This is a genomic window from Vicinamibacterales bacterium (assembly GCA_036496585.1).
GTDB lineage: Bacteria > Acidobacteriota > Vicinamibacteria > Vicinamibacterales > 2-12-FULL-66-21 > JAICSD01.
The window spans coordinates 1-96154 of the sequence record DASXLB010000073.1 but is presented as its reverse complement, the minus strand read 5'-3'; the positions used below and the strand labels follow the sequence as shown (position 1 = coordinate 96154).

At 69.5% G+C, this 96154-nt stretch carries 75 protein-coding genes; 44 read left to right on the top strand and 31 right to left on the bottom strand.

From position 1 onward, the window contains the following. A partial coding sequence (locus VGI12_21345; GenBank protein ID HEY2435230.1) for a sigma-54 dependent transcriptional regulator occupies positions 1-1246 on the top strand: 1246 nt, incomplete at its 5' end. A 157-nt stretch (positions 1247-1403) separates the two neighbouring features. Here the strand turns inward: VGI12_21345 and VGI12_21340 are convergent. From VGI12_21340 to VGI12_21330, 3 genes are all read right to left on the bottom strand, one after another. Further along, positions 1404-2081: a hypothetical protein gene (locus tag VGI12_21340; GenBank protein HEY2435229.1), complete on the bottom strand. Its 678-nt coding sequence runs from the start codon at positions 2079-2081 to the stop codon at positions 1404-1406. 205 nt (positions 2082-2286) lie between these two features. Continuing rightward, positions 2287-2643, bottom strand: a complete 357-nt coding sequence (gvpH, locus tag VGI12_21335; protein ID HEY2435228.1) for a gas vesicle protein GvpH — start codon at positions 2641-2643, stop codon at positions 2287-2289. Positions 2644-2813: 170 nt separating this feature from the next. After that, a complete protein-coding gene (locus tag VGI12_21330) occupies positions 2814-3398 on the bottom strand; it encodes a hypothetical protein (GenBank protein HEY2435227.1) in 585 nt (194 codons plus the stop codon). Positions 3399-3617: 219 nt separating this feature from the next. Between VGI12_21330 and VGI12_21325 the strand changes: the two genes are divergently transcribed. The 3 genes from VGI12_21325 to VGI12_21315 all read left to right on the top strand — a co-directional run bounded on the left by VGI12_21325 (position 3618) and on the right by VGI12_21315 (position 7316). Beyond that, positions 3618-3956, top strand: coding sequence for a PadR family transcriptional regulator (locus VGI12_21325; protein HEY2435226.1), 339 nt, complete (start codon positions 3618-3620; stop codon positions 3954-3956). Further along, positions 3953-6589, top strand: coding sequence for an ADOP family duplicated permease (locus VGI12_21320; GenBank protein ID HEY2435225.1), 2637 nt, complete (start codon positions 3953-3955; stop codon positions 6587-6589). Before VGI12_21325 ends, VGI12_21320 begins: the two co-directional genes overlap by 4 nt. A 175-nt stretch (positions 6590-6764) precedes the next feature. Then, positions 6765-7316, top strand: a complete 552-nt coding sequence (locus VGI12_21315; protein ID HEY2435224.1) for a PEP-CTERM sorting domain-containing protein — start codon at positions 6765-6767, stop codon at positions 7314-7316. A gap of 125 nt (positions 7317-7441) precedes the next feature. On the opposite strand, the gene VGI12_21310 is transcribed toward VGI12_21315, so the two are convergent. After that, complete coding sequence (locus tag VGI12_21310) at positions 7442-9961, bottom strand: serine/threonine-protein kinase (protein HEY2435223.1); 2520 nt, start codon at positions 9959-9961, stop codon at positions 7442-7444. A gap of 8 nt (positions 9962-9969) precedes the next feature. Then, the gene (locus VGI12_21305; GenBank protein HEY2435222.1) at positions 9970-10563 is read right to left on the bottom strand and encodes a sigma-70 family RNA polymerase sigma factor; all 594 of its coding nucleotides are present in this window, start codon (positions 10561-10563) and stop codon (positions 9970-9972) included. Between the two features lie 147 nt (positions 10564-10710). On the opposite strand from VGI12_21305, the gene VGI12_21300 reads away from it, so the two are divergent. Continuing rightward, a complete protein-coding gene (locus VGI12_21300; protein HEY2435221.1) occupies positions 10711-18564 on the top strand; it encodes a choice-of-anchor D domain-containing protein in 7854 nt (2617 codons plus the stop codon). Positions 18565-18609: 45 nt separating this feature from the next. Here the strand turns inward: VGI12_21300 and VGI12_21295 are convergent, their stop codons facing one another. Next, positions 18610-19158 carry a DinB family protein gene (locus VGI12_21295; GenBank protein ID HEY2435220.1) on the bottom strand — a complete coding sequence of 183 codons (549 nt, stop codon included), beginning with the start codon at positions 19156-19158 and terminating at the stop codon, positions 18610-18612. 2 nt (positions 19159-19160) lie between these two features. Beyond that, positions 19161-20168, bottom strand: coding sequence for a hypothetical protein (locus VGI12_21290; GenBank protein ID HEY2435219.1), 1008 nt, complete (start codon positions 20166-20168; stop codon positions 19161-19163). A gap of 59 nt (positions 20169-20227) precedes the next feature. Here VGI12_21290 and VGI12_21285 point away from each other — a divergent pair, with 59 nt between their 5' ends. From VGI12_21285 to VGI12_21270, 4 genes are read left to right on the top strand one after another with little or no spacing between them, the layout of a single operon-like run. Continuing rightward, positions 20228-20875, top strand: coding sequence for a hypothetical protein (locus VGI12_21285; protein HEY2435218.1), 648 nt, complete (start codon positions 20228-20230; stop codon positions 20873-20875). A gap of 16 nt (positions 20876-20891) precedes the next feature. Further along, complete coding sequence (locus VGI12_21280) at positions 20892-21920, top strand: HD domain-containing phosphohydrolase (GenBank protein ID HEY2435217.1); 1029 nt, start codon at positions 20892-20894, stop codon at positions 21918-21920. 1 nt (position 21921) lies between these two features. Beyond that, positions 21922-22710, top strand: coding sequence for an NAD(+) synthase (gene nadE, locus VGI12_21275; protein ID HEY2435216.1), 789 nt, complete (start codon positions 21922-21924; stop codon positions 22708-22710). Then, positions 22710-25379, top strand: coding sequence for a M14 metallopeptidase family protein (locus VGI12_21270; protein ID HEY2435215.1), 2670 nt, complete (start codon positions 22710-22712; stop codon positions 25377-25379). Before nadE ends, VGI12_21270 begins: the two co-directional genes overlap by 1 nt. A gap of 177 nt (positions 25380-25556) precedes the next feature. Here VGI12_21270 and VGI12_21265 read toward each other — a convergent pair whose 3' ends face one another. Both VGI12_21265 and VGI12_21260 read right to left on the bottom strand, forming a co-directional pair. Beyond that, entirely contained in the window at positions 25557-27836 is a 2280-nt protein-coding gene (locus tag VGI12_21265) for a thiamine pyrophosphate-dependent enzyme (GenBank protein ID HEY2435214.1), read from the bottom strand. A 67-nt stretch (positions 27837-27903) separates the two neighbouring features. Continuing rightward, the gene (locus VGI12_21260; GenBank protein ID HEY2435213.1) at positions 27904-29277 is read right to left on the bottom strand and encodes a DUF255 domain-containing protein; all 1374 of its coding nucleotides are present in this window, start codon (positions 29275-29277) and stop codon (positions 27904-27906) included. A 104-nt stretch (positions 29278-29381) separates the two neighbouring features. Between VGI12_21260 and VGI12_21255 the strand changes: the two genes are divergently transcribed. The 6 genes from VGI12_21255 to VGI12_21230 all read left to right on the top strand — a co-directional run bounded on the left by VGI12_21255 (position 29382) and on the right by VGI12_21230 (position 33997). Further along, positions 29382-29870 carry a DUF4149 domain-containing protein gene (locus tag VGI12_21255; protein ID HEY2435212.1) on the top strand — a complete coding sequence of 163 codons (489 nt, stop codon included), beginning with the start codon at positions 29382-29384 and terminating at the stop codon, positions 29868-29870. A 3-nt stretch (positions 29871-29873) separates the two neighbouring features. Further along, on the top strand, positions 29874-30338 hold the full coding sequence (locus VGI12_21250; protein HEY2435211.1) for a GAF domain-containing protein: 465 nt from the start codon (positions 29874-29876) through the stop codon (positions 30336-30338). Continuing rightward, positions 30338-31342, top strand: a complete 1005-nt coding sequence (locus tag VGI12_21245; protein ID HEY2435210.1) for an isocitrate dehydrogenase (NAD(+)) — start codon at positions 30338-30340, stop codon at positions 31340-31342. The genes VGI12_21250 and VGI12_21245 overlap by 1 nt, the downstream gene beginning before the upstream one ends. A 14-nt stretch (positions 31343-31356) precedes the next feature. Then, a complete protein-coding gene (locus VGI12_21240) occupies positions 31357-32487 on the top strand; it encodes a 1-acyl-sn-glycerol-3-phosphate acyltransferase (GenBank protein ID HEY2435209.1) in 1131 nt (376 codons plus the stop codon). Then, positions 32487-33419 (top strand): proline dehydrogenase family protein, encoded by a 933-nt coding sequence (locus VGI12_21235; GenBank protein HEY2435208.1) that lies wholly within the window; start codon positions 32487-32489, stop codon positions 33417-33419. Before VGI12_21240 ends, VGI12_21235 begins: the two co-directional genes overlap by 1 nt. Before the next feature lie 275 nt (positions 33420-33694). Continuing rightward, positions 33695-33997: a hypothetical protein gene (locus VGI12_21230; protein ID HEY2435207.1), complete on the top strand. Its 303-nt coding sequence runs from the start codon at positions 33695-33697 to the stop codon at positions 33995-33997. A 3-nt stretch (positions 33998-34000) separates the two neighbouring features. Here the strand turns inward: VGI12_21230 and VGI12_21225 are convergent, their stop codons facing one another. Then, complete coding sequence (locus VGI12_21225; GenBank protein ID HEY2435206.1) at positions 34001-35128, bottom strand: M20/M25/M40 family metallo-hydrolase; 1128 nt, start codon at positions 35126-35128, stop codon at positions 34001-34003. Between the two features lie 34 nt (positions 35129-35162). Between VGI12_21225 and VGI12_21220 the strand changes: the two genes are divergently transcribed. The 4 genes from VGI12_21220 to VGI12_21205 are packed head-to-tail and all read left to right on the top strand — an operon-like array spanning position 35163 to position 38726. Beyond that, positions 35163-35981, top strand: coding sequence for an SDR family oxidoreductase (locus VGI12_21220; GenBank protein ID HEY2435205.1), 819 nt, complete (start codon positions 35163-35165; stop codon positions 35979-35981). Then, positions 35978-36661, top strand: a complete 684-nt coding sequence (locus VGI12_21215; protein HEY2435204.1) for an SUMF1/EgtB/PvdO family nonheme iron enzyme — start codon at positions 35978-35980, stop codon at positions 36659-36661. Before VGI12_21220 ends, VGI12_21215 begins: the two co-directional genes overlap by 4 nt. Next, positions 36658-38019, top strand: a complete 1362-nt coding sequence (locus VGI12_21210; GenBank protein ID HEY2435203.1) for an HD domain-containing protein — start codon at positions 36658-36660, stop codon at positions 38017-38019. The genes VGI12_21215 and VGI12_21210 overlap by 4 nt, the downstream gene beginning before the upstream one ends. Before the next feature lie 5 nt (positions 38020-38024). Continuing rightward, positions 38025-38726 carry an outer membrane beta-barrel protein gene (locus VGI12_21205; GenBank protein HEY2435202.1) on the top strand — a complete coding sequence of 234 codons (702 nt, stop codon included), beginning with the start codon at positions 38025-38027 and terminating at the stop codon, positions 38724-38726. 26 nt (positions 38727-38752) lie between these two features. On the opposite strand, the gene VGI12_21200 is transcribed toward VGI12_21205, so the two are convergent. Genes VGI12_21200 through VGI12_21190 form a run of 3 tightly spaced genes read right to left on the bottom strand, consistent with a single transcriptional unit; the run spans position 38753 to position 41583 of the window. Then, positions 38753-39694, bottom strand: coding sequence for a dienelactone hydrolase family protein (locus VGI12_21200; protein HEY2435201.1), 942 nt, complete (start codon positions 39692-39694; stop codon positions 38753-38755). A gap of 10 nt (positions 39695-39704) precedes the next feature. Continuing rightward, entirely contained in the window at positions 39705-40646 is a 942-nt protein-coding gene (locus tag VGI12_21195) for a dienelactone hydrolase family protein (GenBank protein HEY2435200.1), read from the bottom strand. Positions 40647-40686: 40 nt separating this feature from the next. Next, entirely contained in the window at positions 40687-41583 is an 897-nt protein-coding gene (locus tag VGI12_21190; protein ID HEY2435199.1) for an NAD-dependent epimerase/dehydratase family protein, read from the bottom strand. A 79-nt stretch (positions 41584-41662) separates the two neighbouring features. Between VGI12_21190 and VGI12_21185 the strand changes: the two genes are divergently transcribed. From VGI12_21185 to VGI12_21170, 4 genes are all read left to right on the top strand, one after another. Then, positions 41663-44242 (top strand): AMP-binding protein, encoded by a 2580-nt coding sequence (locus VGI12_21185; GenBank protein ID HEY2435198.1) that lies wholly within the window; start codon positions 41663-41665, stop codon positions 44240-44242. 13 nt (positions 44243-44255) lie between these two features. Next, complete coding sequence (gene infA, locus VGI12_21180; protein ID HEY2435197.1) at positions 44256-44507, top strand: translation initiation factor IF-1; 252 nt, start codon at positions 44256-44258, stop codon at positions 44505-44507. A gap of 161 nt (positions 44508-44668) precedes the next feature. After that, positions 44669-45799 (top strand): DEAD/DEAH box helicase, encoded by a 1131-nt coding sequence (locus VGI12_21175; protein ID HEY2435196.1) that lies wholly within the window; start codon positions 44669-44671, stop codon positions 45797-45799. Between the two features lie 2 nt (positions 45800-45801). Further along, positions 45802-46092, top strand: a complete 291-nt coding sequence (locus tag VGI12_21170; GenBank protein ID HEY2435195.1) for a hypothetical protein — start codon at positions 45802-45804, stop codon at positions 46090-46092. Positions 46093-46133: 41 nt separating this feature from the next. On the opposite strand, the gene VGI12_21165 is transcribed toward VGI12_21170, so the two are convergent. Further along, positions 46134-46958 carry a tetratricopeptide repeat protein gene (locus VGI12_21165; GenBank protein HEY2435194.1) on the bottom strand — a complete coding sequence of 275 codons (825 nt, stop codon included), beginning with the start codon at positions 46956-46958 and terminating at the stop codon, positions 46134-46136. Positions 46959-47070: 112 nt separating this feature from the next. Between VGI12_21165 and glk the strand changes: the two genes are divergently transcribed. Then, positions 47071-48096 (top strand): glucokinase, encoded by a 1026-nt coding sequence (gene glk, locus VGI12_21160; GenBank protein ID HEY2435193.1) that lies wholly within the window; start codon positions 47071-47073, stop codon positions 48094-48096. Between the two features lie 43 nt (positions 48097-48139). Next, positions 48140-51163 (top strand): carboxypeptidase regulatory-like domain-containing protein, encoded by a 3024-nt coding sequence (locus VGI12_21155; GenBank protein HEY2435192.1) that lies wholly within the window; start codon positions 48140-48142, stop codon positions 51161-51163. Here VGI12_21155 and VGI12_21150 read toward each other — a convergent pair. Continuing rightward, on the bottom strand, positions 51160-53082 hold the full coding sequence (locus VGI12_21150; GenBank protein ID HEY2435191.1) for a sulfatase-like hydrolase/transferase: 1923 nt from the start codon (positions 53080-53082) through the stop codon (positions 51160-51162). The genes VGI12_21155 and VGI12_21150 overlap by 4 nt on opposite strands. Next, positions 53079-54530, bottom strand: coding sequence for a Xaa-Pro peptidase family protein (locus tag VGI12_21145; protein HEY2435190.1), 1452 nt, complete (start codon positions 54528-54530; stop codon positions 53079-53081). The genes VGI12_21150 and VGI12_21145 overlap by 4 nt, the downstream gene beginning before the upstream one ends. 38 nt (positions 54531-54568) lie before the next feature. Between VGI12_21145 and VGI12_21140 the strand changes: the two genes are divergently transcribed. Further along, complete coding sequence (locus VGI12_21140) at positions 54569-56587, top strand: prolyl oligopeptidase family serine peptidase (protein ID HEY2435189.1); 2019 nt, start codon at positions 54569-54571, stop codon at positions 56585-56587. A 112-nt stretch (positions 56588-56699) separates the two neighbouring features. Here VGI12_21140 and VGI12_21135 read toward each other — a convergent pair whose 3' ends face one another. Continuing rightward, on the bottom strand, positions 56700-58418 hold the full coding sequence (locus VGI12_21135) for a serine/threonine-protein kinase (GenBank protein ID HEY2435188.1): 1719 nt from the start codon (positions 58416-58418) through the stop codon (positions 56700-56702). Between the two features lie 44 nt (positions 58419-58462). Between VGI12_21135 and VGI12_21130 the strand changes: the two genes are divergently transcribed. Then, on the top strand, positions 58463-59545 hold the full coding sequence (locus VGI12_21130; GenBank protein ID HEY2435187.1) for a sugar kinase: 1083 nt from the start codon (positions 58463-58465) through the stop codon (positions 59543-59545). Positions 59546-59591: 46 nt separating this feature from the next. On the opposite strand, the gene VGI12_21125 is transcribed toward VGI12_21130, so the two are convergent. Together VGI12_21125 and VGI12_21120 are read right to left on the bottom strand one after the other, a co-directional pair. Continuing rightward, positions 59592-61592: a PBP1A family penicillin-binding protein gene (locus tag VGI12_21125; protein HEY2435186.1), complete on the bottom strand. Its 2001-nt coding sequence runs from the start codon at positions 61590-61592 to the stop codon at positions 59592-59594. Positions 61593-61600: 8 nt separating this feature from the next. Further along, positions 61601-62353 carry a CDP-alcohol phosphatidyltransferase family protein gene (locus tag VGI12_21120; protein ID HEY2435185.1) on the bottom strand — a complete coding sequence of 251 codons (753 nt, stop codon included), beginning with the start codon at positions 62351-62353 and terminating at the stop codon, positions 61601-61603. A gap of 76 nt (positions 62354-62429) precedes the next feature. Here VGI12_21120 and ftsH point away from each other — a divergent pair, with 76 nt between their 5' ends. Further along, positions 62430-64214: an ATP-dependent zinc metalloprotease FtsH gene (ftsH, locus tag VGI12_21115; protein ID HEY2435184.1), complete on the top strand. Its 1785-nt coding sequence runs from the start codon at positions 62430-62432 to the stop codon at positions 64212-64214. A gap of 51 nt (positions 64215-64265) precedes the next feature. Here ftsH and VGI12_21110 read toward each other — a convergent pair whose 3' ends face one another. Beyond that, on the bottom strand, positions 64266-64523 hold the full coding sequence (locus VGI12_21110; protein ID HEY2435183.1) for a hypothetical protein: 258 nt from the start codon (positions 64521-64523) through the stop codon (positions 64266-64268). 53 nt (positions 64524-64576) lie between these two features. On the opposite strand from VGI12_21110, the gene VGI12_21105 reads away from it, so the two are divergent. After that, positions 64577-69169, top strand: a complete 4593-nt coding sequence (locus VGI12_21105) for a DEAD/DEAH box helicase (protein ID HEY2435182.1) — start codon at positions 64577-64579, stop codon at positions 69167-69169. A gap of 4 nt (positions 69170-69173) precedes the next feature. Next, positions 69174-70031 carry a DNA-formamidopyrimidine glycosylase family protein gene (locus VGI12_21100; GenBank protein HEY2435181.1) on the top strand — a complete coding sequence of 286 codons (858 nt, stop codon included), beginning with the start codon at positions 69174-69176 and terminating at the stop codon, positions 70029-70031. Here the strand turns inward: VGI12_21100 and VGI12_21095 are convergent. The 4 genes from VGI12_21095 to VGI12_21080 all read right to left on the bottom strand — a co-directional run bounded on the left by VGI12_21095 (position 70006) and on the right by VGI12_21080 (position 74734). Next, positions 70006-72231, bottom strand: a complete 2226-nt coding sequence (locus tag VGI12_21095; GenBank protein HEY2435180.1) for a PBP1A family penicillin-binding protein — start codon at positions 72229-72231, stop codon at positions 70006-70008. The two genes, VGI12_21100 and VGI12_21095, sit on opposite strands and share 26 nt — an antisense overlap. A 137-nt stretch (positions 72232-72368) precedes the next feature. Beyond that, entirely contained in the window at positions 72369-73220 is an 852-nt protein-coding gene (gene fdhD, locus VGI12_21090; GenBank protein HEY2435179.1) for a formate dehydrogenase accessory sulfurtransferase FdhD, read from the bottom strand. Beyond that, entirely contained in the window at positions 73217-74257 is a 1041-nt protein-coding gene (locus VGI12_21085; GenBank protein ID HEY2435178.1) for a RidA family protein, read from the bottom strand. Before VGI12_21085 ends, fdhD begins: the two co-directional genes overlap by 4 nt. A 12-nt stretch (positions 74258-74269) precedes the next feature. Continuing rightward, positions 74270-74734 (bottom strand): heme-binding domain-containing protein, encoded by a 465-nt coding sequence (locus tag VGI12_21080; GenBank protein ID HEY2435177.1) that lies wholly within the window; start codon positions 74732-74734, stop codon positions 74270-74272. 150 nt (positions 74735-74884) lie between these two features. On the opposite strand from VGI12_21080, the gene VGI12_21075 reads away from it, so the two are divergent. Then, the gene (locus VGI12_21075) at positions 74885-75880 is read left to right on the top strand and encodes a hypothetical protein (GenBank protein HEY2435176.1); all 996 of its coding nucleotides are present in this window, start codon (positions 74885-74887) and stop codon (positions 75878-75880) included. An 11-nt stretch (positions 75881-75891) separates the two neighbouring features. On the opposite strand, the gene VGI12_21070 is transcribed toward VGI12_21075, so the two are convergent. Together VGI12_21070 and VGI12_21065 are read right to left on the bottom strand one after the other, a co-directional pair. Continuing rightward, the gene (locus VGI12_21070) at positions 75892-78498 is read right to left on the bottom strand and encodes a M56 family metallopeptidase (protein ID HEY2435175.1); all 2607 of its coding nucleotides are present in this window, start codon (positions 78496-78498) and stop codon (positions 75892-75894) included. Further along, positions 78485-78904 carry a BlaI/MecI/CopY family transcriptional regulator gene (locus tag VGI12_21065; protein HEY2435174.1) on the bottom strand — a complete coding sequence of 140 codons (420 nt, stop codon included), beginning with the start codon at positions 78902-78904 and terminating at the stop codon, positions 78485-78487. The genes VGI12_21070 and VGI12_21065 overlap by 14 nt, the downstream gene beginning before the upstream one ends. A gap of 143 nt (positions 78905-79047) precedes the next feature. Here VGI12_21065 and VGI12_21060 point away from each other — a divergent pair, with 143 nt between their 5' ends. From VGI12_21060 to VGI12_21035, 6 genes are all read left to right on the top strand, one after another. After that, a complete protein-coding gene (locus tag VGI12_21060; GenBank protein HEY2435173.1) occupies positions 79048-79560 on the top strand; it encodes a peptidylprolyl isomerase in 513 nt (170 codons plus the stop codon). A gap of 23 nt (positions 79561-79583) precedes the next feature. Continuing rightward, positions 79584-80219: an ECF-type sigma factor gene (locus tag VGI12_21055; protein HEY2435172.1), complete on the top strand. Its 636-nt coding sequence runs from the start codon at positions 79584-79586 to the stop codon at positions 80217-80219. 251 nt (positions 80220-80470) lie between these two features. Beyond that, complete coding sequence (locus tag VGI12_21050) at positions 80471-81679, top strand: serine/threonine-protein kinase (protein ID HEY2435171.1); 1209 nt, start codon at positions 80471-80473, stop codon at positions 81677-81679. Positions 81680-81865: 186 nt separating this feature from the next. Beyond that, a complete protein-coding gene (locus tag VGI12_21045; protein ID HEY2435170.1) occupies positions 81866-82543 on the top strand; it encodes a response regulator transcription factor in 678 nt (225 codons plus the stop codon). Continuing rightward, positions 82540-83958: an ATP-binding protein gene (locus tag VGI12_21040; GenBank protein HEY2435169.1), complete on the top strand. Its 1419-nt coding sequence runs from the start codon at positions 82540-82542 to the stop codon at positions 83956-83958. Before VGI12_21045 ends, VGI12_21040 begins: the two co-directional genes overlap by 4 nt. Before the next feature lie 142 nt (positions 83959-84100). Then, the gene (locus VGI12_21035; GenBank protein ID HEY2435168.1) at positions 84101-84481 is read left to right on the top strand and encodes a hypothetical protein; all 381 of its coding nucleotides are present in this window, start codon (positions 84101-84103) and stop codon (positions 84479-84481) included. Between the two features lie 200 nt (positions 84482-84681). Here VGI12_21035 and VGI12_21030 read toward each other — a convergent pair whose 3' ends face one another. Next, complete coding sequence (locus tag VGI12_21030) at positions 84682-85875, bottom strand: hypothetical protein (protein ID HEY2435167.1); 1194 nt, start codon at positions 85873-85875, stop codon at positions 84682-84684. Between the two features lie 39 nt (positions 85876-85914). Between VGI12_21030 and VGI12_21025 the strand changes: the two genes are divergently transcribed. Then, entirely contained in the window at positions 85915-86925 is a 1011-nt protein-coding gene (locus VGI12_21025; GenBank protein HEY2435166.1) for an OmpA family protein, read from the top strand. A 53-nt stretch (positions 86926-86978) separates the two neighbouring features. Here VGI12_21025 and VGI12_21020 read toward each other — a convergent pair whose 3' ends face one another. Next, complete coding sequence (locus VGI12_21020; GenBank protein HEY2435165.1) at positions 86979-87329, bottom strand: YciI family protein; 351 nt, start codon at positions 87327-87329, stop codon at positions 86979-86981. A gap of 98 nt (positions 87330-87427) precedes the next feature. On the opposite strand from VGI12_21020, the gene VGI12_21015 reads away from it, so the two are divergent. After that, complete coding sequence (locus tag VGI12_21015; GenBank protein ID HEY2435164.1) at positions 87428-89416, top strand: PQQ-binding-like beta-propeller repeat protein; 1989 nt, start codon at positions 87428-87430, stop codon at positions 89414-89416. Positions 89417-89424: 8 nt separating this feature from the next. Here the strand turns inward: VGI12_21015 and VGI12_21010 are convergent, their stop codons facing one another. After that, positions 89425-90297, bottom strand: coding sequence for a Rieske 2Fe-2S domain-containing protein (locus VGI12_21010; protein HEY2435163.1), 873 nt, complete (start codon positions 90295-90297; stop codon positions 89425-89427). 187 nt (positions 90298-90484) lie between these two features. Here VGI12_21010 and VGI12_21005 point away from each other — a divergent pair, with 187 nt between their 5' ends. The 4 genes from VGI12_21005 to VGI12_20990 are packed head-to-tail and all read left to right on the top strand — an operon-like array spanning position 90485 to position 93357. Then, entirely contained in the window at positions 90485-90712 is a 228-nt protein-coding gene (locus tag VGI12_21005; protein ID HEY2435162.1) for a hypothetical protein, read from the top strand. Then, positions 90712-91899: a hypothetical protein gene (locus VGI12_21000; protein ID HEY2435161.1), complete on the top strand. Its 1188-nt coding sequence runs from the start codon at positions 90712-90714 to the stop codon at positions 91897-91899. The genes VGI12_21005 and VGI12_21000 overlap by 1 nt, the downstream gene beginning before the upstream one ends. Beyond that, a complete protein-coding gene (locus VGI12_20995) occupies positions 91896-92606 on the top strand; it encodes an ATP-binding cassette domain-containing protein (protein ID HEY2435160.1) in 711 nt (236 codons plus the stop codon). Before VGI12_21000 ends, VGI12_20995 begins: the two co-directional genes overlap by 4 nt. Beyond that, on the top strand, positions 92590-93357 hold the full coding sequence (locus tag VGI12_20990) for an ABC transporter permease subunit (protein ID HEY2435159.1): 768 nt from the start codon (positions 92590-92592) through the stop codon (positions 93355-93357). Before VGI12_20995 ends, VGI12_20990 begins: the two co-directional genes overlap by 17 nt. A 12-nt stretch (positions 93358-93369) precedes the next feature. Here the strand turns inward: VGI12_20990 and VGI12_20985 are convergent, their stop codons facing one another. Further along, positions 93370-93957: a cytochrome c gene (locus tag VGI12_20985; protein ID HEY2435158.1), complete on the bottom strand. Its 588-nt coding sequence runs from the start codon at positions 93955-93957 to the stop codon at positions 93370-93372. 367 nt (positions 93958-94324) lie between these two features. Here VGI12_20985 and VGI12_20980 point away from each other — a divergent pair, with 367 nt between their 5' ends. Beyond that, positions 94325-95782 (top strand): hypothetical protein, encoded by a 1458-nt coding sequence (locus tag VGI12_20980; GenBank protein HEY2435157.1) that lies wholly within the window; start codon positions 94325-94327, stop codon positions 95780-95782. A 10-nt stretch (positions 95783-95792) separates the two neighbouring features. Here VGI12_20980 and VGI12_20975 read toward each other — a convergent pair whose 3' ends face one another. Continuing rightward, on the bottom strand, positions 95793-96005 hold the full coding sequence (locus VGI12_20975; GenBank protein HEY2435156.1) for a hypothetical protein: 213 nt from the start codon (positions 96003-96005) through the stop codon (positions 95793-95795). Positions 96006-96154: the final 149 nt, after the last annotated feature.

The following is a 96154-nucleotide window of genomic DNA, read 5'->3' as shown; positions in this document are numbered from 1 at the left end:
CGGCCTCCGCGTCGTCAGCACCTTCCGCTGCACCGACGACGAGGCGCGCGACGCGGCCGCCGCCCCGGGCGACCGCCTGACCGTCGCCTGCGGCACCCACCGCGACGAAGCCTGGGAGATCGTCGCGCGCCCTGGACCGTCGCTCGACGACCGCTGCAGCGCCACCGCCACCCGCAAGCTCGTCGACACCGCCGTCACCCTCGACCGCTATCGCCGCGAGGAACGCCAGCGCGCCGCGCTCTGGCCGGCCGAGAGCCTCGAAACCGACGGCGGCCTCTGGATCTCCGAACAGATGACCGAACTCCTCCGGATCGCCCGGCGCGTCGCCACCGCGCCGGTCAGCGTGCTGCTCACCGGCGAAACCGGCACCGGCAAGGAAGTGCTGGCCCGCGCCATCCACCGCGCCTCCGGCCGCGGCCACAAGCCGTTCGTGCCGTTCAACTGCACCGCGGTGCCGCGCGACATGCTCGAAAGCCAGCTGTTCGGCTACCGCAAGGGCGCGTTCACCGGCGCCCAGCAGGCGTTCGACGGCGTGATCCGCGCCGCCGCCGGCGGCACGCTGTTCCTCGACGAGATCGCCGAGATCGGCCTCGACCTCCAGCCCAAGCTGCTGCGCTTCCTGGAAACGCACGAAGTCCACGGCCTCGGCGAGGCGCAGCCGGCCGCCGCCGACGTCCGCGTCATCGCCGCCACCAACGCCGACCTCGAGTCGCTGGTCGCCGAAGGGCGGTTTCGTGAGGATCTCTTCTACCGCCTGAACGTCGTCCGGCTGCGGCTGCCGCCGCTGCGCGAGCGACGCGAGGAGATTCCGCCGCTCGTCGACCACTACCTGCGCACCCTCGCCGAACAGCAGAAGAAGGGGCGGCTGACGCTCGACGACGAGACCCTGGAGTACCTGCTGCTCTTCCGCTGGCCGGGCAACGTGCGCCAGCTGGTGAACGAAGTCAGCCGGCTCGTCGCCTACGCCGAACCGGACAGCACGATCACGCCGGCGCTGCTGTCGCCAGAGCTGCAGACGTCGCGGCGCACCGTGCGGGTGGACTCCGGCGACGAGCCGGAGATCCGGGTGCGGCTCGATCAGCCGCTCGGCGACGCCGTCGAGGCGATCGAGCAGACGATGGTGCGGCGCGCGCTCGAACGGGCGAACGGCAACTACGAGAACGCGGCCCGGCTCCTGGGCATCTCGCGCAAGGGACTGTTCCTCAAGCGGCGACGCTGGGGCATGCAGCGGCGCCAGGCGAGCTAGGAGCAGAGCAGTTCGCAGTTGGCGCGTTTGACGTCCCCCCGGTTCTGAGTAGCGTTTCGGTTTAGAGGCCGTGCAGTTGACGACACGTCACGAAGACGGCGAAAGTAACCGCCGGGCTCTAAACCAATCCGCGACTGAAGGTGGGGGGGACGTCAGTCTAACGGACTACACCGACCGCCATACCTAAGATAATAGTACCGGAGGCCGAGAATATTCCACCAATTACCCAGACGTGCATGGCGATCAGGCACAGTCCAAGCACGACAGCTACTATCCCGAACAGCCAGCCAGCACGCCGCACCGCCGCGACAGCGGCGACCTCGGACCAGCCCCTTGCTACCAATGTCCACTTCAAAATATTGCCACCATCTACGCTGGGCTCCGGTGCCAGACTCATAATCAACATCATGCTGTGGGCAACTGACGACCAGGACGCCAACTCCTTCGCAACCGAACCGGCTGGCGCGATGACGAATACCGCTACGCTCATGAGTAAGCACAGCAAATTGAAAATGGGACCACCCAGCGCGCGCAACCGGTGAGCGTTAGGCGAAGCCGCGTTATTGTCGTAGAGCGTATGTGGCATTTGCCTGACAGTAATGCGGATTTCACTCATAGGAGTGCCGGCAAAGCGAGCACTGAATATGTGGGCGAGCGGATGCCCGAAGTCCGCCAAAATCAAGAGAAACGTGGTGGCGAAGCCAATAAGCACGGCCGACCAGAAGCCACGACCAGGATGCCAATACAAGTCCAACCCAGCGGCCCCGGCCCAGATCGCAAGGACCAGTAAGGAGACTGTCGGCTTTATCCGTACTGGCGTGTTGAAGACTCTCAAGTTGATCATTTTAGTTACTGCAGACCCTTTGGAGGCTGTCCAAGGGTCTGCAGATCATTAGCAAGAACCGACGTCGAGGTCCGTAACCATCCTAAATCAAGGAACACCACGTATGGGTGGTGCGCGACTGAAGAATGAGAATCGCCATAGGGGCGCAAGCGAAACTGGCCCACCAGCCGGATTCACCAGGTCTTGCGTCTGGACTTCATTGAAGCGGCGTCCCGGTGTAAATGAGCCCTGTCTGGTCGGAAAAGAACGCTGGATGACACTCGTCTTTGGCGTCCTTCACCGAGAACGTGTAGCCTTCGCCGTCCGTCGACACCTGCACATCGAAGCCGTCCGGAACCGTCACGCCCTTCAATAGCGCGAGCGGGACATACTTGCCTCCAGCGGCAGACGATCGCGCCTCGGCGGTGTTGATCTGTCTGGCGGTGGTGATCCCCGCCCTCCGTCGCGCGATTTGCTCCGCGCTTGGGGCGGAGCCGCATTGAGCCTGTTTCGCCGGAACGAGCCCGTAACCGGCGAGGCTGGCGAGACCAATCGCAAAAGCGTATCGGACCATTCTGAACCTCCTGCTCTATCGACGATTTGACGACCGGACTGGCTGATTGGACGGAATTCCTGCGAAGCCGCTGGCAGCTCGTCAAATCCTGCACATTTTGCGGTCTGCCGCATCGAGGCGCACATGTGAAGTCGGCGCTGACGCCGGGTGTGGTCATGAACGAGCGCCTTCTAAAGCGGATCGGGACTCGCCGACTTCCCATCCGGTTCGACGATCGACAGCCGCGTCGGCTCGAGAGCCCCGATCGGCGGCCACAGGCATCCGATCAGGAAACCCATTCCAGTCTGCCAGACGATGAACAGTGCAGGGGTCGGGTTCGTCCCGGCGTGAGGCTCAGACAGGTATCCCAGCTGCTGGCCGGCGACGCCGAGCAGGCCGCCGCCAATCGTGCAGACGAGAAGCCGCCGGAGCGTGGGTTGAACGTGTGCGTAGAAAGCGAACGCCGCCGTCGACAGGACGAGGCCTCCGACGAAGCCGCCGGCGAAAAGAGGCGCGATGTCGGCGAGGCCGGTACGATTTCCGCCGGGGTGACCTATCACTTCGCCGGCCGCGATGATGAAGGCGAGCCAGAACGCCGCCCACGATATCGCGGTGAGACTGGCGGCCTTCAGGATCGATCGGTCCCGGTCAACGAGCCAGAAGTAACCAGCGAGAGCCACGCCAAACGCCGAAGGTGAAAGCCCCCTCTCAAGGGTACTGAACCGAGGCCAAGGCAGGGAGGAGACGGTCAACAACCCGCCGACGAGGCCCGCCAACGTCAATCCAAGGGTTCTTGCCGCTGGACCCGGGGCAGCCACGCACCGTCTTATCGGCGGGAACTGCCCAGGCCTCTTCCCATCTGAACCGGATCGCCGCCGACCCACGAATCAGTCTCGGCGGTCCGCTGCCTGCCGAGACGGGACCGGCGCCCACCTCGGCAGGCCGTCAACCTTTTCCATCCACTTCCCGTCCAAGCGGCATAGATATTCCCCACAATGTGGTTTAAATCGAAGGCGGCGCTCGGCGATTTCGAACAACTGGTCCTCCTCGGCGTGCTGCGGCTCGATGAGGCCGCCTACGGCGCGGCCATCCGCCAGGAAATCCACGCCCGCTCCGGCCGCGACGTCTCGATCAACGCGGTCTACACCACCCTCGATCGCCTCGAAGCCAAGGGGCTGCTGCGCTCGTGGACCAGCGAGCCGACCCCGCAGCGCGGCGGCCGCCGCCGCAAGTTCCACGCGCTGACCCCGGCCGGCGCCGCCGCCCTGCGCCAGGCCTACCGCGCCTTCACCGCCATGGCGAGCGGACTCGAACGCCGGCTGGGACGCCAATGACGCCGCCCCGGCTGGCTGAACGGCTCGCCGCGCTCCGGCTGCGCGGCGAGCGGCGCGAGTTCGTGCTCGGCGACCTGGCCGAGGAATTCGCCGCGCGCGCCGCGATCTCGCCGCGCGCGGCGCGGCGCTGGTACTGGCGCCAGGCCGTCGCCTGCCTGCGCGGCAGCGCCGGCCCCACCGTCCCGCCGCCGCTTTCCACCACCGGGAGAGACCCGCTCATGCGCACCCTGCTGACCGACCTCCGCCTCGCCTGCCGCGTCTTCCGTCGCGCCCCGTCGTTCGCCCTCGCCGTCGTCTCGGTGCTGGCGCTCGGCATCGGCGCCAACGTCGGCATCTTCAGCCTGGTCAACGCCGTGCTGCTGCGGCCGCTGCCGTTCGCCGAACCGGAGCGCCTCGTGCGCCTGTTCCACGTCCCGCCGCAGTCGGCCTTCCCAGGCATGACGACGTTCTCGCTGTCGCCGGCGAATTTCCTCGACTGGCAGCGCGACAGCCGCTCGTTCGCCGCGATGGCGGCCTACGGCTTCCGGCAGTTCACGATCGCCGGCGACAGCGGCCCTGAAGCGATCCGCGCGGTGCGCGCCGGCCCGGGTTTCTTCACGATCGTCGGCACGCAGCCGCAGCTCGGACGGACCTTCCTGCCCGAAGAATTCGATCCGGCGCGCGCGCAGGTCGTGATCCTCAGCGACGGATTCTGGCGAAGCCATTTCGGCGGCGCCGCCGGTGTCATCGGCCGGACGATCGCCTTCGACGGCGCGCCGTACACGATCGTCGGCGTGATGCCACGGACCTTCTCCGGCAACGGCTGGGCGGCGACGTCGATGCCGGTCTGGGTGCCGCTGGGGTGGACCGACACGGACCGCGCGGTCCGCGAGAACCACAACTACCAGGCCATCGCCCGCCTCGCGCCCGGCGCCACCCTCGCGCAGGCCCGCTCGGAGCTGGCGGTCATCTCGCGGCGGCTCGAGGCCGCCTATCCGTCTCAGAACGCCGGCTGGGGCGGCACCGCGATTCCGCTCCAGGAGCTGATCGTCGGCGACGTACGGACGTCGCTGCTCCTGCTGCTGGCGGCGGTGGCGCTCGTGCTGCTCATCGCCTGCGCCAACGCCGGCAACCTGATCCTGGCGCGCGCGATGGGACGCCGCAAGGAGATCGCCATCCGGGCGGCGCTCGGCGCGGGCCGGACCCGCGTCTTGCAGCACCTGCTCGTCGAGGCGCTCGTCCTGGCGCTCGCCGGCGGCGCGGCGGGGCTGCTGCTGGCCCAACTCGCGCTCGCGGCGGGAGCGTCGCTCCTCGCCGACCAGATCCCGCGCGCCGACGCCGCGTCGATCGACGCGCACGTGCTCCTGTTCATGATCGGCGTCTCGTGCCTCACCGGCCTCGTCGCCGGCGGCGTGCCGGCGCTGCAGGCCGGGCGCGCCGATCTGAACGAGACGCTGAAGGAAGGGGGCCGCAGCGGCGACGCCGGCGCCGGGCTCTTCACCCGCCGGGCGCTCGTCGTCGCGGAAGTGGCGCTGTCGCTGATGCTGCTGATGGCGGCCGGCGTCATGCTGCGCAGCCTGCACGCGCTGCGGTCGGTCGACGCGGGGTTCAACCCCGAACGGGTGCTGAAGCTCGACATCGGGCTGCAGGACGCGCGCTATCGCGAACCGGCGCAGAAGCGGGCGTTCTACGACGCGCTGCTCGAGCGGCTGCGGGCGCTGCCGGGCGCGGCCGCGGCCGGCTACTCCAACACGCTCCCGCTCACCGGCGGCGGCTCGGTCCAGCCGATCGTCGTCGAAGGGCGCGCCGAGCTGAAGCCGAGCGAGCAGCCGACGGTCGCGGTCCGCGAAACGAGCGCCGGCTACATGACGACGATGGAGATCCCGATCCTGCATGGACGCGACTTCGCCGCCGCCGACCGCGACGCCGTCCTGGTCAGCGCCTCGGCGGCCAGGCTGCTCTGGGGCAGCGGCAATCCGGTCGGCCAGCGGGTGACGCTGCCGCTCGACTCCCGCACACAGCTCATCGACGTCGTCGGCGTGGTCGGCGACGTGAAGGAGGCGCTGACCGAGAACGCGCCGCCGACTGTCTACTACTACCAGCGCGACCTGCCCTTCGGCGGCTTCTCGATCGCCATCCGCACCACCGGCGATCCCGACGCGCTCGCGAGGCCGGCGGTCGCCGCCGTCCACGCGATCGACGCGCAACTGCCGGTGCAGGCGGTGCGCTCGATGCACGACGTCATCGAGAGCTCGCTGGTCGGTGAACGCTTCCGGGCGCTGCTGCTGGAACTGTTCGCCGCCGCCGCGTTGACGCTGGCGTCGGTGGGCATCTACGGCGTGCTCTCGTATCTGGTCCGCAGCCGCCGCCGCGAGCTGGGCATTCGCACCGCGCTCGGCGCCGCGACGGGCGACGTGCTGCGGATGGTCGTCGTGGAAGGGATGAAGCCGGCGCTGGTCGGCATCGCGGCCGGCGCGGCCGGGTCTCTCCTGGCGGCGCGCCTGCTCGACCGGCTCGTGTTCGGCGTCGACGCCGGCGATCCACTGACGCTCGGCGTCGTCGCGGGCGGCCTGCTCGTCGTGTCGGCGGTCGCCTGCCTGGTCCCAGCCTGGCGCGCGGCGCGGCTGGATCCGGTGACCGTGCTGCGCGACTGACGCGAGCGGGCCTTGTCCGTCCAACCGCTACGACTCCTGTTGACGTCGCGCGGCTTGCACTGCCGCGGGGCGGCGGCGGCTTTGTGCCGCTCGGGAGGACAGCGTGAGCAAATTTCTGCGCACACTCGCACGCGTCACTACTCCACTAGCTCTGCTTGTTTTCGTCTCATTGCCCATGACGGCCGCGGCCGATCCCGTCAAGCTGGGCTCGCGGACGATCCTCCAGACCGGTGCGGCTCCTATGTCGCCCGGTGACACCAACGGCAGGTTGACGCTCTCCATCGGAGGCTTCGACCTGTTCGCCACGACGCTGATTTCCACGGCCGACATCGGCCGCACGCTGATCGAGGACGGCATGACCGACGCCGACTTCGCCAGCGTCGCCAGCCTGATGACGAACGGCCGGGCCAATTTCATCGGATACCTGTTCGGGCCGCCTCGAGGCGGGGGCGGCGGAGTGGATGCCGCCTCCGAAGCGGCGCTCTTCAATTTGCCGGCAGGGATGATCGATTTCGCCGGCTCCACAATCACGGCGCTGACGCTCACCATTCGAGATTTCTCGTCGACCCCCTCGATGGATCACCCGGGGTTCACGCAGCTCCACCTGGATGGGGACCTCGCCGTTCTCGGCACGCCTGGCGCGACGCCCACTCCAGAGCCGTCGACGCTTCTCCTGCTGGGCGCCGGGGCGGCCGGGCTGGTGCGCGCCCGCCGGCGGCTCGCGTAAAAGACGGATGCGGTCCGAGCGCCGCTGTCTCCAACCTGAAGATGCGAGCTCGAGGTCGCGCTCCATCTTCAGGCCTGCGGTGCTGTTCGCATCAGCGTCCGGAAGCAGCCTCCGCTTGGAGCCGCTCAGCGGATCTTCCCGCTCAGGCGATCGCGCAGGTCGCGCAGCCTGTCCTGCTGGCTGCCGAGCAGCGGCGCGCGCCGCGCCGCCAATTCGTACGACGCCGCCGCCGTCGTCCAATGCGCGCGCGCGTCGCGCGGGTCGCCCAGCCACGCCGACGCGTAGCCCAGACAGTATTCAATGTCGCCGCGCTCCCCTTCGAACCGCGGCTCCGGCGGCGACAGCTGCGCCGCCTCGCGCAGCAGCGGTGCCGCGGCGCGCGGCTGTTTCGAGGTGAAGAGCAGCATTTCCCCCTGCCGGAACATCACGGAGGAGAGCGCCCGACGCGCGCGGACGTCGTTGGGATCCGCGGCATAGGCGGCGCGGCGCAGCGCGATCGCACGCCGGTAGACCTCCTCGGCCTCGGCGGGGCGGTCCGCCCGCCGCAGCGTCGTCCCCAGATCGCTCAGGTCGTAGCCCAGGTCACTGGCGGCCTGCGTGTCGTGCGCGTCTTCGGCCACGAGCCGCTCGTCGATCTGCCGCGCCGCCTGGTAGCCGCGCAGCGCCTCGTCGACCCGGCCGACCAGCAGGCTCAGCGCCGCAAGATGCTTGTCGCAGAGCGCGACGTTCCGCGAGGCGTCACGGGTCGGCGCGCGCCGATCAATCTCCTCGAAGATGCCCAGCGCCTGGCGGAACGGCGGGACCGCTTCGTCGTACCGGTGTTCGTCGGCGAAATTGGCGCCGAGCTGGAACAGCGCGACCCCGTAGCCATGCCGCGCCGTCAGGTCGTCCGGATGCGCCTCCATCTCGGCACGGCGCAGCGACAGCGACCGCGAGATCAGAGGCCAGCGCTCCGGCGATTCGACGAGGAGTGACAGCGCGTCGAGTCCTTCCGCCAGCCGCGCGGTGACCTCCCGATTGCCCGGATCGGCCGAATGCAGCCGCTCCAGGCTGCCGACGGCCTTGCGGAAGCTGACGGCCCCGCCGACACGGTCGCCAAGGTTCGATTCGCCGGCTGCCGCCTGCGCCCGCCCCAGCTTCAGATAGCCCTGGGCGATCTGCAGCTGGAGGCCGGCGTCCGCCGCGCCGTCGCGCGACAGCCCGTCGAGATACTCGAGGCCGAGCCGGACGATCAACGCGCGCGGTTTGGTGGCGCCGGGCAGCCGCTCGATCGCGTCGTGCACGTCGAACACCATCGCGTTGGCGAGCTTGCGCAGCTGGTCGAATCGCTGCTCGGCGCGACGCGCGTTCGCCTGGGCTATCCGCGCCTCGCGCACGGTCGCCGCGACGCCCGTCGCGGTGACGAGCAGCACCAGACCCAGCATCGCGAGGCCCACCCGATGGCGGCGCGCGAATTTCCTGGCGCGATAGCTCCACGTTCCCTGCCGCGCGGTCACCGGGAACCCGTTCGCGTGCCGCCGGATGTCGTCGGCGAACTGCGCCACGGAGGCGTAGCGCCGATCCGGCTCCTTGCGCAGCGCCTTGAGCACGATGTGATCGAGATCGCCGTCGAGGCGACGCGCCAGCCGCGCGACCGACCCCTCACGCGCCCCGCCCAGCCGGGAGGCGGGAATCTCGACGTCACGACCGTCGACCCGCTCGGTCGCGGCGCGCGCCACGACCGCGCTCGGCCGCAGCGGCTCGTCCTCGTCGATGGCGCGATAGAGACCCGCCGGCGTGCGCGTGTCGCGCCGGTACGGCGAGTGCCCTGACAGCAGCTGGTAGAGCACGACCCCCAGGGAGTAGACGTCGGAGACCGTCGTCACCGCCTCGCCGCGGATCTGTTCCGGGCTCGCGTAGGCGAGCGTCATCGGCCGGTTCAGCGTGGCTTCGGTGTTCCCGTCGAGCGTCAGCAGCTTGGCGACGCCGAAATCCAGCAGCTTGGGCACCCCCTCGGGCGTGACCAGGATGTTGCGCGGTTTGATGTCGCGATGGACGATCAGCCGCTGATGCGCGTACTCGACCGCCGCGCAGACATCGAGGAACAAGGCCAGTCGCGCGCTGATGTTGAGGCGATGCGCGTCGCAATAGGCGCACAGGTCCACGCCTTCGACCAGCTCCATCGCCAGGTACGGCCGCCCCTCCTCCGTCGATCCGCCGTCGAGCAGACGGGCGATGTTGGGATGGTCGAGGCCGGCCAGGATCTGACGCTCGGTCCGGAACCGCTCCAGCAGCGCGCCGCGCTCCTCGACGCCGCTGCGAATCAGCTTGATCGCGACCTCCTGCTCGTACTGGCCGTCGGCGCGCCGGGCCCGATAGACGGTGCCCATGCCGCCGTGCCCGAGCTCGCCGATCAGCTCGAACGGCCCGATGCGGCGTCCGTCGAGCGGCGGTTCGGCGATCGCCGGCGGCCGCAGGCGCGCCATCGGCGTGTCGAGGAAGCAGTCGCCGTCCGGCGGCGTCGACGCCAGCAGGCTGGCCACCTCACGCCGCAGCTCCTCGTCGGCGCCGCAGCGGTCGGCGAGAACGGAGGCGCGCCCTTCGGGCTCGCGCGCGAGCACCGCCGCGTACACCGTCTTGACCTGCTCCCAGCGTTCCGGCGTCATGGCGTCGGCTATCCGCGATTGGGGGGGGCGTCCTGCAGCTGCCGGTGCAACCAGGCGCGCGCCATCGTCCAGTCCCGCGACACGGTGGCGGCCGAAATCCCGAGCACGTCCGACGTCTCGTCGATCGAGAGGCCGGTAAAGAACCGCAGTTCGACGATCCGGCTCTGGCGCGCGTCGATGCCTGCCAGCTCGCGCAGGGCCTCGTCGAGCCGCAGCAGGTCCACGTCCTGCCGCTGCGCCACGTTCTCGAGCTCCTCGATCGCGATCGGCGGCGTGCCGCCCCCGCGTTTCGCGGCGCGCTGGCCACGCGCGTAGTCGACGAGGATCTCGCGCATCAGCCGCGCCGCCACGCCGAAGAAGTGCGACCGGCTATGCAAGTCGGGAGGCTCGTGTCCGGCCAGCCGCACGTAGGCCTCATGGACCAGCGCCGTGCTCTGCAGGGTATGTCCCGGCTGCTCCTGCCGCAGGTAGTGGTGCGCCAGCGACCGGAGCTCCGTGTAGACGATCGGCACGAGCGTCTCGAGCGCACGTTCGTCTCCAGCGCGCCACCGCGCCAGCAGATCGGTCACCGAAGGGCCGCCGCGTCGAGACGTTGGCTGCATACAGGGTCGTATCGGCCAGCACTCCAGAGGGTCCTCGCACCATAGGCCGTCCATCCGCGCCTGTCAATTTTCGTCGTGCGGCTCGTGAGGGAATCCGCCGTCCCTTTTCGCATGAACAGGCGGGGGATCACATCCGTGGAGGACACGATGCGGGGACAAGGCGCGCTCGGACGTGCATACGCGGGGGCTCTTGCCATCATCCTGATGGCGAGCGGGGTGATGGCGCAGCCGACCATGACGACGGCGGTCGGACAGCGTGAGATGACGGCGATCGCCCGCGATCCGGTGAGTGGGGCGCTCTACTTCGCCGCGGATCGGCCCGGAACCATCTCCCGCGTCTCGAACGCGCCGGCCGGCGTGCTCATCGCCGGGACGCCCGGCGGGTCGCTGCAGGACGGCGTGCCCGCCGCTCAGGCCGCGGTCTTTCCGGGGCGAAACGGCCTGGCCGTCGACGGCGCCGGCAACATCTTCTTCTCAGAGCCCGCGCTGCACCGCATCCGCCGCATCGACGCCGCGACCACCGTGATCACCACGATCGCGGGCACCGGCGAAACGGCGACCGATTCGAATTTCTTCGACGGCAGCAACGCGATCTACACGCCGCTCTCCGCGCCCGGTGCGCTCGCGTTCAACCCCGTGTCCGGGGATCTCTACGTCGCCGACGAAACGCTGGACATCGTCTACCGCATCACCGGCAACGGCGTGCCGATCACCGCGGGCAACGGCCTCCTCCACCGCGCCGTCGGCGGCAACCCGGCGAACACCTCCATCTACGTCGAGTACAACTGGTACAACCCCTTCGGCTACGCCGGCGACAACGGTCCGGCGCTCGACGCGAAGTTGAATCATCCGCGCGGCCTCGCCTTCGACGCCTCCGCCAACCTGTTCATCGCCGACACCGGCAACAATGCGGTCCGGCGCGTCGCCGCGAGCAACGGCTTCATCACGACGGTCGCCGGCACCGGCGTGCCCGGCTGGAGCGGCGACGGCGGTCCGGCGACGGCGGCGCAGCTGTTCATGCCCTCGGGCGTATCCGCCGACACGGCTGGCACGCTGTGGATCGCGGACACCGCCAACCACCGCATCCGCGCCGTCTATGCCAACGGACACATGGACACCTACCTCGGGGACGGGATCGCCCGATTCGGGCCGTTCTCGCTCGCCTATCCGACCGGCGTGCTGGTGAGCGGCGCGATCGCGATCGTCGATTCGCAGAACCGTGATATCGCGATGTTCGACCCCAACGCCGACAGCAGCGAGATGACGACGATCGCGGAGGTGATTACCGGCAAGGACGATCCGGGCTATGTCGGCGACGGCTCGCCTGGCGGCGACGCGGTGAACCAGCCGATGGGGATCGTCTTCGACCGCAGCGGCAACGCCTTTTTCTCGGATTCCGGCAACTCGCGAGTTCGCCGCGTCGACGCCGTGACCCGCGCCGTGACGACAGTCGTCGGCAGCGGCGTGCCGGGCTACGGCGGCGACGCCGGCGACGGTCGGCACGCCCAGCTGAACTGCCCTGCCGGCCTCGCCTTCGGCGCCGCCGGCGATCTGTTCATCGCCGACACCTGCGCGAACGTCGTCCGCCGCGTGTCACCGGGAACCGGCGGGCTCGTCACCGGTGCCGCCGGCGAGACGATCTCGACATACGCGGGAACCGGGGTCCGCTACGGCACGATCGATGGCGCCGGTGGGCCGGCGACCGCGGCCCGTCTGAACGCGCCGACCACGCTGGCGATGTTCGCCGGCACGCTTGCCATCGGTGCGCCGGCACTGGCGGAGATTCGCGAAGTCAAGCCGGATGGGACGATGGCGAACGGCGACTTGTCCGACGTCGAAGCCGACGCGTTCACCGCCGACGCGCTGGCGGACCTCATCGTGGCCGACGGCTCGAACGGGATTGCCTGCTATGGGGCATCGCAAGCGCAGTTCGGCGGGCTGGGCATCACCGGCTGGGGAGGCGCCGCCATGGACGCCGCGGGGCGTCTCTACCTGATCGAGTCGGACGCCAGCCAACGGATCTACCGCTACGCGGCGCCCGGCGGCGGCGCGATCTGCTCGGCGGGGCTCGACCTGCAGCAGACGCTCGCGGTCGGCGGCAGCGGCGCGACCGGTTACTCGGGCGATGGTGGTGCGGCGGCGCTGGCGACGATGAACCAACCACGCGCCCTCGCCGTCGACGGCGGCGGCGACGTCTGGATCGCCGACACCGGCAACAACGTCATCCGGCGCGTGCAGCAGCCATCGGCGGCGGTGACGGTCGATCCGGCCAGCGTCGACTTCGGCACGCGGGGTCTGCTGACCGAATCGGCGACGAAGGCGGTCACGGCCACCGACTCCGGCAGTCTGGCCGCGACGTTCCTGGCCGCCACACTCGGCGGCGACAACCCGGGCGACTTCGCGATCGTCGCCGACGGATGTCTGAGCGCCGTCCTGGCGCCGGGAGGACTCTGTCAGATCGCTGTCGCGTTCATGCCGACGGCTCCCGGCACGCGGCGCGCCACGCTGCAGCTCAACGACACCGCCTCAGGATCGCCGCAGACGATCGCGCTGACCGGCCAGGGCGTCTCCCTCGATGTGAATCCCGCGTCGATCGTGTTCGCCGCCCAGCCGCTGACGCTGGCGTCGGCGCCGGCGCTGGTCACGATGACGAACGACGCGGCCGCGTCGGTGTCGATTCAGTCGCTGGCGTTCACGGGGCAGAACGGCGGCGATTTCTCGACCACCAGCGACGGCTGCACCGGCAGCGCGCTCGGGCCGCATGGGTCCTGCACGGTCGGCGTCGTCTTCACGCCGCAGGCGACGGGAATGCGGGCGGCGACACTGTCGATCGCCTCGTCGGCGCAGGACTCGCCGCGGGCCGTGAGCGTCAGCGGCACCGGCAGCGCGCTGGCGCCCGCCGTCACGATCGCGCCCACCGCCGTGGCGTTCCCGCAGACGGCCGCCGGCAGCAGCACCGCGCCGGTCGTCGTCATGGTCACCAACTCCGGCAGCGCGCCGTTGTCGATCACCGGCACGGCGCTGTCGGGAAACCAGCCCGCGGACTTCGTGCTGGCGAACAACACCTGCAGCGGCGCGATGCTGGCGCCGGGGCAGACCTGCTCGTTCGGCATCGCGTTCGCGCCGATCGAGGCCTGCAGCGCCACGACCGCGGCGGTCACCGTCACGGACAACGCGGCCGACAGCCCGCAGTCGGTGTCGCTGAGCGGCCGGTCGGTCGCCGGGGCCACCGGTCCGTTCCAGGCCACGCTCTTCTGCACGTCGCACGCGGCGCAGCCTCAGGAACTGGCCGCGGCGCCCGACGGCAACGTCTGGTTCGACGAGCACGGCTCTGTTTTCGCGCCCGGCGCGATCGCTCACGCCAACGCGACCGCCGGCGTCATCAGCGAGGACGCCACCGCCACGCTGCCGCAGTGGCATCCGTCGGCGCTGTCGATCCTGCCCGACGGCTCGTATGCCTACATCGAGTCGCGCGGCGGCGGGTTCGCCGAGTGGTACGACATCTTCAATCCGCTGGGCGACGAGATCCAGCAGCCCGTCCAGATTCCCGGCCCCTCCGGCCCCGGACCTGACGGCAGCTTCTGGCTCACCAATCGATTCACCTGCGCCGACAACATCCTGTTCCAGCATTTCGCGCCCAACGCCGCGACGGTGTCGCTGGTGCCGACGTCGCAGTGGATCTTCTTCAACGCCAATCGCAAGGCGTGCCTGGCTCCCAGCTTCGTCGCGCCCGGCCCCGAAGGCCTCGAGTGGATCGGCACGACCAACCAGAGCGCCGACGTCGGAACCAACGCGCCGAACGGGTTCGTGCGCGTCACCATGGACAACCAGCTCGTCGATTTCACGCCGTCCGACGCGGCGCCGCTGGCGGCGACGATCGGACCCGACGGCCACATGTGGGCGCTCGTCGCCAATCTCGGCACGCAGGCGTGCAGCCTCGAACGGTTGACCGCAGACGCCGCCGGCACGCCGATCGCCATGCCGCCGAACGTGGTCGTGCTCGGCTGCTTCTCGATCGTCTCGGCGCCGGATCACCGCTTGTGGATGACCGGCTCGCTGTTCAACGGCACGGCGTTCGTGCAGGCCCTGGTCGCCTATGCGCCGGCCGGCGGCTGGAGCGTCTATCCGGTGGCCTCGATCGGCACGGCGAACGTCTTCCTCGCCGCGGGTCCGGACGAAGGTCTCTGGTTCGACGCGATTCCGAGCGAGGTCGGCCGCTTCGATCTGGGCGGCGGTCCGTCGAGGGCGTACGTCGCGCCGCAATCGATCTCGTTCGAACCCACGGCGAACGGCGAGCCGTCAGCGTCGCAGACCGTCGTCGTCCGCAGCACGGGAACGCAGGCGCTGTCGATCGGCGGCGTCGCGCTGACCGGCCCGGATGCCGATCAGTTCATCGTCCAATTCAACGGCTGTCCGGGAGCGGTGCTGGCGCCAGGGCAAACGTGCCTCGTCCGGCTCACGTCGCGGCCGACTCGGACCGGGATCCACCACGCCTCGCTGGTCATCAACGACAACGATGGCTTCTCGCCGCAGATCGTGTCGCTCGCCGACTACGACCTTCCCGCCGGTCCGACGATCGATCCACCCAACCCGGCCTTCCCGGCGGCGATCGTCGGCCATCACGGCACGACCGTCACCTTCACGCTGACGAATCCCTTCGATCGTGCACTCGCGATCCAGTCGGTCTCGCTTGACGCCAACGGCCACGACTTCACGATGATCGCCAACGGCTGCCTGAACGCCACGGTCGCGGCGAACGGCGGCACGTGTACGGTCGACGTGCGGTTCGATCCAACCGCGGCCGGCACCCGCACGGCGACGCTGTCGTTCACCGACGCCGCCAACCCGCCGGTTCAGGTCGTGACGCTCACCGGCAAGGGACAGACGACGTCCGGCGGTACGGGTTCGTGCGGCTGCGACTCGACGGGGCTCTTCGTCGACCCGGCGATCGTCTATCCGCAGGTCATTCAGAGCTTCGGCACCACCGGCACTTCGCCCCACGGCGCCTACACGCTCGACGTGCAGTTGACCGCCGACAACAAGCCGCTCGCCTTCGTGATCACCAGGAAGGGATCGACGACGCCGCTCGTCACGATCGGCGCGCCGAACCCCTCGTTGACGGCGTGGCCGGCAAGCGTCGAGCACGCGTGGGGATTCAGCCCTGACGACGACCGTTTCGTGCTGCACTACGCGACCTACCAGATCACCGGCAACGTCACGACCGACTGGATCGATACGATCGCGCTGTACGATCTCACGTCGGCGTCGCCCGGCGTTCCGGTCCACGCCCCGATCACGCTGCCGATCGCCCCCGAAGGCAGCGCCTCGGGTCCGGAAGGGTCGGCGGCGTTCAGTCCTGGCGGCGCCTATCTGCTGACCGCTCAACATCAGTCGACGTCGACCGGTCAGTCGATCGCTCTGAACCTCGTCGGTCGCGGCGGACAGCAGGTGTTCCAGCACGTGTGGAACCCCGCATCGGCGCCGGCCAATCCCGACGATCAGGCCCGCTCCGCGTTCTGGGGCTTCGCGCCCGACGAACAGAGCTTCGCCTACTACGTCGAGGAACCTGGGAACGATCCCATCCTGCGGCTGGTGTCGCTCCCGGCCGGAAGCGCCGGCCCCATCCACGAGTTCCACTACGACCATGCCGTGGCCACCCTCGTGCAGTTCGCACCCTGCGGCGAGGTCATCGCCATCGTCCATCAGGACAGCAACGCGCAGGACAGCAACCCGGTCACCATCTCGCTGTATTCGACGCGCCCGGCAGATGCCGGCCACGGCGCCATCGGGGAAAAGGGCGACCTCCCGATCAAGAGCATCCAGATCCACGCCGGTTCGGCGAACTACACCGCCGACGTGCAGGACTACCCCAACGCCGTCACGCTCGCGCCGAACGCGAACGCAGGATCCTGCGACCCGCCGACGGCAAGCGGCGACGCCGGCGGGTCGGACGCGCCGGCTGTTGCGGTCGCTCCGACGTTCAAGGACGACTTCGACACGTCGCCGCCGCCGTTCATCGCCACGCTCGGACAGCTCTATTCATACACGTTCAAGGCGAACGGTTCGCCGGATCCGCAGTTCGACTTCCTGACCAACACCTGCGGCTTCCTGACGATCGACAAAGACAGCGGTGGCGTGTCGGGCACGCCGCAGACCGCCTTCGCGAGCTGCACCTACTCGGTGACGGCGTTCAACGGCGACGGCAACGCCGACTCGCCGCTGTTCACGGTCACGATGGCGCCGGTGACGCCGCCCTCGGGCGGTGGCGGAGGCGGCGGTCCGTACGTGCCGGACGACGGCGACGTCACCTCCGTGTCCCCGTCCGCGGCATCGTCGTCGCCGAATTCTTCAGCGAATCCGGCCGCGACAGAAGCATCCCCACAGCTGCCGGCGCCGACGACCGTGGTGCTGCCGCACGCTCGAGGGCGCATCGTGCTGAACGCCGACATCGCGCCGGCGGTGTCGACCTTTACCTACACGGAGAGCGACGCCCCCGCCGGTCCGATCGGATCGCTGCTCTTCGCCGGACTGAGTTTCTCCTTCAACGCCGTCGACGCAGCCACGGGCTCGCCGGTCACGACACTCATCGACCCTGCGGTAGCCACCATCGTCTACCGCGCGTCCGATCTCCAGTCGGCGCGCATCAGCGATCCCACGACCTTGAGCGTGTACTGGTGGAACGGGACCGCGTGGATCGATCAGATGCCGTGTCACGGCTGCGCGCTCGACGCGAGCGCCGGCACGCTGACGGTGAGGCTGTCGCGACTGGGGGACTACGTGCTCGCCGCCTCCCTGCCGCCGCGGACCTTGACGGTGACGGCGGTGCCGGTGACAGCTGCCGCGGGGACGCCCTTCTCGGGCATCGTCGCGACGTTCACGCCATTCAACCCGGGTGATCTCGCCGGCTACTACACCGCGACGATCAACTGGGGCGACGGGCAGTATGCCGGTGGCAGCATCTCGTCGACGGGCGCCGGCACGTTCGCGATATCGGGCGCGCATGCCTGGATGAGTTCCGGATCGTTCACGATCGGTATCGCGGTGCAGCAGGGCAGCCCGGCCGGAAGCACCCAGACCACGGCGACCGTCAGTGGAGCCGGGCAACCGCCGCAGTTCACCGCCGCCGCGGCGCCGCTGACGGCGACGGTTGGCGCGCCCTATTCGTACTCGTTTGCCGCTACCGGAGCGCCGGCGCCGACTTACGCGCTCGCCGCCGGGGCGCCTGCCTGGCTGTCGATCGGCGCCGCGACCGGAGCGGTCGCCGGCACGCCGCCCCGCGGAACAGCGTCGTTCACCTACTCGGTGATCGCCTCGAACGGCGTCCTGCCGAATGCGGCCGTCGGACCGTTTGTCGTCAGCGTCATGGCGCCGCCGCAGTTCACCGCGGCCGCGCCGCCGCTGACGGCCACGGTTGGCGCGCCCTATTCGTACTCGTTTGTCGCCACCGGAGCGCCGGCGCCGACCTACGCGCTCGCCGCCGGGGCACCTGCGTGGCTGTCGGTCGGCGCCGCGACCGGCGCGGTCGCCGGCACGCCGCCAAGTGGAACAGCGTCGTTCGCCTACTCGGTGATCGCCTCGAACGGTGTCTCGCCGAATGCAGTCGCGGGACCGTTCACCGTGACCGTCGCCGCGGCCTCGAACGCCGCGGCCGACGTGGCGGTGTCGCTCACGGCGCCGGCCAAAGCCGCGATCGGCTCGACCGTCGCCTATTCGATCGTCGTCACCAACAACGGCCCTGGGATCGCGAAGAAAGTGGCGCTGGTGATGCTGGCGGGTCCGGGCGCCTGGTACGTCTCGTCGGCGCCGGCGCCGCTGCTGGCGAGCGAGGGGCTGTGGACGTGGACGTTTGCCTCGCTCGCACCGGGACAGTCGGCGACCATTACTCTGCGGGTCAAGGCGACGGTCGCCGGGACGCTGCTCGGCGCCGCCGTGATTGTCTCTGACACACGTGACCCGAAGCTGGGCAACAACGCGGCGCTCACCGCCACGGTGGTGAGGTGACCAGAATCGGTCACGAAAGTCGCCGACCCGCAGCCGGCAGCGGCGCTACGTCCCGCGCACGCCCTCGCCGGCCGCGCTCGCAGCCAGCGTCCGCTTCGCTTGCGCGTTGTGGCGCGCCACGTGTGACACGGCCCAGTCGCCGATGTCGCCGAGCGGAACCGTTCCGATCACCGGGTGGGTGATCGCGTAACCCGCGGCGCGTTCCGCGCTCAAGCCGGCGAGCGCGGCGTCGAGCGTGCGCGCCGATTCGTCGAGCGCCTGCAGGACGGCATCGCGGCGCACGTCCGGCGGCGGCTGCACGCGTTTGCCCGCCTCGATCCGGTCCGGAATCGCCGCGGCGATCTCGTCCCAGGGCCGAACCGTCGCGCCCGCCGGCAGCGGCTTCGCCGCCGGCACCTCGCCGCTGAGCACCGCCGCGAACGACGTGTCCACCGCCGCCACGTGCCAGCCGATCTGCGCCGCCGACCAGCCGCCGCCCGGCGGCATGCGGTGCACGGCGTCCTCGTCGGCGGCGATCAGCCGGTCGGCCAGCCGCGCGCGCGCGGCCTGGTAGGCGGCGCGGACCCGATCGATCCTTGCGTCGTGCGATTCCATCGTCAGCCCCCGAAGTACGACGGCAGCGGCATGTCGCGCATCGTGTGCAGCCCCGGCGCCACGTCCAGGATCTTCGGGATCGAGTTGACGGTGATCGACGCCGTCGCGACGTCGCCGTGCACGCCGCCGGCGACCCGGCTCCGGATCGCCGGCGACCCGGCAATCTCCACCTGGTCGTACGACTCCGGCGCGCCGAGGTAGGCCTCCATGTGCAGCGTGATCACCGGCCGGCCGGCGCGGTAGCCGATGCCGTCCTGCACGATGCCGCACACGTATCCGGGATCGACGGCGAGGAACTCGCTCGCCACCGTCGCGGTCGCCATCTTCGGCGTGATCTCGTCGGTGATCCGATCCAGCTTCCAGCCCATCGCGTCGGCGATCATCGAGATCGATTCGGCGAGCCCGACGTGCCGCACGCTCGCGTCTTCGACCTTCTTCTGGAACTGCTCGCGCGTCAGGCCGGCGCCGATCTTCTGCTGGAACGGCAGGCGCCGGACGCGCGCGTCCTGGATGCGATCGACGCGGATGCTGTCGACCCGCTCGCAGACGCCGGTCAGCGCGATCGGCAGCGCGTCCATCGTGAAGCCCGGGTTGACGCCGGTGCCGAGCACCGCGACCTTCGCCTTCTTCGCGGCCGCGTGGATGGCGCGCGCGTATTCCAGGTTGGCGCGGGTCGGGTAGGCGAGCTCCTCGGTCGTCGAGACGATCGGCACCTTGAGCTTGAGGATCTCCTCGATCTGGGGCGTCACCCTGGCGAGTGACGACAGCGTGCACAGGACGACCACGTCGGGGCGGGCCGACTTGATCGTCGCGCGCGCGTCGGCCGAGACCTTGACGCGGAGTCGGCGGCCGGCGCCGGCGACCTCGCCGAGATCGCGTCCCGCCTTCGCCGGGTCGATGTCGACCGCGCCGACGATGCGAAAACCACGGCGCGCGGCGACCTGCCGGACGATCGCGGCGCCGATCGGTCCCAGCCCGTAGTGGACGACGCGGATCGGGCCCTTCCTCATTGCCGATGACGATGGCATCTGCTCTCCCCCCAAAAGAGCAATGATATAGGATGCGAAGCGTGCTGCGCGCGTGCGTCGACGGGATCCGGCGTGTCGTCTCGGCGCCGGTTCTGCTCGTCTGCACGGCGGCGGCGGCGCTGCTCACGCCGCTCCATCCGACGGTCGCGTCGCGCCGCATCCTGTTCGAGTTCGTGCTGATCGGCTCGTTCGTCGCGGGGGGAGCGATCGATCGGTACGCGCGGGCCCGCCCGACCCGCGCCACCGGGTTCTTCGGCGCCTGCGGCCGCCATCTCGGCGGCATGCTGCGGCTGGCGGCGCTCGAAGCGCTGCTCTATCTCGCCGCCGACAACCTGCCGCAGGCGCGCGTCGCCCAGGCGGTCGTGGTGATCGTCAACCTGCTGTTCGTCTACGCACGGGTCCGGCTGGTCGTCGAGGATCGGCGCAGCGCGATCGGGGCGGTGCTGGCGGCGGGGCGGTTCGTGCGGCGCAACGTCGCCGCGGCGGTCGGCGTCTACGGCGTGTGGGCGGCGGCGGCGCTGGCGACCGCCTCGGTGCTCCGCGGCGCGGCGCCGATCGTCGTGCTGCCAATGCTGGCCTCGGCGGCGGTACTGTTCCAGTCGCGCCTGGCGCACGTCGCCTACACCGCCGCGCCGCCGGTAGAATGGCCCGAGTCGCCGGCGGCCGAGGCGATCGCCAACCGCCGCTAGCGTCGCGCGCCTGCCCATGGATGCCGGTCTCTTCACCAACGCCCGCGTTCTCGTCGTCGACGACGAGGAGGCCAACGTCGACGTGCTGCGGCGGGTCCTGGCGCGCGCCGGCTTCACGCAGGTCGAGACCACCACCGACTCGCGGCAGGCGGCGGATCTCTTCGTCCGGCAGCGGCCCGACCTGGTGCTCCTCGACCTGCACATGCCGCACCTCAGCGGCCTCGAGGTCATCGATCGCCTCAACGAGATCTCCGGGGCCTCGTACCTGCCGATCCTGATCCTGTCGGCGGACCTGACGCCGCAGGCGCGGCAGGACGCGCTGTCGCGCGGCGCCAAGGATTTCGTCGCCAAGCCGTTCATGCCCGACGAGCTGCTGCTGCGGATCAAGACGCAGCTCGAGACACGGCTGATCTACCGGCAGATCCAGAGCCAGAACCAGCAGCTCGAGGCGACGGTGCGCGAGCGGACGCGCGCGCTCGAAGACGCGCAGTTCGAGATCATCGAGCGGCTCGCCGCCGCCGCCGAGTTCCGCGACGACAACACCGGCCACCACACCCAGCGGGTCGGCCAGATGTCGGCGCTGCTGGCCCGCGAGATCGGCCAGGCGGCCGACCAGATCGCGCTCATCCGGCGCGGCGCCGAACTGCACGACGTCGGCAAGATCGGCATTCCCGACGCGATCCTGCTCAAGATCGGCCGGCTGACGCCGGAGGAATTCGAGGTCGTCAAGACCCACACCACGATCGGCGGACGCATCCTGTCGGGCAGCCGCTTTCCGCTGCTGCGCATCGCCGAGGAGATCGCCCTGTCGCACCACGAACGCTGGGACGGCAGCGGCTACGCCGGCCTGCGCGGCGGCGACATCCCGCTCGCCGGCCGCATCGTCGCCGTCGCCGACGTGTTCGACGCCCTGACGCAGCAGCGCCCCTACAAGCCGGCCTGGACGGTGGGCGACGCGATTGCCGAGATCGCGCGGCAGCGCGGACGGCAGTTCGATCCCGACGTCGTCGACGCCTTCCTGCGCATGATCGAGCGGCCCAGTTGACATGCTGAGCGGCCCGATCAGCGCACGGACGGATGCCATCGTCGAGTGGCTGCGCGAGCGGCTGGCCGAGTCGGGCGCGGCCGGCTTCGTCGTGGGCCTGAGCGGCGGCGTCGATTCGGCCGTGGCGGCCCGCCTCTGTCAGATGGCGGCGCCCGACGCAACGATCGGCGTCGTGATGCCGTGTCATGGCGAACCGCAGGACGAAGTTGACGCCGCGGCGCTAGCCGAGCATTTTCACCTGCCGATCGTCCGGGTCGATCTGGCGCCGGCCCGCGACGCGCTGATCGGGCAGCTGGACACGGCGGCCGCCGGCGTCCCGACCGAGCAGCGGACCGCCAGCCGCCCCGCCGAGGACCCGCGCGCGCGGGTGGCGAACGCCAACCTCGAGCCGCGCCTGCGGATGACCTCGCTGTACTTTCTGGCGAACACGCTCAACTACCTGGTGGCCGGCACCGGCAACCGCAGCGAGCTGGCGATCGGCTACTTCACGAAGTACGGCGACGGCGGCGTCGATCTGCTGCCGATCGGCGGCCTTCTGAAGAGCGAGGTCGTCGCCGCCGCCCGCGAGCTCGGCGTGCCGGCGGCCATCGTCGACAAGGCGCCGAGCGCCGGCCTCTGGCCCGGCCAGACCGACGAGGCCGAGTTCGGATTCAGCTACGCCGCGCTCGAGAGCTATCTGACGCGCGGGCCGGAAGCGGTCGCGCCGGCCCTCGCGATGCGGATCGAACGCCTGATCCGCCGAAGCGATCACAAACGCGTACTTCCGCCTGTTTCGGAGACACCGTCATGATGCGCACGTTTGTCGCCACTCTGCTGGCGCTTGGCCTCACCGCCGGATCGCAGCCCGCGGCGCTGCCGACCCCGGAGCAGTTCTTCGGCTTCCGGATCGGCAGCGACAACAAGCTGGCGCGCTGGGATCGGATCGTCGAATACCTGAAGCTCGTCGCCGGGGCCAGCGATCGGGTCCGCTACCGCGAACTCGGCACGTCGACGAACGGCAATCCGTTCGTGGCGCTCGAGATCGCGAGCGCCGACACGCTCAAGAACCTCGACCACTTCAAGCAGCTCGAACGCAAGCTGTACTTCCAGGGAGGCGCCCCGACCGACGCCGAGCGCGACGAGATCTTCCAGCAGGGCAAGGCCGTCGTCGTGATCACCAACTCGATCCACGCGACCGAGATCGGCGCGTCGCAGATGGTGGTCGAGCTGGTGCACCGCCTCGCCACCGACAACTCACCGCAGGTGAAGAAGATCCTCGACAACGTGATCTTCGTGCTGGTGCCCTGCCTCAATCCCGACGGCCAGATCATGGTGACCGACTGGTTCAACAAGAACCTCGGCACGCCGTACGAGACGTCGCAGATTCCCTACCTCTATCATCCCTACGTCGGCCACGACAACAACCGCGACATGTACATGTTCACGCAGAAGGAGAGCCAGCTGACGGCCCGCCTGCTGTGGCAGGACTGGTTCCCGGCGGTGTGGCTCGACGAGCACCAGATGGGCAGCAACGCGGCGCGCATCTTCGTGATGCCGGCGACCGACCCGATCAACCCCAACGTGCATCCGCTCATCTACCGCTGGAACGGCATCCTCGGGCAGTCGCAGGCCGCCGCGCTCGAGGCCGCCGGCAAGGACGGCATCATCTACAACTCCACCTACACGAACTTCTGGGAAGGCGCGATGGCGTGGAGCGGCTGGTGGCACAACGAGATCGGCCTGCTGACGGAAGTGGCGAGCGTGCGCGTGGCCGCGCCGATCGATCAGCAGCGCGCCAACGGCGGCGGCAGCCAGGCCAATGGCGAGGGTCGCGGACGGGGCGCCGGCGCCGGCGCCGGTGCGGGTGCGGGCGCCGGTGCCGGAGCCGGTCGCGGTGGCGGTGGACGCGGCGATGCCGGCGGCGCGCTGCCGCCGCCGACCGACATCACGCCGCGTACCGAATATCCGCGCCCCTGGATGGGCGGCCACTGGACGCTCCGCGACATCCTCGACTACGAGCTCATCGCCACGACGGCGCTGCTCGACACCATGGCGGACCGCCGCGAGGCGCTGCTGCGGCAGATCTACGAAGTCAACCGCGCCACGCTCGACAACGGCCGCAAGGGGGATCCCGCCGCGATCCTGATCCCGGTTGACACGCAGCACGATCCGCACGAGGCCGTCCATCTCGTCGAGAAGCTGCAGCAGGGCGGCGTCGAGGTCTCCCGCGCCGACGCGGCATTCGAGGCGGACGGGCGGCAGTTCGCCGCCGGCACCTTCGTGGTGCCGATGACGCAGGTGTTCGCGCGCTACGCCAAGGACATGCTGGAGCAGCAGACCTACCCGGAGGTGCGCCGTTCTCCCACCTCCGCCCCCGAGCCGCCCTACGACGTCACGGCGTGGTCGCTGGGCATGCTGCTCGGCGTCGAACACGTCTTCGCGCACAAGCCGCTCGCCGACAGCGTCAAGCTGACGCCGCTGACCGGCGCGCCGAAGCTCGAAGGCAAGGTCGCCGGCAACGGCCCGCGTTTCGTCTTCGATTACCGGGGGCCGGATGCCGCCGCCGCCGTCAACCGTCTGCTCAAGGACGGCGCGCGGGTGGCGCTCAAAGGCGAGCAGGTCTGGGTGACGGCGCCGCGCAAGCCGCTCGAGACGGTCGCCGCCGATCTCGGCCTGCAGATCAAGACTTCGGACGCCGCCGTGCCGGCGGCGGCGCTCTCGCTGCGGGCGCCGCGCATCGGCATGTACTCGCCGTGGACCGGCGGCAACATGGACGAAGGCTGGACGCGCTGGGTCCTGGAGCAGTACGGCTTCGCCGAGACGACGCTGCACAACGCCGACATCCGCGGCGGCCGGCTGCGCGAGAAGTACGACGCAATCATCCTTCCGGACCAGGCGCCGCGATCGATCATCGACGGCGCCAGCGGCGCCAACATCCGCCCCGAGTACCGCGGCGGCCTCGGCGACGAGGGGGTCGCGGCGCTGCGGGCGTTCGTCGCGCAGGGGGGCACGCTCATCACGCTCGGACAGGCCTCGGACCTGGCGATCGACCGCTTCGGCGTGCCGCTGCGCGATCTGAAGGCCGGCCTCACCCGCGATCAGCATTTCGCGCCGGGCACGATCCTCAAGATCGAGGTCGACACCGCCAGTCCGATCGGCTACGGCATGGAGGCGTCGACCACAGGCTTCTACAACAACAGCCCGTTCTTCTCGCTGCTGGAAGGCTTCTCGTCGCAGAAGCTGAGCGTGATCGCGCGCTACCCCAACGCCGATGTCGTCGCGTCGGGATGGCTCAAGGGAGAGGACCTGATGTCGGGGCGTGCGGCGGTGGTCAGCGTCGACATGAATCCGGGCCGCATCGTGCTTTTCGGCCTCCGCCCGCAGCACCGCGCGCAGACGCACGCGACCTTCCCGATGCTGTTCAACGCGCTGTATCTGTCGGCGGCGGAGGCCGCACCCAAGCCGTCAGGCACGCCGTGAGGCCGCGGCGATCGGGAAGGGCGGACCTGAAGGTCCGCGCTACGAATCCGCGCTACGGGTCCGCGCGACGTGCCGGCGCTACAGGTCCGGCATGACCTTCAGGACAGAAACAGGCGCGTAGGGCGGACCTTCAGGTCCGGCATGATCTTCACGACGCCAGCAAGTCCGGCATGCTCTTCAGGACGCGAGCAGCCGCTCGGTCAGCGCGTCGGCCGTCATGCCCCAGTGCGCCCAGACGATCTCGAAGGTCTCCGACGGCGCAATCCGCGGATCGGCGATGCCGAGATGTTCGAGCTTCATGCCGCATTCGGCGAGCTTGCCCGACACGAACGCGGCGAAGCCGCGCAGGCCGGCCTCGACGGTGCCGATCAGCCCGTCTTCGATCGTGATCACCCGGTCGTACTTCTTGGCCAGACTGTCGAAGAACGGTTCGTCGACGGGGAAGCCGTTGATCACGAACACGTCGCTCGCCACGCCGCGGGCCGCGGCGCGATCGCTCGCCTCGCCGGCCAGGTAGCTCGGCGCGCCGATCGCCAGAATCGCGGTCGCGGCCCCCTGCCGCTGCCGGTACGGCGTGACCGACGTCCAGGCGTCGGTGGCGTTCCAGAGCGGCGTCCGGCCGTCTTCCTTGGTCAGGATCGGCAGCGTATCGCGCGGAATCGCGACGATGTGGCCGCCCCAGCCGGCGGCGGCATCCACCACCGCGAGAAACGCGCTGCGGGCGTCGGCCGGCGCATGGAAGCGGCGAAGAAACGGCAGATAGCCCAGGCCGAGATTGATCCAGTCGAGGCTCCAGCCCGAGAAATGATCGCGGCCGGTGCAGGCGCCGACGTGCGCCAGGTGCATCAGCACGTTCAGCCCCTCGTTGTAGCCGGTCAGGTTGCGCTGGTAGCGCCACATCTCGAATCCTTCCCGCGCGATCCCTTCCATGAACGCGGCGAAGGTCGAGAAGACGTTGAGCTGCGGCTCGCGGCTGCTGTAGGACAGCCCGTCGACGAGCAGCGTCGCCGCCTGCTCCTCGATGCTCATCTCGAAATGGTTCGGCGGCGGCAGCAGCGCGACCGCCTTGGCGAGCTTGGTCGACGGATTCAGGTCGGCGGAGACCACGAACATCCGGCTGGCGTATTTCTTCGCCACCGCGACGTAGGCCGCCTCGGAGCCGGCTCTCGGCGACACCGCCTTGCCCGGATCGGGCAGCGCCACGGCCTGCAGCTCGCCGGCGGTCAGCGTCAGATTCGGTGTGCCCTTCGACGGACGCGCCGTGGTGACGACGATGCGCGGCGGCTGCGAGGCGAGCGCGTCGAGACGGGCCCGTTCCTCGGGGGTGAACTGCAGCAGGCGGCTCGACAGCACGGCCTGCGCGTCGCGCCCCTTCATGCCGCCGTCGTGATGCCCCTCGCCGCCCGGCAGGTCGTTGACGTAGAACACACACTGGAGCATCGCGATCACGTCCCGGTAGCTCATGAGCGAGCCGGGAATCCAGATGCTGCGATCCAGCGACACGTCGTTCTTCGCGGCGAACTCCCGCGTCTCGTCGGCAATCCCGTACATGCGGCCGAAGTCGGCGATCGTGACGGCGGCGTCCTGCGGCGAGCTGCCGTAGCCGGTCGGGTAGATCAGCGTCGGCTGCCCGTTCTGCGCGTTGGCGAACGCCGCCTGATAGGCGCCGAACAGTGCCTGGCGGTCGAGCAGCGTCCGGATCTCCAGGATGCGGATGCCGAAGCTCTCGATGATCCGCCGCGGATCCTGGTTCATGATGTGCCGCGTCGTCCCCGACAGCTGGATGCCGTTGCGGTGCATGACGAACGTGATCGGCGCGCGATGCACGGCGGCCGCGTTGAAGCCGTTGAGCGCCTGGCCGGAGATCCAGCCGGCGTCGCCGCAGTGGCAGATGACGTGCGCGGCGGCGCCGTGATGCGCTTTCAGCCCGAGCGCGAAGCCGCTGCCGACCGGCACCATCACGCCGAGCCGCCCCGAACTGAGCTCGGTGCCGCCCGGCAGCCATGACACGTGTCCGGCGATGTCGAGGCTGCGCCGGAAGGCGTCGATGACGCGGCCCCGATCGACGAAGCCGAGCGCCGACAGCGCCGAGTAGTAGCCGATGCTGGTGTGGCCGTGCTCGATGGTGTAGCCCGTCGCCTGGTAGTCGGTCGCCGCGAGCGTCATCAGCAGCGCGGGGATCAGCTCGAGCCCGCCGCCGAGGTGATCGATGTCATTGGCGTTCCTGGCCAGCGAGGCGAGCGATTCGATCGCCGTGCGCGCCGCCTCTTTCTCGAGACCCGCCAGTGTCAGCTCGTCCTCGGCGCTGAGCACGCCGCGCGCCAGGTCGAGCGTGAACGGCAGGACCTTCGATTCGAACCGCGGCCCGCAATAGGGATTGCTCTGCAGCAGCGCGGCATCGCGGGTGTTCTGTTCGGCGGTCAGCGGAGCGAGCGGATCGGTGATGCAGGTATCCATAAGAGAGTGTGCGGTTGGCGGTTGGCAGTTGGCAGTTCGCGGTCGGCCGCGTGCGGTTGGCTTGAGTCTATCGCAGGCGGCGCGCCGCGAGGACGTAATGCGCGGCCAGTGGTCCCTGACGGGCGGCCTGACGTCCGGCGGCGAGGAGGGCCCCGGTGGCGGCGGTGCGGAAGTCGAACTCCCGGCTGATCCGCTGCAGGCGCCACAGCGCCATGGCGGCGTCGGCGTTGCCGGCAAACGGTTTCCGCGCCTCCCGCAGCAGGCCGATGTCGTCGTCTCGCCGCAGGCGATCGAAGAATCCGCCATCGGCCGGGTCGGCCAGCCCCTGCACCATGTAGTGGCCGATTTCCTCGGCCATCATCTGGTAAGGCTCGCTGCCGGTCAGGTCATGGGCATCGAGCAGAGCTGTCATGGCCGCCACCTGATCGGCGAGCAGTCCGCGGACCCGGCCGTCGGGCTGGTGCGCCACGCCGCCGCCCGGCCGGTAGCAGGCGAGCAGCACGCGCTCGAACGACGTGAGCGCCTCCTGCGTCAGGTCTGCCGAGTCGAGGACCGTCGACGCCTTGAGGAGCGCCGAGACCGCCAGGCCGTTGCCGTCGGCGTAGAGCATCGGCTCGGCGTCGCTGCCGAAATAGCCGCCGGCCGGGTCGCGCAGCGCGACGCCGATGAAGCCGGCGATCGCGTCAACCCGCTCGCGATCGACAGGGCGGCCGAACACCACGGCGGCCTCCGTATAGATCGCCAGCAGCGCGGCGTTCGTATCGAGCAGCTTTTCCTGGTGCGGCTGCTGCCAGTCGCGGGTGGGCGCGTAGCGGTAGAAGCCGCCCGCGTCGGCGTCCCACAGCCCGCCGTCCCACATCGCGTCGAGCGTCGTCTCGACGATCGACCGCCAGCGGGCCTCGCCGGACTCGGTATGGAGCGCGAGCGCTAGCGCGAGCGGCGCCGCGTGCGGGAATTTCGGCTCGACGCCGAATCCACCGTGCACCGGGTCGAAGGACGCGAAAATCGATTCGACGAGAGCATCGGGATCTGCGGCGGCGGCCGCCGGCTCGTCGCCCCGGCCCCCGGGCGGTCCCGAGGCTCCAGGCGCGTCTGGCAGTTGCGCAAAGGCCTCCGCCACGCGCGCCAGCACCGCCGGCATGCGATCGGCGGTGACATAGGTAGCGCCGGTGATGATCTGTCCGTCCGCGGTGAGAAAGGCGGTCGTCGGCCATCCGCCAAGGTGATAGCGCTCGTTGACGTCAGGTCGCCGATCGGCGTCGACGCGCACCGCGACGAACCGATCGCGCACGAGCGCCGCCACCGCGGGATCGGCGTAGGTCGAGGCGTCCATCTCGTGGCAGGCGCGGCACCAGGCGGCGGTGATGGACAGCAGCACCGGCCTCCCCTCGCGCCGCGCCCGCGCGAACGCCGCCGCGCCCCACTCCTCCCATTCGACCATCGCCCTATCTTCGCCGATGCCGCAGCCGGGCGCAGGCTCCCGGTTCGCGCCGACGAACGCGCCATATCGAGCAGTTCGCCGGGCGGTCCCATACAATCGGGGAGATGCTGTTCCTGCGCTACGTGGCGCTGCTCGCCCTGGTCGTCTGGATCGGCGGCCTGATCGCGCTCGGCGCGATCGTCGCGCCGGCGGCCTTCGACGTGATGGCGGCGCGTCAGGTCGCGGACGGACGCCTGCTGGCGGGGGCGCTGTTCGGAGAGGTGCTGCGCCGCTTCTTCTTCCTGAGCAGCGGCGCCGCCGTCGTGCTCTTCCTGACGCTGATCGTGCGGCGCATCCTCGGGCCGCGCCCGCGGCACGCCGGCCTGCGCACCGGGATCCTCGTGCTGATGACCGCGGCCTCGCTGTACGCCAGCGTCGTGGTGACTGGCCGGATCGCCGCGCTCCAGGCGACGATGACCGTCGCGCCGTCCTCGCTGCCCGCCGCGGACCCGCGCCGCGTCGAGTTCGGCCGCCTGCACGGCATCGCCTCGGCGCTGCAGCTCATTCCGCTGGTCGGCGGGCTCGCGCTGATGTTCTGGGAGCTGAAGGAGTAACCGATGACCGATACCGATCGCGCCGATCTGCTGACGGCGATCCGATCCGCCGTCGCGGCCGCGCCAGCTGCCGAAGCCGCGATGCAGCAGGCGGTCCGGCTCCTCAAGGACGCGATGCCCTATTACGCCTGGGTGGGCATCTACCTGCTCGACGGCGACGAGCTGGTGCTCGGGCCGTTTCTCGGCAAGCCGTCGCCGCACACGCGCATTCCGCTCGGCCGCGGCATCTGCGGCGCCGCCGCGACCGAAAAAAAGACGATCGTCGTCGACGACGTCAACGCGGATCCGCGCTACCTCGCCTGCAGCCTCGAGACCCGCTCGGAAATCGTCGTGCCGATTCTCGAAGGGGACGCCGTGCTCGGCGAGATCGACATCGACAGCGATACCGCGGCCGCCTTCACGGACGTGGATCGGCGGCTGCTCGAGCAGGTGGCGGCGCTGCTCGCCGAACGTCTGGCGGAGGATTAGTGGCTCATACGATCACGCTCATTCCCGGCGACGGGATCGGCCCCGAGGTCACGGCGGCGGTGGTGCGCATCTTCGTTGCGGCCGGACTCGCCATCGACTGGGACCGGCAGGACGCCGGCCTCAGCGCCTTCAAGGCGTCGGGCCAGTCGCTGCCGGCGCAGCTCCTCGATTCGGTGCGGCGCAACACCGTCGCGCTGAAGGGGCCGGTGACGACGCCGATTGCGGAAGGCTTCACCAGCGTCAACGTCGGGCTGCGCAAGGCGCTCGATCTCTACGTCAACCTGCGGCCGGTGAAAAATCTCGCCGGCGTACCCAGCCGGTTCCAGGACGTCGACCTGATCATCGTCCGCGAGAACACAGAGGATCTCTACGCCGGGCTCGAGCACCAGATCGTGCCGGGCGTCGTCGAGAGCCTGAAGATCATCACGGCCAAGGCGTCGACGCGGATCGCGCAGTTCGCCTTCGAGCACGCGCGCCGCTCCGGACGGGCGCGGGTCACGGCGATTCATAAAGCCAACATCATGAAGCTCAGCGACGGGCTGTTCCTCGAGAGCTGCCGCGCGGTGGCGGCGGGGTTCCCCGATCTCGCCTACGACGAACGGATCGTCGACGCGACGTGCATGCATCTGGTGATGCACCCCGAGAAGCTCGACGTGCTGCTGCTGCCGAATCTTTACGGCGACATCGTCTCGGATCTGTGCGCCGGGCTGGTCGGCGGCCTCGGCGTCGTCCCCGGCGCGAACATCGGCACCGCCGCGGCGGTGTTCGAAGCGGTGCACGGGAGCGCCCCCGACATCGCCAACCAGAACGTCGCCAACCCGACGGCGCTGCTGCTGTCGGGGCTGCTGATGCTCGACCACCTCGGGGAGCGGGCCACCGCCGATCGCATCCGGGCGGCGCTGATGCGGGTGCTCTCGGCCGGCGCCGCGCGGACCCGCGATCTCGGCGGCACGGCCAGCACCACCGAGTTCACCGACGCCATCTGCCGCGAGATCGAGACCTGATAGAATCCCGGCAGGTGATTCCCGACGACATCACCCAGGCGGTGCTCGCCCGCAAGGACGTCGCGCGATATCTGCGCGGCGGTCACGGCCAGAGCGAAGTGGAGGCGCGCGAGCGAATCGAGTCCTATCTCGACGAGCTGCGCACGACGCAGCGCTATCCCATCTACCGCGCGCTCAAGCACCCGCTCTACCCGATTCTGCGCAAGGTCGAGCGGATCGACGAGCACGTCGACGTCGCGCAGGCGGCGACCCGCGCCGGACGCGTCATCTACGTCTCGAACCACAAGTCCCATCTCGACTACCTGGTCGAGCCGCTGGTGCTGGACGACGCGGGGATCCGGCCGCCGATCACGGCCGCCGGCATCAACCTGTTCGGCGGACCGCTTGGGCTGCTGCACCGCCATGTCACCGGCGCCATCCCGATCCGCCGCAATACCAAGGACCCCGCGTATCTCGTCACGCTCAAGGCCTACGTCGCCGAGCAGCTGCAGCGGAGCGACCTGCTCTTCTACATCGAGGGGGGCCGCAGCTACAGCGGCGAACTGAAGGCGCCGAAGACCGGACTGCTGCACGCCGCGGTGCAGGCCGACGTCGACGGCGCGGTCGTGGTGCCGATGGCGGTCGCCTACGATCTGGTGCTCGAGGATCACATCCTGTCGCACGCGGCCACCAGCCGCCGATCGAAGCCGTTCGCGCGCGAAGTCGCCGAAATGATCCGCTACGCGGTCGGCTACCAGACGCGCGCCTTCGTCAGCTTCGGGCGGCCGGTGCCGCTCGCCGGCTTCGACGCCGAAGCGCGGCGCGACGTGATGTCGCTGGCCCACCAGATCCGCGAGACGATCGGGCTGCTCTACAAGGTGCTGCCGACCGCCATCGTCGCCGCGGCGATGCGGCCGTCGACCTCGCGCCGCGATCTCGAGGCGCGCGCCGACGCGCTCGTCGACGCGCTCGCGCAGGCCGGCGGCAACCTGGCGGTGGCGAGCGGCCGCGAGGCCGTCGAGGCCGGCGTGCCGGTGCTCGCCGCGCGCAACATCATCCACGTCGAACGCGACGGGCGCTACCGCGTCCGCGAGCGGACGGTGCTGCGCTACTACGCGCGCACCATCCAGCACCTCCTCGTGCCGCGCCGCGCGCGCACGCACTGATGCTCCAGACCGTTTCCAAGACCGGCTTCCACCTGCTCGCCGGCAGCACGACGCTCAAATCGCTGGCGTCGCGCTACGGCATGCGCCGCGGCGGCTTCGCGCGGCGCTTCATCGCCGGCGAGACGGTCGAGGAGGCCATCGACGCCTGCCGCGTCATCCAGGCGGCCGGCCTCACCACCACGCTCGACTACCTGGGCGAGAGCGTCGCGTCGATGTCCGAAGCCGACACGGCGACCCGGGCTTACCTCGGCGTGCTCGAGCAGATCGCCGCCGCCGGCATCGAGCGCAACGTGTCGCTCAAGCTGACGCAGCTCGGGCTGACGATCGATCGCGCCACCTCGGTCGACAACCTGCGCCGGATCCTCGACGCCGCGGCGGCGCGGCAGTTCTTCGTGCGCATCGACATGGAGAACTCCCCCTACACGGCCGTCACACTCGACGTCTTCGAGACGATGTGGCAGCAGGGCTACCGCAACACCGGCGTGGTACTGCAGTCCTGCCTGCGCCGCAGTGAAACCGACGCCGCGCGCATGAACAGCCTGGGCGCGCGCGTCAGACTGGTGAAGGGCGCCTACAAGGAACCGCGCGACGTCGCCCACCAGGCCAAAGCGGACGTCGACGCGGCGTTCGTGCGGATCATGCGGATGCTGCTCGCCGACGGCGCGTATCCCGCAATCGCGACGCATGATCCGGCGATGATCGCCGCCGCTGACGAATTCGTGCGCGAACGATCCATCGCCCCGGATCGATTCGAGTTTCAGATGCTCTATGGCATCCGCCGCGATCTGCAGACATCGCTGCACGCGCAGGGATCGCGTGTGCGCGTCTATGTTCCGTTCGGCCGTGAATGGTTCCCCTACTTCATGCGTCGGCTGGGTGAACGCCCCGCCAATGTCGGTTTCGTGATCCGGGGAATTGCCGGCGAGCGATAGCTGATTTGCAGACGAAGGGTGGCCACGCGGCAGACTAAGGTCGCCGCCTTCCATTCCCTGTGTAGCGAGAGTTCCGCCGCCAGTATTGATTTGAGGCGGCTTGTACACACCCGCCACGGGCCCGCGGGCCCAGTCCGGCGTCTAACTATCTCCACCGGTTGAGGTTGCGCCTCCAAGGCCCAGCCGTGGCACGGGCCTTGATACCCCTGAGGTCGAGGGACGGAACCCCGGGCAGTTGAACCGGCGTCCCAAGGTGAAAGGGTGACGCTCCAATGGTGACTAATTATCCCCAGCAGCTCACGGCGACCACGGCGGCGGATCACACGGGCCACACCGAGCTGGCAGCCACGTTCCTGTCGCGCGCCGCGATGCGCGCCGGACAGTGGTTCTGCGCGCTGCGCGGCCACGACGCGGTCCTGCACTTCGAAGGCAACCGCGTGATGATGCGCTGCACGTCGTGCGGGCACGACAGTCCTGGGTGGGAAATCAGCGGCCGCGGACCGCGTCGGCGCTACGAGGGCGACCGCCGGCGCCACATGCTGGTGCCGCAGCGTCTCGTGCTGCGCAAGACGGCCTGACCGCTACCACGATCGCGCCAGCGCGGCCAGCACGTCGCGGCAGTGCAGCACGTCAGCGATCAGCACGTACTCCTCGGTGCCGTGCAGGCCGGCGCCTCCCGGCCCGAACAGCACCGAGGCGATCCCGGCGCTCCCCAGCACCGCGGCATCCGTCCAGAAGGACATCCCCGCGAACTCCGTCGCGCCCGACGCCCGCGCCAGCGATTGCGGCAAGCGGTGGTCGGGCGCGATCGCGTACGCCGGCCGCGCCATCAGTGGCGTGAGCGTCGCCTCGAACTCGGGATCCTCGCCGGCGAGCGCCGCGAGCAGCGCCTGTATCTCGTCGGCCACCATGCGATCGGTCTCGCCCGGAATCGTCCGCCGTTCCAGCCGGAGGGCGCAGCGATCCGGATAGCTGCTCAACTCGCGTCCTCCCTCGATCAGGCTGGCGTGCACTGACGGCGCGCCGAGCAGCGGATGGCCGGCGCGCGACGCCAGCGCGCGATCGAGTTGCTCGAGACGGACCAGCACACGCCCCATCCGCACGATCGCGTCCCGCCCGTCGGCCGGGCGGCTGCCATGCGCGGCGCGTCCTCTGGTGACCACTTCCAGCCACGCGAACCCCTTGTGGGCGATCGCGATCTGCAGATTCGTCGGCTCAGTCACGATCGCCGCGTCGGCTGTCCACCGCGTGACCAGCGTGTCGGCGCCGATGCTGGCGTACTCCTCGTCGACGACGGCGGCCACGATGAGACGGCCCGAGTCGAGCCCGCCCGCCGCCACCACGCGCGCTGCGTCGACCATCGCGGCGACGCCCCCTTTCATGTCCTGACTGCCGCGGCCATACAGGCGGCCGTCGCGCTCGATCGGATCGAACGGAGCGGCCATCCCCTCGACGCCGACGGTATCGAGGTGGCCGCAGAACATGAGCGTCGGCCCGGGCGTCCGCCCTTCGATCACGCCGATCACGTTCGGGCGTCCCGGCGCGGCGTCCTGCAGCTCGACGTCGAAGCCGGCGCGACGCATGTGCGCGGCGACGGCGTCGGCGATTTGCGCCTCGCCGGCCGCGCCTGGGACGAGCGACGGATTCACCGAGTCGATCGCGACGAGATCGCGGAGCAGGCGGATCGCGGGGTCCATGTGCAGTGGCATCGCTGCGGCGTGTCCACCGTAATACTATCTGCTGATGTCCCTGTCCGGCCGCGTCGCGGCGATCACCGGCGCCTCCTCCGGCATCGGCCTCGCCTGTGCGACGCACCTGGCGCGCGAGGGTGTGGCGGTCGTGCTCGGCGCGCGCCGCGTGCCGCTGCTCGAGGCGACGGCGGATCGGATCCGCGCCGCCGGCGGCCGCGCGGCCGTCGCCCGCGTCGACGTCGAGTGCGAGTCCGACGTGCGGGCACTCGTCGAGACGGCCATCCGCGAGTTCGGACGGCTCGACGTGATGATCTGCAACGCCGGCTTCGGCTACTACGCGCCGATCGACGAGACGCCGCCGGCCGTCATGCGGCGCATGATCGACGTGAACTACATGGGGACGTTCTACGGCGCCGCGGCGGCGCTGCCGGTGTTCCGGCGGCAGCAGTCCGGTCACCTGATCTTCATCTCGTCGATCGTCGGGCGCCGCGGCATTCCGGAAATGGGCGGCTACGCGGCCACCAAGGCGGCGCAGGCCGGTCTCGCCGAGTCGCTGCGCGCCGAGTTCGCCGGTACGCCCATTCACGTGAGCTGCGTGTATCCGGTGTCGACGCGGACCGAGTTCACCGACGCGATGGCCCGCGACTACGGATACCGCATCTCAGGGCTCGGCCCGAAGCAGTCGGTCGACGTCGTCGCCGCGGCGATCGTCGGCTGTGTACGGCGGCCGCGCCCGGAGGTCTATCCGCATCGGATGTCGCGAGGGCTGACGCTGCTCAACGCCCTGGCGCCCGGCCTCACGGATCGCTTCGTGCGCAAGTACGGCCGCCGGCGCAACGCGCTGCCAGGCGACACCACGAGCGGCGAATGACGCCGGGGTTCGTGACCATTCCGGGCGGCGCGTTCCTGATGGGCAGCGACGCGGGGCAGGACGACGAGCGTCCGGTGCATGGCGTGCGGATCGCCGCGTTCGACATGGCCGCCTGCGCCGTCACGCGCGGCGAGTACGCGGAGTTCCTCCGCGACACGCGGCACGAGCCGCCGCGCGACTGGCACGCGGCGGCCTTCGCCGGCGATCGGCTTCCGGTCGTCGGCGTCAGCTGGCACGACGCCGCCGCCTATTGCGCGTGGCGGACTGCCTGCGGCTCGGCCGAACGGCTGCCGACCGAAGCCGAGTGGGAGCGCGCCGCGCGCGGCGGCGTCGACGGCGCCCGTTTCCCCTGGGGCGACGACATCCCGTCCTGGATTCCCGACAACGGCCGCGGCCCCCTGCCGGGCCCGTGGCCCGTGACGCTCGGGGCACCCAATCCGTACGGCCTCCACGGCATCGCCGCGAACATCCACGAATGGTGCGCCGACTGGCACGCCGCCGACTACTACGCCGTCTCTCCCGCCGACAGTCCAGCCGGGCCGCCGACCGGGCAGCGCCGGACGTCGCGCGGCGGATCCTGGCGCCACGCCGTGACCATCAGCCGCTGCGCCGCGCGCAGCAAGATCGATCCGTCCTTCCGCTACACCGACTACGGCTTCCGGGTCGCGAGGGATCGGTGATCGTCGATCGCATCGCGGCGGCGGTGCGGGACGCCGGCGGCCGCGCCCTGGTCGTCGGCGGCTGGGTCCGCGATCGGCTGATGGGGCAGCCGTCGAAGGATGTCGATCTCGAGGTCTACGGCGTCGCCGCCGAACCGCTGCGCGAGATTCTCCAGCAGTTCGGATCGGTGAATACCGTCGGCGAGAGCTTCACCGTCTACAAGATCGGCGACATCGACGTCTCGCTGCCTCGGCGCGAATCGAAGACCGGGCGCGGCCACAAGGGCTTCACCGTGAGCGGCGATCCGGCGATGCGCGTCGAGGACGCGGCGCGGCGCCGCGATTTCACCGTCAACGCGATCGCGTGGGATCCGCTGAACGGCGAGTACCTCGATCCGTTCGACGGGCGCGGCGACATCGCGCGTCGGCGCCTTCGCGTCGTCGACCCGGCGACGTTCGCCGACGACAGCCTGCGCGTCCTGCGCGGCATCCAGTTCGCCGCCCGATTCGGCTTCACGCTCGATGAGGAGGCGAAGGCGCTCTGCCGCCGCATCCCGCTCGACGATCTGCCGGCCGAGCGGATCTGGAGCGAGGTCGAAAAGCTGCTGCTGCGCGCCGCGCGGCCGTCGATCGGCCTGGCGCTGGCGCTCGAGCTCGGCGTCGTCGAGCGGCTCTTCCCGGAACTCGACGCGCTGGTCGGCTGTCCGCAGGAGCCCGAGTGGCATCCGGAAGGCGACGTCTGGGTCCACACGCTCCTCGTCATCGATCAGGCGCGCGCGCGGATCGACGGGTTGGATCACCCCCGCCAGGTGACGGTGATGCTCGCCGCGGTCTGCCACGATCTCGGCAAGCCCGCGACCACGGCGTTGGTCAACGGCCGCATCCGTTCGCTCGAGCACGAGGAGCAGGGCGTCCCACCCGCCGCCGCACTGCTCGACCGTCTCAACGTGCATTCGATGAACGGCTTCGACGTCCGCCGCGAGGTGCTCGGGATCGTCGCCAACCATCTCAAGCCGGGCATGTTCGCCAAGGCGCAGCCGCCGGTCGGCGACGGCGCGTTCCGCCGCCTCGCGCAGCGGGTCGACCTCGAGCTGCTGGCGATCGTCGCGCGCGCCGATTGCGAAGGGCGCGGCGGCGGGTTCGACTGCTCCGCCATGGACTGGTTCGTCGCGCGTGCGCGCCAGCTCGGTGTCGAGCACGCGCCGCCGCCGCCGCTCGTGAAGGGACGCCACCTCGTGGAGCTTGGCGTGAGCCCGGGGCCGGCGCTCGGCGAGCTGCTGCGCGAGGTCTACGAGCGGCAGCTCGACGGAGGCGTCACCGGCTTCGACGCCGCGTTCGCGCTGGCGCGCCGGCTGGCCCGCGAGCGGCGGCTATACTGATGGCGGTGATCGACGGACGGAAGAAGGACGCCAGCACCGGACACGCGTTTCTGCGGCTGTTTAGAATCGCCTCGCCGTTCGCCCTGCTCGTCGCGCTGGCCGCGCCGGCCGCCGCGCAGCAGGACGAGGCCCTCCCGCCGTTCGTCTTCGACGTGCACGGCCTCTACGCGAAGCACAAGAACGAACCCTCCGTCGCGACCGAGCTCGACGTCGCCTCCGGCAACCTGCCGGCGCACACCTTCGGCCTGGTCGGCGGCGGCCACGTCTACGTGCTGCGCGGCAGCAAGATCAAGATCGGATTCGGCGGGACGTTCCTCGCCGCCGGCGGCCACGACACGATCGAAACAACCAACACGGACGGCTCGATGACGACGAGTCCGACCGTGCAGCGGCATTTCCGGTCGATCGACCCGGAGATCTCCTTCAACTTCGGCCACCGCAACGGCTGGAGCTACATCAGCGGCGGCATCGGGGGGCGTTCACGGTTGTATCTGGATCGCGCCGACGCGCCCGCCAGCAACGCGCCCGCCCGCTCGACGCTGACCTACGGCGCCGGCGCCCGCTGGTTCGCCAACAACCACGTCGCCTTTTCGGTGGAAGTCCGGTGGTATTCGATCGCCGAGCAGCCGGCCTCGCTGGCCAACAACATCCAGCTCGAGCCGCGGACGACGCTGATGGTGTTGAGCGGCGGAATTTCTTTGAAGTAGGCCGGAGCGTCAGCTCCGGCCGGCGCTCACTTCGAATACTTCTTCAGGAACGCGATCGTCAACGGCCACGCGTCGAGCGCCGCCTTGGCGTTCGCGTCGCTCTGGGCCTGCCCCTTGAGGAACCCGTGGCCGGCGCCGTCTTCGACGTGCGGTTCGTAGACCTTGGCGAGCTTCTTCATCTCGGCCGTGGTGGGCTCGACGGTCGAGGTCACGCGGGCGTCGTTGCCGCCGTAGAAGCCGATGATCGGCGCTTTGATTCTTGCGAGCGGTTCCGGATCGACGACCTGCTTGCCGTCGACGGCTTTCGTCGGCGGCGTGCCGTAGTAGACGACCGCGGCGAAGAGATCCGGCTGCGCGATCGCGTAGTTGAAGCTGGCGCTGCCGCCCCAGCAGAAGCCGATGACGGCCGTCTGGCCGTTGGCCGACGGCAACGACCGTCCGTAAGCGGCCGCCGCGTTCAGCCGGGCGTTCACGTCGTCGGGTGTCAGCGTGCGGATTGCCTGGCCGACGTTCTGCCCGAGCTCCTCGGAGCCGCCGCCGTTGGGACCCTTCCCCGAGAGCAGATCGGGGACGACCGCGATGAAGCCGTCCCGCGCCAGCGAGTCGCCGACGGCGCGCGCCCAGTCACCCATGCCGAAGATGTCGTGGATGACGAGGACGACCGGCGCCTTGTCGCTACGCTCGGGATAGACGACGAAGCTTCGCAGCGGCGGACCTGCGGGCATCTTGATATCGATCCACTCGCCGTGCCGCGACGAGCCTTTGAGCCGATCCGCCGAGGCGGCGTCGGCCGGCGGAATCGCGGGATTGTCGGGACGAGCGGCCGTCGCGGCGGGCGCGGCCTGCTGTCCCATGTCCATCATCATGTGGTCGGCGTGCACGTCCTGGGACGGCTTCGCCGCCGTCTGCGCGACGGCCGACGCCGCCGCGAACAGGACCACCGGCGCGAGCGCGAAGACTTTCAACATGCGCGGTCTCCTACTTCGTGTTCTTCTTCAGCCACTCGACGGTGAGCGGCCACGCCTGCTCGGCCGCCTTCATGTTGCCGGCGCCCTGGCCGGTTCCGTTCTGCTGGCGGAGGAAGCCGTGTCCGGCTCCGTCGAAGATGTGCGGATCGTAGGTCGCGCCGGCGGTGGCCATGCCTTCCTTGGCCTTGTCGATGTTGGCGTCGACGCGGGCGTCGTTGCCGCCGTAGAGGCCGAGGACGGGCGCCTTGGTCGTCGCGAATTCCGCCGCATCGGCCGGCATCGGACCGTAGTAGGAAACGGCCGCGTTGAGCGCCGGCTGCTTACGCGCGTAGAGGAACGCGGTGCCGCCGCCCCAGCAGAAGCCGACGACGCCGACCTTGCCGTTGGCCGCCGGCATCGCCAGCGCATACGCGCGGACGTCGTTCAGGATCCGTACCTTGTCCTCGTCGGTGACCTTGCCGATCACGCCGCGCGCGCCGTCTTCACCGAGCTCCGCGCTGCCGGTGCCATTGGGCCCCATGCCCGACAGAAAGTCGGGGGCGATGGCGATGAACCCTTCCTTCGCGAGCTGATCGGCGACGCCGCGGATCCAGTCGGTGAGCCCGAAGATCTCCATGACGACGATCACCACCGGCGCCTTGTCCTTGCGCTCCGGATAGACGATGTACGACTTGAGCGGCGTCGGGCCGTTGGCCTTGATGCTCACCCACTCGGACTTGCGCGGCGACGAGGCGAGCTGCTTCTTGACTTCCGCGTCCTTGTCGCCGGGCAAATCGCCCGAGGGCGGCAGATTGGGATTGCGCGGCGCCACCGTCGCCGGCGCGGCGGCCTGCATCTCCATGGCGTGATCCGCATGCGGATCGGCCGCGGCCTTGGTCTGAGCCAATGCCGGCGCGGCGATCGCCATCGCCGCCGAGAAGACGAGGACCACCGAGTGTTGACGCCGTTTCATCTCTCCTCCAATCACGCTATTACCGAAATCACCGGATTCCCTAAGCCGCCTTGCCGCGGCGCCATTCCTCGAACAGCCGCGCCGCGTTGCCCGCGACCGAATGCAGGGTCGGCGCCCAGCCGAGCGCCCGGGCGCGCGGACTGCGGACGATCTGATCGAGCGCCAGGGCGTCGGCGTACGGGCCCATCTTCTTGCGCGCTTCGGCGAGCGGCACGTGCCGGATGCTCGGCTGCGTCGGGGCGTGCTCGACGAGCGCCGCGACGATCTCGTTGACGGTCTCGCCGCCGCCGTCGGTGGCGTGGTACACGCCGGAGGCTTCGGGCGTGCCGACCAGGCGCGCATACAGCTCCCCGAGATCGCGGTCGTAGACGAGCGGCCAGTGGTTTTCGCCGCTGCCGACGACGCGGACGAGGCTGTTGGCGGCGTCCTTGAGCAGGTCGCCGACGATGCCGCGCGAGCCGCCATAGACGATGCCCGGGCGGACCACGACGGCGCGGACGCCGCCGGCGGCGGCGCCCAGGACTCGAAGCTCATGCGCGGGGCGCCACGCCACGATCTCGGCCGGATTGAGCGGCGCCGTCTCGTCGATCGGCTCGGGCGCCGCACCCAGTACCCAGATCCCCGAGGTGTAGACGATCGCGCGTCCGGGCCGCGGCGGCAGGGCCGCCAGCGTGTCGATGACGAGCGCGTCGAACTCGCGCTGGCGCGCGCTGTACTCGGCGGCGGTGTGCACGGCGGCATCGCTCGCCGCCGCCGCGTCGCGCCAGGACGTCACGTTCGTCAGATCCCCGACGATCGGATGCGCGCCGCGCGCCTGCACGCGGGCCGCCCCTTCGCTGTTGCGGACCAGCGCGTCGACGTGATGCTGCTGCCGCACGAGCGCGTCCAGCACCGCCGAGCCGACGTATCCGGTCCCACCCGTTAGAAATACACGCATTGTTCCACCTTCGCCCGGCCGTCGTGAACGGACGCAGGCGTCCGTCACGCGCAAGTTTTCCATCATAATTCAGGACGCGATGACGAGGCGCACGCTGATCGACTTCTTCGCGGACGTCACCGGCAACGCCGCGACGTCGGCCGCGCCGTTTCTCGTCTACGACGACGGGTATCGCACGTGGACCTGGAGCTACGGCGACCTGGCGGCGGCCGCGCACACCTTCGCGGCACGCCTCCGCGCCGCCGCCATCGCCCCAGGCGCCCACGTCGTGATCTGGAGCGAGAACCGGCCGGAATGGATCGCCGCGATGTGGGGCTGCCTACTCGAAGGCGTCGTCATGGTGCCGATCGACTACCGCGCCTCGGCGGGGTTCCTGGAGAAGGTGGCCGCGATCGTGGACGCGCAGGCGATTCTCGTCGGCGACACCGTCGACGCCGCGGCGATTCCCGGCCGCTGGGCGCCGTGGACGCTGAGCGAACAGTTCCGAACCGCCGCAGGCGTTCCGGAAGCGATCCTCCAGGCTCCCGCCCCCGACCTCGACAGTGGGACCACCGCCGAGATCATCTTCACGTCGGGCGCGACCGCCGAACCCAAGGGCGTCGTCCTCACCCACCGCAACATCCTCGCCAACATCGTCCCGATCGAACGGGAGATGGCCAAGTACCGCAAGTATACGATCCCGTTCCGGCCGATTCGATTCCTGAACCTGCTGCCGCTCAGCCACATGTTCGGGCAGGCGATGGCGACGTTCGTGCCGCCGATGCTCTCGGGGGTCGTGGTGTTCACGCGAAGCTACGCGCCGGGCGACATCATCGGGCAGATCAAGTCGCGCCGCGTCTCGGTGCTGGTGTCGGTGCCCAAGATGCTCGAGGTGCTGAAGGAGCACGTGCTGCGGGTGGCCCCTGAGGCCGGCGACACGCCGCCGCCCGGAATGCACTGGATGAAGCGCTGGTGGAAGTACCGGCGCATCCACCGGATGTTCGGGTTCAAGTTCTGGGCGATGGTCGTCGGCGCGGCGCCGCTCGATCCCGATCTGGAAGCGTTCTGGGGACGCCTCGGCTTCGTGGTGGTCCAGGGCTACGGCCTCACCGAGACCGCGCCGATCGTGACGCTGAACCATCCGCTGCGAGCGCGGCGCGGGGCGGTCGGCAAGCCGATCGCCGGAGTCGAAGTGAAGATCGCCGCCGACGGCGAGATCCTCGTGCGCGGCGACAACGTCACCACCGGCTACTTCAACGCGCCGGAGGCCACGCGCGACGCGTTCGAGGACGGCTGGTTCCACACCGGCGACATCGGCGAGCTCGACGCCGAGGGACAGCTGCACATCCGGGGACGCAAGAAGGAAATGATCGTGACGCCAGAAGGGCTCAACGTGTTTCCCGAGGATGTCGAGCGCGCGATCAACGAGCAGCCGGGCGTCGTCGACGCGGCGGTCGTCGGCGCGCCGGTAGCGGGCAGCACCGCCGAGCGCGTGCAGGCCATCCTGCTGCTCGCCCCAGGCACCGATCCCGACGCCGTGGTCCGCGCCGCGAACGCCACGCTCGGGGATCATCAGAAGATCCGGGCGGCTGCCATCTGGCCGGCGGCGGAACTGCCGCGCACGGAAGGCACGCGCAAGCTGAAACGGCGGGAGCTGAAGACGTGGCTCGAGCAGCAGCGCACGGGCCTCGCCGCCGCCGCGGAGAAGACACCGGGGCCGAACCGCAGGAGCGTCTCAGACGTGCTGGCCCGGTTCGCTCCAGGACGCACGCTCGCGCCGGCGACCACGATCGACGAGCTCGGCCTGACGTCGCTCGAGCGGGTCGAGCTGATGATGGCGCTCGAGGAAGCCTTTCAGACGACGATCGACGAAACGTCGTTTGCACCGTCGACGACCGTCGCGCAGCTCGAGACGATGGTCGCGCCGCCCGACTGGGGTCAGACCGGGGTCAGACTGGGGTCAGACGGGGGTCAGACCACCTCGGCGGCCGCGGAGATCACGTTCCCGGCCTGGAACCGATCGCTGCCGGTGCGTGCGATCCGGCGCGCCAGCCTGCCGACGTGGATCCTGCCGCTCGCGCACATATTCGCGCGGGTAAAAGTGACAGGGGTCGAACATCTGGCTGGTCTGGACGGGGCCGCCATCTTCGCGGCCAACCACCAGAGCCACTTCGACACACCGGTGATCCTCAATGCGCTGCCGCCGCGCTGGCGCTATCGTGTCTCCCCGGCGATGAGCAAGGAGTTCTTCGACGCGCACTTCTTTCCCACGCGTCACAGCCGGATGGCGTGGTTCACCAATTCGTTGAACTACTACCTGTCGTCGTTCTTCTTCTTCGCGTTTCCGCTGACCCAGGGATCGGCCGGCACGCGGCAGACGCTGCGGTATATCGGCGAGCTTGTCGAAGATGAGGTGTCGGTGCTCATCTTTCCAGAGGGGCGCCGCAACCCGACCGGGAGCATCGGTCCGTTTCTGCCGGGCGTCGGGATGATCGCGGCGCGGCTGGGCGTTCCGGTCGTGCCGGTCCGGCTGACGGGGCTCGATACAATCCTGGCTCCCAACGCCCGCTGGCCGACCCGCGGGCAGGCGTCGTGTGCATTTGGACCGCCTATCATGCTGACTGGCAATGACTACGGGGCACTGGCCGAACGTGTGCGGCAGGCAGTCCTCGCCTTGTGATCTGCCGCCGCGTGTGGCATACTTCTTGGATGAGAAAGGACAGGATTTGAGCAAGGATGATCTGATTGATGTGCAGGGTACGGTCGTCGCTGTACACAGCGGCGGGCTCTACCGTGTGCAGTGCGACCAGGGCCATGAAGTCCTTGCGCAATTGAGCGGCCGGATGCGCCGCTTCCGGATCAAGGTGGTGCCCGGGGATCGGGTCACGGTGGGAGTCTCTCCCTACGATCCCGTTCGCGGCATCATCACTTTCCGCGCTCGCTGACCGCAGTGAATTCCCATACAGCCTCATCCGGCCAGCCCCATCGACGCCGCCGCGGCAGTTCGCGCCGCGGCCAGGGCGCGCAGGGTTCGCCACGCAGCCATTTCCAGGCGTCCCGGCCACAGGCGACCGACCGTCCTCAGGCGGATTACGATCCCGCGCCGGTGCCCTTCGACTCGCTCGGCTTGGAGCCCTCGCTGCTCGAAGGCGTCGAGGTGCGCGGGTTCCAGAAGACGACCGCGATCCAGAGCGCCGTCATTCCGATCGCGCTGGCCGGCCACGATGTGATCGGCTGCGCCGACACGGGAACCGGCAAGACCGTCGCGTTCGTGCTGCCGCTCCTCAACCGTCTGCTCAAGGCGCGCGCCCAGAACCCCGACGAACGCGGCTCCACGCGCGTCCTCATCCTCGCGCCGACCCGCGAGCTCTGCGTGCAGATCGAAGACGACGTGCAGGGCTTCGCCTACCACACGAATCTGACCAGCATCGCCGTCTACGGCGGCGTCGAGATGGGCCAGCAGGAACGCGCGCTCAAGGCGGGGGTCGACGTCGTCGTCGCCACCCCCGGCCGCCTGATGGATCATCAGCGGAGCGGCGCCGTCGACTTTTCGCGCGTCGACACGTTCGTGCTCGACGAGGCGGATCGGATGATGGACATGGGCTTCTGGCCCGACGTCCGCCGTATCTCGCAGACGCTGCCGCCGCCCGAGAAGCGCCAGACGCTGCTCTTCTCGGCGACGATGCCCGACGAGGTGATGAAGCTCGTCACCGAAGTGGTCCGCAACGCCCAGTACGTGCAGATCGGATCGGCGGGCGGCCCGGCCCGCTCGATTACGCACGAAGTGGAAAACGTCCCGGCAGCACAGAAGACCGAGTGGCTGGCGAAGTTCTGCCGCCGCACGCCCGGACCGATTCTGGTCTTCATGCAGCGCAAGTCGGGCGCCGAGAAGCTGGCGCGCCAGCTGCAGGGATTCGGCATCCGCGCCGCCGCGCTGCACGCCGATCGCACCCAGCAGCAGCGCACCGCCGCCGTGGAAGGCTTCCGCGGCGGGCTGTATCACGTCCTCGTCGCCACCGACGTCGCCGCGCGGGGACTCGACATCGACGGCATCACGCACGTCGTGAACTACGAAGTGCCGTCATCCCGTGAAACCTACGTCCACCGCGTCGGTCGCACCGGCCGCGCGGCGGCCACCGGCACCGCGTTGACGCTGGTCGCTCCCGAGGAGCTGCGCGCCCTCGAGGCGCTGCAGCGGTCGTTCGGGTCGGAGCTGGACGCCCGCAACGCTGAATGACCATGGACCCGATGAACCCGTTTCCCCCTTCGCCCTCCCCGATCCCGCAGGACACGCCCGCCGAGACGACGCCGCCGGCCGACACGCAGGTCGGCGCCGCGGTGCTCAAGTTCAAGTCATGCCGCTGGCGGGCGGCGCCCGAGGACGGCGAGTTCTGCACCCACCGCGATGTGCTCCCCTTCGCCGGGAAGGAAGGGTTCAAGGCTGATTCGTGGTGCCCGGAGTGCGCGTACTACAAGCTGCGGCGGACCCCGAAGAAGCGGGACTGGGCCGCGGAGCGCGCCGGCTACTGAGCGCGCCGGCTATTGAGCCAATGACAACGGGCGACCCGCCGTCATTCCGAAAACTCCCGGGCTAGTTCGATCCACTCGCCTTCCGGCGCCAGTTCCTGATACGTCCGCCAGTGCGGCTTCGCCTCCGGCGAATGCCCGGTCTTCTCGAGCGTCACCGCCAGATAGAAGTGCGCGTCGGCGTAGCCGGGGCTGAGCGCGACCGCGTCGCGGTAACAGACGAGCGCATCTTCGTAACGGCCGAGATCGTGGTGGATGTTGCCGAGGTTGAAGTGCGCCTCGAAGCAATCCTGATCGAGCGCGATCGCCCGTTCGTAGAGCGCCTGCGCCTCGATCAGCTCGTCGCGGCCGTAATGGATGTTGGCGAGATTCACGATCGCCGGCACCAGCTCGGGGTCGATCACCAGCGCCTTGCGGTAGGCGGCGGCCGCTTCCTCCATCTTCGACTCGTCGCCGTCGTCGAGCCGCGAGCCCTCGATGAAGTATTTCGCGGCGAGCGCCGCCTGCGGATCCGAGAAGGGATACGCCACGCCCACCGCCGACGGCACCGGCGTGGCCCGCTCCGGCGGACGCCGCTGATGGGGCGCCGGCAGGGCGACCACCTTCGCGGGCGTCGCATTCGAGGCGTGGAAGTCGAATTCGAGCTGCCCCTGGTGATCGGCGTTGAGCGCCCGCAGCGCCTGCTTCAGCGGCACGCTGCGTTCGAGCTCCGCCGCGAGCTGCTTGATGCGCGCGACCTCGGTGAACGTGAACTCGCCGTCGCGGCGCGCAAGCGCCGGTCTGATGAGTCCCCACTTCTCCAGATAGCGGAGATGGTTCTCGGTGATGCGGGGATAGAGATGGCGAATGTCCCGGACGCCGACCGACATTCTCGGTCACATTGGTCCAACGATCGGCCAAAGTCAATGTGGAAATGCGGGGACGTGGAAATGTGGAAATTTCCACATCCCCACATTTCCACATTTCCACATAATAGGGGCCGTGCTGCTCGCTGCTGACGTCGGCGGAACCAAGACGCTGCTCGGACTCTTCGCGGACGCGGCCGATCGGCCGTCGCCGATCGAGGTCGGTGAGTTCGTCACGCTCGACTACGACAGCATCGTCCCGATGATCCGCGAATTCCTGAAGGCGGAAGGGGTCGAGCCGCGGGCGGTCACGGCGGCGAGTTTCGGCGTCGCCGGCGCGGTCAGCGACAACATCGCGCGGCTGACCAACGTGCCGTGGCTCGTCGACGGCGAGGCGATCGGCCACGAGGCGTCGCTGCCGCGCGTGCATATCCTCAACGATCTCGAAGCCATGGCGTACTCCGTCTCGGTGCTCGCGCCAGCGGAGCTCGAGTACCTGCAGCAGGGCGTGCCGCTCGCCGACGGCAACGCTGCGGTGATCGCCGCGGGCACCGGACTCGGCGAGGCGTTCCTGCTGAACGTCGACGGCCGGTTCCTGCCGGGCGCGACCGAGGGCGGGCACGCCGACTGGGGCGCGCGGACGCCGCGCGAGATCGAGATGCTCGCCGCGATCACCCGCGTCTACGGCCGCTGCAGCGTCGAACACGTCGTCTGCGGTCCCGGCCTGGTCAACGTCTACCAGTTCACGCACGACGCGTGGGGCAACCGGACGTACCTGTCGCCGGCCGCGTTCGTGCCGGCGCGCACCTGCGCCGCGGTCGGCACGATCGACGACCCCGCCGATCTGCCCGGCGCGATCGCGCGGGCCGGGGCCGCCGGACAGTGCGCGCAATGCCGCGAGGCGCTGGAGATGTTCGTCGAGGCCTACGGCGCCGAAGCGGGCAACCTCGCGCTGCGCACCAAGGCAACCGCCGGCATCTATGTCGGCGGCGGCATCGCACCGAAGCTGCTGCCGACGATCCGGCAGGGACGTTTCATGGACGCGTTCCGCGCCAAGACACCGATGGTCGATCTCGTCGCCACGATTCCGGTCGCCGTGATCCTCAACGCCGAAGCCGGCCTGCTCGGCGCCGCCGTGCACGCCAACGCCAGCGTGGCGTGATACGATCGCGGCCGTTCGCGCCCGACGGAGGAGGAGGACCCGGATGCCATCTGTGCGTGTGTTCGTACGTACGTCTTTATTCCTGCTAGCGATATTCATCGTACCCGCTGCGTCGGCATTGGCGCAGCAGACCGGCTCGGCTCAGGGCAAGGTCATGGATTCGAGCGGCGCGGTCCTGCCGGGCGTCACTGTGGAAGCGAAATCCAACGTGCTTCCCACGCCGCGCACCACCGTGAGCGGCTCCGACGGCATCTATGTGATGCCGCTGCTGCCCCCGGGCCACTACACGATCACGTTCACGCTCTCCGGCTTCCAGACCGTCTCGCGCGAAGCCGACGTGCAGCTCGAACAGGTCACCTCGGTCGACACGAAGCTCGCGGTCCAGGGCGTCAGTGAGGCGGTGACCGTCACGGCGCAAACGACCTACGCCGACAAGACGTCGGCGGCGATCACCAGCGGCCTCAATTCCTCGGAAATGGAGCGGCTGCCGGTCGGCACGCAGTATCGCGATCTGATCAACTTGATCCCGGGCGTCATGTACACCCAGGATGCGGTCCGCGGGCCGAGCGCCGGCGCCAGCGGCCAGGACAACGTCTACAACTTCGACGGCGTCAACGTCACGCTGCCGCTGTTCGGCACGCTGTCGGCCGAGCCCTCGTCGCTCGACATCGCCGAGTTCACGGTCGTCAAGGGCGGCGCCAAGGCCGTCGACTTCAACCGCGCCGGCGGGTTCAACATCGACTCGGTGAGCAAGTCCGGCACGAACCGGTTCACCGGCGAGGCGCAGTTCCGCTTCCAGACGCCCGGGATGGCCGCCGACCAGATCAACACCAGCACGTCGAAGTACGACGAGCATCGCTACTGGACCGACCTCAACGGCGGCGGACCGATCGTGCCGTCGAAGGCGTTCGTCTATGGGTCGTACTACCGGCCGACGGTCACGCGTCAGAACGCGTCGAACGCCTACGGCACGCTGCCCAATTACGACAGCACGCGCAACGAAGGCTTCGGCAAGCTCACGCTGACGCCGACCAGTTCGACCCTGGTCAACCTGAGCTACCGCGATTCCCACCGCCTCGATCAGGGAACGACGTTCGGCGCGTTCACGGCGCCCACCGCCGGCACCGGCAACGAGGCGTGGCAGAAGATCGGCACCGCGGACGGGTCGTGGATCGTCCGGAGCAACACGGTCATCGGCTTCAAGTACACGCATTTCGAGAACCCGACGCAGGGCATTCCCGACAACCCCTCGTCAGCCGTCATCAACACCACGCCCGGCACCCATCTCGACGTCGCGAATCTCAATCAACTGGGGCTCGTGACCGTGCCGAAGGCCATCGCGGGCAACGCCGCGCAGAACGCGTTCGTCGCGCCGATCATCAATCAATACGGTTTCGCGTGCACGGCAGCGCTGGCGGCGGCCGGCTCCTGCCCGACGGCTGGCGCCCAGACCGGCGGCGGTCTGGTCGGTTTCGGATCTTTGATCGACCGGGACAACTTCTTCCGCGACGCCGGCCAGGTCACGATCGACACGTCGCTGACCGCCGGGGGCATGCGTCACAACCTGCACGGCGGGTTCCAGGGCTACATCGACTCCGAGGACCTCGACCGCAGCTCGAACGGCTGGGGATCGATTTCCGTTCCTGCCGCGACCGTCAATTTTCCGGCGGGCGCGACCGGACAGCCGATCTACTACCAGGCGACCTATCAGGCGCAGGGCGTCGGCGTGACGCCGGTCATCCACTCGGAGTATCACTCGAAGAGCTTCGAGGCGAACGATACGGTCAACTGGAAGAACTGGACGTTCAACGTCGGCGCCGTCTTCAGCAACGACACGCTCTACGGCCAGGGACTCAACAGCGATGGGTCCACGCTCTCGGGCTTCGTGAAGTCAACCGCCACCGATTCGGCCGGACGCAAGTACGAGGAATACAACGTTCCCTGGAGCAAGATGATCCAGCCGCGCCTCAGCACGACGTGGGCGTACAACGGCAAGGACACGATCTACGCGAGCTACGCGCGCTACAACCCGGCCGCCAGCTCGCTGCCGCGCGCCGCCTCCTGGGACCGGAACCTCGAGGTCACGCAGAACGCCGACTTCGACGCCAACGGCAATCTCTTCGCGGTCGAGTCGGTCGCCTCGTCGACGGGCAAGCTGTTCGTGCCGGACATGACGCCGCGACGGTATGACGAGTTCCTCATCGGTACCGCGCGCCAGTTCTCACCGGCGCTCTCGGGCCGCGCCTACTTCCGTTACCGGAAGGGCACGCACTACTGGGAAGACACGCCGAACATGTCGCGTGTGCTCTACAACGAAGGGGTCACGACGGTGCCCGGCACCAGCGCGGCGATTCCACAAACGCCCTACATCGCGAATCTCGCGGATCAGCTCGCGCAGCTGGGGATCGCCAACGGCGGGAACGCTTACGTGATCGCCGACCTCGACGGCGCGTTCACCGACTACCGCGAACTGACGGTGGAATCGGAATACCGCAAGGGCCACCTCTGGGCGCAGGGCTCGCTGACCTGGAGCCGCTACTACGGCAACTTCGATCAGGACGCATCGTCGACAGCCGAGTCCAACGACGCCAACATCTTCATCGGATCGTCGAACATCGGCGACGGTCCCGGCCGCCAGCTGTGGGACAACAAGCTGGGGACTCTGCGCGGCGATCGTCCCTACTCGGCCAAGCTGTTCGGCACCTACTCATTCCATTGGAACGGCTCGCTCGGCGCCTTCTTCACGACGCAGTCCGGCCAGCCCTGGGAGACGCACAGCTACCTGCCCTACGCGGCGCTGACGACGAGCGTGAGCAACACGGCGCGCTATGCGGAGCCGTCCGGCAGCCATCGCTCGGATTCGCACTCGCAGATCGATCTGAATTACACGCAGGACATTCCATTCCTGAACCGGTTCCACGGGGCCGCCGTGTTCTATCTCTACAATGTGTTCAACAGCCAGACCGGCTACAACATCCAGCCGAACTTCAACGCGGCCGGTTACGGTCTGCCGGACAACTACTACGATCCGCGGCGTCTCGAGATGACGCTGCGACTCCGGTTCTAGCGAAACAACCGTTCGCGTTCAATGAGCGCCCGGGTCGTCGCGTCCGCCTTCTGGCGGGCGGCGGCGATCCGGGCGCTGCTGTCTGGCTCCTTCAACAGCACGCTGACCTGCGCCCGCTTGAAGAGCGCCATCGGGTCGCCGGGCGTTTTCGCCAGGGCGCGATCGAGCGCGGCCCGCGCCTCGTCGAAGCGGCGCGCGTCCATGGCGAGCACGCCGAGCTCGAGGTCGTGGACGAACGCGGATCCCTGCAGCTGCCGCGCCTGCTCGAACGCGGCGAGCGCCGCCGGCGTGTCGCCGCGGTTCATCGCCGCGAGCCCCTGGCGCGCCTTCAACGCGCCAAGCGCGTCGACCGCCGTCGCGCGATCCGGACTTTCCTTGACGACCTGTTCGAGGAGCGGCACGGCCTGTTCCCAGTCCTTCGTGCGCGCGTAGTGCAGCGCCAGATACGTACGGACGTCCTGCGAGTCCGGCGCCATCGCGGCCGCCTTCCGGAACGTCTCGACGGCGAGCGCGTCACGTCCGAGCGACGAATAGCAGGTCGCCAGCCGCAGCACGGCGTCGAGGTTGTGCGGGTCGGCGGCGAGAATCTGCCGCAGCACGGGGATCGCGTTCGCGTACTGACCAGCGCCGAACAGCGCCGCCGCGCGATCCATGACCGGAAAGAGCGCGATCATGTCGGCCGGGCGCGGCGCGTCCTTGCGGACCACCGGCGCTGCGCCCCCGGCGACGTAGCCGAGCGCCGCGATCCGGCGCGCCGCCTCCGCGTCGAGCGCCGCCGGCGCATGCGCGGCGTCCGGGGACGGAATCGGATAGTCCTCGAGCCCCTTGCGCGCGCCTGACGGCAGCGACACGCTGGAGCCGAGATCGCGCGCTTCCGCGGGATCGGCGTCGAGATCGTAGGTCTCGAGCCGCGCCGACAGAATCGCCTTGTAGCGACCGGCGACGGTCATCACCTGCGGCTGCCAGCCGTTTTCGAGAAACGGGTTCATCGCCTCGCCGAGCACGGGCTCGGCCGCCGCCGCGCGGAGGCTGCGCGCGTTCGGCTCACCGGCGAGGTCGAGGATCGTGTCGTAGACGCGGCGCGTGCTCACCGGCACGCCGCTGGCCTCGCCGGCCGTCACGCCAAGCCCCACGATCACCAGCGGCACGTGCAGCGTCGCCTGATACAGGAGACGCCCGTGTTCCGCCTCGCCATGTTCGCCGAGGCCCTCGCCGTGATCCGCCACCACGATCTCGGCAGCCGCGGGCCCGGACGCGGCCTCGAACGCCTGCAGCAGGCGCCCAAGCTGCTGTTCCATGAAGTCGACTTCGCCCAGGTAGGGCGGATCGCGCCGGAACCCGGATGGCGGATCGTAGGGGGCGTGCGGGTCGTAGTAGTGCACCCACACGAAACGCGGCTGCGCGGCTGGCGCACCGGCGGCCAGGGGCCTCGCCAGCTCCGCGATTGCGGCGTCGGTCGTCTCGAGGGCGTTGCGCTCGTCGCGGCCCGCCGGCATCGTGTCGTCATAGACGTTAAAGCCGCGGGCGAGACCGAAGCGGCGGTTCAGCACGAACGCGGAGACGAACGCGGCGGTGCGATAGCCGGCGCGCTGCAGTTGTTCGGCGACGAGCGGCACCGAGGCCGGCACGTAGCGGGCGTTCTGATGCACGCCGTGGCCGCCGGGATAGAGGCCGGTCATGATCGACGTGTGCGACGGCAGCGTCTCCGGCACGGCGGCGTATGCCTGGGTGAACCGGCGGCCGCGCGCCTCGAGCGCCTTGAACGCGCCGTTGTCGCCGGCGCGGCCGCTGCCGACCGCGTCGAATCGCGTCGTGTCCATCGTGACCAGCAGGATGGAGCGGCGCTCCACCGGCGCCTGCGGCGCATGGCTGCAGGCGGCCAGCGCCGCCAGGAGAAGCGCGGGGAAGAACCGGCTCACCGCGTCGAGGCCGGCTTGCGCAGCAGCTGCGCCATCCCGGGTTCGGCCATCAGCTTCTCGATCGCGTCGATCTCGATCGGCGCGAACGCCGACATGTTCTCGTAGCCGGCCGGCGTGATCACCAGCATGTCCTCGAGACGGATGTAGACGCGATCCTCGGGAATCGTCAAGGCCGGTTCGATGGTGAAGACCATGCCGGGCTCGTACTGCGTGAAGCCGCGCTGCACGTCGTGCACTTCCATGCCGACCATGTGGCCGAGCGTCGGCGGATTCGCCGCGGTGCTGGTGGCGCGCTTGCGGTACCCGTCAACGAAACGCGTCGCCGCGGCCTTGTATTTCTCCTGGGTGAACGGATACGACGCCATCAGCGCGTCCATCTTCCGGACGATCTCCTGGAAGATCGGCGGCGTCGGCCCAGGCTTGATCGACGTCATGATCGCCCGATAGAGCTTGACGTAGATGCCGTAGAGCTCGCGTTGATCGGCGCTGAACCTGCCGTTCGCCGGGAACATGCGCGTCACGTCGGACGTGTAGTACTGGTAGTCCGGCGCATAGTCCATCAGCACCAGGTCGCCGTCGGTGAGTGCCGACTGCGCGGCGTGATAGTGCGGCCAGGCGGCGTTCTTTCCGGCCGCGACCAGGCCGAAGTAGGCAGGCCCCTGCGCGTTGTGCTGCTTGAAGATGTAGTCGCCGATCGCCTCGATCTCGTACTCGTGCATGCCCGGCTCGGCCGATCGCATCGCCTCCATCATCGTCAGGCCGGCGATCCGCGACGATTCGCGCAGCAGCGCGATTTCGCGCGGGCTCTTGATCATCCGCATCTCGTCGAGGATCTCGTCGAGGTTCTCGAACGTCGCGCCCGGCGCTTTCTCCCCCAGCTTCTGACGGAAGTAGGCTTCGCGCGATCCCTGCAGATCCCACGGATCCGCTTCGCGCGCGCGCCTGTGCAGCTCCGAATGATCCGGCGTCCCCATCAGGACGGTTTCACCGCGGACCGTCGTGTAGATGCGCCGTCCCGCCAGTGTCGCCACCGTTCGATCGAACTGGTCGCGGTCCTCCACGTGCTCGAAGCCGGTGAGCCGCTCGGCTGCCGGCCCGGCTCCGAGCAACGGTCCTTCTGAGCGCTCCATCGCCGCGTTGGTCGGCAGCAGGTAGAGCGTGCTGCGCTTCGTGAGCCCGTCGATGACCGCGATCGCCCGCGGCGTCGGCACCCCGGTCAGGTAGTAGAACTGGTTGCTCTGGCGGAACTTCTCGTACGACGCGGTCTCGGCGGCGCCCTGCAGCACGGCGACGCCGTCGCCGATCCGCTGCATCAGCGTCGCGCGGCGGGCGGCAAACTCGTCCTTCGGCAGCCCGGTCGCGAAGAGCGGCGGCCCCTGCTGCGCGGCAGGGGCGGCGACGAACGAGGCCAGAGCCGTCGCGGCGAGCGCGAGCAGACGGTGTTTCATGCTGGAATAATGCCACGGATGAACACGGACCCACACGCATGAACCAGTATCCGCTCGCGCGGCGCGACGCCATCGTCGAGACGCTTCACGGCGTGACCGTCGACGATCCCTACCGCTGGCTCGAAGACGACCGGTCGCCGGAGACCGGCGTGTGGACGGCCGCCCAGAACGCGCTCACGCGGCAGCGCCTCGACGGACCGCGCCGCGACGCACTGGCGGCGCGCCTGCGCGGGCTCTACGACTACCCGCGCACGCTGTCGCTGGTCGGCCGCGGCGGCCGCTACTTCTACACCCACAATCCCGGCGCGCTCGATCAGCCGATCCTCTACGTCCGGGACAGCGTACATGCCGAGCCGCAGTTGCTCCTCGACCCGAACCGGTTGAGCGAGGACCGGACCACGGCGCTGACGGCGTACGAGGTGTCGCCCGACGGCCGCCAGGTGGCGTACGCGTTGTCGATCCACGGCAGCGATCGGCAGATCGTGCGCGTACTCGGCCGCGAGGACGTGCTGCAATGGGTGAAGTTCGCCAGCATCGCGTGGACCGCCGGCGGCGAAGGCTTCTATTACCTGCGCTTTCCGGAGCCGGGCCGCGTGGCCCACGACGACGAGCAGTACTTCGGCCGGCTTTATTTCCATCGGCTTGGCGACGCCCAGTCGCAGGACCCGCTGATATTCGCGCACCCCGTGCGCGAGGTCGTGCCGTCGGTGCGCGTCACCTCGAGCGGGCGCTGGCTGGTCGTCACCGCACACCGCGGCGCCAGCGACGACTCGGAGGTCTATGCGGTCGAGGTGAGGGATCCGGCGTCAGAGACCCGAAAGCCGCGAGCGCTGTTCGTCGGGTTCGACGCCGCCTACCAGTTCATCGAGGAAGCGAACGGGCTGCTCTACTTCCGCACCACCCAGGGAGCGCCGCTCGGACGGATCGTCGCCATCGACCCGGACAGTCCCGGCGGGCTGCGCGAGGTCGTCGCGGAGTCGTTCGATCGCCTGTCGGCCGTCGTCATGGCGCGCGACCGGATCGTGGCGTCGTACCTCCACGACGCGAGCGATACGCTGCGCACCTTCACGCTCGACGGGGCCCCGGTCGGCGACATCGAGCTGCCGGGGATCGGATCGCTGGTCTCGCTCGACGCGGAGCCGGGCAGCGACGACGCCTGCTTCGTGTTCACGTCGTTCGTCGATCCGCCGGCGGCGTGGATCTGGACGAACGGCGCGATCCGATCGTTCGACCGTATCCCGCCGCCGGCGGCCGGCGCCGATCGGTATCAGACGTCCCAGGTGTGGTATCCGAGCGGGGACGGCACGCGCATATCGATGTTCCTCGTTCACCGCGCTGGCGTCGTTCCTGACGGGGAGCGGCCGGTGCTCCTGAGCGGCTACGGCGGGTTCAACATCAGCCGCACACCCGCCTACGATCCCGGCAACTTCCCGTTCCTCGACGCCGGCGGCGTGTTCGCGCTCGCCAACCTGCGCGGCGGCGGCGAGTATGGAGAAGCGTGGCATCGCGCCGGCATGCTCGAACGCAAGCAGAACGTCTTCGACGATTTCATCGCCGCCGCAGGGCATCTGGTCGCGGCGGGCTGGACGACGCCGGCGCGAATCGCCATCGAAGGCGGCAGCAACGGCGGACTGCTCGTCGGGGCCGCGATGCTGCAGCGCCCGGATCTCTTCGGCGCCGTCGTCTGCCGCGTGCCGGTCGCCGACATGCTGCGGTATCACCTGTTCACGGTCGGCCGCTTCTGGATTCCGGAGTACGGATCGGCAGACGACCCTGGGCAGTTCCCGTATCTGCTTGCCTATTCGCCGTACCACAACGTCCGGAGCGGCGAACGCTATCCGCCGGCGCTGGTGATGACTGCCGACACCGACGATCGCGTCGCGCCCGGCATGGCGCGCAAGTTTGCGGCGCGGTTGCAGGCCGACGCGGAAGGCGGACCGTTCCTGATCCGGATCGAGACGAAGGCCGGACATGGCGCCGGCAAGCCGATCGCCAAGGTCATCGAGGAGGACGCCGACATCCTGACGTTCGTCTTCGACGCGATCGGGATGCCATAGGAGGCGTGTCAATAAAGGGCGGGCCTTCAGGTCTGCCACACCCGCCTGCAGGGCGGCCTTCAGGCCCGCCACGCCCCTCCCGTAGCGCGGGCCTTCAGGCCCGCCGCGCCGCTCAGGCCTTGAGAGCCGCGCCGAAGGCGCGCGCGGTCTGCGGACGCGCATCGGGAGACGGCGCGAGCGCGGCGCGGATGGCGGATGCCGCCGCCTCAGGCAGCGTCGGCTGCAGCGCGCGCGGGTCGGCCGGCTGCCCGCGCAGCATCGCGCCGAGCAGGGCCGGCATGTTCGCACCCGTATACGGAGGCACGCCGGTGGCCATCTCGTAGGCGAGCACGCCGATCGTGAAGACGTCGGCGCGCACGTCGGCGCTCTGCCCGGTGAGCAGCTCAGGCGCGACGTACAGCAGCTCGAGGTCCGCGAGGCCGCTTCCATGCAGCGTCGCGTCCCCCATCGTCGCCAGCAGGTCCTGCGCCTGCCAGATCCCGGCGCTCGAGATCATCAGGCGCGCGCCGTCTTCGTCGCTGGCGACGCGCATGATGTCCGGGCTGAGGCCGCAGAGCAGCCCGCCTTTGCGATGCATCGCCGTGGCCGCCTCCACGAGCTGCGCGAGAAGCGGCTGCAGCCGCGGCCACGGAATCGAGCCATCCTGCTGGAGGAGCTGGCGCAGGCTGGGCCCCTCCACGAAATCGGTGACCAGGTAGACGAGGTCTCCTTCTTCGCCGTAGTCGCGGACCTGCAGGATGGACGGATGCGCCACCTGCAGGGTCTTCGCCTCGCGGAGAAACCGGTCGCGCACCGCCTCCCAGTTGCGATCCGGACCGCGCCGCAGCATCCGGATCGCCACCGGATGTCCGAGCGCGCGGTGCGTGCCGCGGAAGACTTCGCTCCCAAGACGTCCGGCGCCGAGCCGCTCGCCGAAGTCGTAGGTGCCGAGCATCCCGCCGGCTGCGGCGGCCGGCGCCAGCCCGCTCGTGACAATCGTCGACCGTCCGCCGTCGCCGCCGTGCAGCGCGGCCGCGAACGCCGCGATCGTCGGGTAGCGGTGCTCCGGCGCCTTCGCCAGAGCGCGGCCGAGCACGATGTCGATCCACTTCGGCAGGTCGCTACGGTATTGCGACGGCGGCGGCGTCGGCTGCTGCAGGACCGCGGTGATGAGCTGCGCCGGATCGTCCTTCTCGAAGGGCGGATGGCCGGTCAGCAGCTCGTAGACGATGACGGCCACGCTGTACTGATCCGCCCGGGCGTCGAGCGCCGCGCCGACCAGCTGCTCGGGGGAGGCGTAGGTGAACGTGCCGACGAACTCGTGCTCCAAGGTCAGCCGCGTCGAGTCGGAGCCGAGCTCGCGGACGAGCCCGAAGTCGACGATCTTGTAGAGGCGGGTGCCGCCCCCGAAATCGTGCGCCACGACGTTGGACGGCTTCATGTCGCGGTGCACGATGCCGTGGTCGTGCGCCAGCTGCAGCGCGCTGCAGACCGGCACGATGATCGACTGCGTCTCGGCGATCGTGAACCCGCGCTCGCGCCCGACCATCTCGACGCGCAGGCTGGGGCCGCTGAGCAGCTCCATCACCAGGAACGGGCGGCCCTCGGTGTCGACGTTGTAGTCGTAGATCGAGACGATGTTGGGGTGGCGCAGCTGCGCGCAGGCGCGGCTCTCGCGCAGGAAGCGCTCGCGCGCCGCCTGGTCGGTGGCGTACTCGGCGAGCACGATCTTGATGGCGACCTCGTCCCCGAGCAGGCGGCGGCGGGCGCGGAAGACGGCGCCCATGCCCCCTTCCGCGAGAGGCTCGATCACTTCGTAGCGGCCGTCGAGGATGGTCCCGGCTTCGAGCACGGCCTCCTGAGTATAGCGACGGAGAAACACGGATAATAGGGCCCATGTCGACCTCTCTTGCGATCCCGGCGTCCGGCGCGCTCGACTTCCTCGCGCTCGGCGGGCTCGTCCATCGCCTCGACCCTGGGGCCGTGCCGTTCCGGCGGGCGCACGGCTGCGAGATCCACGTCAGCGGCGGCGAGTTCAACTGCGCCGCCAACCTCTCCGACTGCTTCAGGATGCGCACCGGGATCGCCACCGCGATGGTCGACTACCCGATCGGCGATCTGATCTCGGGCCAGGTGCGGGCGATGGGCGTCACGCCGTTCTACAAAACGTTCAAGCACGATGGCGTCCGCGGTCCCAACATGGCGGCGGTCTACAGCGATCGCGGCTTCGGCATCCGCGGACCGGTCGTCTTCTACAACCGCTCGAACGAGGCGGCAGGGCTGCTGCAGCCGGGCGATTTCGACTGGAAGGGAATCTTCGGCAAGGGCGTGCGCTGGTTCCACAGCGGCGGCATCTTCGCGGCGCTGTCGCCAACGACCTCGGAATTGATCGTCGAGGCGATGCAGGCCGCCAAGGCGCACGGCGCCGTGACCTCGCTCGATCTGAACTACCGCGAAAAGCTCTGGACCGCCGCCGGCGGCGCCGAGCGCGCCGTCTCGACCCTCGCCCGCATCGTCGAGCACGTCGACGTCCTGGTCGGCAACGAAGAGGACCTGCAGAAGGGGCTCGGCATTCCGGGCCCGAAGGTCAGCGCGAAATCGAAGCTTGATCCGAGCGCGTTCTTCGAGATGATGGGGCAGGTCGTCGCGCGCTTCCCCAAGATCAAGATCGTCGCGACGACGCTGCGGGAAGTGCACTCGACGAACCGCCACGAGTGGGGCGCGGTGGCGTGGGTGAACGGCAACACTCACGTTTCCCCGACCTGCACGCTCGACGTCCTCGATCGCGTCGGCGGCGGCGACGGCTTCGCCTCAGGATTCTTCTACGGGCTGATGAGCGGCAAACCGCCCGAAGACGCCGTCCGTCTCGGCTGGGCGCACGGCGCGCTGCTGACGACGTTCCCGGGCGATACCAGCATGGCCACGCTCGAACAGGTGGAGTCGTTCGCCAAGGGCGGCTCCGCGCGGATCGCGCGGTAGCGAAGCATCGTACCTGACTCTTTTGGAGTCGTGACCTCTCAGGCGATCAGCGGAAGATCCCCTTCAGTTTCCGCCCGAGCCCGCTGAAGAACCCCTGCACGGCGCGCTTGAACTGCTGCTTGACGGTGCCTTGGTGGATCGGGCACAGCTGCGTAGGGATGTTGTCGCCTGACTTGAAGTACTCCGTATAGACCGGGCAGCCCTCGACGGGGCGCAGGTACGAGACCTTGCACAGCTGCACCTCCTCCATGTCGGGCGGCGGCGCGAAATCGCGGGCCGGACGCAGGCGCGCCGCCGACTTGATGAAATCGGCCCAGATCGGCAGCGCATAACGCGCGCCGTAGGCCTCGCGGCCGATCGGCGCAGGCTGATCCTCGCCAACCCACACACCCGCGACCGTCGACGAGGTGAACCCCACGAACCATGCGTCCTTGAACGCGTCGGTCGTGCCGGTCTTCCCCGCCGCCGCGAAGCGGATGCCATACGTCGTGCGGGCGGTCGAGCCGGTCCCGCGATCGACGACGTCCTCCAGCATCGACACCATCTGATACGCGACCTCGGCGCCGATGACGCGGTCCTGTTGCGCCGGGTTGTCCCAGGCCACGGAGCCGTCGGCGTCGGTGACGCGGGCGATCCCGCGCGGGCGCACGGCGAACCCGCCGTTGGGGAACGCCGCATAGGCGGTCGTGAGGTCGAGCGGCGTCACCACGCCGGTTCCGAGCGCCAGCGAGGGGACGTCGGGAAGATCGCGCAGCCCGACGCCGGCGGCCAGATCGAGGATCGGGCGCGACCCGATCTTCTGCTGCAGCAGCGCGGCTGCGCGGTTGTTCGATTCGATCAGCGCGGCGCGCAGCGTCAGCGTGTCTTCGTCCTCCGCGTGCGCGTTGCGCGGCGCCCACTCGTCGGGCCCCTGCGGCGCGATGCGGGTCAGACCGTCCAGCACGCTGACCGGGGACAGGCCCCTCGCCAGCGCCGCCGCGAACAGGAACGGCTTGAACGCCGATCCGGGCTGCCGCCGGCTCCGCCAGGCGCGGTTGAACTGCGACTCGCGGAAGTCGCGGCCGCCGACCATCGCCAGGATATTGCCGGTGGCGGGGTCGATCGCGACCAGCGCCGCCTGGAGCTGGCTGTTGCCGGTGCGGCGCAGGCCGTTCTCCACGGCGCGCTCCGCCGCATCCTGAAGCTCCGGCACGAACGTCGTCTCGACTCTCCAGTCGGGTGGATGGTCGCCGCCGAACCGCTCGCGGAACTGCTGGCGGAGGAATTCCTTGGCGTAGCCGTGCCGTGACTCGAGGGCGCCGGGAAATCCGAGCACGCGCGGCGGCGCGCGCAGCGCGGCCTGTTCCTGCTGCGCCGAGATGAAGCCTTCCTCGCGCATGCGCCGCAGAACGGTGTGGCTGCGCTCGAGCGCGCCTTCATAGTTCGACCACGGCGACAGCGCAGATGGCGCGCGAATCAGCCCCGCGATCATCGCCGCCTCGGGCAGCGACAGCCGGCTCGCCGCCTTGCCGTACATGTTTTCCGACATCGTCTCGACGCCGTAGACGCCGGCGCTCAGGAAGACGCGGTTGAGGTACAGCTCGAGGATCTGCTTCTTGCGCAGCTCCTGCTCGAGCAGTAGCGCGATCACCGCCTCCTGCGCCTTGCGCCCGATCGTCCGCTTGTTCGAGAGGAACAGCGTGCGCGCGAGCTGCTGCGTCAGCGTGCTGCCCCCCTCCATCCGCCCGCCGCGGCTGACGTCACGGAAGACGGCGCGCGACAACCCGATCGGATCGATGCCGAAGTGGTGATAGAAGCGGTGGTCCTCGACCGCCACCACCGCGTCGCGCAGTGCCGGCGCGATCTCGTCGATCGGGACGTCGTGGCGCTGCTCGTCCATCCGGAACCAGGGCTGGCCGTCGGCCGAGTAGAACCAGGTGTCGCCGACGCCGCGCCGCAGCTTGTAGACCGCCCATCCCTGGCGCATCGACCAGACCACGACGATGGCGGTGACCGCGACGAGGCACGCGTAGAGGCCGGGAATGAGATTCCGCCTCAAGGCGGACACGACCCGGGTCATCTGGCGGCCGGACCTTCAGGTCCGGGGATCCGGCGTCTGGCGTTCAGCACGAGCGACAGCACGAAGTAGTAGACGGGGAAGCTCAGCGATCCGATCGTCAGCCATCGGGGCGGTGACGGCCAGAGCGCGATCATCGCCGCGAGCGCCGCCGCCCACACCGCGCCGTACGCGAGCGTGAGTCGGCGCAGCTCTGGGGTGCGCGTTGGATAGACGTAGCCGATGCGGACGAAGACCAGCGCGCTCAGCACCACAAGCACGCCGGCGTTGACGAGCGGCGGCGCGCCGAGCGCGAGGAGATAGAGCACCACAATGTTCCAGTACGACGGAAAGCCGGTGAAGAAATGGTCCGCGGTCTTGGCATCGGGCGCGACGAAACCGTACATGCTACTCACCAGCACCGCCGCCGCCACCGGCAGGACGGTCCAGCGGGCGAGCCCGCCCGACGCCTCGAGCAGCAGCAGCGGCACGAACACGAACGTCAGGTAGTCGACGATGTCGTCGATGCGTCCGCCGTCGATGGCCGGCAGCACCTCGGACACCCGCGCGCGGCGCGCCAGCATTCCGTCGGTCGCGTCGACGAGGGTCGCGGCGAACAGCGCGGCCAGCGCCAGACGATAGTCGCCCTGCACGACGCCGCAGCCGGCGACGAATGCCAGCACCGCTCCCGACGCCGTATACACGTGCACGAGCCACGCACGGATACGGCCGTGCTTGGCTGCGGCGTAAGCCATCGTGTAGAATCTGAGCACATTCCAATCCCCAGCGGGGTGTCTTTTCACACTCAAGCTTGCAGGCTGAGTCGTGGCAGGCTGGAGGTCTGTTTTGGTGCCACCGCAGTTCAAGCGCCCTCGCTTCTACATGCCCGCTGCGCTCGTCGTCTGCGCGCTGGCCGCAATCGGATATGCCCTGCTGCGTCCTCGCCCGACGCCGCCGGATCTCGCGTTCTCCGAGTTCCTGCAACAGATCGACCGCGGCGCCATCACCCAGGTCCGGTTCGCCGACGGCGCCATCGCCCTCGAGCTGCGCGACGGCCGGCACGCGCGCACGGTGCCGCCGCCGAACTTCCTCGTCTCGGATGCGTTCCTCGCCACGCTGACGCAGCGCGGCGTTCGCATCGAGGCCCAGCCCGTGGCCGAGCCCGGCGCCTTCAACCCTGGCGCCATCGCGCTGAGCGGCCTCTTTCTCGCGCTGCTCGGGTTCACCGTGTACCGCACGACGGCCGGCCGCATTCACACACCGGGCCGCGCCAGAGTCGCCGACCGCGACAGCCAGGTCGTGACGTTCCAGGACGTGGCCGGGGTCGACGAGGCGAAGGACGAAGTCAAAGAGATCGTCGAGTTCCTGCGGCAGCCCGAGCGCTTCGAGACGATCGGCGGCCGGATCCCGAAGGGGGTCCTGCTCATCGGGCCGCCGGGCACCGGCAAGACGCTGCTGGCGCGATCGATCGCCGGCGAGGCCGGCGTGCCGTTCATCTTCGCCAGCGGATCCGACTTCGTCGAAATGTATGCCGGGGTCGGCGCCGCCCGGGTGCGCCGGCTGTTCAAGGATGCGCGTCGTCACAAGTCGTGCATCGTCTTCATCGACGAGCTCGATGCGGTCGGTCGCAGCCGCGGCGGCAGCTCGCTCAGCCACGAAGAGCGCGAACAGACGTTGAACCAGTTGCTGGTCGAGATGGACGGCTTCGAATCGGCGCGCGGCATCGTCGTCATAGCGGCGACCAACCGGCAGGACATCCTCGACCCCGCGCTGCTCCGTCCGGGACGCTTCGACCGCCAGGTGATGGTCGGCAACCCCGACGTGAAGGGGCGTGAGGCGATTCTCAGCGTGCACAGCCGGCGGATCGCGATGGCCGACGACGTAAACCTGCGCGCGATCGCCCGCGGCACGCCTGGTTTCTCCGGCGCCGATCTCGCCAACCTGGTCAACGAGGCCGCGCTCGCTACCGCCCGCGACGGACGCGGCCGCGTCGACGGGCGCGACATGGAGCGCGCACGCGACAAGGTGCTGATGGGCGTCGAGCGCCGGTCCGTCCAGCTCAGTGAGCTGGACCGCGTCAACTGCGCGTATCACGAGGCGGGCCACGCCGTCGTGGCGGCGCTGCTCCCGCTGGCGGATCCGCTGCACAAGGTCTCGATCGTGCCGCGCGGCCGCGCGATGGGCGTGACGATGCAGCTGCCCGAGCAGGACCGCCACACCTATACCCGCGGCTATCTCGAAGCGCAGATCACCGTGCTGATGGGCGGCCGCGTCGCCGAGGAGCTCTTCATGAACCACATGACGAGCGGCGCCAGCAACGACATCGAGCGCGCCACCGACATCGCCCAGCACATGGTGTGCGAGTGGGGCATGTCGTCGCTCGGCATGCGGGCGTTCCGCAAGGCCGGCAACCAGTTCGAAGGCGATCGCAGCCACACGATGAGCGAAGCGACGGCGCGCCGCGTCGACGAGGAGATCGAGAAGATCATCCAGGACAGCTACGCGGCGGCCGGCCGCCTGCTCGACCGCAACCGCACCACCGTCAAGGCGATGGCGGAAGCGCTGCTCGATCAGGAATCGCTCGAGGCCGACGACCTGCGCGAGATCCTGGCCAGGACCAGCGCGACCGCCTGAGGCGCGGCGGCGTGGACGGATCAGCCGTTCCGGCGCCGCGTCGCGCCCGCCCTACTTCGCGGCGGCGAGCCGGCGATCGATCTCGGCGATCGCGGCGTCGATCTGCTTCTTGCGTATCGGATGCGTCGTCGCCGTCGCCTGCCGCGTCAGCTCGGCCCTCGCCAGCTTCAGCGATTCCCGCTCGCGAACCTTCTCCGGATCGATGACCGGCGTCGGTCCACCCGTGCGCCGGCGGTCCGCCTCGCGCTCTTCCATGCGTTCCTGGATGCGCGCTTCGGCGTCAACCAGGCCCTCTCCCGAATCTCCCATTACCTAAGAATACCGAAGACAGGAGACAGAATACAGAAGAGAGAATGGTAAACGTGGCGAAACGGACGGACGTATTAGACCTGTTCCAGCCGGCAGTCGCCGAATGGTTCCGCGCCAGTTTTGCGGCGCCGACGCCGCCCCAGGTGCACGGATGGCCCGCGATCGCGCGCGGCGAGTCCACGTTGATCCTCGCGCCAACCGGCAGCGGCAAGACCCTCGCCGCCTTCTTGTGGGCGATCAACCAGGTTATCTTCGGCTCGCGCGCCCCGCGCGAATCCCGGCCACGCCGCGGCGGTGACGCCGGCGCGCGCGTCCTCTATATCTCTCCGCTGAAGGCACTCGCCGTCGACGTCGAACGGAATCTGCGCTCGCCGATCGCCGGCATCGCCAATCGCGCCGCCGCGCGCAACGAGCCGTTCCGCATGCCGACCGTCGCGATTCGGAGCGGCGACACGCCCGCCGCCGAACGTGCGCGCTTTCAGCGGGAGCCCGCCGACATCCTGATCACGACGCCGGAATCGCTGTACCTGCTGCTCACCTCGAACGCGCGAGAGGCGCTCCGCTCGATCGAGACGGTGATCGTCGACGAGATCCACGCGCTGGTGCCGACCAAGCGCGGGGGGCACCTGGCGCTGTCGCTCGAGCGCCTGCAGGCGCTGGCCGCGGCACCGCCGCAGCGGATCGGCCTGTCGGCGACGCAGCGGCCGCTCGACGAAGTGGCGCGCTTCCTCGGCGGAGTCGACGCGGGGTCGGGCCGCGGCCGGAGCCGAGCCAAGGGGCGCGGCGCTGACGCCAGGGAGGCGCTGCACGACGAGTTCGCCGGGCGCTCCGGGCCCGGCACGTTCCGCCCCGTCACCATTGTCGACACGTCGCTGAAGAAGCAGCTGGAGCTCACCATCGAGGTGCCGGTCGAGGACATGGCGCGCATGGGGGAACCGGACGAGATCGTGAGCGGACCCGCCGCCGGCGGCAATCGCGCCTCGATCTGGGCGGCCATCTACCCTCGTCTGCTCGAACTGGTGCGATCGCACCGCTCGACGCTCATCTTCGTGAACAGCCGCCGCATCGCGGAGCGGATCGCCGGCGCCCTCAACGAGCTGGCCGGCGAACCGCTGCTCCGCGCCCACCACGGATCGCTGGCGCGGCCGCAGCGCATCGAGATCGAAGACCGCCTCAAGGCTGGACAGATCCGCGGCCTGGTCGCCACCTCGTCGCTCGAACTGGGGATCGACATGGGCGCGATCGACCTGGTCGTGCAGATCGAGGCGCCGCCGTCAGTCGCCAGCGGCATGCAGCGGATCGGCCGCTCCGGCCACACCATCGACCAGCCGAGCCGCGGCATCATCGTGCCCAAGTACCGCGGCGACCTGATCGCCTGCGCCGCCGTCACGCGCGCCATGCACGAGGCCCGCATCGAGTCGATCCGCTATCCGCGCAACCCGCTCGACGTGCTGGCGCAGCAGGTGGTCGCGATGGTCGCGATGGAGCCGTGGGACGTCGACGCGCTCTTCACCGCGGTGCGCGGCGCGGCGCCGTTCGCGGACGTGAGCCGCGCGATCTTCGAGGGCGTCCTCGACATGCTGTCGGGGCGCTATCCCTCCGACGACTTCGCCGATCTGCGTCCGCGCCTGACGTGGGATCGCCTGAACAACCAGGTCACGGCCCGCGAGGGGGCGAAGCGCGTCGCCGTGATCAACGGCGGCACGATTCCCGATCGCGGGCTCTATGGCGTGTTTCTCGTCGGCGAGCGGGGCCCCGGCGCGCGCGTCGGGGAGCTCGACGAAGAAATGGTGTTCGAGAGCCGCGTCGGCGAGACGTTCCTGCTGGGCGCCTCGACCTGGCGGATCGAGGAAATCACCCACGACCGCGTCATCGTGTCGCCCGCCCCGGGCCAACCGGGCAAGATGCCGTTCTGGAAGGCCGACACGGCGGGCCGGCCGCTCGAGCTCGGTCGCCACATCGGCGAACTGGTGCGAAGCCTCCGCGAGATGCCGGCGGCCGCCGCCGTCTCGCGGCTGCGCCGGCAGCACGATCTGGATGCCCGCGCCGCGGAGAACCTGCTGCGCTACCTCGCCGATCAGGCGGCGGCGACCGGCGCGGTCCCCGACGATCGGACGATCGTCGTCGAGCGCCTGCGCGACGAGCTCGGCGACTGGCGCATCTGCCTGCTCTCGCCGTTCGGCGGACGCATCCACGCCCCGTGGGCGATGGCGGTGATCGAACGCGTCAAGGCCGAAACCGGCATCGATGCCGAGACGATGTGGACCGACGACGGGTTCGTGGTGCGCTTCCCGGAGACCGAGGCGCCGCCCGATCCGGGCCTGCTGATGCCGGCGTCGAGCGAAGCGGAAGCGCTCGTCGTCAGGCAGCTCGGCGGCACGGCGCTCTTCGCCGCGAAGTTCCGCGAGGCGGCCGCCCGGGCGCTGCTGCTGCCGCGACGCCGCCCCGGCGGCCGGACCCCGCTGTGGCAGCAGCGCAAGCGCGCCGCCGATCTCCTGGCGGTCGCGGCCCGGTTCGGATCGTTCCCGATCGTGCTCGAGGCCTTCCGGGAAGTGCTGCGCGACGTGTTCGACATCCCGGCACTCGTCGACACGCTGCGCCGGATCGAAGCGCGCGAGATCCGCAGCGTCACCGTCGATTCGACGCTGCCGTCGCCGTTCGCCTCGGCGCTCCTGTTCGGCTATGCGGCCAACTATATCTACGACGGCGACGCGCCGCTGGCGGAGCGCCGGGCGCAGGCGCTGGCGATCGATCAGGCGCAGCTGCGCGAGCTGCTCGGCGAGGCGGAGCTCCGCGAACTGCTCGACGGCGACGCGTTGGCCGACGTCGAGGCGCAGTTGCAGCAGCTCGACGCCCGTTACCGCGCCCGCTCGGCTGACGCGATTCACGATCTGCTGCTCCACCTCGGCGACCTGACGCGCGAGGAGATCGCGGCGCGGGCCACCATCGCGGTCGACCAGCCGCTCGACGCGCTTCGGCGCGGCCGCCGGGTCATCGAGATCGGCGTCGGCGCCGCGGCGCGGTGCATCCCGATCGAGTACGCCGCACGCTATCGCGACGCGCTCGGCGCCGCGCTGCCGCCGGGACTGCCGGAGGGGCTGCTGGCGCCGGTCGCGGACGCGGCGCTCGATCTGGCGCGGCGCTATGCGCGCACGCATGCGCCGTTCACCACCGCGGAGTTCGCCGCACGCTACGGTCTGGGCCGCGCCGCCGCCGAAGGGCTGCTGACGATTCTCGCCGCGGCCGGCCGCGTCATCGAAGGGGAATTCCGTCCCGGCGGCAGCGGCCGCGAATGGTGCGATCCGGAAGTGCTCCAGACCATCCGGCGCCGCTCGCTCGCCAAGCTGCGCCGCGAGGTCGAGCCCGTCGAGCCGCCTGTGCTCGCGCGGCTCGTCACGTCATGGCAGGGGCTCGTGCGGCCCCGCGCCGGTCTCGATGCGCTGCTCGACGCGATCGAGAACCTGCAGGGCGCGCCGCTCTCGGCGTCGATCCTCGAACGCGACATCCTTGCCGCCCGCGTCCACGGCTATACGCCCGCCGATCTCGACGCGCTGGCGTCCGCCGGCGAAGTCGTGTGGCGCGGCATCGAGCCGGTCGGCGACCGCGACGGACGCGTGGCGCTCTACCTCACCGATCAACTCGGGCGCCTGTGGCGGCCGCCGGCGATCGGCGAGCCCGGCCCGCGCGAGCAGGCGCTGCTCGCGCATCTCGGCACACACGGGGCATCGTTCTTCGCAGCGCTGCACGAGGCGGCCGGCGGCGGCTACCCAGGCGAGACGGTCGAGGCCCTGTGGGACCTGGTCTGGAAGGGACTGGTGACGAACGACACCTTCCACGCGCTGCGCGCCTTCACCCGGGCGCCCGAGCGGCGCGCGCGACGCCACGGGCGGCAGCGAAGTCCCGCCGCCTTCCGCAGCCGCCGCGCCGCGCCGCCGTCGGCGGAAGGACGCTGGTCGCGGCTCGGCGATCGCGTCCAGGCGCGCGTCTCCGATACGCAGTGGTCGACCGCTACCGCGCAGCAGCTGCTCGCGCGCTACGGCGTGGTGACGCGCGACGTGGCGGGCGCGGAGGGAATCGCCGGAGGATTCGCCGCGGTCTACGACGTGCTGAAAGCGCTCGAGGATCAAGGCCGGGTGCGCCGCGGGTATTTCATCGGCGGCGTCGGCGCCACGCAATTCGCGCTGCCGCCCGCGCTCGAACTGCTCCGCTCGCTGCGCGAACGGCCCGACGACCCCGAGGTGCTCACGATCGCCGCCACCGATCCCGCCAATCCCTACGGCACCATGCTGAAGTGGCCGGAGCCGCCGCCGGGTGAGTCTGGCGCGGGCCGCGCGCCCACCCGGACGGCCGGCGCTCTCGTCGTGCTCGTCAACGGCGCGCTCGCCGCGTACGTGCCGCGCGGCGGCCGCCAGGTGGTGGCGTGGCTGCCCGAGGACGAGCCGCAGCGATCGCTCACCGGCCGGGCGCTGGCCGGGGCGCTCGCCTCGCTCGCCCGTCACGATTCGCGCGGCGGCCTGCTCGTCGCCGAAGTCAACGGCGGCGATCCCGCGCTCCACCCGCTCGCCGCCTTCCTCGTCGAGTCCGGCTTCCATCCGTCTGCCCTGGGATTCCAGATGCGGCGGCCTCCCGCGGCGTCATCGGACTGAATCGATGCCCGAAGGCGATGCGACTTTTCGAACCGCCCGGACGCTGAATCGTGCGCTGGCGGGCGACCGTGTGGTCCGCTTCGAATCGGTCCTGCCGGCGCTCACCCGCGTTCACGAGGACACGCCGATCACCGGACGCACAGTCGAGCAGGTCGAAGCGGCGGGCAAGCACGTCCTGATGCGGTTCTCCGGCAATCTCGTGCTGCGCTCGCACATGCGGATGAACGGCGCCTGGCACGTCTATCGTCCGGGCGAGCGGTGGCGGCGAGCCCGGCGTGACATGCGGATCGTCGTCGCCACCGCGCGATTCGAGGCGGTCGCCTTCAGCGTGCCGATCGCCGAGTGGCTCGATGCGCGCGCCGAGGCGCGCCAGCCCGCGCTGCGCTCACTCGGACCGGATCTGCTCGGTGACACGTTCGACGAGACCGAGGCCTTTCGGCGCGTCCGCGCGAGCGGCCGCGACGCCATCGCCGACGTCCTCCTCGACCAGCGCGTCGTCGCCGGCATCGGCAACGTCTACAAGTCCGAGGTGCTGTTCATCTGCCGCGTCAACCCGTTCGCCCCGGTCGCCGAGATCGCCGGCGAGCGCCTGCTCGCCCTGCTTCACACCGCGCGGAAGTTGCTGCTGGCAAACGTGACCGGGCTGGGCGGAATCACGACGTATCTCGGCTATCGCAGGACTCGCGGCAGCGATCCGGCTCAGCACCGCTATGTGTACGGGCGGGCGCGCCGCCCGTGCCGCCGCTGCGGCACGCCGATCCTGGTGGAGGCGCAAGGCCCTCATGCGCGCCTGACCTACTGGTGTCCCGCGTGCCAGCCCGCGGACCCCGCGGGGATCACGGATGGCGGATCACCCAGGTGACGCGGCCGTCGGCGCCGACGAGGCGTTCAACGCTGCTGGCGGACGACTGGTAGGACCCGGGGATCGTCCCGGCCGCGTCCGACTGAGGTGCTCCGAAAGAGCCGGCCGCGTCCGGTACGCTCGCCGAGCCGTGAATCGGGCACGGGGCGGTCGGAACGCTGCCGATGGGAAAGTAGTCGTCGTAGACACTCGCCCGCGTCTTCGGCGGCGCTCCGGCACTCCGGCCGCTCGCGCCGATCGGCTCTCCCGGCAGATCGACCACGCCAGCCTGAACGTAGTTCACGCCAGTCCAGCCATGACGGCAGGCGTCGGTGGCGAGCATGCCGGTGAGTCGGCACACGGTCGCCTTCTCGACGTCGGGCGGCGGCTGGAACGCGTCGGGACGATCGTGCACCGTCGCCCGTTTCATGAACGCGGCCCAGGCCGGCACCGCCACCACCGCCGCGAAGCCGCGGGCCATGATCGGCGCGGGCTTGTCGAGGCCGAACCAGACGCCGGCCACGAGGTGCGGCGTGTAGCCCACGAACCAGCCGTCGGTATAGTCGTCGGTGGTCCCCGTCTTGCCCGCGGCGGGTAACTTGAATCCGGCGGCGCGCGCGCTCGTCGCGGTCCCCGAGTCTATGACGTCGGCGAGCATGCTGCTCATGAGAAACGCCGTGGCGGGCGTCACCGCCTGCCGTCGCATCGGCACGTCCGTCCACAGCGGTGTGCCGGCCGCGTCTTCGACGCGGGTAATGAGATGCGGCGCGATCGCGACGCCGCTATTGGCAAAGGCGGCGTAGGCGGACGTGAGTTCGAGCAGCGTGACGGACCCGGTGCCGAGCGCGAGCGACGGCACGGCGGGCATCGGCGACTCGATGCCGAGACGCTGCGCGTAATAGGTCGCCTGCGAGATGCCGACCCGCTGCAGCAGTTGCGCCGCCGCACGGTTGCTGGAGAGCCGGAGCGCATCGCGCAGCGAGTAGTCGCCGGCCTCGTGCTCGCCGGCCGGCAGCCACGGTCCGTCGGCGGTCATGATCGGTTCATCGAGATCTCGCAGGACCGATGCCGGCGCCATCCCGTGCTCCAGCGCGGCCGCGTAGACGATCGGCTTGAACGCGGAGCCGGGCTGGCGGCGTGCCTGCGTGGCGCGGTTGTAACCCGTCGACCCGGAGTCACGCCCGCCGACCAGCGCCCGCACTTCGCCCGACGCCGGATCGATCGCGACCAGGCTGGCCTCGAGATCGCGCGCCGATTTCTGCGCACGCGCAACCTGCGCGACGCGCGCGTCGATCGACGCGTCGGCCGCACACTGCATCTCTTGGTCATAGCCCGTGTAGACGTGCAGGCCGCCGCGCAGCACCTGCTTGCCGCCGAACCGGGCGATCAGCTCCCGGCGCACCTCCTCCTCGTAGTAGCGGCCGCAGTCGCGGTCGTGATCCGCGGCGCGACCGATCGCCGGTGGCAGGAGCGGCATGCCTCGCGCGTGCGCGTAGTCGGCCGCGGTCAGGCGGCCCGTGTCGCGCATCACGCGCAGCACCAGGTTGCGACGCGCCAGGGCCCGCTCTGGCGCCGCGGACGGGGAGTACAAGATCGGCGATCGCACGAGCGCGGCGAGCAGCGCCGCCTCGTGCGGTTCCAGCGCCGCCGCCGGCTTGCCGAAGTAGCCGCGCGCCGCCGCCTCGACGCCGTAGTAGCCCTCGCCGAAATACACGGCGTTCAGATACGCGCTCAGGATCTCGGCCTTCGAATAGCGCTCCTCGAGGCGCACCGCGATCGCCGCTTCACGGACCTTGCGTTCGAAGGTGCGCCGCGGTGTCAACTGTTCGAGCCGCGCCAGCTGCTGCGTCAGCGTACTCCCGCCTTCGAGGATCCGGCCGGCGCGCCAGTTGCGCCACGCGGCTTTCAGGATGCGCACCCCGTCGAGCCCGTGATGGCTGTAGAAGCGTCGATCCTCGACCGCCAGCAGCGCGTCGATCATGCGAGGCGAGATGCGCTCGAGCGGTACGTCTTCCCGCTGCTCGAAGTAGAACGAAAACACCGGGCGATCGTGCCGGTCGTAGACGATGGTGCTCTGCGGATGGGGTCCGATCTCGGCCAGCGTCGCGGCGTGGGCGATCTCTTCGACGACGCCCCACGACGCGCGCAGGACGATCGCCGTCGCGACCCAGAAAGCCACGACCACTAACCCGATCGTCCCGACGAGAACCCTGCCGCGCACGTGCACCCTGGAGCACAGCGCAACCACGGTGCCAGCGGGCAGCCGGCCAAATCATCAACTTAGCGGCGCCCATCCAGTCATGCGCCACTCAGGGTGAGCCGCACAGCTTGGCTCAGCGGCCTCGCATAGGTAAGGGGTTACACACTGCCGATACGCTCGGGGTGCGTGTAAATGTTGAGGCTATCGCCGCGGGCGAAACCGACGAGCGTGATACCCGCGTCGCGCGCCAGATCGACCGCCAGCGTGGTCGGCGCCGACACCGCCACGATGACCGGCACACGACCGAGCCACGCCTTCTGCACGATCTCGAACGCCACGCGCCCGCTGACGACCAGCACGTCCGCGGCGTCGTTGGCCAGCGACGCGGTGCCGGCCAGCAGCAACGAGCCGATCACTTTGTCGACGGCGTTGTGGCGGCCGACGTCTTCCGCGGCGGCGGCCAGCGTCCCGGCGCGCGAGAAAATCGCCGCCCCGTGCAATCCGCCGGTCGCGTCGAACGACGTCTGGGTGGCCCGCAAACGGCCGGTCAACGACTGCACGAGCGCCACGTCCACCTGCCAGGAAATCGGCATGGGCGCGATGTCCTGCCGCAGGTCGTCGATCGTCGCGCGGCCGCAGACACCGCAGGCGCTGGTCGCGACGAGGTTCCGCCGGGCGTCGAGCATCGCCGGCACCCGCGACGCGGCGTCGCCGACCAGGAAGACGTCGACGACGTGGTGCGCTTCGCGGCGATCCGGATGACGGCAGTGCTCGACCGCTCCGAGATCGTCGGCGGACCGGATCACCCGTTCCGACAGCAGGAAGCCCGCCGCCAGCGCGCGGTCGTCGCCAGGCGTCCGCATGATCACCGCGAACGACTTCCCGTGCAGGCGGATGTCGAGCGGCTCTTCGGTCGCAGCCGCGTCGACGAGGCGCGTGCGGGCGGCGCCCGAGATGCGCGTCACCTCGACCGGACGGACGGGCGCGAGGTCGTCGCCGGTCGCGCTCACGGCCGGGCCGCCACGGTCATGATCTCGACGCGCGCGCCCGCCAGGACCAGCGCCGCCCGCACCGGCGTGATCGCGGCCCGGACGCCGAAGCTGCGGCGGCACTCGTCGACCGCCGCACGCGCCGACTCGTCGTCGGTCGCATAGACGAGGAGATCACGAACGTCGCCGCGCGACAGACCGCACCCGCCGAGCAGCCCGTCGATCCTGCGTACCACGCTCTGCGCCTGCGCCGCGGCGTCAACGCTGGCGGCGACCGGCGCGTCGGCGAGCAGGCCGGAGAGGTATGCGGTATCGCCGGCGACGATCGCGGCGCTCAGGTTCGGGTTCGGCGTCCCCTCGCCGGCGATGACCCGCCGCGCGCCGGCCGACGCGACAAAGGTCATTTCCACCTTGTACGCCGGGCCGGTGAGCGCGGCGCCGACCGTGGCGCGAGCCGGCGGCGCCGAGGCGAACGCCTCGCGGTAGACCAGGTTCATCGCGGCGAAGTCGGCGAGATCGGTCAGGAAGACACGCGCGCTGACGACATGCTCGAGGCTCAACCCGGCGGCGTCGAGCAGCTCTCGGGCGTTGTCGAGCACCGCCTTCGTCTGAACCGTGATGTCGCCGGCGACGACGCTGTTGTCGCGTCCGTTCCTGGCGATGAGGCCCGACAGAAACAGCGTGTCGCCGCTGCGCAGCGCGTAGGAGTACGGGTTGGGCGACGTCGACCAGCCAGGCGGATGCACGAGCCGCCGTTCGCTGCCCGCCGCGGCGGCGACCGCCGATACCTCGACGAGCGCGTCCTTGGTGACCAGTGGCGCGACGAGGGTGGTACGGGTCGGCGGCAGCCCTCTCCAGGCCTGGCGATACGTGTCGTTCATCGCCGCGAAGTCGGCCGCGCTGCGGAGGTAGACGGTGATCGCGACGGCGTCGGCGAGTGACGAGTGTTGGGTGCGGAGCCGCTCGTCGAGACGCGCCAGCGTCATCGCCATCTGCGCGGCGATGTCGGGACCCGCGTCAGGCGCGGCGATCGCGGAGACGAAGACGGGCGGCGGCATGCGGCATGACCCTCACTGGAGAGTATCCCGCATTTTCTCGGACCAGGCGCAGATCGCCGTCACGTCCGCCGGCGACAGGCGGGCGGCGCGGTGGATCAGCAGGTACGACGGCAGCGGCATGCGCCCCCGCTTGGTCAACGTGCACATGCTGCCGAGCAGTTTGTCCTGCTCGTCGCTGTCGTAGGTCGTCCAGGCCGAGTAGTTGAAGCGGTCGCGTCCGCCGTGCACGTGCCCGGCGACCAGCCACGACATCGGCGCCACCTGGCTGTAGAGCGGCCAGCGCGTCTCGCTGGAGTGACAGTCGCGGCACGACCGATCGAGAATGGCGGCGACGTCCGACGGCGCCTTGCGCAGCAGCGAGTGGGCGGGGTCGGCCGGTGGGTTCGTCCGGTCCGGCCGCACGAGCTGCATGCCGACCAGTGCGACCAGCACCACGAGAAGGACCGAGCGGACCGAGCGGACGAACCCTGGTGTCATAGGTCAGGAAGACGAACAGCAAATACGACGCCGGGCGCCGCCACGTTTCCCCAACGGGTTGCGGACCACTGCTTTCGCGCCGCGTCACCGGACGCCGCGTTTCGTAAGGCGTGTACAATAACCCGCCCCCCCAAATCTGGAGGTCACGGAATGAAACGCCTCGCTTGGATCGCAGTAGTCGCTCTCCCCCTGTTCACGTTCGCGTTGGCGCATCCCTTCGCCGATGTCAAGACGAAGGAACAAACCAACATGCACGCCGAGGGGATGCTCGGCTTTTTCCTCAACAGGACCAAAGCCGCCAAGGAAGGCGTCGTCAACACCGCGGCCGTCAAGGGCAACCGGAAGGCCACGACGAACGAGGCGACCGGAGAGATCATCGATCTCTCGGAAGAGAAGGTCTACTCGCTCGACATGAAGAAGAAGGAATACTCGGTCAAGACCTTCGAGCAGATCCGCCAGGAATGGCGCGACAGCATGGACAAGGCGAAGGCCCAGCAGGAGAAGCAGGAGCCGCAGCAGCCGAAGGGCGAGCCGCAGCAGCCCCAGAAGGAATACGAGATCGACTTCGACGTCAAGGAAACCGGCCAGAAGAAGCAGCTGCTCGGCTACGACACGAAAGAGACGCTCGTCATCGTCACCGTCCGCCAGAAGGGCATGACGCTCGATCAGGGCGGCGGCATGGTGATGACGAATGACATGTGGCTGGCGCCGCGCGTGCCGGAGCTCCGCGAACTCCAGGATTTCAACGCGCGCTACTGGAAGCAGCTCCACGAGGGGACGGGGCTGCCGTCGATGTCTCCCGAGCAGATGGCGCAGGTCATGGCGTCGCTGCCGCTCTTCGGCAAGGCGATGGAGCGCATGCAGAAGGACGGCGACAAGGTGAGCGGCACCGCCATCGACACGACCATGACGCTCGAGACGGTCAAGGATCCGGCGGAGGCGCAGGCGCAATCGCAGTCGCAGCCGACCACCGGCGGCGGCATCGGCGGCCTGCTCGCGCACAAGATGATGAAGAAGAGCGACTCGAGCTCCTCGCGCTCGACGCCCTTCACCACGCATCACCAGTATCTGGAGATCGCGAAATCGGTCGACGCCAGCGATCTGGCGATCCCGGCCGGCTTCAAGGAAGTGACGCCGAAGAAGTAGCCGCGACCGCTCTACTGGCGCCGCTCTGACCGCACCAACGCCGCGAGCGCCTGTGTCTGCTCGTACTCGCCGAGCCGGTTGGCGGCGGCGACGTAGACGTCGCGGAGATCGCCGGTGAGCGGCTGCGTGCGCGCCACGAGCTGGAGCAGCTGCGAGAGCTCATAGCCGCTCAACTTGCGCGACGACTGCAGAACCGCGCGCAGCGTGTCGCCGTCGGCGCCGCTGCGCCGCACCACGTCCTGCAGCACGCGGCCGCGCTCGTACTCGCCGCCGATCGTATCGACGGCCGTGAAGAACGGCGTGCGGATGGTGCCTTCGACGCTGTTCCGACGCAGAACGTCCTGCAGGAACTGTGAGGTCTCGTAGTCGCCGCCGGCGTGCGTCGCCGATGTCAGCGCCCCGGCGAGCAGCGCCGGATCGGTCGGACGCTGGCCGCTGAGCACGGCGCTCAGCACGCGATGACGCTCGTAGCTGCCGCCGATGGTCGCGACCGCGGCGAAGAAGGCGTCGCGGTTGCGGTCGTCGATCGTCTGCTGCGCGAGCAGCTGCCGGAGCAGTTCCGACAGATCGTAGTCGGAGCCGATCGATCGGGCGCTCGTCAGGATCTCACCGAGAATCGCCGAAGACACGGGGCCGCGCTTCAGCATCGCCGAGTAGACGCGCCGCCGGTCGTAGTCGGAGGCGACCGCCGCCGCGGCCTGGAAGTAAGCGGCCCGCGACGCCTCGTCGGCGGGGAGTTTGTCGGCGACGGCGACCAGGAGCTGCGCCAGCTCGTACGGCGACGACCGCATGCCGCGGGCGGCGACCGTCATCGCCTCGCGGTACTGGTCGGGCGTCAGCGACCCCTGCTTGAACAGCTCCCGGAAATAGACGCCCTGGACATAACCTGATTCGAGACGGCCGATCTCTGACAACACCGCGGCCGGCCCGCCGCTCTTGAGGAGTCGCGCGACGCGTGCGTCGGCGCCGAAGCCGCTGTTCTTGATGAACCGGGGCAGGTTCTCATGGAGCCAGGCGCGCCCCTCCGGCTCGAACGGCCGTTCGGCGGCGTTGACGTAATAGCGGCGCTCGAGCGCACCGTTGCGCTCCTTGATTTCGACCGAGTGGCGGCCGAGCCACCGTCCGTCCGAGACCTTCAGCCAGCCGCCCGCCGACAGTTGGCGCACGTCGCTATCGTCGTCGGTGAACTCGAACGAGCCGTCGTAGCTGACCTCGAGCTTGTCGCCGTCGTGAGACCAGCTCCAGCTGCCGCTGGAGCGATTCGATTCGCGGCTGACGCTGACCTGCTGCGACGCGGCGCTCGAGGCCGCGGCCGCAGCCGTCGCCGCGGCCGAAGCGCCAGCCAGCGCCGGTGTGGGTGTTGCGGGCGGCGCCGCTGCGGACGCGACGGCCGGGACCGATGCCGACGCGGCGGCGACGGCGGGGGCCGACGCGCTCGTCGACAGAGGCGACGGCCTCGCGATCGCCGGCGCATTTGCCATGACCGCCGTGGTGTGCGGCACCGCCACGACCGGCCGCGGCGAGCCGGGATCAGACTGATCGCGTTGGGCGCTCGCGGCGATCCCGCCGGCCAGCAGGAGCGCCACCGTCCCGGCGAGCCACGCCGGTCCGCGGCTCGACTGCGGCGACGGCGCGCCGAGCAGCCGCCGGATCCGCAGCAGGAGCGATCCGCCCGTCGCCGCCATCGCGATGCGGGGCACGCGTAGCGGATCCGACGATCGCAGCGCCTCCAGGTCGGCGAGCGCCGCCGCGTACGTCACCGGATCGCCGCAGAGGCTCACCGCCAGATCGTCGCAGCAGTGTTCGCGCTCGACGCGGAGCCGTCCCGAGAGCCACCATACCGCCGGGTGATAGAAGAGGATCGTCTCGACGAGCGTCTGCACCAGGTTGACGAGGTAATCGTGACGGCGGACGTGTGCCAGCTCGTGCGCCAGGATGGCTTCGACCTGCTGCGGCGTGAGCCCGGCGATCGTGCTGGCCGGCAGGAGGACGACCGGTTTGAGGAAACCGATCACCGTCGGCACGTCCACCAGCGACGACTCGAGCAGGGTGACAGCTCGCGCGATGTGCAGCCGCCGCGCCAGCCGCGCGGTCATGGCGCGCCAGGGCTCATCGGCGGGTGTGACGCCGTGCGTCCGCAGACGCTGCGCGCATACCCAGCCGGTCAGCAGCCGCAGCGTGAGCAGCAGCACGCCGACGCTCCAGACGACGGGCGCCACGTCGATCACCACGGTCCAGTCGATCGGACGCGGCGCGATCGGCTGGCGCCCGAACGGCGCCGGCGATCCCGCGATCCCGCTGATGCCGATCCGATCCAACGTCATGCGGAAACCGTCGCCGGCCGCAACACCGTTCCGGAAGGCGGTCGCGCCTTGCGACGCGGCCTGACCGCGGAGCGCCTGATAGCGCTGAACCCCGGTCACCACCGGCAGCGTCAACATCAACGCGAGCGCGATGGACGAGACCACGTAGCGGACGTCGGCGGCGCTGCGCCGCAGGGCCGCGAGCGCCAGCGCCGCGACCACGCCGATCGCGGCCCCCTGCCAGAGGAATTGCACGAGCGCCCAGCCGATCGCCTGGGCCGCCGGCTGCCGGAGCCAGATCTCAATCACGCTCATCGCCGGTCTCCTTGTCTGCGCCCGCCCTGGCTTTCGCCTGGTCGATCGCCTTGCGGATGTCGCGCAGCTCTTCGGGTGACGCGCGCCTGGCGTTCAGCGCCTGCAGTACCAGCTTCGTCGCCGAGCCGCCGAAGGCGCGGTCGACGAGATCGCGAATCAGCTGCCGCTGCGTCTGTTCCTCGGCAAGGCGCGCCCGATAGACGTGCGTGCGATCGCGCTCGTCCCGTTCGACGAGCCCCTTGTCGGTCATGATCTGCAGCAGCTTGAGCGACGTGGTGTAGCCGGCCGTTCGGTCGCGCGCCAGCTGCTCGTGCACCTGGCGCACGGTGCTCGGTCCGCGTGTCCACAGCACGCGAAGAATGGCGAGTTCGGCGTCGGTCGGGCGCGGGATGGAGGATTTGGTCATCGTCTCGGACGGAGCCGAGTATCTACGAATGGCTTCGTAGTGTCAACGAAGATCTTCGTAGAGCCGATGCCACGCCGCCGTCCCGTCAGAAGTTCCCGGGACAGCGGCTCGCGCAGTATGGCAGTATTCCGAGTGGAGGACCCGTGGCCACTTACGCGAATGTCGAGACATCCGAAGGCAATTTCAAGATCCAGCTGTTCGACGAGCAGGCGCCCAACACCGTCGCCAATTTCGTCGGGCTGGCCGAGGGGAGCAAGGAGTGGCGCGACCCCGCCACCGGCGAGCGCCGCAAGACGCCGTTCTACGATGGCGTCATCTTCCATCGCGTGATCAACGGCTTCATGATCCAGGGGGGCGATCGCCTCGGACAGGGGACCGGCGGCCCCGGCTACAACTTCGCCGACGAGTTCCATCCGACCCTGCGTCACGTCAAGGCCGGCATCCTGTCGATGGCCAACGCGGGGCCGAACACCAACGGCAGCCAGTTCTTCATCACGCTCGGACCGACACCGCACCTCGACAACCGCCACTCGGTGTTCGGGGAAGTGGTCGAGGGGATGGACGTCGTGAAGAAGATCGGGGCCGTGCCGACCGGACGTCAGGACAAGCCGGTCACCCCGGTGACCATCAAGACGATCACCATCGAACGCAGCTAGCAGGCGGCGGCACGCCGGCTCACATGCAGAGGCGAACGAGCGGACGGAGCGCGGCGCGCGGAGCGGGCACACGGGCGGCGCCGCGAGCGGCCGAACCGGTCGCGTCCGGCGGCCCGCGCGGCCGAGGCGGGCCGGGCGGCCCGGGCGGGCCGCCGGACGCGGACGCACTGCTGCCGGCGGTCTACGCCGAGCTGCGCCGCCTCGCCGCGCACTACCTGCGCGGCGAGCGTCCGGGCCAGACCCTGCAGCCGACCGCGCTCGTGCACGAGGCGTATCTCAAGCTCCAGAAGGATCGCCCCGAGCGCTGGCAGAACCGCGCGCACTTCTGCGCGATCGCGGCGCACACCATGCGGCAGGTGCTGGTCGAGCGGGCGCGGGCGCGCGACGCGCTCAAACGCGGCGGCGGCGCGCCGCGCGTCACCTTCGACGAGGCGCTGCCGGCGGCGGCCGAGGCGCGTGGCTTCGAGCTCGTGACGCTGGACGCCGCGCTGGAGCGTCTCGCCGCGCTGGACGCCGATCAGGCGCGGCTCGTCGAACTCCGTTTCTTTGGCGGGCTGTCGATCGAGGAGACCGCCGAGGCGATGCACCTCTCCCCCGCCACCGTCAAACGACGCTGGGCGCTGGCGCGCGCCTGGCTGGCCAGGGAGCTGCAGGCCTGACGGCCGACTGGGACCGGGTCGGCGCGCTTTTCGACGAAGCGCTCCCGCTCGACGCCGGGGCCCGCGCGCGTCTGCTCGCCCGCACCGCCGCCAGCGATCCGTCGCTCGCGGAGGAAGTCCGCGCGCTGCTGCAGGCGCACGACGGCGCGCCCGGCTTTCTCGAACAGCCGGCCTGGGCCGCGGTCCCCGATCTCCTCAGCGAGCCCGACGCGGAACCAGCCCGGCGCGGCGCGCGGATCGGCCCCTATCAGGTGCAGGAGGAACTCGGCCGCGGCGGCATGGGCGTCGTCTACGCCGCGCTCGACGAGCGGCTCGGCCGGACGGTGGCGCTCAAGGTACTGGCGCATGCAGTGAGCGGCGACGCGCGAGCGCGGGTGCGCCTCTCACGCGAAGCGCGTGCCGCGGCAGCACTGTCACACCCCTCGATCGCGACGGTCTATGCCCTCGAGGAGTTCGACGGCGAGCTGGTGCTGGCGAGCGAGCTGGTGCGCGGCGTCACGCTGCGCCAGGCGCTGGCCGCCGGACCGCTGCCTGCGGGGCGGACGCTGGACATCCTGAAGCAGCTCGCCGAAGCGCTCGACGCCGCCCACCGACAGGGCATCGTGCACCGCGATCTGAAGCCCGAGAACGTCCTGATCGCCAGCGACGAACGCGTGAAGGTCGTCGACTTCGGCATCGCGCGCAGCCTGTCGGCCTCGCCCGCGGCGCCGGCGCTCACGCTGACCGGCACCGCCCCCGGCACCCCCGGCTACATGGCGCCGGAGCAGCTGCGCGGCGAGCCGGCGGACGGGCGCGCGGACGTCTTCGCATTCGGGGTGATCGCCTACGAGCTGGCCGCCGGCGAACATCCGTTCGGCGGCAGCGATCCCGCCGCGCTCCTCGAGCGTCTGGTCGCGGATCGGTCGCCCTTGTCGCGGACGCTGTCGCCGCCGGCGCTCGACGCCGTGGTGCGGCGTTGTCTGCGCGGCGATGCCGGGCAGCGCTTCCCCTCCGGCACGGAGCTGCTCGCCGCACTCCGCGCCGCGGACGGGCCGGCCGCGATTCCGGCCGCGGCAGCGGAGCGCCACCGCGCCTGGTGGTGGCAGTTTCACCAGATCGCCGTCGCCGCCATCACCATCGTCAACGTCGTCACGCTCGGATTGCGGAAGGGCTATCTCGGCGCGTCCGGCTCCTGGGTGTTCTTCGTCATCCTCGTGCTGGCGACGATCTGCACGACGCTGCGGCTGCACCTCTGGTTCGTGTCGCAGGTGGATCGCGGGTCGCTCTCCGCCCTTCGGTCGCGGGTCTGGCCATGGATCGTCGCCTCCGAGTCCCTGCAGTGCCTGGCGCTCCTCGGCACGGGCATCGCGCTCGCCGGCTTTCACGACGCGACCGCGGCGCAGTTCATCGTGACGTCGCTCCTGCTGCTGCTCTCGCTCGTCGTGATCGAGCCGGCCACCACGCGCGCATCGCTGCGCTGACCGCCCTCGTCCCGGCCGGCCCGCACGATCGCCGGACGCCGGCGCACGCTCTATCCGCTGACGCCGCGCGATGACCTGGAGGTCCTCGGCGACGGGTGCTCTACGAGCTGCCGAAGACGAACACGCCCCGCCAGTGACCTGCCGGACGCCTGTCCGCCTCCCCTCGCGTGCTGGTAGTCTAGTCCCGTGAGGATTCTGGTCGTCGAGGACGACCGCAAGGTCGCCAATTTCATCCAGAGCGGCCTGTCGGAGGAAGGCTACGCGGTCGACGTCCTCTACGAGGGCAGCCATGCCGGGGAGCAGGCGCTCGCGCTCGACTACGACGCGGTGATCCTCGATCTGATGCTGCCCGGCCGCTCCGGCTTCCAGGTGCTGCGCGACATCCGCGCGCGCAAGCGCGAACTGCCAATTCTGGTCCTGACGGCGAAGGACACGCTCGAGGAGCGCGTCGCCGGGCTCGACAGCGGCGCGGACGACTACATGGGGAAGCCGTTCGCGCTGGCCGAGCTGTCGGCGCGGCTCCGGGCGGTGCTGCGGCGCGGCGCGCCGCGCGAGACGACGCTGCGGGTCGCCGATCTCGAGATGGACACCACCCGCCGCACGGTCCGACGCGCCGGCCGGCGCGTCGACCTGAAGCCGAAGGAGTACGCGCTGCTCGAGTTTCTCGTCAGGAACAGCGACCGTCCGGTGACCAAGTCGCTGATCATCGAGCACGTCTGGAACATCCACTTCGACAGCGTCAGCAACGTCGTCGAAGTGCACATCAACGCGCTGCGCAACAAGGTCGATCGCGGCTTCGACAGGCCGCTGATCCACACGATCCGCGGCGTCGGCTATATCCTGACTGACTCGCCACCGGCGTGAAGACGAAATTCGGACTGCGCACGCGGCTGACGGTGTTCTACACGCTGGTGTTCGGCGTGCTGCTGATGGCGCTCGCCACCCTCTCCTTCCGCGTGCTCAAGCAGCAGCTCGACTCCGACGCGACCGCGACGCTGACCGAGATGACCAACGGCCTGCACGGCTATCTGCGCTTCGACGAGAGCACGCCGTCGATCGTCTACGACAACTCCGACCCGAACGAGTCGGAATTCGTACAGCGCGCGACGCGCTTCTATCAGATCTACGACGCGACGACGGGAGCGCTGCTGACGCAGTCGGACGCGCTCGAGCCGCTCGGAGTGCTGTTCACGCCGCAGGAAGTGCGATCGCTGCGCGACCGATCGTTTCACGATGTCGATTTCCACGACCTCCAGACCGACTACGGCCGGATCCGGCTCGCCAACTCAGTGATCACCGGCGACAATCCGTCGGACGTCTATCTGCTCCAGGTCGGCATTTCGCTGGCGCCGTCCGACGCCGCGCTGCGGCGCTTCCTGCAGCTCCTGCTGTGGGGCATGCCGGCCGGGCTGATCGTCGCCGTGCTGGCCGGCCGCTGGATGGCGGGCGTCGCGCTGGCTCCCCTGGCGCGGTTCGCCGGCGCGGCGCGGACGATCGACGCCGCCAACCTGGAGCAGCGGCTCCCGGTCCGCGGCACCGGCGACGAGCTCGACCAGGTCGCCAACGCCTTCAACGACACGCTGGCGCGCGTCGAGGATGCCGTCGGCGAGATGCGCCAGTTCAGCACGGCGATCGCGCACGAGCTGCGCACGCCGATCGCGGCGCTGCGCGGCGAGATAGAGCTGGCGTCGATGAAGGCCGGCGCCACCGAGGAGCAGCGCCAAATCTTCGCGAGCCAGCTCGAGGAGCTCGACAAGCTCAAGCGGCTGATCGACCAGCTGCTGACGGTGGCGCGCGCCGAGTCGGGACAGATTCCGCTGGCGCACGAGCCGGTGTCGCTGGCACCGCTCGTCAGCTCGGTCGTCGAGCAGCTCGAGCCGGTGGCGCAGGCCCAGGGGCTGTCGCTCGTCGCCGAGATCGCGGCGTCCCCGATGATTGCCGGTGACGCGTCGTGGATCGAGCGGCTGCTCCTCAACCTGCTCGACAACGCGTTCAAGTTCACGCCGCCTGGGGGCAGCGTCACCGTACGGCTGAGCGAGGACGAGCAGTGCGCCATCCTCGAGGTGAGCGACACCGGCATCGGGATGACGCCTGATGTGGTGCCGCACGTGTTCGAGCGTTTCTATCGCGGCGATCCGGCGAGGTCGGCGGGAGGATTCGGGGTCGGTCTCGGCCTGAGCCTGGTCAAATGGATCGTCGATCGGCACAACGGCGCCGTCTCGGCAGCGGGAACGCCTGGGGTCGGCGCCAGGTTCACCGTGAAACTGAAGAGCCTGTAACCGATCGCGGCCCCAGATCCGCGCTGTCGGGATGACGCGGATTAACAAGATTTAATCTTCGCTTCATACTCCCCTCACCTGCATGCGCTGAAATACGTGCAGCGCGATTTCGCGCCTAGAGGAGGCAGTACTCATCATGCGTATGTTCACCAAGGCAGCAATTCTCACCGTGGCTCTCGCGGTTCCGGCCATCGGTTTCGCCCAGGCCCCCGCCACCACGACCGCACCGAAGGCCGACAAGAAGGCCGCGACCAAGGAAACCACCAAGGCGGTGGCCAGCCACACCACCTCGGGCGTGGTCAAGTCGTCGAGCGACAGCTCGCTCGTGATCACCAAGGGCACGGGCAAGACCGCGAAGGACGAGACCTTCACCGTCAACGCGTCGACCAAGAAGACCGGCGACGTCAAGGAAGGCTCGAAAGTCACCGTGGCCTACACGACCGAGGGCAGCACGATGACCGCGACCTCGATCAAGGCGGCCGCCGCGCACGCCGCCAAGAAGACCACGACGACCAAGAAGTAAGCACGCTCCTGGCTGGTAACCGCAGCTCTGGGGCTGCGGTTACCACCATCCGCCGGTTCCGCCGCTTCCCGCCGTTCCCCTCCGCCGTCCCCCTTGAATCCTGTTTCCGCTGCCGTCACGCACGGTTCGACGTTCGCCGTGTCGGCTCCCGTCCTGCGACAGTTACCGGATGGAATATCAGCCGCGAGTCGCGGCCGGCCTCAGCGGAAGTACTTGCCCAGGAACTGAAGGAACACCTTCCAGTCCTCAGGCGTCGCCGCATGCGGGCCCTTGTGGTAGTACCACCCCAGATCGCCGTCGATGATCGGCGTGTCGAGCGCCGGCAGCGTCGACGTGCCCAGATCCTTCTTCCCCAACAGCCGGTACACAGGGCCGGCCGCGATCAGCGCCTTGAATTCGCCGACCGGATCGGCCCACTGATCCTCGCTGCCGCCCGTGACGAACACCGGCCGCGGCGCACTGAGCGCGATGAGCAGATGCGCGTCGACCGGCATCTGATTCCAATGGCCCGTCCACTTCTGGAACGTGCGCGAGAACCAGTGGGGAAACCGCTGTGCCATGTCGTCGACGGTCTCGCCATAGTCGCGCCGCGACAGCGCCGCCCCCATCTCGCCAGGACAACTCGCATACACGGCCGCGACGCGGGTGTCGAGCGCCGACGCCCACAACGCGGTTTTTCCGATGCGTGAGTGGCCGTGCAGCGCGATCCTCTTCGCGTCGATCGCGGGATCGGTCTCCAGGTAGTCGACAATGCGGCTGACACCCCACGCCCACGCGCTCACGTCCCCCCACTCGTCATCGGCCGGCAGCTTCCCTGTCGCCCCGATGACCCCCTGGTCGAACGCGTTCTCCTTGTCGGGCTGAATGTCGTTGTAGCCGACCGTCGCATATCCCCAGCCGCGGGCGAGGATGTCGTCCGCCACTGGCGGATCCGCCACCGGCGCCCCGCCGCCGCCGAACTGCACGAGCAGGATGACCGGTACGCGGGCCGCCGCGCCGGCCGGCAGCACGACCTTCAAGGCAATCCTTGGCGCACGCGTCCCGGAGCCGACCGTGCCGACGCTGCGCTTGACGATGGCCCCGCCGGCCGTTTCCACCGGCGACGCCGTCCACCGCACCGGCGGCGCCGTCGAGGGAATCCGCCCCCAGATGTCACGCTCGTAGATTGCGATCAGCTCCGGCCGGCGCCGTGACGTCCATGCCGCCGCGTCCCCGACCGGCGTGCCGTTGGCGAGCGTCAGCGGATCGGGAAGCGTATAGGTGCCGACCTTCGCCTCGTCGTAGTTGGAGACGTGGCCGGTCTTGTCGGCCGTGCGAACCGGCGCGCCGGGCGCCCCCGTCTGTGCCGCCTGCGCCAGCACGGCGATCGCGAATCCGCAGAGGAGGATCTTCATGCGGCGGCACTGTAGCAGACCTGCGATATTCTTGACGCCATGCAAACGCTGACGTTATTTGCCATTTTTCTTCTCGTCGGACTGCAGGATTTCAAGGCGTATCAGAACTACGATTTCGTGCCCGGCGACAAGGTGGTCTTCGAGGACGACTTCCGCACGGATCAGGACGGCGAGTTCCCGGCGCACTGGAAACTCGAAGCCGGACAGGCCGTCGTCAACAAGCTCCAGGGGGATCCGGCGTTCCTGCTGACCGAGGGCAACTACGCGAAGGTCTCGCCCCGCGTCAAGGGCAACAGCTATCTGACCGACACCTACACGATCGAGTTCGACTTCTACCCCAAGGCGGGAGGCTTCGAGAGGACCATCGTGTTCCTGCACGGCAAGAGGGGGGGCGATGACACGGACGCCAACGTCACGGTCGGCTACGACGCCTCGCTCGACGGCATCGAACACGACGTCAGCGCGACCTACAAGGGGGGCTCGTCGGAGACCTACACCAACAAGTGGCATCACGTCGCCATCGCGGTGAAGGGCAACCAGATGAAGCTCTACCAGGACCAGTACCGCGTGCTGGTCGTACCGGACATGGGCGAATTCAAGGCCGACACGCTGGGGTTCGGCGGCATCGGCGATTCCGACAACCCGATCGTGATCAAGAACGTCCGCATCGCCACCGGCGGCGGCATGAACATGATCGACGCGTTGACAAAGGACGGCCGGCTCGTCACGCACGGCATCAACTTCGACGTCAGCAAAGCCACGCTGCGCCCAGAATCGCAGGGCACGCTCGGACAGATCGTGAAAATGATGCAGGCCACCCCAGGGCTGAAGCTCGAGATCGGTGGACACACCGACAACACGGGCGACGCGGCCAAGAACCTGAGTCTCTCGCAGTCACGCGCCGACGCGGTCAAGACTGCGCTCGTGGCGCAGGGCGTGGACGCGGCACGCCTGACGACCAAGGGCTACGGCGCGACCAAGCCGATCGAATCGAACGACACGCCGGAAGGCAAGGCCAATAACCGGCGCGTCGAGTTCATTAAGCAATAAAACCAAGGGCACGAAGGAAGGCGAAGGGGCGAAGGAACCGAAGGAGCCGGGCGTCAGTCTTGGGGAGTCAGCGGGCGCACCTCGACCGGCGTCGTCACGGCTCGCGACAACTTCATGCCCCAGGCGAGGGCGGCGTCGGGATCGGCGGCGTCGATGACACAGATGCCGCCGATCTGTTCCTTCGATTCGATGAAGGGCCCGTCGGTGACGAGGGCCCTTCCCTCCTCGATTCGAACCACGGTGGCGGTGTCGGAGCCCTGGAGCCCCGCCGCGAACACCCACGCGCCCGCCGCCTGCATCTCCCGCCGGATCGCCTCGACCTCCTTCATGATCGCCGCCATCGCCGCGGCGGACGGCCTGGGCGCACCCGTCGAATAGCAGATGCTGAGCAGATACTGACTCATCGACTCTCCTTGCCGGCAGCCGGCGCGACCGCACGCCTGCCAGATGGTCGAACGGATGCCGCCCGGATCGACACGACGGGAGTGTATTCTGACGCGGCATGCGCGTGCGTGTTCTCGCTGCCGCCCTTCTGCCGCTGACCGTCACTGCCGGCCTGGTCGGCGGAATCGAGGCCCAGGACGGTGACGCCGGCCGCCGAACTTTCGAAACCCGCTGCGGCCGCTGCCACGCTGCCGATGGGACCGGCACCGAAATGGGCCCGGCAATCGTGCAGCGGCTGAAGACCCGCACGGACGCACAGCTCGCCGCGTTGATCCACGACGGCATCCCGCCGCGCGGCATGCCGCCGAACCTGCTCTCCGACGCTGACGCCGCGGCGCTGATCGCGTTCCTGCGGAGCATCCAGCGCGACGCCGATCCCGAGGCGCCGCCCCGCGTCTTTCACACCGTCGACGGCACGACGATCGAGGGAGTCGTGCTCGGCGAAGGCGTCGACGATCTGCAGGTCCGTACCGCCGAGGGACGCGTGCGGCTGCTGCGCAAGTCGGCGGATCGGATCCGCGAGGTGACCTCCGACACGCCGTGGCCGACCTACAACGGCGATCCGCGCGGCAACCGTTACACGACGCTCGCGGAGATCGACAAGACGACGGTCTCGCGCCTGACTCCGAAGTGGACGTTCACGCTGCCCGACACCGGCAGCCTGCAAGTCACCCCGGTCGTCCTGGACGGCATCATGTACGTGACGGCGGTGAACGAGGTTTATGCGCTCGACGCCGGCAGCGGGCGCCAGATCTGGCACTTCCGGCGTCCGCGCACCGCCGGCGCCGCGGCCTGGGCCAACCGCGGCGTTGCCGTCGCGGGCGACCGCCTGTTCGTGGTGTCCGACGCCGCGCACGTCCTGGCACTGAACCGCTGGACGGGCACGCAGCTGTGGGACACGCCGCTGGCGGACTGGCGCGAGAACTACTTCGCCTCGTCGGCTCCGCTGGCCGCCGGCAGTCTGCTGATCACCGGTGTCGGGGGCGGCGAACAGGGCGCCAACGGATTCGTCACGGCGCTCGACCAGGCGACCGGCAAAGAGGTGTGGCGCTTCTGGACGGTTCCCAGACAAGGGGAGCCCGGGTCCGATACCTGGAAAGGGAGCGGTCCGCCGGACCACCGTGGCGCGCCTACATGGTTCACCGGCAGCTACGATCCCGAACTCGACCTCGTCTACTGGCCGGTCGGCAACCCGAGCCAGGAATACAACGGCGACGATCGTCAGGGCGACAACCTGTACGCGAACTGCATCCTCGCGCTCGAACGCGCTACCGGGGCCCTGCGGTGGTACTACCAGTTCACGCCGCACGATTTGTGGGACTGGGACGCGACGCAGACCTCGGTGCTCGTCGACACGGCGTGGCAGGGCCGCCCGCGCCGGCTGATGCTGCACGCCAATCGCAACGGCTTCTTCTACGTGTTCGATCGCACCAACGGCACGCTGCTGCGCGCCACGGCCTTCGTGCGCAACCTGACCTGGGCACGCGGAATTGGTGCCGACGGCAAGCCGATTCGCCTGCCGAACCAGGATCCGACGCCGGCCGGCACGAAGGTATGCCCGTCGCAGGACGGCGCCACGAACTGGTTTTCACCCTCGTACAGCCCCGCGACCGGCCTCTTCTACCTGCAGACGTTCGAGAAGTGCAGCATCTATACGAAGAGCGACGGCGCCGTCTGGGAAACGGGCAAGCCATACCTCGGCGGCTCGCAGAAGACGGCGGCGGATCCGGTGCCGCAGCGGGTGCTGAAGGCGATCGATGTGCAGACCGGCGCCATCAGCTGGGAGATGCCGCAGACAGGGCCCGCGACGACCTGGGGCGGCACGCTCGCGACCGCCAGCGGCCTGGTGTTCACCGGCGACGACAGCGGATCGTTCGTCGCAGTCGACGCGGCGACGGGCCGGCGCCTGTGGAGCTTCGCGGCCAACGCCGGCTGGAAGGCGTCACCGATGACCTACGCCTTCGACGGCCACCAGTACGTCGCCGTGGCGGCGAGTTCCTCGATCATCGCGTTCGGACTGCCTCCGACGACAGCGCCGGAACGGTAGCCGGCGGATCAGTCGCCTCGCGCCGCCTTGACCTCGATCTGCCCTTCGCGCTCGCGCACGTCGAAGCGCGGCTGATCGTGCGTCGACGGGCCGTCGATCACAGCCCCGTCCTCCAGGCGGAACTCCGAGCCATGCCACGGACACACGACCGAGCCGTCTTTCAACGTGCCTTCGGAGAGCGGTCCGCCAAGGTGCGCGCAGCTGTGCGCGAGCGCGTGCAGCCGCCCATGCTGACGAACGAGCAGCACGTGAGCGTCGCCGGCATGAACGCACGTCATCGCGTTCTCGCCGAGCGATTCGCTATCAGCCACCGCGACGAACCCGTCCGGCGGGTCTTCCACGGCGTGCGTCACGCCCACGCGGTTGTCGTACACGAGGGTGCCGCCGAGATACGCGGAGCCGGCAGCGACCGCGTATCCGGTCCACGCGCAGGCGCGTCCCCCGCCGCCCCCGATCGGCGCTCGGCGGCGCCGCTGGACGAAGGCCGCTGCCATCAACGCGGTCGCGGCGAGGTTGAGCAGGCCGTGCACGAGTCCCATCCGCCGCGAGGCGCCCCGGGTCTCGCTCCAGTCGGTCAGCCCGGTGACGGCCGCGCCGAGCGCCCCGGCGAGCCCGACGCCAATCGCAAACGTCGCGGCGCGCTCCATCCCAGCATCGCCGTCCGCCGCCGTATCGAGCGCCAGCGCCGTCGTCCAGGCGCCGATGGGAACATCGGTGAACACCGGATGGAGCGGGTGACCGAGCCACACACCGTGCGTGGCATTCTTCAGCTCCTCGCCTGCTGAGCCGCCCAGCCGGTAGGCGCCGCGCACCGCCTGGCTCAGCGGATCCGCGACGCGATCGAGAACGGGCGAGTCGGTGATCTGCGTGATCGCATTCATGCGTTCTCCTCCACGGCGAATCGGTCGCAATTCACGTTCCGCCCGGGAACTCCCGACTCATCCTGCGAGAAATCGTGTAGCGAGTGCCCTTGCGCGGCGTGTGTTCTGCCGCTAACTCGTTGAAATCGTGGTCCGCGTCACGCGGCACAGCTGTCGCAGTGCAGTCGCGCATTCGAGGAGGCGAGCGATGAAGCGTGTATATGTCCGAGCGTTCCAACTCGCGGTGTTGACGCTGCTGGCGCTGGTCGTCAGTTCGCGGCCGAGTGCCGCCAGCGAATGGGGTTGTTTCTCTATCTGTATCTACGACGACTGGAGCTGCATCTTCGCCACCGGCCACCCCGCCGACTCGTGCGGGTACGACTCGGCCAGCGACATCTGCACACTGGGCGGCTGTCAGCTCGGGGCGATGCAGTAATGATCGACCGGCTGGTGAACGTGCTGTTCACGGCGTGCTGTGTCGTGCTGTCGAGCGTCGCGGTGTTCCGTCACTGGTCCGCCGCCGCGGTTCCGGTCGCACGCGAGCACGTGCTCGTCGAAGGCTCGCGCGATCCGTTCCCCCTTCCAGCGGGCCGCCTCGGCCGGCCGCGGCTTGGCGTCCTGGTGAGCCCGCAGTGTCGTTCGTGCACGGAGAGTCTGCCGTTCTACAAACGTCTCGCGGACACCGCGTCGAGGGCCGGCACCGAGGTCCTGTTCGTGGGCCTCGAGCCCGAAGCGGATCTTCGCGTCTATCTCGAGAGCGGCGGCGTGTCGCGCGCGCGGATCGTGTCGCTCGCGCGGCCGCCCGATCTCCCCGGCACCCCCTCGATCGTCGCGCTGGACACGTCCGCGCGGGTGATGCGCACCTGGGCTGGACGCCTGGCGCCCCGTCAGGAAGACGAGGTGCTGGCGATCGCCGCGACCTCGTCGGTGAGCGCGCTCCTCGCGGAGGCGCGGGCGCGTCTGAATGCCGGTCGCGCGATCGACACGGTGTCGTCCATCGAGGTCTCAGGCGTCGAGACGTTGCTGCGCGATACCGTCGCGCGCACGAATCCATACCTCGTCGCATTGCGGCTGCCGGCGAGCCTGCGGCTGCAGACCGGACCGGTCGTCCATCTGCTCGTGGGCTCCGCGTACTCGCGCCACCTGACCGATGGCGATCGCTTTGGCGGCGCGGCCGTCGAGCGGATGCTGAACGACCCCGCGAGCCTCGACACCGCGGCCCGCGGGATGCAATCGCATCTCGTCCGCCTGACGGCCCTGTTCTTTGCCGGGGTGCCGGGTACGGTGCAAGACGACGAGGGGGTGCGCGATTTCGGAATCGTGCGCGGGCGGACGGTGCTGTTTCGTCGCGTGGAGGATCGGCTCCAGGCGGAGCTGGTCCTCGATCCCGCGACGTCCCGCCCGCTGGCCGTCGTGACGCCCATTCGTCAGGTCGGCGGCGCCTCGGCCGGCACCTCCTCGACCTGGATCTCGATGCTTGGCGACTACCGGCCGGTGGCCGGCATCATGGTGCCGCACCGTATCGACCAATGGATCGGCGCGGCGCAATCGCGGATCGACCTGGCCAGAGTCACGGTCGATCGAACGACGCCGCAGCAGTTCGCCGACGAGATGGCGAGGTGAACGTCCTGGAGGCAACCGGCCTCGTGAAGCGGTATGGGCGGGTCGTCGCGCTCGGGCCGCTCGATCTCGCGGTGCCGCGTGGCAGCGTCTTCGGCATTCTCGGGCCGAACGGCAGCGGCAAGTCCACGACGATTGGGATCGTGCTCGGGGCAACCCGCGCCGACGAGGGCCACTACGTCTGGTTCGACGGCCGCGAGCCGCGGCGCGCCCCGGCGCGGCTGGGAGCGCTGCTCGAGGCACCGGCGCTCTATCCAGCGCTGACGGGTCTTCAGAACCTGACGATCGTGGCGCGCATCCGGCGCTGCGGCGAGGGCTCGATCGAGCGCGCGCTGCTGGACGCCGGCCTGTTCGCGCGCCGGCACGCACTCGTGCACACCTACTCGCTCGGCATGCGCCAGCGCCTGGCGATCGCCGCGGCGTTTCTCGGGGATCCCGACGTCATCGTGCTCGACGAACCCGCCAACGGGCTCGATCCTGAGGGAATCGCCGAGGTGCGCGACGCGATCCGCCAGAGAGCGGCGCGCGGCATTACCGTTATCCTCGCCAGCCACCTGCTCGCCGAGGTGCAGAAGGTGTGCACCCATGTCGCGGTGCTCAAGGAGGGGCAGCTGCTGGCCTCGGGCGATCTCGATCGTGTCGTGCGCGGCGGGCGCACGCTCGAGGCAGCGTTCCTGGATATCGTCTCGGACCATGCGCCGCCTGCTTGAGATCGAGCTGGTGAAGCTGGCGTCACGCGAGCTCGGGGTGTCGGCGATGGTCTACGCCGGGCTGCTGCCGGCCGCCATGGCGGGACTGCAGACGCTTCACCTCGAGGCGCCCAGCGGATCGGCAGGCGGCAATCTCCTCGCGTTTCCCGACGTCTGGGCCAACGCCGCCTACGTCGCCGGGTGGATCGACTATCTGATGTACGTGGTCGTCCTGCAGTCAATCGCGCAGGAATACCAGTGGCGCACGAACCGGCAGAATGTGCTCGACGGGTTGACGCGCACCGAATACATCGTGGGGAAGCTGGCGCTCCTGCTGGTCGCGTCGCTGGCGTCCACCGTGCTGGTGGCGGTGCTTGCCGCGGGGTTTGGTATCGCCGGTGGAATCGCGCCCGGCGTAGCGAGGTTTACGGGATTCCTGGCGGTTCCGCTCTATCTGCTGCACGTGCTCGGCTACCTGGTTCTCGCCTTTCTGATCGCGACGATCGCGCGGCGATCCGGCGCCGCGGTGGTGGCGTTCATCGGCTACACCCTGGTGGCCGAGCCGCTGGCGCGTGTGCTCGTGCTGCCGCCCGCCGCCGCGCGCTGGCTGCCGTCGCACGCCTTCGCCAGCCTGGTGCCCAATCCCCTCTTCGGATACGTCGGCATGCGTACCGCGGCCCCTGCCCTTGCGCCAACCGTGGCGCTCGCACTCGCGTGGATCGCGGGGCTCGCCGTCATCGCTTCGTGGCGCTTCGCGCGACAGGATCTGTAGCAGGGGCGCTGTCTAGTGCTTCCCGCCGTGATCGTCACCGCCGTGTGCGTGCTCGTGCTGCTCGGGCGTGTGCTCGTCGATTTCGGTCGGCGTCGACGCCAGCTTCTGCCACGCCGCGGCCGCCTCGGGGGGAAGCTTGTCGCTGTTCTTGATGAACGCGACGATCTTCCAGATCTCCTCGTCCGACATGATGCCGTCCCACGCCGGCATCCCGGTCATGCGCACGCCGTGCTTCGTCACCCAGAACAGCCAGTTGTCCGGATCATGGGGAACGCGGTTGACGAGTTGCGGCACCGGCGGGTTGAACTTGTGCTCCATCGGGCTGCTCTTCGCCTTGGCGCCGCCATGGCAGAACGCGCAGTGCTCTTCGTATTCTTTCGCGCCGTCGATCAGGTTCTCCGCGGTGACTTGTGTCGGGTTCTGTGCGTCGGGTTTGTGTTTGTCGGCGTAGGTGTCCATGGCGCGCATGGCGAGCGATCGTTCGAGCCCGCTGGGCGGGTTGTCGGCGCCGATCGGATAGAGCCCGAAGTGCGAGACGGCAAAAACCGTGCAGACCAGCACGAGGAGCGTGAGAACGATACCGGCGATGAATCCTCTCATGCGCCAATATTACCCGTACGGACTCTCTGGCCGACTCAGCCTCATGGCTACGCAGTGCCGGCGTCCCGCTTGCGACCACGCGGGGGCCCCTTGAACGCCGCGCGCGGGGCGCGATGACCCTGCTGATGGCGTTGGCGGCTGGGACGGGTCCTCAAGACGTCAGTCGCCGACGAAACGTGCCGTTGGCCGGGAACGAAACGGGTGGCCCGCACGGCGGGTGCGGGCCGGCGATTACACGATCGTGGCGAGCCTCCCGTTTTCGTGGGTGAGGAGCCAGTCCTGGTCTCGAAAATGCCGGAATTTGGACCCGGCATGGCGGTCCATGCCTTGCAATCCCACACGGCTCTTTTTCCGGAAAGCAGCGCATATGGAGTTTCGCGACTACGCAGCGAAAGAAACCTCGGACCTCGCCTCCCGTCTTACCGAGGCCGCGAGAGCGGCCGCGGAGCACGCGGCCCGTCAGGTCAGCGACGAGGCCCAGAAAGTCGCCGACGGCCTCCGCGCGCAGATCGAGGCGGCGTCGGTCGACAAGGCCGCGATCGCCGAGTTGTTGGAGGGCGCTCAGGCCCACGGCGAGCGGCTGCAGCAGGAGCTTCGATCGGCTACCGAGCGGATCGATGCGGCGTCGCGACAGCTCGACGAGGCGCGGGTGACTGCCGAGCGGCTGGAGGGGGCGCGGACGGACCTGAGTGCCGCCCGTGACGCGCAGGCTGCGGCGCGCAAGGCTGCGGAGGCGGAGCTGCGCGGCGCGCGCGAAGCGGTCGAATCGCTGCGAGCCGAGCTCGCCAGCGCGATGCAGACGCTCGACCAGGCCGCTACCGAGCGGATGGCCTCCGAGGAAGCGGCGGCGGCGGCGCACAGTCAGACTCAGGCGTCCGAGGCCAAGCTCACGGCGGTGACCGATCTCCTGGCCAAGGGGGCCGCCAAGGTGAAGACGCTCGAGCAGGCGCAGCAGGAGCGCGAGCGTCGTATTCAGGCGCTCGAGACGAAGCTGCAGAGCGGCGCGGCCGCCGCGCCGAAAGGGCCGACGGCTGCGGTCGTCCTCGAGGAGCTGCTGGCCGGTTTCCAGTCGCTGGCCACCGCCGAGACGATTGGCGAGGTGCTGACGACGCTCGTCGAGCAGATGGCGGCACAGTTCCCGCGCGTCGCCCTGTTCCGGGTCAGGAAGGGGCACCTGCAGGGCGAGCACCAGATCGGCTTCGACCTCAAGACCGACGTCAGCAAGCTGGTGCTGCCGCTCGGGATGGATTCGCTGCCGTCGCGCGCCGCGAGCTCAGGGCAGATCGAGCGGCTGGCCGGCGAGGAGCTGAAGAAGAGCCGTACGCCGTTCAACGGCACGCCCGCCTGCGCGCTGGCGCTGCCGATCGTCGTCGCCGGCGACACCCTGGCGATTGTCTATGCCGACGATTCCGGCGCGCCGCCGGCCGAGCGCGGCGCGGCGGCGGAGGAGATGCGCGCCCGCTACGCCGAAACGGTGCAGCATTACGCGGTCGCGCTGCTGATGCGGCTGACCAACGAGCTGAAGGCGCTCGCCGAGCTGCAGAAGTACGCGGCGTCGCTGCTCCACGAGATGGAGCAGATGTACGAGGCCGACGTCGCCGCCGGGATCGGCGGCGCCGAGCTGCAGAAGCGGCTGGCCGGCAACCTCGATTTTGCCCGCAGCATCTACGGCAGCCGCACCGCGCTCGAGGGGACCGACGCCGCGTCGCTGATCGAGGACGAGCTCTCCGTGCTGATCGACGCGCGCAAGGGCTCGGGCTTCGCGCAGGATCTCGCGACGGTTGCGGGCCACAGCCGGGCACAGACCGCCGCCGAAGCGTCCTGACGCGCCGCCGTCAGATCGCGACCAGGCGAAAGACGACGCCGAGCGCGATGGCGGCGAGCAGGAAGAACGCGAACGTCACCGCGGCCGAGCGGAGCGCCATCCTCGTGGCGCTGCCGCGGAACGACCAGTTCCGTTTGTATTCCGCGTAGGAGATGGCGAACGCGCAGGCCGCCGCGAGCAGGCCGAAGACGGTGCCGAGCACGGCGCTGAGCTGCAGATCCATCGCGCGGTTCCAGTCTATGCCGGGCCTGATGCCACGTACCGGGCGGTCGGGCGTTGGCGGGCCGTTTGGCTACGTGTTAAACTGAATTTCTTCCATCTGTTCCTCGGTAGCTCAATGGCAGAGCATCCGGCTGTTAACCGGAGGGTTGC

Bases quoted from the DNA above. Each gene is read 5' to 3' on its own strand.
- VGI12_21300 (HEY2435221.1), top strand. From the start codon at position 10,711: ATGCGGGGACAAGGCGCGCTCGGACGTGCATACGCGGGGGCTCTTGCC.
- VGI12_21025 (HEY2435166.1), top strand. From the start codon at position 85,915: ATGCAAACGCTGACGTTATTTGCCATTTTTCTTCTCGTCGGACTGCAG.
- VGI12_21165 (HEY2435194.1), bottom strand. From the start codon at position 46,958: ATGTCGGTCGGCGTCCGGGACATTCGCCATCTCTATCCCCGCATCACC.
- VGI12_21290 (HEY2435219.1), bottom strand. From the start codon at position 20,168: ATGAGGAAGGGCCCGATCCGCGTCGTCCACTACGGGCTGGGACCGATC.
- VGI12_20980 (HEY2435157.1), top strand. From the start codon at position 94,325: ATGGAGTTTCGCGACTACGCAGCGAAAGAAACCTCGGACCTCGCCTCC.
- VGI12_21085 (HEY2435178.1), bottom strand. From the start codon at position 74,257: ATGCCGCCGCCCGTCTTCGTCTCCGCGATCGCCGCGCCTGACGCGGGT.
- VGI12_21295 (HEY2435220.1), bottom strand. From the start codon at position 19,158: ATGGAATCGCACGACGCAAGGATCGATCGGGTCCGCGCCGCCTACCAG.
- VGI12_21315 (HEY2435224.1), top strand. From the start codon at position 6,765: ATGACGGCCGCGGCCGATCCCGTCAAGCTGGGCTCGCGGACGATCCTC.
- VGI12_21200 (HEY2435201.1), bottom strand. From the start codon at position 39,694: ATGTTGAAAGTCTTCGCGCTCGCGCCGGTGGTCCTGTTCGCGGCGGCG.
- VGI12_20990 (HEY2435159.1), top strand. From the start codon at position 92,590: ATGCGCCGCCTGCTTGAGATCGAGCTGGTGAAGCTGGCGTCACGCGAG.
- VGI12_21145 (HEY2435190.1), bottom strand. From the start codon at position 54,530: ATGAAACACCGTCTGCTCGCGCTCGCCGCGACGGCTCTGGCCTCGTTC.
- VGI12_21035 (HEY2435168.1), top strand. From the start codon at position 84,101: ATGTTCACCAAGGCAGCAATTCTCACCGTGGCTCTCGCGGTTCCGGCC.
- nadE (HEY2435216.1), top strand. From the start codon at position 21,922: ATGCTGAGCGGCCCGATCAGCGCACGGACGGATGCCATCGTCGAGTGG.
- VGI12_21020 (HEY2435165.1), bottom strand. From the start codon at position 87,329: ATGAGTCAGTATCTGCTCAGCATCTGCTATTCGACGGGTGCGCCCAGG.
- VGI12_20985 (HEY2435158.1), bottom strand. From the start codon at position 93,957: ATGAGAGGATTCATCGCCGGTATCGTTCTCACGCTCCTCGTGCTGGTC.
- VGI12_21260 (HEY2435213.1), bottom strand. From the start codon at position 29,277: ATGGTCGAATGGGAGGAGTGGGGCGCGGCGGCGTTCGCGCGGGCGCGG.
- VGI12_21130 (HEY2435187.1), top strand. From the start codon at position 58,463: ATGTCGACCTCTCTTGCGATCCCGGCGTCCGGCGCGCTCGACTTCCTC.
- VGI12_21155 (HEY2435192.1), top strand. From the start codon at position 48,140: ATGCCATCTGTGCGTGTGTTCGTACGTACGTCTTTATTCCTGCTAGCG.
- VGI12_21325 (HEY2435226.1), top strand. From the start codon at position 3,618: ATGTGGTTTAAATCGAAGGCGGCGCTCGGCGATTTCGAACAACTGGTC.
- VGI12_21310 (HEY2435223.1), bottom strand. From the start codon at position 9,961: ATGACGCCGGAACGCTGGGAGCAGGTCAAGACGGTGTACGCGGCGGTG.
- VGI12_21305 (HEY2435222.1), bottom strand. From the start codon at position 10,563: ATGCAGCCAACGTCTCGACGCGGCGGCCCTTCGGTGACCGATCTGCTG.
- VGI12_21070 (HEY2435175.1), bottom strand. From the start codon at position 78,498: ATGAGCGTGATTGAGATCTGGCTCCGGCAGCCGGCGGCCCAGGCGATC.
- VGI12_21270 (HEY2435215.1), top strand. From the start codon at position 22,710: ATGCGCACGTTTGTCGCCACTCTGCTGGCGCTTGGCCTCACCGCCGGA.
- VGI12_21280 (HEY2435217.1), top strand. From the start codon at position 20,892: ATGGATGCCGGTCTCTTCACCAACGCCCGCGTTCTCGTCGTCGACGAC.
- VGI12_21220 (HEY2435205.1), top strand. From the start codon at position 35,163: ATGTCCCTGTCCGGCCGCGTCGCGGCGATCACCGGCGCCTCCTCCGGC.
- VGI12_21320 (HEY2435225.1), top strand. From the start codon at position 3,953: ATGACGCCGCCCCGGCTGGCTGAACGGCTCGCCGCGCTCCGGCTGCGC.
- VGI12_21080 (HEY2435177.1), bottom strand. From the start codon at position 74,734: ATGACACCAGGGTTCGTCCGCTCGGTCCGCTCGGTCCTTCTCGTGGTG.
- VGI12_21140 (HEY2435189.1), top strand. From the start codon at position 54,569: ATGAACCAGTATCCGCTCGCGCGGCGCGACGCCATCGTCGAGACGCTT.
- VGI12_21195 (HEY2435200.1), bottom strand. From the start codon at position 40,646: ATGAAACGGCGTCAACACTCGGTGGTCCTCGTCTTCTCGGCGGCGATG.
- VGI12_21065 (HEY2435174.1), bottom strand. From the start codon at position 78,904: ATGACCAAATCCTCCATCCCGCGCCCGACCGACGCCGAACTCGCCATT.
- VGI12_21100 (HEY2435181.1), top strand. From the start codon at position 69,174: ATGCCCGAAGGCGATGCGACTTTTCGAACCGCCCGGACGCTGAATCGT.
- VGI12_21170 (HEY2435195.1), top strand. From the start codon at position 45,802: ATGGACCCGATGAACCCGTTTCCCCCTTCGCCCTCCCCGATCCCGCAG.
- VGI12_21250 (HEY2435211.1), top strand. From the start codon at position 29,874: ATGACCGATACCGATCGCGCCGATCTGCTGACGGCGATCCGATCCGCC.
- VGI12_21030 (HEY2435167.1), bottom strand. From the start codon at position 85,875: ATGAAGATCCTCCTCTGCGGATTCGCGATCGCCGTGCTGGCGCAGGCG.
- VGI12_21005 (HEY2435162.1), top strand. From the start codon at position 90,485: ATGAAGCGTGTATATGTCCGAGCGTTCCAACTCGCGGTGTTGACGCTG.
- VGI12_21110 (HEY2435183.1), bottom strand. From the start codon at position 64,523: ATGGGAGATTCGGGAGAGGGCCTGGTTGACGCCGAAGCGCGCATCCAG.
- gvpH (HEY2435228.1), bottom strand. From the start codon at position 2,643: ATGGTCCGATACGCTTTTGCGATTGGTCTCGCCAGCCTCGCCGGTTAC.
- VGI12_21055 (HEY2435172.1), top strand. From the start codon at position 79,584: ATGCAGAGGCGAACGAGCGGACGGAGCGCGGCGCGCGGAGCGGGCACA.
- VGI12_21215 (HEY2435204.1), top strand. From the start codon at position 35,978: ATGACGCCGGGGTTCGTGACCATTCCGGGCGGCGCGTTCCTGATGGGC.
- VGI12_21075 (HEY2435176.1), top strand. From the start codon at position 74,885: ATGAAACGCCTCGCTTGGATCGCAGTAGTCGCTCTCCCCCTGTTCACG.
- VGI12_21255 (HEY2435212.1), top strand. From the start codon at position 29,382: ATGCTGTTCCTGCGCTACGTGGCGCTGCTCGCCCTGGTCGTCTGGATC.
- VGI12_21190 (HEY2435199.1), bottom strand. From the start codon at position 41,583: ATGCGTGTATTTCTAACGGGTGGGACCGGATACGTCGGCTCGGCGGTG.
- VGI12_20975 (HEY2435156.1), bottom strand. From the start codon at position 96,005: ATGGATCTGCAGCTCAGCGCCGTGCTCGGCACCGTCTTCGGCCTGCTC.
- VGI12_21010 (HEY2435163.1), bottom strand. From the start codon at position 90,297: ATGAATGCGATCACGCAGATCACCGACTCGCCCGTTCTCGATCGCGTC.
- VGI12_21225 (HEY2435206.1), bottom strand. From the start codon at position 35,128: ATGCCACTGCACATGGACCCCGCGATCCGCCTGCTCCGCGATCTCGTC.
- VGI12_21265 (HEY2435214.1), bottom strand. From the start codon at position 27,836: ATGGATACCTGCATCACCGATCCGCTCGCTCCGCTGACCGCCGAACAG.
- VGI12_21000 (HEY2435161.1), top strand. From the start codon at position 90,712: ATGATCGACCGGCTGGTGAACGTGCTGTTCACGGCGTGCTGTGTCGTG.
- VGI12_21015 (HEY2435164.1), top strand. From the start codon at position 87,428: ATGCGCGTGCGTGTTCTCGCTGCCGCCCTTCTGCCGCTGACCGTCACT.
- VGI12_21235 (HEY2435208.1), top strand. From the start codon at position 32,487: ATGCTCCAGACCGTTTCCAAGACCGGCTTCCACCTGCTCGCCGGCAGC.
- VGI12_21185 (HEY2435198.1), top strand. From the start codon at position 41,663: ATGACGAGGCGCACGCTGATCGACTTCTTCGCGGACGTCACCGGCAAC.